The organism is Roseibium sp. MMSF_3544 (assembly GCF_030732845.1).
Taxonomy (GTDB): Bacteria; Pseudomonadota; Alphaproteobacteria; order Rhizobiales; family Stappiaceae; genus Roseibium.
In genome coordinates this window covers 56417-171759 of the sequence record NZ_JASHKA010000001.1, presented here as the reverse complement: position 1 = coordinate 171759, position 115343 = coordinate 56417, and the positions used below count along the sequence as shown (strand labels likewise).

Genomic DNA, 115343 nt, shown 5'->3' with positions numbered 1-115343 from the left:
GGCCCCATGTTCACCTGGTTCGAAAAAGCTTGTTCAATGACACGCTGGGATCCGAGATTTTTTGACGCCGCCTTGAACTTCTTGGCTACGTCCTCATGTTTGCCCAAAAGCAGCTTCCTGGCCGCAAGAAAGCGGTCCCGCGATGTCGTGGATCCAGGTGTTCCGATCATGTTTTGCCGCAGCCATTCGAAGTTTAAGCCGGTCACCAGGCCGAAAATGAACGCTTGCTTCACGGCGGCGCGATAGTCGTGTCCCGCATCCGATGCCAGGCATTCCAGTGATGCCAGGGTGTTCGAACGGAGGCGATTTGCAAGCGACGCAGAAGTGACAAAGACAGGGTTCTTGCGCAGATCGCAGAGCCAGTCGCTGACTTCCGGAAGCAGCGCCTCGTGCTCCAGCAGAGCGGTCGTCTTTAGCCTTGCGTAAATGAACAAAGTGTTGGACGGCGTGAGAGCAACGCGTTCAGCTTCAGGCGGACACACTTGCACCCAATCGGTGGACCTCGTGACACCACCAAATGCAATGTCCGGAGGCTTGAGAGCGACCGCGGTCACAAACGAAAAACAATCGCCTTCCAGCTTGACTTCCTTTTCAAGCCTATGGTTGCTGTACTCAATTAGGATCCTGAGGTCGCCGACATCAACTGCGAGAAGACGCCCGCTGAACAGTCCCGCACTGAGCTGCACATAGTGTCTGTTGCCGCCAAAGAGATCGGCTTGAGCACCGCAGTCCTGCAGTTCTTGATCTTGAAAAATATTTAGCCGTTCAGTGACCTGTCTTGACGGAAACCAAATTGCCTTCATCTCTGTTCCAAGTGTCGCATTGCCGTGCGCAAGAGACGAATTCCCGTCAATGTCCCGAGCGCACCGCTTGCGTGAACGATGATCTTTACGCCATCGGTCCATCGCAACCGCTTTCACTGCGTTCGGTTCACGACGCAAACGCAGCCCGATGGTTCAGTCAAACGGCCCCTCCGACCCAACTGCCCCATTCAACTTACTTTAAGGAAATAAGACACGCAGCCAAATCGCGTTATGCGAAAAACGAAATTCGAACCAGAAAGGCACTAAAAAAATAACTCGAAAAAATCATGAGTTTATAAAGTTGCTTATACAACTCCCGCAAACTCGCGTCGTTTCCAAAAAATCATCAGATGACAGGTCGGCATTTGGATTTTCTTTTGGCCAGCGAAAGAGTCCTCTCAGCCAGACACAAAAATTTCAGACAAAAAAAGAAAGCTGAATGGGGAAAAATATCGAAGTAAATTTCAAAAAAATCGCAAATTACTCCAATATTCGAACGCGCTGCGCAAATGGCGTAACTCTCCGACGCAAAAACATGTATTTGATACACAAGAATTCCTCGGATGTCTGGTCCTGTGTATGGAGATTGGTTTGACTGGAATTACTCCGAAACAAAAGGAATGCCTTGAGTGCATCTCCGACTTTATTGAACAAAACGGTCATAGCCCATCACTTGCGGAAATCGGATCAAGCCTTTCGCAAAGCGCAGTGGCAATACATCACAAGGTGAACTCCCTTGCCGAGAGAGGCTACCTTGTAAAGAATGGTGGTGCGCGATCACTTGCACTGACCAGAAAATCAAAACTGCTGCTTGCGTCGCTCAATGCGAATGGATAGAGGCAAAACATCAAAGCGACTGCTGGACAAAGTGCGCAGTGCTGGAGCGTCATCCAAGATAGTAGTCCTGACGCCGGCCGTTTTTCTAAAAGCCATTTTTGAAAAATGAAAATAATTGCGTTTGTGTTGCCGCTGATCGTTGCGACTGTGGCCGTTGCGGATCAAGACCCTAATCGTCCAACTGACCGGATCGCTGCCGACCTAAATATCTCGGAAGCCGTTTTCATAGAGTGCTTTAAACCGGTAAACCCTGAGCCAGACAAATATCCCACCGGTGAGGAGCAGCGGGCCAACAAAGCGATCCTGCTGCCCTGTCTGCAAAAGGCAAACCCGGCGATTACAAATGAGCATTTGGACAAGGTGATGGACACCTACCGGCCGGAAGGTGCGTTTCGGAACTAGGCTGGAGATAAATCCACGCCATTCTCAACCATAGCCGTGCAAGGACCCGCATCTGCGCTACGTTCAGAGTGCCGGCCGGAACGATCTGTGTGCCCCCTCCTATCATCGCCACCCGAAAAATCCTCGCCGTCCCGAGCTTGAGCCGAGGTTACATGGCAAGTGCGGCGCAGGTCCCGGATCAGATCCGGGACGGAACCGAAGATTTGTTGAGAGCGTGAACCAAACACACATCATCCCCGACTTGATCGGGGATCCACTCGTTTCCAGTGTCACCTTGTTTGAATTCGGCACACGCGGTTTCCGTAAAACGAGACAGGCAGCGTGTCGCGTGGTGGAAGACCCCTTTTTGCGCAGACCGCATAACTTCACAGCCGTTTATTCGCTAGCATCAACGCAAATATAGGTTGAGAAGAACTCTTACCTTAATCAGGGATTGTTCGCCAAGGAAAACAGATGACGGACCGTTTAGAACACCCGAGTGATACTTTGCGCTGACACTGATGACTGCTGATCAGATTTACTTCACTTGCTCATCTCGCCCCTGTCAGCGAGCAGGCGATCGGGAACCGTGTCTTTTGTTCTGGTTTGTCATTCGTGTGAATGGATCTCAAAGAGTCGAGGCAGTTCGCGTCTCTGGGGACGATCTGAAGGAAAGGGGACGCGCAAGACGGCGCGCAATTGAACAATTCAGGGTGGAGTTTCCAGACTTTGCCAATGTCCCCGTAACGGCACTTGATCGGGACTGACTCAAAGCCAAATCGTTGAGCCGGGTTTCTGTTTAAAGGCGCAAGATCCGAAGCCTGGTCAGCGCCCTTAGTTTGGACTTTGCGTTGTCGACTTCTCCCGCGTTTCTGACGGGAGCTCTCCAAAATGCTTGCTGTAGTATCCGGTGAACCTGCTCCAGTCCCAAAAGCCCTCTTGCGCCGCGATGTTGCCGATGGATTCATCCCGGTAGCGCTCATCCCTGAGCTTTCTTCGCGCTTTGTGGAGCCGGATGATCCGCGCGTATGAACGGGGGCCCATGTTGGTATGGAGAGCAAAGGCCTGTTCCAGAGATCGCTTGGACCCGAGTTTGGACAAGGCCTGACTGATGTCATGTCCAAGATTGACGGCGTGCTCCGCAATGAGGTTTCTTGCCTTGAGAAAGCGCTCCAGAGCCGGAGACCGGTGTATAACGGCAAACTCCCCGCGCTCGAGCCACTCCAGGGAGAAGCACGTCGAAATACTCGACATCATTGCCTGGTGGACAACCTTGATCGTTCTGCTCTGGTTTGCGCTGTCGACGCCTTTGACACTCTGGATCGTCAGGAATGCATCTTCCCTGATGCGATGGGTGAGCCGCGCTGAACGGACAAACTCCCCGTCCCGCCTCAGTTTGTGGAACCAGTTCCGGACTTCCGGCGTCAGGTTGTCGTGCGTCAGCAACTCCTCGCAATCGACTGTCATGATCAGAAGAGAGCAGTCGACGGACGTGGTCGCCACGGCTTTTCCGCCGGGCGGCAGCACATAGATCCAAGGCTCGGTATCCGTTATTCCGAGTATGGCCTTGGAACAGTCTTCACAAAGACAAATGCAAAACATGAACTTGTCGGGATGAACTTCTATGCGCTTTTCCAAGGCTTGCGCACAGTGTGAAACGTGAAACGAAAGCTTGTCGACCAGAGCAAAAAACAAGCTGCCTTTGAATGCGCCGGGGCTGAGTTGAACAGCCTCCAACTCGATGCCATCGAACAACTTCGCATGGAAGTCCAGATCTTCAGTATGGAACTTGTTCAGCACCAAAGACTGGACGTTTACCGGTTCAAAATCTCCAAACTTATTCAAATCGACATACTTGTTCATGGGTCCTTACCCGCAATGGCCGAAACATCTTCCGACCCTTTTGGATTTTTCAGGATTTGAGTCGTCGCGCCCCTCCTGAAGAGACCTGCTTACCAACGGCTCTTGATGCCGTTTTCCGATGCGAATGTTCGTTTCACTACGGTAACGGCCACCCACCCGGACAATGCGCAAACCAGACAGGTGTGGGGGACCTGTTGGGTCGGGTTCTGCGCTCTGCCCGGGTGAGGCCGTGCTGCCGACATGCCCATGTCGCTTAACGGCAGCAGATTGGCTATTGCGGAAGAGAAATGCCTTGCCTGACGACGAATTTGCGCCGGCAGGAGTGCGCCTTTTAGAAACGAGATCGTCTTGCACACGGCTGTCGCGGGCGCCCACGTAATTACTGGCGCTCAACGCCAAGATCCTGACCAGCCTCTCAGCGGTCTTTGTCCTGTCCGAATGCAACCCATCACATGAGGTCACCACCCCGATCCCCCGATTCGTAACTGCCTAGTTATGAATACGAAAAGAAGGCTTGGGTTCGTTATGCAGAATTCGAACACACTTTGACTGCAAAAATTTGATTTATTTGTTTTAAATCAATATTTTACATCAATGTATGCACAGTTAGCGCAGCACGCGTCCATCGAGCAAAACCGGATGGCTTTATCCGAACTCGGGAAGCGCTGAGTCGGCCTTGTCTTGTTGGAACCAAAGTGTCTTCAAACAAGGCGCGTCACTCTATCCGTCGCGCAAGCGCACAAATTCCGGAACATGGCTTGGTTTTGTGACACCCGACAGATCTTGCGCAGCTTTACGTACGAGCGGATGTCGTCCTTGGCGTTGCGTGCATGTCCACCGAATGAGCTCCTGGCGTCCATGGCCCGGTGACAGAGAACAGGTCTCCGAGCGGCCTCATGATTCCACGCTGGGTCAGCAGGACCGCCAGTCCAAGAGAAGATGCAAATATGATCGTGAAAACCACCATGGCCGCGGTAACCGTACGCCGCCGGCTCGCCAGAGCAGCTCGGGCACCCTCAAGAGTAAACGCAGAGAGCGTCTGTGCAATGGCGTCAAAGGCTTGGTTCAGACTGTCTTCCCTGACTGCAATTTCTTGATGCTCCGCAAGCGCGTCCGTAAGTTTTCCGGTTTCAATCAGATCGAAAAGCTTAAGGGCATGCTCGTTGTAAGTCCGGTGTATCTCGGCAGCGGCGCCGAGAGACTGGTATGTCTTTTCAATCTCCCATCTCGCAGCGTCATCCACGGCCCTGTTTCCAATCGCGCCGGCAAGTTCACGTGCCCGCGAAATTTCCATATGAACTTCCATCGCATTGGTCAGAAAGGCGGTGCGCGCGTGTTGGAAGTCTTCCCTCGCCTTTCGACCTTCCAATTGTTTGAGACCTGCAAGAAGAGATCGCTCCAGATGGACCGACTGTTCAAGTTGTTTCGTCTTTATGCCGATCACTGCGGTCGTCAGAGGAACGTCCCTTTGGGCGAGATCGTCAATCAGGGACCCGATCTCTGCCATTTGCCACAAGGAAGTGGCTACTGTCAGGACCAGACAAGCATGGCAGATCGCGACGAGGCAAATGACCTTGGTTGCGAGCCCCCGCAACATGCCGGACTTCCCGCCTGTTGCGGCTTCTGAAAGATTACTGGATTGCATGCTGGTCTCCGGATTTCAGCACCGGTCGCCCCGGGCCGCATTGGGGCTCCGACTTGATTGGATCTGAGAGTATGCGCTGTCCGCTGTCGGAGGCGAACGCCGCACAAGCGTGCCTCCCAGCGGATTTGGTTCTGATTGACGAGACAAAAATAGCGGCTTCGCCAGCCGCGATGTCAGCCCCGGCGTTGGGCGCTGTCGACGGATATCGCGAGACTGTAGAGACTGCGTCGTTTGCCCGCGCAAGCACGCGCTGCGCAAACGGGATCGCCGACGCAAAAAATAGCGCCAGCCAGAATTGCTGGTTGGATCGTGTCATTCCTGGACGTCTCGCGTTTCGGACGTCCCCCACACAGTCCCACCGTATCCAGCGACCATAAAAATAAGGTAAACAAATCCTGAGGATGGCCCCGCAATACCTGTTGAAGCGAAACGTGCCAAGCCGGTTCGGCCGACCCCATTTGTCTTGCTGTTCAACTCAAAAGCGGCAGCAGAAACAACGACAATTCCGTCGAAGGCACGGACATCCAACTCTTTTCAGGCGAACTGCTGAACCCGCAGACACCCGGCGAGAAACTCAAGCAGGGCCAGGGTTTCGAATACTGACTTTGGCTCGCGTCTCCACGCCCGCTACTGATCTGTGGATGTCATCTATGAAACGTGGGAAAAATTGGGTGCCCCACCCGCCCGGGTCACGCTGAAACTCGCCAGGTGTGGGGGACCTATCGGGTCAGTTCCAGCGTCTTTACCAGGCGGGTGGGAGCATCCGGCATCGCACCAACGGCTAACTGCGGCACAGATGAGAGCGACGCAGCGATAAAGCGCTGCCATGCCGGAACAGGATGTGGCAATTCGGACTGGGTCCGGGCGCGGCGAGCCGACGGACGGTCCCTCACCACGCGATGCAGAATGGTGTGTTTTGCACATTTGGGCGGCAGGAAAGGTATTAGGCTCGAGGTCAGGGTCTTCGGCGATTGCGGCTGTTTGATTTTCAATTGCGCAGTCAGTACGTGAAGCCGCCTAAAGCACGCGTCATCCCGTGCAGCCCGCCGAGGCCCCGCCGCAGGACGCTGATGTGACCGGCATCGATGCGACACTGGATCTGGCGCCGTGACCGGGCGGCTCGAAGAGTTGCCTGATGTGCATTTCGGTGTGCGCCTTGTCGTGCCTTTGAAATTGTCCTGAAATGGCGACGCATCACGCGCCGAATAAATCACTCTGAGGAACGCCTGCAAAAGGAGTGCGTCGGCATTGAGGTGAATGCCATGGCGTGGCGACATGAAACGCACCGGCCTACCAGACCATGCCGCTCTGCATGAGAACCCGCTTTCTTCTGCCGGTCGCACCCTCATCCCCCGATTCGTCAAACCATGACTTATCGATACGAGAAGAATGCCTCTATCCGTTATGCGGAACTCGAACGTACGCAAGACGTACGATATTCAAATTAATTCATATAAATCAGATAATTATGGGGGACGATGCACGTTTAGCGCAGGCAAGATTGCGTGCCGCGCAAAGCGCACTTTAACAAGACAGGCACCTTGCAACCATGCGCTGCGAACACAGAAATCTAAACTGCGCGCAAGAGTTTCGTTCTGATGGTGTGTGCAACCGCGCTTGAACCGAATTCTTGGCAAAGGCCATGACATGCCCAAAAAAGCCAATCAATGTGCTCAAGCAGCATTGTTTCGCGCATGCTGATCAAGCTCGGCCGTGGAGGCGTGGCCCGTTCTCCTCAAGAGCGCCTGTTCTTGCGCTCAAACATCCAGCGTGTGCTCTCGCTCCCATGCCGAGAAATGAGAAACAAACGAATTCCACTCTTCGTTTTTCATCTTGACATAGGACGCCGCAAACTCTTCACCGAGGAGTGCTTTCAATTCCCCGTCGGCATCAAAGGCACGGAGCGCATCGAGCAAGTTGAGCGGCAGATGCTTCACATCCGTTACGGTGTGGCCCTCGGCATACATGTCGATATCGTATCGGGGACCGGGGTCAGCGTTTGTTCTCAAGCCGGACAAACCGGCTGCGATAATGGCTGCCTGCAGAAGGTAAGGGTTTGCCGCGCCGTCTGCGAGCCGCAGTTCGAAACGCCCGGGTCCAGGCACCCGGACCATGTGGGTCCGGTTGTTGCCGGTCCATGTCACGGTGTTCGGCGCCCAGGTCGCCCCGGAAAGGGTTCGGGGTGCATTGATGCGCTTGTAGCTGTTCACGGTCGGGTTCGTGATCGCCGCCAGGCCTTCGGCATGTTTCATGATGCCGCCAAGAAAAGCGCGTCCCTTGTCCGAAAGACCCAGCTCCTGTGACATGTCGACAAACGCGTTGGACTGTCCCTCAAGGTCCCACACCGAGACATGTGCATGGCAGCCATTTCCTGTCAGGCCCTCGACCGGTTTGGGCATGAAAGTCGCCCGGAAGCCATGCTTTTCAGCGACCGATTTCACCATGAACTTGAAGAAACTGTGACGGTCGGCCGTCACGAGCGCATCGGCGAATTCCCAATTCATCTCGAACTGGCCATTGGCGTCCTCATGGTCGTTCTGGTAAGGCCCCCAGCCGAGATCGAGCATGTAGTCGCAGATTTCTGAGATGACGTCGTAGCGCCGCATCACGGCCTGCTGGTCGTAGCAGGGCTTTTCGGCTTTGTCGGCCGGATCGGAAATCTCCGTTCCCTCCGGTGTCAGCAGGAAAAACTCCGCTTCGACACCGGTTTTGACCCGAAGGCTTTCCTTCGCAGCTTCAGCGACCAGCCGCCGCAGGACATTTCTCGGTGCCTGTTCGACCTCGCTGCCTTCCATCACGCAATTGGCGGCGACCCAGGCGACTTCCGGCCGCCAGGGCATCTGGATGACAGTTTCCGGATCCGGCACTGCGAGCATGTCGGGATGCGCCGGTGTCATGTCGAGCCACGTCGCAAATCCTGCAAAACCGGCGCCCTCCTCCGCCATCTCGGCAATGGCTTGCGCCGGCACCAGCTTGGCGCGCTGCGCACCGAAGAGATCGGTGAAGGAAATCATGAAGTACTTCACGCCTTTTTCGGCGGCAAATTCAGCGAGATCCGTCATTGTCGTGTTTCCTTCCGGTTTATGTATGCGATTGGCCTTTCGCCCGAGCGGCTATACGTTGCTCAAAAGCCGGGTTTGCCCGGATACCAGTCCGTTCCGGCCAGCGGCACCTGCGCCATCGCGGCGGCCTCCATCGTCAAGGCGCACAGGTCTTCCGGTTCCAGATTGTGGACGTGGCTCTTGCCGCAGGCGCGCGCGAGCGTCTGGCATTCCAGCGTCAGTACATTGAGATAATTCCTCAGGCGCCGACCGCCTTCCACCGGATCCATGCGCGCGGCAAGCACCGGATCCTGCGTCGTGATGCCGGCCGGGTCGGCGCCTTCATGCCAGTCGTCGTAGGCACCGTAGGTCGTCCCAAGTTTGCGGTATTCTTCTTCCCACTTCGGATCATTGTCACCAAGCGCAACAAGCGCCGCCGTACCGATCGCCACAGCATCTGCACCCAGCGCGAGCGCTTTGGCAACGTCCGCACCGTTGCGGATCCCGCCGGAGACGACAAGCTGGACTTCGCGATGCATGTTGAGATCCTGGAGGGCCTGAACTGCGGGCCGGATGCATGCGAGCGTCGGCAGCCCGACATGCTCGATGAAAACATCCTGCGTCGCCGCCGTCCCGCCCTGCATTCCATCAAGCACGATCACATCCGCTCCGGACTTGATCGCAAGCGCCGTATCGAAATAGGGACGCGATCCACCGATCTTGACGTAAATCGGCTTTTCCCAGTTGGTGATTTCCCGAAGTTCCAGGATCTTGATTTCCAGATCATCCGGCCCGGTCCAATCGGGGTGACGGCACGCGGACCTCTGGTCAATTCCTTCGGGAAGATCGCGCATCCCGGCGACACGCTCGGTGATTTTCTGGCCAAGGAGCATACCTCCGCCACCAGGCTTCGCGCCCTGCCCAACGACAATTTCAATGGCGTCGGCGCGGCGAAGATCATCCGGGTTCATCCCGTAACGGCTGGGCAGATACTGGTAGACCAGTTTGTCCGAATGCCCGCGCTCCTCCGGCGTCATCCCGCCGTCTCCGGTTGTCGTGGACGTTCCGGCCAGCGTTGCACCGCGTCCGAGCGCTTCCTTGGCCTGGCCCGAAAGCGCACCGAAAGACATGCCCGCGATCGTGATCGGGATTTTCAGTTCGATCGGTTTTTTGGCAAACCGTGTTCCGAGCGTCACCGCTGTTTCGCACTTCTCCCGATATCCCTCCAAAGGGTAGCGGGAAATGGAGGCTCCCAGAAACACCAGGTCGTCGAAATGCGGAACCCGTCTTTTCGCGCCGCCGCCTCGAATATCGTAGATACCGCTTTCCGCCGCACGCCGAATTTCGGAATTCGTTTCCCGGGAAAATGTCCAACTCTGGCGCGGTTCCGTATCAGGTGTCTTGTCCATGATCAGTACTCGCCCGCGTGGTCAATGTTGAAGTTGTAAAGTTTGCGAGCCGAGCCGTAGCGGCGGAACTCGGCCGGGCTGGCGTCCGCTCCGGCTCTTGCCAGCAGATCTTCCAGAAGGCTCAGGTGTTCAGGCCGCATTTCCTTCTCTACGCAGTCCGCTCCAAGCGACTTGACCTCGCCGCGCACGAACAACCTGGCTTCGTAGAGAGAGTCTCCGAGCGCGTCGCCTGCATCTCCAAGGACGACAAGATTGCCTTTCTGGGCCATGAAAGCGGACATGTGACCGATATTGCCGTGAACGACGATGTCGATTCCCTTCATGGAAATACCGCATCGTGAGGACGCATTCCCCTTGATGTTCAGAAGACCGCCATGGCCGGTCGCGCCTGCATATTGGCTTGCATCACCTTCAATGGTGACCACACCCGACATCATGTTTTCGGCCGTTCCAGGTCCGGCAGAACCTTCCACGGTCACGCTGGCTTCCTTGTTCATTCCAGCGCAATAATAGCCAGTCGACCCTTTGATCGTAACGGTGACAGGCCCGTCCAGACCGACAGCAACCGCGTGTGATCCTCTGGGGTTGAGAATCTCGAAGGCCTCATTGCTTCTTGTTTTTGCCGCCGCCTGCAGGGTCTGGTTCAGGTCCCGCAGCGACAAGTTCGCCGCATCCAGCACGGTCATTCTCAGCGCTCCCAAAAGTAGACAGTGGCGGGTTCCGGTTCCCAGACACGGGCCGTCTCGATCCCCGGCAGGTCTGCAAAGGCCCGGTATTCGGATGCGAAGGCGACATAGTCATCCGTCTCGGCCATGACGGCCGGCTTGCAGGCGATCGGGTCACGGACAACACCAAATCCGTTTCGCGTTCCGGTCACGAAGGTGAAGAACCCGTCCAGGTCCTCAAGTGTTCCTTTAAGGGCTTCGCCCAAATCGGCGCCGTCCGCAATCCGTGAGGAAATGTAGGCCGCTCCGACTTCCGTGTCGTTTTCGGTTTTTGTCAGAACACCCTTCTTGGCCAGTTTGCGCCGCATCTGGTTGTGGTTGGACAAGGACCCGTTGTGCACCAGGCATTGGTCGTCGGCCGTGGAAAACGGGTGCGCGCCAAGCGTTGTTACTGCTGACTCGGTTGCCATGCGCGTGTGCCCGATACCATGGGTTCCGCCCATGTCGCGAAGGCCAAATCTTGCGGCAACATCGACGGGAAGTCCCACTTCCTTGTAGATTTCCATCGACGCACCGACGCCCATGACCCGCAAGCCTCGCTCCTCAAGAAAGGCCAGGGCTTCGGATCTGGCCGTTTCCGGAACCGTCAGGACGGCATGCGTATCAACCTGTTTCAGAGCAGCTTGAATGCCCAACGCTTCCGAAAGAGCCTCACCCAATCCCTCAAAATCCTCGTCAGGCGCTTCGGACTGAAGCGTGATCTTTAGCCCGCCTTCCTCGTTTGAATAGATCGCTATCCCCGCGCTGTCCGGCCCGCGATCCGTCATGGTCACAAGCATCGTAGTCAGCAAATCTCCCAAACGTGGATGCAACTCATCCTTTTTCAAAAACAGGCCGACAATTCCGCACATAACGGTCTCCGGGCAAGAAACTGGTTTATCGTATTTTTATCATGCAGAAATTTTTCTTCTTTTCAAGAAACAAGTTTGCACAAACACGGAGCATTTTCGCCCACCTTTTCAGGTCCGGAATTCCCGTCGTAAATGAGCGGCCGGCGATCTGGTTGGACTAGCCGGCGCTTCTGCGGCTGTTGTTGTCCGGTCGAATGGGAATCGGGTCATTTGGGCGATCTGCAAACCGGAGATTTGTCATTCCGGCTCGAGCGAAGCGCAAGGCCGGAATCCAGTAAACTCAAGTCTCACCATCTATTTCAGTCACTGGCCACACGGAGTACTAGGTCCCGGTCTTCCCGCTAGCGCGGCAAACCGGGACGACAAGCCCGAGAAGCTGCTCCGTGTCAAGGCTTGGAAAAAACCGGTATTGTCTCGTTGCCTCAAGGAGACACATTCAATCGAGCTTTCTGAACCGGGCAGCCGTTCTGCGCAAAAATCTACCGGTTTTGAGGATAGGTGATGATCGAGAGGTATTTGGCCGGCAGTTCCAGAAGAACCTCCGGGCCGTGCGGGGCATCTGCGTCGAATAACAGGGAGTCGCCCGGTTCCAGCAGATAGAGCTGATCGCCGTGGCGGTATTCGACACGGCCCTCCAGCATGTAGAGAAATTCCATTCCCTCGTGCTGGAAGGTCGGAAACCTGTCGCTCTTGTCGTTCAGCGTGATCAGATAAGGTTCGGTGACAACGCCCGTTGCGTTGGCACCAATATGACCAAGCAGGCTGTACTGGTGCCCTGCCCGTGTTCCGGCCCTTTCGATCTCAACGCCGTTTCCGGCCTTTACATGCATGCAGCCGCGCTCTTCCTCATAGCCTGAGAAGAGCCTCACAAAGGGAACTTGCAGGGCGTTGGCAAGGAGCTGGATCGTGGAAAGCGACGGAGAGATAACCCCATTTTCGATTTTCGACAGCATGCCAACGGAAAGACCGGTTTGCGCGGCGAGATCAGCTCCCGTCATACGGCGCTCTGTTCGCAAGGCTCGTACCTGCCGGCCAAGCGCCAGTTCCAGATTTTTCTCGCGCCCCTCTTTGAGCGCGTGAGGATCCTGGGTCAGGCTCGGATCTCTTTTGGGCAATGCCCCTCTCCTATTTCGCGCGACGACTGCGCTTAGTGTCTTGCTGTTTCCGCAAATGAGCCATCAAACACAAGAGCGATCAAGGTGGCCTGTCCGCAGCTTGCAGGCAAGGCCGCAGTTCGCGGTGCTGTCCGTGTTGATGCAAACAAAAGGGAAACCTGATGCCGGACTGCTTGGCCGGCAGTTAAGGTCGCGGAAGGATATGCGTCGGTGCTGCGCTTTAGCTTTCCGCCTCATCTTTGGACCCGGTCGAGGCGGCAGCCGCGGCAGCGGAGGCGATGTCCTGCTGATAGTCCGGGTGTGACTGCGTCCAATCGCGCTTGACCAGCTCAACGGACGGATACCAGTAGGAGCGGCCATTTTGCTCGTGCATGTACCAGTCCAGATCCGGAGTAACGAGCCCGAGGCTTCGCACATTTTGAGCACCTGCCAGATGAAGGATCAGGTCATCCGGGGCAACAATCAGGTCCATCTTGTGGATCATGTCGATCAACGCCTCCAGCGACGCCAGATGGCGTCCGGCATCGACAATATCGTTGTTGCCTTCAAGTTCGTGGCGTTGATCGTCCCAGATCAGGCTGAAGACTGTACCCGGCCAGTCTTTCAGGCCGGCCGCGACGTCTTCCAGCAAGGCACCCGGCCGGGTCTTCGACCAGGAAATGCCCACGAAGGGACGCTTGAAAGGCTTCAGCGTTTCGGCCCAGAAATCGTCTGCTCTGTCATCACTTGAAATGTAGGGCTTGAACAAACCGGGACTGTATTCTCTCAGCCCCGCATCGAGGGCGTAATCCGTCAGCAAAGCCGCATCTTGCTTGGCAACGGCCTTGCCAATGCTGTCTTCTTCAAGCGGATTGATATCTGCCTTGACGACCAGGCGCTCCAGAAATGGAACAAGTGGCGGAGCAGCGTAGATTTTGGGCGGTGCATGCGTTGAAGCGTCGGATCCGCCGTAAGCCTGCGTCAAAAACCTGGACAGCAAGATCGCTTCGACAGGTTTGGTCTCGAAGGGGATGACAACGGCATTCGGCAGGGCCTTGTCGTCCGCGGAACCTTCCGATCCTTCCCCGCCCTGGTTTTTCCTGGCGTCCGACATTTTTGCGAAGTCGCCCTTGAGAGCATGGCAGTGCCCGAGCAGAGCCCTTGCCTCTCCGGCGCTGGCCGGTTCCTTTTCCGCCAATTCGGCGAGCCTGATCGCTTCGTCGGTCTTGCCGGACCTCAGCATTGCTCTCGCCAGTGCCAGGCACAGGTGCGGATTGGAGGCATTTTTCTTCAAAAGGTCCGACAGCAGCGTGACGCCCTCATGCGGCGCCCCGGACTGAATGCTGGCGATCGCGCGCGCCTCTGCTGCAGGCAGCAAGTCCGGTGCAAGCTTGAGCGCTTTGTCGGCGGCTTCGCCGGCCTCCTCCGCTCGGCCGACATGACACAGGCTTTGCGCATATGCAGATAGCACAACCGGGTCGCGCGGATTTGCTAGGTAGGCATTCTTGGCATGTTCGAACCCGGCTTCGTGATCGCTCAGCTCATGATAGACGCTGGCAAGCATGGACCTTGCCGCCGCGTTGTCGGGCTTTTTCTCGAGCACGTTGGAGAGATAATTCAGCGCATCAAAAGGCGCCCCGACCTGCATCATCAGGCTTGCCAGATTTTGTTGAATGCGCGTGTCTTCGGGATCGAGTTCGTGCGCTTTCAGGGCGAGCTCCAGCGCACGTTGCATATTGCCGCTGCTTGCATAATGCACACCCAAGGCATCATGAAAGAGCGCGTTCTCCGGCTCCAGATCGACGGCGCGTTGCAAATGCAGTTCGGCAGCTTCCGGGTCCCCAACCATTTGCTTGGTAATCGCAAGATCGTGCGCGGCCTCAGCATCTTCGGGCTTGATCTTGAGAACCTGCGCCAGGCAGGAAGCAGCAGCTTCCAGATCTCCGGTTGCGATCATGCAACCGGCATAGGCCTTGAGGGCTTTCGGCGAGCGCGGAGCGCGCTCCAGCGCCTGCCGGCTGAGCTCAAGCGCATCGTCGATGTCGCCGTTTTCCAGGTGCTTGCGCGCAGCTCCCGCCAATTCCGTGACGTTTGCCATGTTTCGAACCTCTGCTGATTAGCCGATCGTTGGGCGGGACAGTCTCTTAGCCGACATTGACGCGCTCACCATTGAGACGCAGGTCGGATTGCGTGTTCAAGATCGCGGTTTTGGATTGAATGACCATGCCGCCATCGATGGTCTGGCTGAGTTCCGCAGCCTTCTGCACATCTGACTGATGCACCACGGTCAGCCTGCTACCTGTCGTCTGCGTCGCGGACGCAGAAGAACTGCGGTCCGTGCCTGCGATCCGGTTGCTTTCCTTGAAGAGAGAATTGAAAAGACCGGCCACCAGGGAGATCGCACCCGCCGCCACTTCAAAAACCGGCGTTTCGAAGGAAAACCTGGGGGCCTTCACGCGAATGGCAGTCTCGCTCGTGAGCGACAAGGGAACCTGCTCCTCCGACGAAGGGCGCTCAAGGATCGCGAGTACATAGGTCTTGCCGCCGTTTTCCGCCGTCAGAACGGTGTCACCGGGTTCCGGTTGAGCAAGGCAGCTGAAAGCCCTGACACTTCTTTGCAACGATCCGTCTTCGCGCCGCATGAGAATGTCCTGCCCGTCTATCTGCTCGACAAGCATACTGCCGGTTGGAAACCCGTTTGAGACTGAAAGGCTATCTACCGGCTTCTCTTTGAGATCGAGCTCGCTCATTTACTTTACTCGCTACTTTCTCGGTGTTTGTTCAATTTCCAAATAGTCTTTAAATGGAAGCAAGTGAGTGACTTTCGACATCTACTGCCGCAGACTCAATATTGATCTCACAATGACCACACATATAGTTCACAAACGCAGCTCTATCAGCAATTTCCTCGTAACTTGTTTTGGCTGAACTATTTTTTCCAACCAGAAATTCTTCCTCAAGAAATGTTCGCTCGTAAGCCGCAATATAAACTGAGAGTTGTCGTCCGGTAATCACAGTGAACGCACTGTGGCCAAGCGTAAATGCAAATGACTTGCCGTCAACAGCCGCACTGAGCTTGGTGCTGAAACTGAACGTGCTGATCTTGACGTCAAAACTGTAGTTGAGGTTATGGCTTATCCCAAGGTGCCCAGTAAGAGACGCCTTATAGATGTATTTGAACTTGTTTCCCTTGGTGATGGATTTGCTATACGACCTGACCGTGTCATCGTATCCTTTCTGACTGAAACGAATATTGTTTTTGTCGCCCGCATCTATCAGAAACGTTTCTTTACCGTCCGCCGAAGGTCCATCGGCGATGATCTCCACCGTCTCCTCGGCTTTGAGCAACACGCCTTGGCCGACGTCGATAGTGAGATCACCGTCTGTATTCGTATAAACGTAATCCCCCTCCTCGACGATGACCTGTGCCGGCCCCGCAACCGTTTCATAAAGCTTTCCGGTCGCCTTGAGCGTGTAGTGATCCGGGCTGTAGCAATAAAGACCCGTTGGAGCATCGGATGCCGAACTTTCCGGCTCGTGCGACGCATCATATGCACCCAACCTCAAATAAAACACGTTGTTCCTGAAGTTAGGATCGTTTTTATCCTTCGGAAGAAAGTATTCGACACTTGGCGCAGCTGTGTTACTCAAGCTCATAGTCATCACTTTCCCACCGCTACAGCTGTAAATAATCCTGAATACGATTTGAGATTCCCATATAGCAATTCGAATTGAAATTCCTTTAGCCCGAAGGGCCATCTAAAGATGCCAACGCCATTCAGATCATTGTGACAAAATTCGTTTGAGAGCTGAACAGCGCTACTGTTGACAAGAAAAACCGAATACTGGGTGTCCACTGTAAGATAAGTCTCGCTCAGGCGTCTCCTGCTCAAGTTCACAAGCCCGACGGTGATTGGCGCAAGCGAGATGTCAACCACAAGCACTGGATAGACTTCGACGGCGGAAATATTGAAGGATGCCGATCCTGCGATCAGCAAATTGACATTTGGGCCCGACGTAATGCAGGTGTTGGTGCCTCTGACGTCAGTCACCGAATCTGCCAGCACACGCTCGATATGGCTGCCCTTCGTGAACTTTCTCAGCTTGTTCGCCTTGGTCTTGAGGACTCCGTTGGCTGCGTTAAAAGTGACATCGCTCGACGTTGATTCAATGTCGAAACTTGAGGTTCCGTTGATTGAAAGGTTCCCCTTTTCAATCGTCGCGTAGATGTTGCCTTCGTTGGTTTTTTCTTCCAGATCGTTCCCGGCCCCGGTCACGTGTTCACTGATACCCGCGCCTATATCGATCACGCCCTGTTTCTCGGTTTCGACCACATAGCTGCCGCGCGTGGAAAACAGGATACCTTCGCTGGCCTGAAGTGCTTGTTCCTTGTCTTCCGTCTTTTGATCCTGAAGGTACTCGAAGGGCAGCACGAGGCGCTCGTCGACGTTGATGTCCGGATCGTCCGAGTAGGTACCCATGCGTAGATATGTGCCTTTGGACATGTCGAACGCGGTGTCGTTGTCGGGTGGAATTCCCCAAAGTACATTTGCCATTAGGGCCTCCTCAAGAGTTGTATACCTTCATGCCCGACCACCCCTGAGAGAGCGCTACAGAGCGAGCTTCCGCGATACGTTGTTTCAATTCGACTGTTCCGCCCGTGTAACTTAGCTGGGCGTTGAAAGCTTCGCTGACAATCTGAGAGACCTTTGACACAGTAAATTCATTGTAAACAAGCGCTCTCTTGGAGTTAATCAGATACGCATTTCGATTGAATCCATAGAAACGAACAGACCAAATACTGAATATTTTGGCAAAACCATGAATATTTGCGTCAATGACGGTGCCAGATATCGCTGCCGAAACGTAGGTTGATATCTCAAACATAATATTGAGCCTAAAACCCAACCCTAAACACTTGCTCGTGCTCCTGCCTTTGGTCCATGACAGGTTCGCGACCCAAACGGTTTCGAAAAAGTCGCCTTCCTGCTCGTTCACTCTTTCTTTTTGCGTGATCGTTGTTGTGCCGTTTTCGGCTGTCACGACGATATCCGAACCCGAGGACGTCAGCGTGACTTTGCCGTTGGCTTCCGTGGCGGACGCCTTGATTTTCATTTCACCTTGTTCGGAGACGAGCTTCCAGCTGCCTTCCTCAACCTGCTTGTGGTGATCACCTTGCCGGACCACCTCCGTCAAGGCGTGACCGAAGGTCTCCTTGAGCCTCTGGTCGGCCGTCAGGATATAGACGCCTTTGGCCGACATGGTCGCCGACTTGAACTCCGACGCCCCCGCTGCTGCCGGTGTCAGAAGCGGTGAGGCCGCGGTAAAGGCCGCTTCCGGAATGTGGGATTTCTCGGCCTGGCCAATGCCAGAGTAGAGCCGGAGATACTGGCCGCTATAGGGATCCTTCGACCCTTTGCCGGGTATGGCAAAGTAGAGCCACTTCTTCTGTTCGTCTTCTTCAGGCGTCGGCAGCCCGCTTAATCCATCCGGCATTCCGGTCTCCAATACTGGATCTGTTGCGACCCTCTTTCCACGCTCATCCCATCGGGTTGAGCAGCGTCGCCTGCGACGGCGAGGAAACACCTATCGAGTTTGCGGTGAGGCCGTTTTCCTGGGAGGGGTCCAGACCCGCCCGTGCCAATTGCTGCCCCATCACGATCACATTCGTCGACCCCTTCGCGGACCGGCACGCGCTCATCGGCATTCCGGAAACGACACCAGGTCCCGGGCCTGCAACACAGGTCGGCATCATCGTCATGGAGGTGTGCACCGGAAAACCGGTGTAGAGAAAACACATCTGGGTTGGCACGGCCGAAGCGCGCATGCCCGTTGCCGGCATCACTGCCGGGATCGGTCCGGCCGGCGTCGGCTGCAAATAGGCGTCCAGCGGCGAAACATCCATTGCCGGCATGGGGCCCGAGCTCAGTACAGTTGCCATGTGTCCTTCCCTTTCAATTCAAATGTCCAGGTCCAAGGGGATTTGCCTCGCCGTTAGGGACTGGCGACGTCATTGCACCTTGTCTGGCGTGTAAACTTCCGCCAGCAGGCGGTCCTGGTCTGTCGGCACCTTGCTGCCGGTCGCACCATGTTCGTTGATGCCGTCCGTGTTGGTTCCGTGAAACCGGGTCAGGTCGAAACCGGCCTCCATGAACCCGCCGCTCCGGCAATCTGCGTGAGTAAAGTCGGCATATTGAAGCTTCGCCCGGTCGAAGCGGGCTTCTGTGCAGTCGGCGCTGTCAAACACGCCCATCTGAAGCTCGGCATCGACAAAGGACGCCCTCGCGGCGACCGCATTGGCAAAGACCGCGTTGGTCAGCCGGGCTTGTGTGAACTGGGCTTCGGTGATGTTCGATCCCGCGAACATGGAATATGGCGCATTGGCACCTTCGAAATTAGCGGTCTCCAGATTGCAGTTCACAAACAGGCTGTGGTCGATGTCCGCACCTTGAAAACGAACGCCGGCAAGCTCACTGTCTGACACAGTGTTGCTTTTGAATTTCCGGCCTGAAAGATCCTTGTGCGACAGGTTGCTGTTTGCAAACAGCACCTGCTCGAACTCAACGCCCGTCAGATCGGACGCTCTCAGGTCCGCTTTCGTGAAGGTTGAACGGTACCAGCCGCTGCCGGCAAGGCCGATTTCATCGAAGGTGTTTTCCAGAAGCGCGCAGCGCTCCATGCCGCTTTCGGCAAAACTGACCTTGTCCAGGCTTGAGTTGATCATGTTGCAGCCGGTCATGTCACAGCGTTCGAACGATGCCTGCTTGAGATCGGACGTCATGAAGCTGGTCGATTGAAAGCTGCAATCGTTGAAGACACACAGGGGCACTGTGCACCGCATGAAAACGCTGGTGTCGAACGAGCAGCGGACAAACGAGGCATTTTTGAAGACGCATTTGATGAAAGTGCACTCTGAGAAATGGCAGTCGTCGAATACCGCGTTGTCAAAGACGCAGTTCACGAACTTTCCCTCCTCGAGCGTGCGGGATGTCGCATCGAGACCGGTGAAATTCTGTCCTTCAATGGTGAGGCCGTTTTCAACCCGAAAGAGAAGCTCTTCAATCTGCATTGGTCGGCAACTCCAGGATGGTTCGGCCAGTGTTCGCGCCGGTCAAGTCTGCCGCAGGCAGTGTCAGTCCCGACAGGTTCGCCGAATAAAGATTGGCTGAGCGGAAACTGGCGGCCGGTGCCTCACAGGCATCGAACTGAACCTCCAGCAGGTTCGCGGCGAACAGATTGGCACGGTTCAGATCGACACCGGTAAACATTGACCGCTTGCCGTCCAGGGCACGGCAGTCACTGTTGGACATATCGCAGTTCAGGAAACTGCACTCCCGCATCTTCGATCTCAGAAACAGGCATTCACTCAAGGTGCTTCCCAGAAAAGTCACATGGTGCGCGTCAATGCGATCAAGATAAGCGCCGCTCAGATCGGTTTTGCCTGCAAAATTGGAATTGGAGATGGTCATGTTGCCCCAATCAGAATTCGGTGCTTTCAGATCGGTGAACAGGACTTTCTTCAGACCACTGGCAAACCAGGACGTGTCCGGCGCCGTGCAGTCGATGAAGGTGCAATTGCTCAGTCGCGACTTGTCGAACTTGCCGCCGGAAAAATCGCAGTTCAGAAACACACAGTTTTCGAACGAACAGCCTTCCAGGCTTGCCCCGGCAAAATCGCCCTTCGAAATCACCTGCCCGGTGAACTCTGAGCCGTCGAAAACCGCATTCTTGAAAGTGGGTTCCAACCAGAATCTTTCCGAGAAACGGCAATCGAGAAAACGGGCGTCCGATGCCGCGCATCTCGACAGGTTTGCGCGCGAAAAGTCAGCGCGGTCCAACCATGCGCGCTCCATGCGCGCCGCCGTCAGTGCTGCCGCCGTCAAGTTGGCACCGCTGAGGTTCGTTTCGATCAGGCAAGCCTTCTCCATCAGCGTGCCGGACAGATCGAGACCGCTTGCCAGATCCCTTTCGCTCAGGTCCGCACCGGCAATGTCCCTCCTGGAAAAATTTTCGCCTTCGGCCAACCGCTCGACCACCAGATCGCCAAGACGTTTGCAGACAGAATCTGAGTAGGTCTCGAGCGGGTAGACAGCCTCCGGCAGCTTCGAGCGTTCGTGATCCTGGCCTAACAGGTGCTCTCGCTCGTCTTCGTCCAGATCCGCAAAAAAGTCGTCCTCGGTCATGGACACTGCTTCTCTTGCCTCCTTGAGCAAGGTAGGCGGATCCAACGTTTCCTGATTTTGGCTTGCAAGGCGCCCGAGTTCGTCGGCAATGACCTGGCTGGGCGGAACGTCCTTTCCCGCCGTGCCGGGCAGCAGATCGGCCAGCGCGGCATCTACCGTTTCGAGCGCGGCCTTGGTGTCGGCGTCCAGCTCTGCGGCAGTCGCCGCCACCTGTGCATAGCCGCTATCTATCGGTGACTCAGGCGTGCCAACCTCCGAAAACGCGTCCTTGGCGTCGGGCGGAACGAGCGACTGCGGATCAGGGATCGAAAAGGCCGACGCATCCAGGCCTTCTAGCTGTTGCTTCAATTTGTAGAACGGGTCGGCTTCAGGCAACGCAAGGGCCCGCGCGCGCGCCTTCTGAAACAAGTCCTCCTCGTCAGGCACATCGGGCATGATGTTTAGCTGCTTGAGGATGTCGTCCACTGCGTCGGTGACGGCATCCTGGGTGGAAACCGCGTTATCCGGAGCTTCTTGCGCCATCTTTTTCGCGTTCTCAGCAAGATGGGCTGGGTCGATCAGATCCTGCACGACGGACTTGAAAATATCGCTGGCCTGCGGGTCGCCGGACTTAACTGCTTCTTCCAGGGCACTTTCCGGCACTTTGGGTAGTGAGAGACCGGACTTTTCTATGAACGCTTCGGCCGCTGCGCCCTCCTTGTCTTCGAGCGCTCTTAAACCGTCCATTGCCTGAAGAGTTTTTTTGAGGGATGCCACCATATCCACGCGCCCGGCCAAAAGATCGTCAGGGTCCGGCAGCGGGATCCGCGGGACGTCGGGCTTGTTCATGGTCGGGTGAAGCGCCTCGGGCAAACCGCTTTTTGCCTTCATGTCCTCAAGCGAAGCATTCAGGTACCGCTCTGCCTTGCTGGCAACTTTTTCCGTGTAGGCATTTGAGCGTGCTTCAATGTCTTGAAGCTCTGCTTCAGAAAGCTCCGGCATGAGTTGTTGCTCATTCAGAGCATGTAGGGGTCCATCAACCGGGTCGGTTCTCAAACGAAAGACTTCCGCGTAGTGCGCTGGCGAGCGCGGCTCGTCCGACAGCCGCTCAAGACCGGCGATCAGTCCGGCGTCGGTGGCGAGCGCTTCATCGCTCGTCTTCAGAAGACCTCTGAAATAGACCCCGGCAAGGCCGTCGGTGCCAAAGACCCAGAGCGTGTCGCATTTCAGCGGAATTTCGGTAAGCGTCTCCGCGTTTTCGTCATGAACGGCAAATAGACGCGGGACTAGGCCCGGTAGGCTTGACCTCAACTCAGGTGTCTCTGCGTCCATTCCCCTGATGACGATGGCCTCGTCGCCGGCCAATGGCGTCGCCAGTCTCTGGTCCTGGGAAGCAACGTTAAAATACTCGAATGAGAAACCCGGAGGCGGACCGGGAAAGGTTGTGTGCAGCCAGGCGCCGTCGACCTGCCCAAGGCAGGATTTCCTGAGAGGGTGATCTGCATCGAGGGGGCCGAACACCACCGGTTCGGGCGCATCGCCTGGGTGCAGGATCAGCGTTTCAGGATCTTCTATGTTTGGCAGGGCTGCATAGCCAAACTCCTGCATTACGTAGTCGATCTGGAACCCTTTGCCCAGTTTGTTGGTCGCGTGGGTTCCGCCGCCAAAGGCCCGTGCCGGCTCCAGCAGCTGTCTTTCGAACGGCTCGGCCTGTGTCAATGTGTAGTCATTGGAGTGCTGACGGGTCCAGAAACGGTTGCCAAAGACAAGCGCCCTCTTTCGAAAGCCGCCGACAGAAACAGACACTTCGACAGATTGGGCTGCTTTTCCCTCCGGCGCCTGCGCCTCCCCGGCAACAAGAACTTCAGCTTGCCCTTTTGGAAAACCCTGGTCGGGGACGGTTCCACCGGGCATCCGCGCAATCGAGGTAGAAAGATACTGGTCTTCTGAAACCAGCGCCTCGCGCTGCTTCAAGTCCACACCAAAATACAAGGTCGCGACAAGGTACTTTTCTGCATTAATCGTCTGGACGTTTTGAATGCAGGAAAGCTTCATTGGTTTGATGAGTTTGACCATAATTGAAACATAACCAATGATTGTTCTACCGGAAGATTTTTTTCATCCGCCAGCTCATTTGTGATGCTGAGAGATGATGGAATTTCGGATCACTTCATTTGCGCTCGTCCTCGCCGGAACAGCGCAATCCAGGTTCATGCCAGTGCGGCGCTCTTGCCAATTGGCCGCGCGCGCAGCCTCGCGGGTCCGCAGCACAATACCGGCTGAGGACCCGATCCGCTCCACTTGTTCAGCGTGCGTTTTTTGTCGCAGAAAGCGCTGTCGTTCCATTCCATGTCAAATCCTCCTCCCGTCGATGGTCAGGAAGAGATGGGAACTGGACATGTCCAACATCTTACGCGCCGATTACAATTTGGTAAGAAGACCCGGAGGGGTTGGTCCCCCAGGACATCAGACATGAATGACACGGCGTTTACGGACGATTGTCAGGTGAGCGAAGCGGGCAGAATTCCGGTTTCATACCTGCGCGCCAAACCGCGCACCTTTTCGGCGGACATGTGAACCCTTTCGGCCGAAATCAGACCGGTCTCGACCGCATTGACGATGGCCGCAGGAACCGATTGCAACTGATTGTCAATGTCGGCAAGCAGAAGGAAATCGCAGCCCGCGCGGACTGCGTCGATTGCCACCTGTTCGACACTGTCTGAACGCATCGTGGCCCGCGAGTCGAGATCGTCCGCCATGACGACCCCACCAAAGGAAAGATCTTCTTTCAGCAGATCCACGACGGTCCTCGATCGGAGCGCAGCCCGATCCGGATCGAAAGCCGAAACAATGGCCGGTCCGACCATGATCATCTCAATGCCCGCGGCAATCACATCCCGAAAGGGCTTGAGGCCGACTTCGAAGGTTGCGAGGGCCTCCGAGTTGACCGCGTCAGGATCAATGGCGGGATCACGATCGAGATTTTGAAATCCGGGAAAATGCTTGCCGGTCGCGGCAACGCCGCCTTTTTGAACACCACGAACGTAGGCAGCCGATATCCTGCCGACTGTCTCGGGTTTCGTGGAATAGGTCCGCCCGGCGAGCCAGGGGTTCGTGCCGGTCACCAGATCAAGGACAGGCGCCAGAAACACGTTGACGCCCATCGATGATGCAGTGGCAGCGATAGAGCAGCATAGCTCCTCCATCTCCGCATCCGTCAGCGCGAGCAGGTGTTCGGATGCCGGAAAGGGAGCGACCAGATCGTGAAGACGGCAGATACCGCTGATCTCCTGATCGACACACACCAACAGCGTGTCTGATCGCGCTTTCGTCTCGCCAACAACCTTTGTGAACGTCTCCACCGTCTCGGAGTTGCGTCGCTCTTCGCTCATCCGTCGCGCGACATATTCTTCTCGCGTTTCTCCAAGCAGTATCGAAACGCCGCCATTATCCAGAAACCGTTTAGCCTGCTCGCTCAAGATCGTGCCGGCAAATGCCGGAAGGACCATGGCATGGGCATCGTCGCGAAGGTGTTTGCTCATCTCCGTGGCCTTTCAGAGCTCTCTTCTTAGATCAAAGATGCTCCATCTGCGAGCTTGCGCCAAGGTGACCGGATGTCAATCGACAAGCCGGCCCAGGAAAGAATTCCGAGGCACTAATCCCACTCGGGAATATCCTCTATACCAGCAGCCCATCCGTAACTTCTATCCATAGACGCTTTTAGCTCGGTAAAGGCATTTACTGGCTTGGATAAGAAGGGGTGTTCAAATTCCCGATCCAGGTAATCAAGATCAAGACTCCAGTGTCCATATGGTTTTAGGTAATTGAGCCATACCCAACCAGAATAGTAAAAACGCCAGTATTTGTATCGCTTCGGGTTTATGAGACGCTCCAGGACGCGTTCGCTGCTAACCCCGATTGCAATAGAGCCAACCACGGTCGATACGTATTCGTTTTTCAAGCGATTGTGCGCAATTTCGTAATAGTGGGTTGCAACGTGTACGGATTCATTCGCCAGCGTCCCGATGTGGCGCGCATTGCCTATCCTGGGAATGAAACTGAGTGTGACCGTCTTCTCAAAATCCGTGTAACTACCCCTTGCCCTCAGGTCGGGATTAACTTCAAGCGCAACCTCGTGGCGCTCGATGAGGTCGGCGACTGTCCTGTAGTCGCGTGGCAGCATGGTTGTCTGACCATGGCTGACAGTCGGCATTCTCGCCGAAAGGCCCCTCAGCATGGTCACGGCCGCGTGCTGGATCCCCGAGACAAAGGTTCCTGCACCCGAACCCTTGCTGAAATAAGAGGGTGGTCTCCAATGCGGCGGAGGGATGTAGATAATCCCGCCCTTGCCGTCTTTGGTCATGGATTTGTCGAACTTGAAGTTTCCCGATGAGTCCAGGCGCCAGCATCCGACAGCGTTGTGCAGATACCAGTTAACCTCAAGCGGGTCCTGCGTCTGAAAGTTGAATATGATCAGATCCCAAGGGTTTTCGCGTCCAACCGAACGCGACAGTTCCCAGAAGTTTCCCTTGGTTGCCCATCTGGATTCGACGGCGCCTGCAGGTGGCCAAGCCGGTATCATGGAAACCGGCTCCTGCATTCTGGGTTTACCGGCAGGCTTTTTCGCCGCGCCAGGAAGCGTTGGCATCATGAGTCATAACTTTCAAAAATGAGCCGCCGCGACCAAAAGGTCTGCGCGACAAAAAATGTGTGTCGGCATCGTCACCTTGGTCGGACGCTGAGAAAATGCAGCTTGAGAAGATATAGATGTGACCTGTCGGTTGCTTAAGCCGCACGAATGCATGGTTCACTTGCACAATTGCATGAGCGGCTCTCTGCGCAGCCAAAGGCCCAGCTCAAAGAATTGACTTCATTTCACACTGAAAATGTGTCAACTTAAATTGACACTCACAACAGGCGAGACCCATGTCCAAACCGTTTCCCTTTTCGGCAATCGTCGCCCAGGAGGACATGAAGAAAGCTCTGCTGATGGCAGCGGTGGAACCCCTTCTTGGCGGTGTCCTCATCTTCGGCGACCGGGGCACCGGCAAATCGACCGCCGTGCGCGCACTGGCTGAACTCCTTCCAAAAATCGAAACCCGGGCCGGCTGCCGATTCAATTGCGAACCCGGGCGTCCGCAGGACGCTTGCCCTGTCTGCAACGCAAGGGCCGGCGGAAATCCACCAAACGTGACCAAGGTCCGCACGCCAATGGTCGACCTGCCGCTTGGCGCAACAGAGGACAGGATTTGCGGCGCACTCGATCTCGAAAAAGCACTCGTTGCCGGAGAGAAAGACTTTGAACCCGGACTTCTGGCGGCAGCAAACCGGGGCTTTCTGTATATCGACGAAGTCAATCTGCTGGAGGATCACCTTGTCGACCTGCTGCTCGATGCGGCCGCGTCAGGTGTCAATGTCGTCGAACGTGAAGGCCTCAGCATCCGTCATGCAGCTCGCTTTGCGCTTGTGGGCAGCGGCAATCCGGAGGAAGGAGACCTTCGCCCGCAATTGCTTGACAGGTTCGGCCTGGCTGTGGACGTGCGCACCATTGACGACCTGAAGCAACGGATCGAGGTGATCCGGCGAAGGGACGCTTTCGAAGCGGACCCGGATGCCTTTTGCCAAAGCTGGGCGCGCAAGGATGCCTCCATCCGGAACCGGGTGGTCAAGGCGCGCAAGATCCTGCGCAACGTTGATATTCCGGACGACGTCCTGACGCGCATGTCGCAATTGTGCATGGGACTTGGGATAGACGGGATGCGCGGTGAGCTGACCCTGATGCGCGCCTGCAGGGCCTCTGCTGCACTTGCCGGACGCTCCGAAGTCAGCTGGAGCGATGTATCGGAAATTTCGCCGCTCGTCCTTTGCCATCGTCTTCGCCGCGATCCGCTCGACGATGCCGGCAGTGCACCGCGGGTCGAACGGGCGATTGCCGCGGTCAGCGCGGAAATCGGCCATGGATGATCAGGGGACAGGTACCGCATATGGCGCCACGCCAGACACGGAGTATCGCGGTGCCTGGCAGGACGCACTTCTTGCCGCAAAACTACTCAAGATCGGCGGTCCGCAGCTCGGCGGCCTGTGGCTGAAGGCGCGCGCAGGCGGTGTGCGTGAGGCCTATCTTTCCCGTCTCAAAGAGATGCTTGGTTCCAAAACCCCATGGACCAGGGTTCCCAGTTCCGTCGGCCATTCCGCCCTTTTGGGAAGCATAGATATTCCGGCGACTGCCAAGTCAGGCCGCGTCGTTGCAACGCGCGGCCTGTTGGCCCGCGCCGATGAGGGCATATTGCTTCTTCCCATGGCCGAACGACTTGAAGCTGCCACGGCGGCCATCATCGGCAACGCCATGGATATAAAGACGACGCAGTCTCCCTGCCACTCCTCCGCGCAAGCCATAAGCCCCCAGAAGGCACGCTTTTGGGTGATTGCGATCGATGAAGCCGCCACTCCCGAAGAGCACGTACCCCCCGCCCTTTCGGACCGGCTCGGCCTGATCGCCGATCTGAGTGCAGTCTCTTGGAGCGAAGTCACGCGGACCCTACAGGAACCGCAGCCGAACTCGCCTCTGAACTGGCAAAAGGTTGAAATATCAGCGCCAATCACGGAGCTGCTGTCGCATGTCGCCAGCGCCACCGGTTGTGCCTCCATGCGCCGACTGCGCTTCCTGACACTGGTCAGCCGCATGTTGGCTGCCATGGAAAGCCGAAGCAGCGTCGGCGAAGCAGATGCACTTGCCGCCACCCGCTTGTGCCTCGGCGTTCAATTGCAGCAACAGCCGGCGCCGGAGGAAGATCAGCTTCCCGAAGGCGGCGAACAAATGTCTCCAGAGACCTGCGCACCCTCTCAGCCTCACGCTGCACAGACGGAGCCGAAGAGCGAGGAGCAGAACAAATCCCCGCAGGACCTGTCTGCACTGACCGAGTTGCTTGCCGCCGTTGAAACCGGAACGATTTCCGGTTTGCCTGAGCTGTCGGCTAGCGCTCCGGTGCGAACCGGAAGCGCGCGGACTGGAAAGGCAGGAACACCACAGAAAAATGCCCGCCGCGGACGGCCTGTTGCAGTTTCCCGCACAGCCCCTTTCCCGGATGCCCGGCCCAACATCATCGCGACACTGCGAGCAGCAGCACCGTGGCAGGTGATCCGCAACCAAAACCGCGCCATCCTCCTGTCCCGCCTGTCAGACAGGGACCAGAGGCGATCCAAACAACCCCGCGCCCTGATCACGCGGGACGACTACCGCTTCCAGCGTTTACGGCACGAAACACCCTCCACAGCCATCTTCATGGTCGACGCATCAGGATCGACCGCACTGGAACGCCTTGGTGAAACCAAAGGTGCAATCGAGCAGCTTCTGTCGAGGTGCTACGTGCGCCGGGACGAAGTTGCCATGATCGCGTTCCGCGGCAAGGGGGCTGAAACCGTGTTGCCGCCGACACGCTCGCTGGTCATGGCGAAACGAAAGCTCGCCGGATTGCCGGGCGGAGGCCCAACACCTCTTGTCTCCGGTCTGGAAAAAGGCCTGGAACTTGCGCTGACGGTCCGGCGTCAGGGCAGCACGCCGGTCATGGTGCTGCTGACGGATGGCCGCGGCAACATCGCGCGCAACGGAGAGCCCGACAGAACTCGCGCCCGGGAGGAGCTCGGGCGCGTTGCCAGTCAATACCGGAGCCTGGAGATGCGCTCGATCTGCATCGACATTGCGCGCCGTCCGCGAGACTCCGTGGCCTCGCTCGCCGAAACCATGGGCGCAGACTTGCACTTCCTGCAGTACGCAGACGCCGGATCTATGTCAGATGTCGTGAATGCGTCCCTTGAGGAGGCACGAGGCTGATGCGGGATCGTGACTGGCTGGACTGGGACACGGACGGACGCGACTGGCCCTATCGGGACGCCAGCCGTTTCCTGGAGATCGCAGGCTATCGCTGGCATGTTCAGGTGCTGGGGCCGAAAGGCGCGCCGTGCCTGTTGCTGATCCACGGAACCGGATCGGCCTCGTTTTCCTGGCGCAATCTCATTCCGCTCCTGGAAACCCGCTTCAAGCTGATCGTACCGGACCTTCCCTGCCACGGCTTCACACGTCCAACCACGACACCGGACCTGTCTCTGGAAGGCATGACAACATCGATCCGTTCGCTCCTCCACGCACTGGAAGTCCAGCCGCAAATGATCATGGGGCATTCCGCCGGTGCAGTGATCGGCGTGTCTCTCGTCTCGGCAGCGCAAAGGTCGTTGCAAGCCCCCCTTCAAGGGTCTGGTCGCGTCCTGGGTGTCAACGGTGCACTCAAACCGATCCGGGGGAACCGCGTGCTGTCGCCGATGGCAAAGGCGCTTTTTGCAAATCCTTTGTCGGCCTCCATGTTTTCGTTGCTGGCCAAGTCGACCCCTCTCGGCCACAACCTGCTGACGGCGACCGGGTCTCCGATCGACGCCAAGGGGGAAGCGATCTATCGCCAACTGCTGGGGTCGACCGGTCATGTGCGTGGCGCCCTCGGCATGATGGCCTCCTGGGACCTGTCCCATCTCAATGCGATGCTGCGGCGCCTGGCGACACCGCTCGATTTGTTTGCAGCCGAAGACGATCCGATGGTGCCCACCTCAAGCTCGAAAAAAGCCGCCGGCTTCGCACAAAACAGCAGCCTGACGCTGACGGCGACGGGTGGGCATCTGGTTCATGAATGCAATCCGGAAGTCGTTGAGAGCTGGATCAGTACCGTCGTTCCAAACGGCCGCTCAAACGGGGCGGACGCGGCATGAGACAACAGAAAATCACAATCCGACCGGTGAGGACAAGAAAAGGATCCGCCACACGCGCTGAGAACTGGGGACATGCGTCATGTCGAATGGCAAGTCCATAACCGTACTGCTGACGCTTGGTCGTCTGCCGAAAGCGCTTGAACTCGCGCGGGCGCTGAACACGGCCGGGTGCCGGGTTCTGGTCGCAGATCCGTTTGCCTTCCACCTTTGCCGGGCGTCAAACGCCGTCGAAAAGTCGTTTCAAACGCCCTCCCCGCACAGCCATCAGGAGCAATATCTCACCTGCCTGCTCGAGATTGTCGCGCGCGAAGAGGTCGACCTGATCCTGCCGGTTTCCGAAGAAGCTCTGCATGTCAGCCTGCTGAAAAATAGACTTCCGGAAGAAACGCAGCTCTTTGCGATTTCCAATGAAGAACTCCAGAAGCTTCACGACAAATACAGCTTCAACCAGATCGCCAAGGAGGCAGGACTTACGGTTCCCGAAACATACCTGGCGTCGGACGTTTCGGCATCGGAGCTCGCCGCATCACGCGAGACTGTCGTCAAACCGAGACTGGGGTGCTCCGGCCAGGACTTGCGCATGCTGACGCCCAAGACGCTTCCGGCGGAAAGCCTTGGCAATACCGACGCAATCGTTCAGTCGCGGATCTTTGGTCGCGAAGTCAGCACATTGAGTCTATGCCGGAACGGCGAAGTGCTCGCCCATGTCACTTATGAGGGAAACGTTTTCGCCGGCACCGTGGCCGTCTGCTTTCAACGCGTGGAAGATTTACACCCAGTCGAGGAATGGGTCGCCGACTTCGCCCGCGCCGGCAACTACTCTTACTTCCTGGCATTCGACTTCATCGTGGATGAAGACGGGAGACCTTGGCCACTTGAATGCAATCCACGCCTCACCAGCGGAATACACTTCATGGAGCCCGCCGGCATCGCTCGTGCGATCACTGAGTTCGACAGCGCACCGACGGTCGGACTGAAAGCGGAAAAGCGGTTTCAGGAGGGCCACACAACGCTTCTGCAGGTCTATGGCAACATCTTCCGGCCCAAAACGGCCCTTCGCCATCTTCGCGCAATGCTGAGCGCGCGGGACGTGCTTTGGTCCACCGCCGATCCCGTCCCGTTTCCGCTCATGACACCTTATTCCTGGCCGGTTCTCAAGCAGGTGATGTTTGGTGGCCGAACCTTCGGCGAAGCAGCAACAAGCGACATTGCCTGGCCTCCGAGGGCACCAGCCTCCGGCACCGCATCAATTGACGCCGCCAAACCTGTTAACGCCCATGGCTCTTGTTCTTGACCCGCACACGGATTTCCTGGGACGGCCGCGTCGTCAGACGCGCCGCAGGCTTCACGTGTTCAGAGCCTTCCGGAACGAAGTCGAATGCGCGCGTCAGGCGCCCGAGGATCAAGGCGCTTTCAACGGCAGCAAAACCTGCACCCACACACGTGTGGGGTCCCGATCCGAACGGAATGTAAGTCCCGGGCAGCACGTCCTTTTCCCGGTCAGGCATGAAGCGTTCAGGATCGAAGCGATCCGGCTCGCTCCAGTAGCGCGTGTGCCTTTGAAGCGTCCAGGGCGAAATCATCAGGAGTGCCCCCTTGCGTACCTTGTAGTCACCGATCCGGGTCGCTCTAAGGGCAACGCGCGGCATGAAAGTGATTGGCGGATAAAGCCTGAGCGTCTCCTTGAATACGGCCCTGGTAAAGGTGAGCGAGCGAGTCGCCTCGAACGAGATATCACCACCCTTCGTCACGGCATCGACTTCGGTTCGAAGCCGCTCAAGAACGTCGGGGCACATGGCAAGCATATAGAACGCCCATGTGAGCGCGCTGGCCGTCGTTTCGTGCCCGGCGAGGAAAAACACTCCGAGCTGATCAATCAGTTCGTCCCGCGTGAAAGGGTCTCCGGTATCTGCGTCGCGGGCAGCGATAACTGCACTGGCGATGTCATCGAAACGGTCGGCTTCGGGACCGGTATGGGTATCGATCAGTCCGCCCAGATGGTGCCGGATACGTTCGCATGCCGCCAGAACCTCGGTGCTTTGGGGCACCTTCGTCCAGGCAGGATCCATGATCAGGCGCCAGATCTTTACCTGCGCGACACCGCGCTCAAAAACCTCGAAATCATCGAAGACGTCCCTGGAGATCTGCGTGTCGAGCGACGTCGAAAACACCGTCCGGCAGATGATATCGGCGGTCAGCTCGCTCATGATCCGGTCAAGCGACAGAACTTCGTTGCGCTCGGCACTCGTGCGCAGCCGTTCGACATAGGCATCAACGGCCTGTTGCATGGCCGCAAAGGCACGTGTCAGGCGCATTTTGGAAAAGGCCGGGTCGATCATCGCCCGTTGCCGGCGCCACTTCGCGCCGTCCGAGACGAAGATGGAATCGCCGATCAGTGGCTCCAGCGCGCCGACCATGAGGTCGCTCTTGGGAAAGATGCCGTCTGCGTCGTGAAGGATCTGCCGCACCAGTTCCGGATCGTTGAACAACTTGATCGACCGCCGCGAATACCCGAGTTCCCCGGCACTCATTGCAAAGGCAGATCCGGGCAAAAGGCTGAGAAGATCACCCTCCCCGTGCCAAACCGTACGCAACAACGCCATGACAGGCGGCAGACGCGAGGGGCGCGGGGGAACGTAGATTTCAGTGACCGCCATTTTTTCCTCCGTCCCTCGGCGTTTTGCGCGCCATTGCGGGAGTCTTGTGCCAATGACCGTTTATGATCTCTTCAAAGTCTTGATCGCGCTGCACATAGCGACCGGCGCACCCGGCCTTGTTGGTTTCTGGGTTCCGGTGTTTGCCAGGAAGGGCGGGGAACGGCACCGGTGGTGGGGCCGGCTGTTCGCCGCTGCCATGCTGTTCACCGGTACGATTGCCATGATGATGGCGACGCTGACGTTGATTGCACCAATGGCCACCCATCCGCATCTCGTCCATCACGAGGATTTTTCCGATCCGGTGCTCGTTCGCGGGATCTTCGGCTGGATGATGCTGTATCTTGGCCTCTTGACGGTCAATCTGGCCTGGTACGGCTGGCTGTGTGCTGTGAACAAGCGGGACCAGCGCAAGAACCAGACGCCTCTGAACTGGGGTCTTCAGGCTGCACTTTTTGTCGCCTCCGCCAACTGCGCGCTGCAGGGTGTCCTGATCGCGCAGCCGATGATGATCGGCATATCTATGGTCGGCTTTGCGACTGTTGCGACAAATGTCTGGTTTCTGCTCAAGAGTGATCCTGGACCCATCGAGTGGTTGCTGGAGCACATAAAGGCGATCGTCGGAACCGGAATTTCGGTCTATACGGCCTTCTTTGCCTTCGGCGCCGTGCGCCTCATGCCGGAACTTGCGCTTGCACCAGGGCTCTGGGCGATCCCTCTTGCAACGGGTCTCGCACTGATCTTTTACCATCGCCATCAAGTCAGCCGTCGCTTCTTAACCAGGACTGCAAGACCTCGCAACAACAGGCCACTGGACCTGGATGCCGCAGAATAATCTGAAAAGGTCTTCTTTCTGAGACAGAAAAGTGTAAACTAAAATTTACACAAGGGAAGAGCCCGTTTGACACCTGACCCACTCCTGCCCGCCATCGAACGGCACGCGGGCACCGAGTGTCCGTTCGGGTTGGGTCCATGGGGAAAGGAGCACGAACGTGAACATCGCCCCGGACATTCCATCAAAAATCACGGAGACGGACAAACCTGGAGCGCCCCACGCAGTGGTCATTGGAGCCGGTGTCGGCGGGCTGGCCGCTGCGGCCTTGCTGGGCAAGCGCGGGTACCGGGTGACGGTGTTTGATCCCTTGGACAAGCCGGGTGGACGGGCCTACGCCTACCAGCAGGACGGATTTACCTTTGATGCCGGTCCGACAATCATCACGGCGCCGTGGTTGTTCGAAAAACTCTGGGAGGATTGCGGAGGCAAACTGTCGGACGATCTCGACATTCGGGAGAACGACCCCTTCTACAAGATCCGTTTTTCCGACGGCTCAGTTTTCACCTATTCGGGGGATCAGGCCGCGATGGAAGCGGAGATTGCGCGCTTTGAACCGGATGATGTTGCTGGATACCGCACCTTCATGGAAGAAAGCCGCCAGATCTACGAATACGCATTCCTGGAACTTGCCGACAAACCCTTTCACAGCCTCGCCTTTACGCTGAGTACGTTTGCACAGCTCGTCAGGCTCGGCGGCTACCGCTCAGTCTACAGCGTCGTCTCCAAGCATTTTAAGAACGAAAGACTTCGGTCGGTCTTTTCGTTTCATCCGCTCCTCATTGGCGGAAATCCGTTCACCACCACGTCCTTTTACTGCCTGATCGCGCATCTTGAGAGCAAGCACGGCGTTCACTACGCCATGGGTGGAACAAACAAGCTCGCCAGCGGAATCGCGGGTCTCGTGAGGAAAAACAACGGCACGATCCGCCTGAATGAGACGGTTGAAAGCATCCTGACGACAGGAAGAAAAGCAACGGGAGTACGGCTCGCCTCCGGCGAGACGGTACACGCGGACATCGTGGTGTCAAACTGTGATTCTGCAATGACTTACGGAAAGCTCTTGAAGGATTATCCGCGCAAGCGCTGGACCGACCGCAAGATCAGGCGCGGCGATTTTTCGATGAGTCTTTTCGTCTGGTATTTCGGCACTGACCGCAACTATGACGACATCGGTCATCACACGATGCTGTTCGGGCCCCGATACAAGGGATTGCTGGAAGATATCTTCATCAAGAAACACCTGGCGGAAGATTTCAGCCTTTACCTACACCGGCCTTCAGCGAACGATCCGTCGGTGGCGCCGGAAGGTTGCGACGCGTTTTATGTTCTCAGTCCCGTCCCCAATCTTGCCAGCGGAACAGCTTGGGAGACATTTGCGGAAAACTACCGGCAGAAAATTGCCGCTCAGCTTGAGGCAACCGTGTTGCCGAACCTTTCGCGGCATGTCGTGAGCTCCAAGGTGCTGACGCCGATCGACTTTCGCGAGCGGCTCCTGTCCTGGCAGGGGGCTGCGTTTTCGTTTGAACCGAAGCTTCTCCAAAGTTCCTGGTTCCGGCCACACAACAAAAGCGAGGAGTTGGAGAACCTCTATTTGTGCGGCGCCGGGACACACCCGGGTGCCGGATTACCAGGCGTTGTTTGTTCTGCTCAGATTGTGGCCGACCTCGTGCCTGATCCGGCGACAATTCCCCAGCCCGCGCACGCTGCAGAGGTCCCGCAATGAACAAGGTCAGCCCAAGAGCGCTGGAAGGCTTTGAACCTTTCGCCCTTCACGCGAAAAGGCCGATGGACTCCTCAAGCCCGCGCTACGGTCTTTCAAGGTACCGGAGCGATCTGAATGCGTGCACCGCGTCCATTCGCAAAGGCTCCAAATCCTTTCATCTTGCCTCCTTGCTCCTCCCTCCCGAGACCCGCAAGGCAGCGGTTGCGCTGTATGCCTTTTGCCGGCACTCGGACGATTTGATTGACGATCCCCGGTCAGACCGGACCTCGCTGGAGCAGCTGAAGCAACGGCTGCGTCTGATCTACCAGGGCAGACCGGCGGACTACCCATGCGACCGTGCATTTCAGAAGACGGTTGAAGACTACGCCATACCCGAATGCATCCCGCTAGCGCTGTTGGACGGTTTCGCAATGGACATTGCCAACCGGCGCTACCAGACGCTTCATGATGTCAAGGAATATGCGACAGGCGTTGCCGCGACTGTCGGTCTGATGATGTCGCTCATCATGCGCACCGGCGAGCCGCAGCACCTTGCCCGGGCCGCAGATCTCGGTATCGCGATGCAGCTTACGAACATCGCCCGGGATGTCGGCGAAGATGCGCGGAACGGGCGCATTTATCTGCCCTTGGACTGGCTGGAGCAGCAGGGAATCAATCCGGAAACCTTTCTCGTTTCGCCGCGTTTTTCTCCGGAACTGGGTAAGGTTGTGAAGCGCCTGCTCAATGAGGCCGAACGGCACTATCGTCTTGGTCATGCCGGGATCGCTGCCCTCCCGTCTGACTGCCAGCATGCAATCCGTTCCGCAGCTCTCATATATGAAGAGATTGGCATGGAAATCGTGGCAAACGGGTACGACAGCGTCACGAAGAGGGCGCACACGGGGTTGATGCGAAAGGTCTCGCTCCTGGCGGCTGCACGCCGGCCCGCCAAGAGTCGAGCGGTGAGCGCCCGGCAAGCGAAAGAAACAGCAGCCGACCCGTCTGCCGCAGGGCTCGTCAACGCAGCTGCCCGGACCTTTTCGATCGCAAAGGCAAAAAAATCACTTCAAGCGCACAACGTCCAAGCGGATTCCGCATCAGAACGTCTGCTTTGTGTCTTGATCAGACTGCAAAACGAAAGCCGGCAGGACCTGCGGTTTCACAAACTCGCCGCCCGGCAAAAGGCTGCAAGGCTGATATGAATCTCATCGGGTTCTAACCCCAGGTCCTTCTGGGCATCCTGAAAGGCAGCATCATCCTTACGAGCGGATTGGCGAGACGCCGACAATCAAGTGTCTCATGCACCATTTGCAAGGGCTCTCCCTTCAGCGTCGTTTCCACAAGCGATCGCGTGTAAAACGGCGTGTCCTCCAACCGTCTCGACCTATTGGGCTCGTCGGTCTCGTCGCAGTGTATATTCCCGCGAATGCCCCATGCCCCGCGCGGCAAGGCCTTTCGCGCCGGCAAATCGATCGGCTCCGCGTTGCTCCCGACAGAAAACGCAAGGCCGAGGGTCCGTTGCTCCCCATTGCGCATATCGGCGTCGTAAAGAACGATCGTCTTGTTGTCTTGCGCCCGGCCACGCGCCCAGTCCCAGGCGATAAAGTCTGTCTCGAGCGGTCGGGACCCGAAATTCAGATCGTGATACGCCTCCCCTTCCCAACCGCCATCTGGCAGCAGGTCGCATTCAACTGTAAGGCGCGCCTGCGGGACGAGCGGCCACCAGACGTGACACCCCTCCCCATCCAGGTCGAACGGCTTCAAATGAAGGAATTCCGGCTGGAGGCGAACGCGTCCATTAAAGCGTCTGGGAAAGAAGCGATGTCCCGGCCAGGGCAGCGCCATTTCTTCGAATTCCAATGCCAGTTCACCGCCGGACCAGGTCAATCCGCTGCTGCCGATCCAAACGCCCTTGGCGTTGCGGACGAGACTTTTCGAGCCGCGTTCGGTCATCGCCCAGATGTTTCCCGAGGGCTGATAGAGCGCTACATTGAACGCGACATGGTTCTCCGGCGTCTTCCTGCCGGAAAAATGGTAATAGGGCGAGAAAACCGACCCTATGAAGGCGATGATCGTGAGGGCGTAATTGCCGCAGTCGCTGGTTGCGTCGACGTACCACCACTGGTAGCCACCCGGTGGAACCGGCCGGTCATAGCGATATCCGCCATCACCTGCTCGGCCGCCAGTTTCCCCGACAACGCGGCCATTGGGATCCCCGGTCCCGGATGCACGCTGCCGCCGGCCAGGTACAGACCCTTGAGCCTGCCCTTCGCCCCCAACCGGCTGAACGACGCCATCCACCCGTGAGAGGCCTGGCCGTAGAGCGCGCCCCCTGTCGCGGGGAAGAGTTTGTTGAAACCGTCCGGCGCCGTCAGAACCTGAGCGTTCTCGTCTCTGAGAAGTGTCAGTCCGTTTTTCGCCAGCCGGCGGTCCATCGCTGTGAGGCATTGATCCAACTCGCTTGTCGAATAGCTGTGTCTGTCGCCGTCCGCCGGCAGGTTCATGAGACAGTAAATGCGTTCCAGGTCCTGCCCGAACCGGCCGCGACGCAATCCACCGGAGCCGTCCCGGTCCTGCGCGCAGACATATACCGTTGGATCCGGAGGGGCGGAACGGTCCTGAAAAACGGCTTGAAATTCAGCCTTGTAATCATCTGAAAAAAAGACCGTGTGGTGCGCCAGCGGTACGCCCTTTGCCTTGGCCACGCCGCACGCGACCAGGGCCGACTGAGATCGCTTCCGATCCGGCACCTTTTTGAAGGCCTTTTGCGATTTCGGCGTCAAAAGGTCTTGAAGCGCACTGACATCGCCGTTGAAAATGACCTTGCCGGCTTCGATGACTTCACCACTTCCAAGGCGCACGGCCTTGACGGCGCCACTGGTGCTGTCCGTCTGGATCTGGTCCACAGGGGCATCGAAGCGGAACGAAACACCCCGGCTTTCTGCCAAGGCCTGGAAGCGGCTCGCGATACCATGCATACCGCCTCTCGGTATCCACACGCCTGCCTGTTCGACATGCGCGACCAGCATCAAGGTTGCCGGCGCTGCAAAGGGAGACGACCCGCAATAGGTCGCGTAGCGACCGAACAGCTGCCGCAAACGCGGGTCAGAGAAGTATTCGCCGAGCGCTGCCCATAGTGTCGAAAACGGGCGAAGCGCCAGCATGTCAGCAAACCTGAGAAATCCGATCCTGCTGGACAATGAAACCGGGTTCGGTCTGGAGGCGCTGATGAACGTGTCCTTGAGCGTCTCAAAAACACGCTGGCTATCTGCAGCAAATTTCCGGTAACCGGCTGCATCTGCGCGGCCTGAAAACGCACCAATGGCGTCGACGCTTCTGTCCACGTCGGCATGGAGATCCAGCTGGTCGGCACCGGCCCAGAAGTGTCTGGCAAGGAGATCCGCCTTATCCAGTGCGATTTCGTCTTCCAGGCTGGTGTTCAAACCGGCCAACAGATCATCAAAGACCCATTTCATCGTAAGGACGGTCGGACCAGCGTCGAACGCCTGCCCTCCTGCCCAGACCTGGCGCATTTTTCCACCGGGCGCCTTTTGAGCTTCCAGCACAAGAACCGGGACACCACTGCTTGCCAAGCGCAGCGCCGCGGCAAGACCACCCATGCCGGCCCCGATAATGACAATCCTACTTTCCGGCATCCTGCCCAAAGCGCGGTCCTTGAAGTTGACTTTTCAAAGCAATGTGTCACTCTTAATTGACAGTATATCGTCAACTTAAGTAGACATCCATGCTAATTTGAGGAGTGGCTCCATGGACCTGTCGGACCGCATCGAAACCGGGATGCAAGCGGCCATACGCTACGCCACAGCGAATGGGTGCCCTCAAAAACTTTCCGATGCTTTTCGATATGCGGTCTTCCCTGGAGGGGCCCGCATTCGCCCCCGGCTGAGTGTTGCCGTGGCGCTTGCGTGCGGTGATCGCGATCCAAAGGTCGCAACGGCTGCGGCCACTGCCGTCGAACTGCTCCACTGCGCTTCTCTGGTTCACGACGACCTGCCCTGCTTCGACAATGCAGATACGAGACGTGGCAAGCCGTCGGTTCATGTCGAATTCGGCGAGGAAATCGCTGTTCTCGTTGGCGACGGACTTATCGTCAACGCTTTCGAGACCATTGCTCGGGAAACCCAGCACGCCCCGGCCTTGACCGCGCCACTCATCTCCACAATCGCGAATGCCGTCGGCTCGCCCTACGGTCTTGTTGCAGGTCAGGCTTGGGAGAGCGAGCCGAAGATCAACATTCCGGCTTATCACCGCGCCAAGACGGCATCTCTGTTCACTGGCGCAGTTGCCACCGGTGCGATTTCCTCAAGCGGAAATCCACTCGACTGGTACGCGCTGGCGGACGCGCTCGGCGCGGCCTATCAGGTGGCCGACGACCTTTACGACGCCATGGATGAGAACGGCAGCATGGGCAAACCTGCAGGCCAGGACCAGGCAAACGGCAAACCGAACCTGGTTACGGAACTCGGTCTGGAAGGTGCACTGAAGCAGCTGCACAGCCTGGTTCTACAGGCGGCAGACAGTGTGCCCGAGTGTCGGGGCTCGGACATGCTTCGAGCCATGATCCACAAGGAAGCCAAGAGACTGATGCCGAAAAAGCTCGCTGCGAGTGCTGCGTGAAACCAGTCAACGGAGCAAAAGGCAAGTGGCGACAACAAGAAACGACGAAGGCACTGCGCCCGAATTGAGCTTACCAACAAGCGCCTCCTTTTATCAGGAGACTGGCAGTCGCCTGTCACAACGTGCGGCTCGCTTCCGGCAATGGCGCAATCGAAAGATTGCCTCACCGGGATTTCGAAACTGGGTGATGCGGATCCCCGGCCTGCGCGCGATCGCTAACAGAAAAGCAGCAGCCCTGTTCCGCCTGACGGCCGGCTTTGTCTTCAGTCAGGTGTTGAGTGCCTGCGTCAGGCTGGGTGTCTTCGAGCAGCTCGAAAAGGGAGCGCGGTCGGCAGAACAGCTGGCCGCCACTTGCGGGCTGTCGCCAGAAAAAATGCAGCTCCTGCTCGAGCAGGCCGAACGGCTCGAACTCGTCACACAGGTCGGACCAGATTCCTGGATGCTCGATGATGCCGGCGCTGTGGTGGCGGCTGATCGGGGCATTACCCAAATGATCCTGCACCACGAAATGCTGTATCGGGACCTGGACGCACCTGAAACCCTTTTGAAGGACCCCGAAAGCGACACGCATCTGAAATCGTTCTGGGCCTACGCACGCGGCCGGCACACGCTTCAGCTCGACCAGGACACCGCTCAGAAATACTCCACCTTGATGCAGAGCAGCCAGAGCATGCTCGCGGACTGCATTCTGGATGCGCATGACTTCGGCACCTACGGATCGATTCTCGACGTTGGAGGCGGAAACGGCGGTTTCCTGACGGCCTGTGCCGAGCGGCACCCGAACCTCCGTCTGCATCTGTTTGATTTGCCGGCCGTTGCGGCGCTGGCACGTCAAAACCTGGCGGCAATGGGCCTTGGCAGCAAGGTTGAGGTGCATGGCGGCGATTTTATCAGCACGCCTGTACCAGACAATGCCGATTGCGCCTGTCTTGTGCGCATTCTCTGTGATCATGATGATGATCGCGTGCGGGATATTCTCAAAAACCTTCATGCGTCGCTCAAGCCCGGCACAAAACTGATGGTCGCTGAGGCGATGTCCGGTCCGTCGGAAGGCGCCAGGCTCGCGGCCGTCTACTTCAGTTTCTATTTTCTTGCCATGGGGTCCGGTCGCTGCCGAAGCGACGAAGAAATCAAATCCCTGCTCGCCGAAGCAGGCTTCAGGCGCCCGCATACGGTCAAGACCTACAATCCTCTGCTGGCAACGCTGGTCTTCGCGGAACGCTGATTTCTCCGTGCATCTTTGCAAAATGTGTAAATAATAATTGACACTTTTGAGCGTCAATTTAAAATGACACTTGAACCTGCTGGATCCAATGTGCGGGAGGCACACAGATGGACACCACGGCAATCGTATTCGAACAACCGGGCGCGCTCAGCGTGAAGCGTCTGGCGCTGACCCCGCCAAACGCATGCGATGTGGTCGTCGAAACGCTTTTCAGCGGGATTTCCACCGGTACAGAGAAAATGCTGTTCGATGGGTCCATGCCGCAGTTTCCCGGCATGGGTTACCCGCTCGTACCTGGATACGAGTCCGTTGCCACTGTCGTAGAGGCCGGACCGGACTCCGGTTGCCAAACCGGACAGACGGTTTTCGTCCCGGGTGCGAACTGTTACTCCGATGCCGCCGGGCTTTTCGGAGCCTCCGCCAATCGGCTGGTCTTGCCCGGCAGTCGCACCGTTCCGGTCGATAAAGACATTGCGGGGGACGCCGTTCTGCTGGCTCTGGCCGCAACGGCACACCGAGCTCTCAGCCGGGCGCAGGAACCGGTCGATGTAATCGTCGGTCACGGGGTCCTTGGACGCCTGATCGCGCGCATCGCAATCGCGCTCGGCCAGACACCACCCCGCGTGCTGGAAGCAAATCCGGAGCGGCGCAAGGGCGCGGAAGGATATGAGGTCCTGAGCCCTTCCAGCGACGCAGCAAAAGAACCCAGTTTTTGCACAATTGATGCGAGCGGCGACTCGAAAGCCGTCGACAGCGCGATTGCAGGATTGAACCGAAACGGCGTTCTGGTTCTGGCGGGTTTCTACGGGGACACGGTGCGTTTCGCCTTCCCGGCCGCCTTTATGCGCGAAGTTTCGATCGTGCTTTCCGCCGAGTTCACGCCTGAAGACACACATGCCGTTCTCAGTCTCATTGGCGGCGGTCATCTGTCGCTGAAAGGGCTCATTACACATCACGCACACCCACAGGATGCTTCTGAGGCCTACCGGACTGCCTTTGGCGATCCTCACTGCCTGAAAATGGTCATCGACTGGAGGAAAGCTTCATGATCCTCGAAAATCCTGGCGAACAGCGCTACCGGATGCAGGACTTCCTGCGTGAGGAAGCAGCGGTCGAACCGGACGCACCGGCAACGGGGCCCGTCACCAAGGAAACGCAGATCATCGCGATCTACGGCAAGGGCGGGATCGGCAAGAGCTTCACGCTGGCCAATCTGTCCTACATGCTTGCGCAACTCGGCAAGAAGGTGCTGCTGATCGGCTGCGATCCGAAGAGCGACACCACCTCACTCCTGTTTGGCGGACGGGCGTGCCCCACCATCATCCAGACCGCGTCTGCCCGCAAGGAAGCCGGCGCCGAGGTCGCGATTTCAGACGTCTGTTTCAAGCGCGATGGCGTCTTCGCCATGGAGCTTGGCGGCCCGGAAGTCGGACGAGGCTGCGGCGGCCGCGGCATCATTCACGGTTTTGAAACACTTGAAAAACTCGGCTTCCACGATTGGGACTTCGACTACGTCCTGCTCGACTTTCTGGGTGACGTGGTCTGTGGCGGGTTCGGGCTGCCGATTGCCAGGGACATGTGCCAGAAAGTTGTCGTCGTTGGCTCGAATGACCTTCAGTCGCTTTACGTCGCTAACAACGTTTGTTCAGCCGTGCAGTATTTCCGCAAGCTTGGTGGCAATGTCGGCGTCGCAGGACTTGTGGTCAACAAGGACGACGGCACAGGCGAAGCGCACGCATTTGCCGAGGCTGTCGGCATTCCGGTTCTCGCCGCGATCCCGCAACACGAGGACATTCGCCGCAAGAGCGCAAACTACCAGATCATCGGCATGCCGGGAGGGTCCTGGGGCCCGCTCTTTGAATCGCTTTCAATCAATCTGGCGGAAGCGCCGCCTGTTTTGCCGGCCCCGCTCGACCAGGACGGCCTGCTTGGCCTCTTCGATTCCAGTGAAACCGGCGCCGACTACCAGCTGGAGCCGGCAACACCCGAAGACATGTGCGCGGCTGGCGCGACCGACAAACCTTCACTCGAGGTGGTTTACGACACCATTTAGCAACCGGACGGGACGATGAAAACGCACACAAAGGAACGCGAGCCGGAATTTGTCGGGGGGACGGAACCCGCCGACGATGCGGATGTCACGCGCTCCGGTCATGTTGCGAATGTGAAAGCAGAGGCTGCTGGTTGCCATAATAACGAGGAACTTTCCAAGGCTGCGGCGCGCGGCTCAGGCAAAAGCGATCTGATGGATCGGCTGGAAACGGACTATCCCAAAGGACCGCATGACCAGCCCCAATCCATGTGTCCAGCCTTTGGTTCCCTGCGGGTTGGCCTGCGCATGCGCCGGGTTGGAACCATCCTGTCCGGTTCAGCCTGTTGCGTTTATGGCCTGACCTTCACGTCCCATTTCTATGGCGCCAAGCGCTCCGTCGGCTATGTCCCGTTCGACTCAGAAACACTGGTCACCGGCAAACTGTTTGAAGACATCGTCGAGGCCGTCCACAAGATGGCGGATCCGAAGAAGTTCGACGCCGTCGTCGTTACAAACCTCTGTGTCCCGACCGCGTCCGGCGTTCCGCTGCAAATGCTGCCGCACCAGATCAACGGCGTGCGCATCGTCGGTATTGACGTGCCGGGCTTCGGAGTGCCAACGCACGCGGAAGCCAAGGACGTTCTGTCCGCTGCCATGCTCGCCTACGCCCGGCAGGAAGCATCCGAAGGCCCGGTGCTGCCACCTCGTGACGGTCTGAAGGACAAGCCGACAGTCACCCTGGTCGGGGAAGTCTTCCCGGCCGATCCCGTCGTCATAGGCGGCATGCTCGAACCAATGGGACTGGCCGCCGGCCCGACCGTTCCGGTAAGAGAATGGCGCGAACTCTATTCGGCGCTCGACTGCGCCGTTGTTGCCGGAATTCACCCCTTCTACACCGCAAGTTTCCGCGAATTCAAAGCAGCGGGCCGCGAGATCGTCGGCTCTGCGCCGATCGGGCTTGAGGGAACGGACGCCTGGCTTTCGGCAATTGGCGAGAAATGCGGCGTTGCCGCTGCCAAAACCAACATCAGCCGCAACGCCATGCGCGGCGCGATCTCCGCAGCTCTCAACGAAAACCGCATCGACGGACGCATCACGCTGTCAGGGTATGAGGGATCCGAACTGCTCGTCGGACGGTTGCTCGTCGAACTCGGCGCCGATCTTCGCTATGTCGGGACAGCCTGCCCGAAGACGCCATACAACGACGCGGATGCGCAATGGCTGGAAGCACATGGCGTTGACGTCCGGTTCCGGGCATCGCTCGAGCAGGACCTGGAAGCTTTCGAAGCATTCGAGCCGGACCTGGCAATCGGCACAACCCCGGTTGTCCAGAAGGCCAAGGAAAGCGCGACGCCCGCTCTTTACTTTACCAACCTCATTTCCGCCCGGCCCTTGATGGGACCAGCCGGAACCGGCTCCCTTCCCGGTGTCATCACCGCCGCGATCGCCAACAAGGACCGCTTCCTGAAGATGCAGGATTTCTTTGAAGGTGTCGGCCAGGGGGACACGGCCGGGATCTGGCAGGGCGTTCCGGAAGACAAGGCCGACTACCGGCAGAAATACGCGGCGCGCCTCAAGAAGTCGCAAAACGCGGTCGACAACGGGGAGAGCGTTGGATGCTGATCCTCGATCACGACAGGGCCGGCGGATACTGGGGAAGTGTGTACGCTTTCACCGCCATCAAGGGTCTCCAGGTCATCATCGACGGTCCCGTGGGCTGCGAAAACCTGCCCGTGACATCTGTGCTGCATTACACCGATGCGTTGCCGCCTCATGAATTGCCTATTGTTGTCAGCGGCTTGTCCGAGGATGAACTTGGTCAGCACGGAACCGAAAGCGCAATCAAACGCGCACGCCAGGTGCTCGATCCGGACCTTCCGGCTGTGGTCGTAACCGGCTCCATCGCCGAAATGATTGGCGGAGGTGTGACCCCGGAAGGCTCCAACATCAAGCGCTTCCTGCCGCGCACGATCGATGAGGACCAGTGGCAAAGCGCAGACAGGGCGATGAAGTGGCTGTGGACGGAATTCGGCCCCAAGCGCGTTCCGAAGCAGCGTAAGCGCAAAGAAGGCGCAAAGCCCCGGGTCAACATTATCGGCCCGATCTACGGCACCTACAACATGCCGTCTGACTTGCATGAAATCCGCCGGCTCGTTGAAGGCATCGGTGCGGAAATCAACATGATCTTCCCGCTTGGCAGCCATGTTGAAGATCTCCGCAAGCTTGGAGACGCCGACGCCAATATCTGCCTCTACCGCGAATTCGGGCGTCTGCTTTGCGAGACGATGGACCGGCCCTATTTGCAGGCACCGATCGGAATTCATTCAACAACTGCCTTCCTGGAAACGCTCGGCGAGATCCTTGACCTGGATCCGCAGCCCTTCATTGAGAAGGAAAAGCACACGACGCTGAAGCCCCTCTGGGACCTGTGGCGCTCGGTGACGCAGGATTTCTTTGCAACGGCCAACTTCGCAATTGTCGCCAACGAAACGTATGTGCGTGGCGTCAGGCACTTCCTTGAAGAGGAAATGGGCCTTCCCTGCACATTTGCGGTTGCCCGCACAGCCGGGACCAAGACGGACAATCCGGAAGTGGCCGAACTGACCGCAAGCAAGACCCCCATGGTCATGTTCGGCTCGTTCAACGAACGCATGTACATGGCCGAGGCCGGAGCGCGCGGCAAATTCATCCAGCTTTCCTATCCGGGCGCAGTCGTACGCCGGCACACCGGCACACCTGTCATGGGCTATTCCGGAGCCTGCTGGCTGATCCAGGAAATCTGCAACGCCCTCTTCGACGTCCTGTTCGAAATCCTGCCGCGCGCCGGCGAACTCGACGCCATCGAAGCCACCTCGGCCCGCCAGAAGACGGAATATCAGTGGCATCCGGATGCCCTTGCCGCACTGGATGCGCGGATCAACAGGGAACCGGTTCTTGTACGCATTTCCGCCGCAAAACGCCTGCGCGAAGCAGCGGAGCTGGAGGCATGGGCCGACAACGTAACCGAGGTCACTTTTGCACATGTCGCAAGGGTCGCGAACAAGGCGGGGATCACGGCATGAGCAGCGACATTTTCCATCGCATATCGGCAACCGGAGGAGCGAAACAAATGGTTTCAACAACACACCAGGACCACGCCGGCCGGGATCGGTACCGCGAGCGGAAAGCTGAACGCCTCATGATGAAGCGTTTGTTTTTCATTGTTTATCCGCTTTGCCTCACGACGATCGCTCTGGCCCGGATCAGCACCGTGTTCAGTGCCCGTGACGCGCGCGCGGAAGGGTCTGTTTTCGAGGAAGCGAAAGCATCGGCTTATGCAGCCTTGGGCTACGCCTTTCACGTGTAGCCACCCACTTTGCCGGCGCTTACCGCGTCTGCAAGAAACCAGCGAAACCGGTGATCCGGCTTCATTGGAACCCCGCCGCGAGGGTTGTGCGCGGTAACCGCCGAAAGGCAAGCATCGGAGGTCATTCCAATGGCTTCAGAAAAAGAATCCCTCACCGGGATTTCTCATGAGGAGGCGCAGGAGTTTCATCGATACTTCGTCAAAAGCGCGATCTTGATGTCGCTCTTTCCATTCCTCGCCCACATTTCGATGTGGCTCTACCAACCGTGGCTCTAGGGTCAACACCAGATAAGGATGTGAAGACATGTGGAGAGTTTGGCTCCTCTTCGATCCGCGCCGAGTGCTCGTTGGCCTCGCGGTGTTCCTTTTCACCTTGGCAGTACTGATTCACTTCATCCTGCTGAGCTCCGAAAAGTACAACTGGCTGGACAACGCGGCTCTTTGGGGACCCGGATCGCAAATCGAATTGCAATCCACTGCCTTGGTCTAACCGGTCAAGACGGTTCAACATCATCGGTGGCGGAGGCTTAAGTCGGCCTTCGCTCGCGCGTCAGTCGTCGCCCTCCGCCACCAAGCCTTGCTTCAAGAGATTAGCTGCAGCTGATGCACCGTTCTGCGGCGGCTAAGGAGGACTTCATGGCTTTGCTCAGCTTCGAAAGAAAGTACCGTGTGCGTGGCGGGACGCTGCTAGGCGGAGATCTCTTCGATTTCTGGGTCGGCCCGTTTTATGTCGGCTTCTTTGGTATCACCGGTGCCTTTTTCATCATCCTGGGGACCGCCCTGGTGATTTACGGCGCGGCTATCGGACCAACCTGGAACATCTGGCAAATTTCGATTGCCCCACCCGACCTTTCCTATGGACTTGCCCTCGCCCCGATGAAAGAGGGCGGCCTCTGGCAGATCATAACGATCTGCGCGATCGGGGCATTTTGCTCCTGGGCGCTGCGCGAGGTGGAAATCTGCCGCAAACTCGGCATGGGCTATCACGTACCGATCGCCTTTTCCTTTGCGATTTTCGCTTATGTGACGCTTGTCGTTTTTCGCCCCCTCCTGCTTGGAGCGTGGGGCCATGGTTTTCCATACGGGATCTTCAGTCACCTCGACTGGGTATCCAACGTCGGCTACCAGTACCTGCACTTCCACTACAATCCCGCGCACATGATCGCCGTGACCTTCTTCTTCACGACGACGCTCGCCCTTTCGCTCCATGGCGGCCTCATTCTGTCGGCGGCCAATCCCGGGCAATCCATGGAAGGCGGCGGCCAGCAAGCGGAAGTCAAGACACCGGAATACGAAGACACCTTTTTCCGCGACATCATCGGCTACTCCATCGGCACGCTTGGCATTCACAGACTTGGCCTGATCCTCGCTCTGAACGCCGGTTTCTGGAGCGCCGTGTGCATCGTCATCAGCGGGCCTTTCTGGAACCAGGGCTGGCCACAGTGGTGGAACTGGTGGCTAGACCTGCCGATCTGGAACTGAGGGGAAAAGATATGACCCAATACCAGAACATTCTGACCATCGTTCAAATCAGCGGGCCCGCCGAAGAGGGGATGCCGCTTCCCAAGGACGACAGCCCGCGCACCGGAACACCCGTTATGTCGCGGCTGCTGGGCTGGATCGGCAACGCCCAGATCGGGCCGATCTATCTCGGATACCTTGGCACGCTGTCTCTCGTCTTCGGGCTGATCGCGTTCGAGATCATCGGCCTCAACATGTGGGCGTCCGTCGGCTGGGATCCGATCCAGTTTGTCCGCCAGCTGTTCTGGCTCGGGCTTGAACCACCACCCGCCGAGTATGGCCTGTCCATGCCACCCTTGAACGATGGTGGCTGGTGGTTGATCGCCGGTTTCTTTCTGACGGCGTCCATCCTGTTGTGGTGGGTGCGAGTCTACCGGCGTGCCCGCCAGCTTGAAATGGGAACCCATGTCGCCTGGGCGTTTGCGGCAGCGATCTGGCTCTTCCTGGTTCTGGGGTTCATCCGTCCGATCCTGATGGGGAATTTTTCAGAAGCCGTTCCGTTTGGCATTTTCCCGCACCTGGATTGGACCGCGGCATTCTCCATCCGCTACGGCAACCTTTATTACAACCCGTTCCACTGTCTCTCGATCGTCTTCCTTTATGGCTCGGTGCTTTTGTTTGCAATGCACGGCGCCACCATTCTGGCGGTCGGAAAATACGGCGGCGAGCGTGAGCTGGAACAGATCACCGATCGCGGAACCGCTTCGGAACGGGCAGCGCTTTTCTGGCGCTGGACCATGGGTTTCAACGCCACGATGGAATCCGTCCACAGGTGGGCCTGGTGGTTTGCCATTCTGACACCCCTTACCGGCGGCATCGGCATCCTTCTGACGGGAACCGTCGTTGACAACTGGTACCTGTGGGGCATCGAGCACGGCATCGTCGCGCCCTTGCCGGACATCTATCCGGATGTCGTCGACCCGGCGGCGCAGTAAGGAGAGGGAAAATGCAACTTTGGATACCATTTGCAGCATCCGCCGGAACGCTCCTTGCCATTGCCAGCTTTGTCGGCGCGGATTGGGATGCTCCTCCTGTTGAATCCATCCAGATCGGATACCGCGGCACCGGAATGTACCTGGAAAAGGACATCGAAAAAGAAGAAGCGCTGAGGGCAGCCAACCAGGTTCCCGAGGCCCCCTGGGAAGCAGATCCAGAAGGGGACAGGGCCGGCGAGATTTACGAGAACGTCCAGGTCCTGGGTGATCTTTCCGATGACCAGTTCAACCAGTTCATGGCCGCAATCACGGAGTGGATCTCTCCGGAAGAGGGCTGTGAGTACTGCCACAATGCTGAAAACTTCGCATCGGACGAGGTGTACACGAAGGTTGTCTCCCGGCGCATGATCCAGATGAATCAGGCGATCAACGTTGAATGGGGAGATCATGTCGGCGATGTCGGCGTGACCTGTTACACCTGTCACCGAGGCCAGCACATCCCGGTCAACTACTGGTATGACGATCAGGAACCGAAGCCGGCAAGTGCAATGAGCCGGCATGGTGGCGTGGGACAGTTCGTCGGCAACACATCCATGCCGCAGAACGCGCTCATGGACTATCTCCTGGAAGACAAGTCCATCCGCGTCCACTCGTTGACCGCTTTACCGGATCCAGACAACCCAAATCCGGCCGGGACCAAGGAAACCGAAAGCACCTGGGCCTTCATGATGCACATGTCCGAAGGCCTTGGGGTCAATTGCGTGACCTGCCACAACACGCGCGCATTCAACGATTGGGACCAGAGCCCGCCGCAGCGCGTCACCGCATGGCACGGGATCAACATGACCCGTGCGCTGAATGTCGACTACATGGTCGGCTTGACACCCGTCTTCCCGGAAAATCGTCTGGGCCCCGAGGGCGACGTGTTCAAGATCGGCTGCTCCACCTGCCACAACGGTGTTCAAAAACCGCTCTATGGCGTCTCGATGCTGCAGGATTATGTCGATGCACTCGACAAGCAGGGTCCAACCGACGTGCCTGACTTTTCGACCTACGTGCCTGGGGAAACTCAGGTCCTGGGTGCGGAAGCGCCGGCAAACTCATCCGCGCTCCCTCTCCGAACCACAGTCGCGGATGCAGCTAAATAACCCCCCCCATACCGGCGTAACCGTAACTTGAAAGGGAGCCTTCCTGGCTCCCTTTCTTTTTCATGTCGCGTGTTGGTGGATGGTGATACGGGGCAACGGCTGCGAACCGGCCGCTCGTGGCACGTAATCGGCTTGAACCTCAGATCAGAACGTCAGATCAGAACCTCAGATCCGGGAACCGCTCAAGATAGATCCGGAACCAGGGGGTGAAGGCGTCAGCCGTCTCGGCGACTTCCGCATGCAGGGTCTTCGCATCGACCCAGCGGACGTCATCCACTTCTTCCGGGTTGGGTTCGATGTTTAGCTTCGAGCGATCGACCTGCGCGGTAAACAGCGTCACGCGTTCGTGCTCGCTGAGCCCATTGCCGACGCTCGCTTCATATTCCACGGTCTGGTGCCGTGTCAGCGGGATCGAAAATCCGAGTTCTTCCTGAAGCCTGCGTTCTGCACATGCCTCAACGGTTTCATCCCAGTGCGGATGGCTGCAGCAGGTGTTGGCCCATTGGCCACCGCAATGATACTTCGCGGCAGCGCGCCTCTGGATGAGCAGGAGATCGCCGTCAAACACAAACACCGAGACAGCCAGATGAAGCAGGCCCTGGACGTGAGCCGCCATCTTCTCGACCGGAAAAAGCGAGCCGTCACTTGCAACTGCCGGAATGATGATATGCCTGTTCATCGGATGAATTGCCCACTTCCAGGTATCAGGCAACCGCGCGTGCCAGCGCGCATTGCGACCACAGCGAACAGAGTGCTTCGGCGAGCTGCCGGATATCGGCTTCGCTGTGCAGAGGTGTCGGCGTGATCCGCAGCCGCTCGGTTCCGACCGGAACAGTCGGATAATTGATCGGCTGCACATATATGCCGAAATTGCTCAGAAGAACATCGGAAATCCATTTGCATTTCGATGCATTTCCAACAAGGACCGGGACGATGTGACTTGGGTTTTCCATATGTGGAATGCCACGCGCATCCAGCGCCGCGCGAACCTTGGCGACATTATCCTTGTGAGCCTGACGTTCAGCGTTGCTTTCCTTCAGGTAGCGGATCGAGGCAGTCGCCCCGGCCGCAAGCGCCGGCGGCAAGGCTGTCGTGAAGATGAAGCCGGACGCAAAGGAGCGAACGAAATCGACCAGGACCGACGGTCCGGTGATATATCCGCCCATGACACCGAAAGCCTTGCCCAAGGTGCCTTCAATCACCGTCAGACGGTCCATCAAGCCTTCGCGCTCTGCGACGCCGCCACCCCGCGGGCCATACATGCCAACCGCATGAACCTCGTCGAGATAGGTGATCGCCCCGAACGCGTCTGCGACATCGCAGATCTCTTCAATGGGAGCGATATCGCCATCCATCGAATAAACACTCTCAAACGCGACCAGCTTCGGTGCTTCCGGATCGTCCGCCGCCATCAATTCCCGAAGATGCTGCGGATCGTTGTGGCGGAACAGCCGCTTTTGACAACGCGAGTGACGAATGCCTTCAATCATCGAAGCATGATTAAGTGCGTCCGAGTAAACGATGATCCCGGGAATTTTCGCCAAAAGCGTTCCGAGCGCTGCCCAGTTCGAGACATAGCCCGATGTGAAGATCAACGCGGCTTCCTTGGCATGCAGATCGGCAAGCTCACGTTCCAGCAGCACGTGATAGTGGTTTGTGCCGGAGATGTTGCGTGTCCCGCCTGCACCGGCACCGCACTTTTCGATAATCTCCGTCATGCGCCTTGTTACGACCGGGTTCTGACCCATGCCGAGATAGTCGTTTGAACACCAGACCGTGACGTCTCGCGTTTTGCCATCTTCGTCATAGAAAGTCGCTTTCGGGAAATCCGAACAGTGCCGCTCCAATTCGGCGAAGACCCGATAATTACCGGCGGTGTGCAGGTCGGAGAGAGCTGTCTCCATGTGCTCGAAAATATTCATCGGTCTCTCCTCTTCCCTCATATTCTTTCAATTTCATGGAGCGTCGGTCTGGCGCTTTGCGGTCACGCCGACCGACGTCAGGTTCGATTGTGTTGCGTTCTGGACGGCATCGGCCGGGACCGGTTTCGGGACCGCCCAGCGCCAAAGCGCCGTGTCTGAAACCGGCAGCACCAAAATCAGGTGCTCGAAGATTGCGAGCGCCATAAAGGTCGCGAGCAGGATGTGGCCAACGACGGAATAGTCGAGATTTGCCTGCGCAGCCCCCACAACCAGGGTCGCAAACAGCCCGGTCGCGATTGCAAGTAGGACTGGAAACAGCGGCGTCGTCCGGCCCGTGTTGAAATAGGTCCGCAGGTGCAGGATCGCCGGCGGCATCAGGCCGCTGACGGCATGCCGGGCTCCCAGAAATATTAGGATCTTGGAGGATATACGCATGCCCCATAACAGCCCGAAAGTCGCAAGCCCGAACAGGTTGTCGCCACCTGAGAGTGTTAGCCAGAGGAAAACGGCGGTCACGAGGATCGCGATTTCGTGGTCGCAAACCGCCTTCCAGGCCGCCTTGAAGCGGGCAAATCCGGACAAGCCGGGCGGGCATTCCTCCTTCCGGCGGCCGGTCACCATGCCGGTCAGGAAGGTGGTCTCATGCCAGGCCCAGACCAGGAGCGCCCCGAAAAAACCGGCATAGGACCCGAGCGGCGTCAGGTTCCGGCTGCCGTAAAGCAACAGCAGGAAACCGGCGACGCCGAACACTGTCACAAGCGGCAACAGCTGCCAGGGCTCAAGCCTTCTTTTTGTCGACCAGTGAACCATCGCCAGGACGAGCCCGGTCGACAGCCACCAGACGCCGATGGCTACCAGTATTGCCGTGACCGGGTTTGCAAGGCTCATTAGGGTCTCCTTACCAGACCGGCTGAAGCCGGGAGGTTTCTGGCAGGTCGTTCTTTTTCGACGGCACCATGTACATGCGCAGGAAGTTCACGCCGGCGGCCGCGCCCCACCAGGCTTTTCCAAACGCGCCGGTCACGCCGCCCCTTTCGGAGGCCGCCTGCATTTTGCGGTTGATACGTTCCATGCGGCGGAACCCCTCCACCAGCACCGGATTGTCCAGATCCAGCACAAGCGGGAAACACTGACGGGAGATTTCGGACGTCAGGCGGAACACCTTCATGTCGTAGTCGTCAATGTCGACCCCGAGCGCGTTGTGAAAGGCCGGGCGCATGTGATCGCGCACATACATTGTCGCGAACACCGCAAGCAGGAAGAACTTGATCCAGAGTTTGTTCCGCCCCTCAAGCAGCCGCCTGTCCGACCGGATGATCAGCGAAAACGCTTCGCCGTGGGAGAACTCGTCGTTGCACCACTGCTTGAACCACTTGAAGATCGGATGAAAGCGCTGATCTGGGTGCTTTTCCAGATGCCGGTAGATCGTGATGTAGCGCGCATAGCCGATCTTTTCGGAAAGATAAGTGGCGTAGTAGATGAACTTCGGCTTGAAGTAGGTGTATTTCTTCGCCTTGGCGAGGAAGCCCATGTTCACGCCGATGCCGAAGTCTTTCAGAGCATCGTTGATAAAGCCCGCGTGGCGGGACTCGTCCCGGCTCATATAGCCGAAGAGCTCACAGATCTCCTTGTTCTTTCCGCGCCGCTTCATCTCCTTGTAAAGCACGCAGCCTGAAAACTCCGATGTCAGGGACGACACGAGAAAGTCGATGAGTTCTTCGCGAAGGTCGTCGGGAAGTGCATCGATGTCGATATCCTCCCACTCCTCGTTGCGCTTGAAGTGGCCCCTGTTCGGGTCACTGCGCATTTGCGAGATCAGCGCGTCCCATTCCTCGCGCACCGGCTCGACATCGATCTTGTCCATCTCGTCGAAATCGGTCGTGTAGAAGCGCGGTGTCAGCATGGTGGACACCATGGCGCTGCGTGTCGTGTCGTTCTGGGCAGCCATGCGCTTTTCAAGCGTCGGCTCGTTGGCAGCCAGCTCCTTCGGCGATACGGTCTTGTTCATGACAATGCCCTCTCTGTGAAGCTGAATTCGCACAATTCCATAAATTCGAAATCGCCCGTTGCACGGGTCCAGGCACGTTCGAGCGCGCTGGCGCGCTGGATCGTTGCCTTGCGGCGGAAACTCTCACTTTCGCCATAGGGGATGGAAATCGGAGCGCCATGCACAAAGACCTCATCTCCAGGATAAACAACAACTCCATTGTCGAAGCGCACATGGGCGCCGAGCTGATCAAACGTGTTGTTGATCTCCACGGTACAATCGACGTGTTCTTTCCACCGTAAGAGTGCAAAAATCGGATTCATTGCCTTGCTCCTCCCTCTTGACCAAGCAGCAATTCGAAAGCCGCGGCGTTGTCTTTGCCGAAAGCTTCCAGGTAAATGCGTTCTCCGGTTGCCGTATCCGACAGGCTGACGGTCCCCGCCTCCCATTTTATGATCCGGTACGGTGCGGTCTCCGAGACCTTTGCAACCATGCGCATACGCTCGAACGCACGCAGCGAGCCGCGTACGAACCCCCCTTTGTCTTTTTCAAATGCAACGATTTGGGTGCCGTTGCGGGCATCCTTGACGATCACCATGTCGTCGGCCGTGCGCGTGATCGTGACGTCACGGATCGCGACAGGAGAACCGGCCCGATGCTTGATGACACCGATCCCCGTTGCCTGACCGAACACCACAGCGCCCGCCGCAAAGACCAGCAGCACAATGGCGCCTATCAGCACTCCTTTCGGGAACGTGTTGGTCCGTTTGCCTTTACGTTCTCCGAAATAACCAAGGTGGGATACCGAACCCATCCCCTCCTCCTATTCCGCTGCTTCGACTGCCGCCGGCGCCCCTTTTTCCCCCCTGGGCTCGACGCGGGTCACGCGGGCGTGGCCCGAGTTCACCGACGTGTGCTGGCTGATTGCGAGCGCCAGAACATCCGAGGCTTCTTTTGCATCCGGCAGACAGACTAAGCTTGGTTCAACATTGGCAAATCGCCAGCCCCGGACGTGAGGCCACTGGATTAGCCACGAGAGGCGGTGTCCCGGCATCAACCGGATCGCCAAATTGCCCGCACCGGCACCCAGATCTGCCAGGGCCAACGCGCTAATTTGCTTGAACGGCAAATTGAGTGTCATGGAAAAGGCGACACCAAACCTCAGCACCACACGCTTTGATGTGATCGTGTAAAGGGTTGTCTTGTGGACCGCCCAGGCAAATAATTCCAGCATGCCGATCACAATCGCTGCGAGGGCCGTCAGGACGGCAACGGAGAAGACGATCCCCGCAACGGGCCTGCCGTCATAAAGCCCGCCAACAACGGCCCAGGCCGCAAGAAGCAGAAAATAGCCCGCAATCCAGCGGTTCTTGAGGACATGCCGTGCCACGAGACGCGCAGATGGGCGGCCTTGCCAAAGCATCTTCTCACCGTCCGGGAGATGACCCGGCAAACCCGGCACAGGCTCGATCTCGTGTTCCCGGGTGACGAACTGTTTCACAGCAAGGCCTCCCGACGGTTACGCAGCGCATAGAGCAGACCAGCGCCGAAATAGGCAGCGATCTTGTCTTCCTCAAGCAGCGTCACCGTTTCGTCCTTGGCTCGCGCCGGAACGTCGACGAACTGCCCGGAGGTAATCGCATGGACATAAAGGTGAGGTGCCCTGCCCCTTGCATTGCCTCCCTTGATGACAACGAAGTTGTTCGGCAAAAGCGTGCTGGCCGACCCGCCTTCAACCTCGACTTCGTAGTAGCGGATCAGATGTTCCGCGCGGTCGACCCAGACATCCTTGACCGTACCCGCAGCTTTGCCGTCGCAGCCGATGACCGTCAGACCGATCGGGTTCGTCTCACCCTCGGCGATGTCAAAACCCTCCGCCATGCGCATGGGAACGATGCGTGCATCACCATGGGCAGTCAGGTCAGGTGAATCGGACCGCTCGGCCCAGGAACCGGGGCCGACACCTGCAAGCAGGGGATTGCCTTCCGGTTCAAGCGGATAACCCGGGCCCTTGGCGGTCCGCTTGGCATTGAGCGGCCGTTCGTCCCGCTGGAGGTCCGGAACCTGCTTGGTGCCTTTTCCATGCGGCAAGACAAATGTCTTTTTGCTTGGAACAAACAGCCAGGGATCCTTGCTGTACTTGCCGGTGACATCGTCCTCCAGGGGATACCCTTCACGCCGGTCTTCCTGGCGGATGTACCAGATCAGGCCTGCAAAAAAGATCCAGAATGCGTAGAGCACGACTTGTGCGACATCCAAGCTGCCGCCGAGAGAACCGGTCATGGTCATTTCTCCTTCCAGTTGGCAACCGAACGGGCTCAGCCCGGCATTTCGGCCAATCCAAATCTCACGTCACTTTCCTGGCTTTGGCTGTAGCGATGCCCGGTCAGGGGACCGAGAACCGCAAGGCAAAGGAAAAGAAGTCCAATTTCAATGTGATAGACAACGAGGTATCCTGTGGCGGCTGTGTCCATGGCCGGACCAAGAACGCCGTCGAATGCCAGCGCGTTCACGGCATTCTTGATGACGCCACCGAGCAGCAGGCTGACACCGATCGCCGTTGCCTGAACGGCACCCCAGGCCCCGACCAGAATGCCGCTGTCCGCCTTTTTCGAGATTCCCATTGCCGCCAGCATCGTGCACACGGCAAACAGCCCGCCGCCGAGCCCGACACCCATCGCACCAATGAAAAACAGGCTGTGCACGCCAAGCGGCGAAGCCAGAATGATTGCCGAAAACGCGGCAATACCTATCAGCAGGCCGCGCGCTGCCACGCGGTACATGTGCGCACCGTGGTTCAGGCTATGGGCAGCCCAGGCGAAGCCGGCCATCGTTCCGGCGGCCCAAAGTCCCGTCAGCAGGGTCGTCTGCGAAACGCTCAGACCGAGGATCTCGCCACCATAGGGTTCAAGCAGAATGTCCTGCATGGAAAAGGCGGCGGACCCGATGGCCACGGCCAAAAGCAAGCGCATGGTGCCAGGGTGCTTGCGGTAGTCGGAGAGCGCCTCGAAGAAACTGATCAGTTTCCTGTCTACTGCGGTGCGCGTCGGATCCCGCGCTTCCTGTTTCCAGATCGCGATGACATTGATGACGATGGTAAAAAGCGCCGTTCCCTGAATGACTTGAATGAGCTGCTTGTGGGTGAAGTCAACGAGGAAGATGCTGTAGAAGCCGGACGCGGCGATCATACCGACCAGCAGCATCACGTAAAGCAGCGCCACGACGCGGGGCCGTTTCTTGGGTGGCACGATATCGGTCGCGAGCGCCAGACCCGCCGTCTGCGCCATATGAAGCCCAAAGCCCGTAAACAAGAACGCTAGCGCCGCACCGGCCGGGCCAGCCCAGGCAGGACCATGGGTCTGAGTGTGCAAGAGCAGGAGCACAAACGGCATGAAGGCCAGGCCACCGAACTGCAGGAGGCTGCCGAACCAGATATAGGGAACCCGCCGCCAGCCGAGCACGGACTTGTAGGTGTCCGACCGGTAGCCGATGAAAAGGCGTAGCGGGGCCGCAAGCACCGGTATTGCGACAACGGCAGAAACAAGCGCAACCGAAACGCCAAGTTCGACGATCAACACTCTGTTCAAGGTCCCGGTCAAAAGCACCAGAACACAGCCCGCAGACACCTGGAACAATGCCAGGCGCAGCAAGCGGGACAGCGGCACATCGTCAGACGCGGCATCCGCAAACGGCATGAAACGCGTTCCGGCTTTCTGCCAGAGCGCGATCATCTTCCGGTTTGCGGCATTCAGCATCATGACCGGATCACCTCCATTGCCTGGGAGGTGTAAAACCCGACGGAGATCCTGTGCGTGCGTCCGCTCTGCCAACCGCTCATATGCGGTTGCTGGACGAGCTGTTGCACGAGACGCTCCGGATTGGCCGGATAGATTGCAGGAGCCCGATCCGCACGGGGAAACGCCTTGCCGATCATCAGCATCGCCCGCAACAGATGAGAGCTCGGAGCCAGCGTGAACAGCAACGCCCTGCTTGTCCGACTGGCCATTTGCTCCAGAACCTTCTTGGCATCTTCCGGCGCGTAGTGGATCAATACATCCATCGCCAGAATCGCATCGAAACGTCCAAGATGGGGATCCAGCATATCGCCGCTTCTGAAGTCTACGGACCCTTCTCCGCCCCCTCCGGTTTGGATGACATGCTCCGTCGCTCGCTGTCGGGCGAAGGAAATCATCTGGGCGGAAAGATCAATACCGACGACTTCGGCACCGCGGGCCATCAGCTCAAGCGACAAGACACCTGACCCGCAGCCTGCGTCCAGGATGCGCCATCCGCGAAGATCTTGCGGCAGCCAGCCGGCGAGCGTGTTGCGCATGTCCTCGCGGCCCTGCCGGACAGTCGCCCGAATGCCGCTGACCGGCTGGTCACCCGTCAGTTTTTTCCAGGCGTCAAGCGCCGTGCGATCGAAATAGTGTTCGATCTCACCAATCCGCTGCAGGTAGCTGGCGCGTGTCATGGTCGTGTCGGTCCTCTCATTCGAAGCCGAGAAATTCAAAGATTTCCCGGTCCTTCATGGGTTCCGCGTTCAAGGCATCGGTCCCCGCCCAAAGCTGTTCGGCGAGCTGGAGATATTCGTTCTGGATGGCGGCGATTTCCGGCGTGTCGCCCATTTCGAAAAGCGTGCTCTTCTTTAAGCGGCTCAGCCGGACGTGATCGGAGTCGGGTACATGCGCCAGGCGCTTGAGGCCTACGGAATCGTTGTAACGGTCGATCTGATCGGTTTCGCGCGAGCGATTGGCGATGACGCCGCCGAGCCGCACTTCGTAGTTCTTGGCCTTCGCCTTGATCGCCGCGACGATCCGGTTCATGGCGAAGATGGAGTCAAAATCGTTGGCCGCGACGACAACCGCACGCTCCGCATGCTGCAACGGCGAGGCAAAGCCACCGCAGACAACATCGCCGAGCACGTCGAAGATCACCACGTCGGTATCGTCCAGAAGATGGTGCTCCTTCAGGAGCTTGACGGTTTGCCCGACGACGTATCCGCCGCAGCCTGTGCCGGCTGGCGGACCACCCGCCTCAATGCACTGAACGCCGTTAAAGCCTTCCACCATGTAGTCCTCGGGGCGCAGCTCCTCGGTGTGAAAGTCGACCTGCTCAAGGATATCGATCACGGTCGGGATCAGGCTTTTCGTCAGCGTGAAGGTGCTGTCGTGTTTCGGATCGCATCCGATTTGGAGCACCCGCTTGCCGATCTTGGAAAAGGCGACGGACAAATTGGAGGACGTCGTCGATTTGCCGATCCCGCCCTTGCCGTAAATCGCAAAGACCTTGGCGCCATCGATTTCCATCGTCGGATCGAGATGCACCTGGACGCTGCCCTCGCCATCCGCGCGTTCGCGCAGTTTTGCAGCTTGGCGCGCCTCGATCTCGGCCGTCTTCGGATGGGTGTAGATATTCATTCGGCAGCCTCCGTCACCAGGCCTTCCAGCCGGTCTTCCAGTTCCTCACCGGCCCGTTGCAGGGCCGCAAGCGTTTCGGCATCCGGTTGCCAGTAATTGCGCTCATGCGCTTCCATCAGCCGAGAGGCGACACGTGCCGCCGAAGCCGGGTTGAGGTCCGCCAGGCGGCGGCGCATGTCTTCATCCAAAACGTAGGTCTCGGTGATCTTCTGATAGATCCAGGGGTCGACGCCGCCGGTCGTCGCTGACCAGCCGAGGGTGTTGGTCACATTGGCCTCAATATGCCGCACGCCCTCATAGCCGTGCTGCAACATGCCCTCGAACCATTTCGGATTGAGCGTGCGGGTCCGCGTTTCCAGTGCCACCTGCTCGCCCAGCGTCCTGACCTTGGCATCGCCTTGTGTCTGGTCCGAGATATAAACCGGCAGAGTTCCGCCACCCTTCGCCTTGGAAACGGCCTTGGAAAGACCACCCAGCGTATCGAAATACTGCTCGATCGTGGTGACCCCGATTTCGACGGACTCCAGGTTCTGATACGCCATATCGACGTCGCCGAGGATGGCGTCGAGCAGTTCCGCCTGCCGGCTGGTCTTCCCCTTGCGGTTGATCGCAAAACTCTTCCGGCTGGTGTAGGTCTCTGCGATCTCCTCGTCGTCTGTCCAGGCGGACGAGCCGATCAGCATGTTGACATTCGACCCGTAGGCGCCGTCCGCATTGGAAAAGACACGGTACGCTGCCGCTTCCAGATCGCAGCCGTTGGCCTCGCAATAGGCAAGCGCATGCTTTCGGATGAAGTTCTGGTCTGAAGGCTCGTCTGCGATCGCCGCCAGATAGCTGGCCTCGGCCAGCATACTCGCCTGGATCGGAAGCAGATCGCGGAAAATACCCGAAAGTGTCATCACCGCATCGATGCGCGGGCGGTTGAGCTCTTCCAGCGGGATCAGCTCCGCACCGCAAACCCTGTTGTAGGTATCCAGTCTCGGCCGCGCGCCCATCAGCGCCATTGCCTGGGCCAGCGGAGCGCCGCCGGTCTTCAGGTTGTCAGTTCCCCACAGAACAATAGCAACAGTTTCAGGTAGTTTGCCGTCATTCTTAAAGTGTCGATCCAACACACGAGCAGCCTGTCTGGCGCCATCTTCCAGTGCAAACTTGCTAGGAATGCCAAAGGGATCGAACCCGTGCAGGTTCCGCCCGGTCGGCAGCAGATCTGGTGTTCTTAAGAGGTCTCCGGACGGTGCCGGCGGCACAAAGCTGGCGTCAAGCGCACGCACCAGACCGTCGAGCTCCTCATTGGACTTGAGGTTGTCGTTGATGGCCTTGAGATGGCGGACGGTCTCTTGCGCAGCATCACCCAGCCCGGAAACCGTTTCTTGCAATGCTCCGTCGTCATCGGCAACGATCAACCGGCAGATCTCGGACGCATCTCCGATGCGCTCGTTCTCGGGCATGGCCGCGGCGATATGCGTCAAGGTTTCCGCGCGTTCGCTTTGTTCCATGCCACGGCCGGCCACATGCAGCCCATGCGGGATGAGCGCATATTCCGTTTCCGTGATTGCATTCACCAGGTGCTGAACGAAGTCCTCCGTGGAGAGCCCATCTGCATCGCTGCCAAGATCCAGTTCCTCTGCCTGGATCCGGATCACGTCGAGCAGCCGCTCACGCTCGGCCTGGGCTTCCGGCGCCGCCGTGCGGTACTGATCCAGGCTCGCCTTGAGGCTGTGCAGGCCCTTGTAAAGACCGGCCTCTGTGATCGACGGCGTCAGGTAGGAAATCAAAGTCGCTGCCGAACGGCGCTTGGCGATCGAGCCTTCAGAAGGATTGTTCGATGCGTAGAAATAAAAGTTCGGCAGGCTTCCCAGCAGGCGGTCAGGCCAGCAGCTACCGGACAGTCCCGTGTGTTTTCCGGGCATGAATTCCAGCGCGCCGTGCGTGCCGAAATGAAGAACCGCGTCGGCGCCGAACGTTTCCCGCAGATAGGTGTAGTAGGCGGCAAAGGCATGGTTTGGTGCAAATCCGCCTTCAAACAGGAGGCGCATCGGATCGCCTTCATAGCCGAAGGGTGGCTGCAAGGCGATGAGCAGATTACCGAACTGGCGGCCAAGAATATGTATGCCCCGGCCGTTGCTCAGAATGCGGCCTGGCGCCGGTCCCCACTGGGCTTCGATCTCAGAAAGGAATGTCTCCTGGCGGACGTGATCGTCTGCGCTGACGGTGTCATGCACATTTGCCTCTGTCCCGAAGCGATCCGCATTGCCGGACAACAGCAGGTCCTTGAGCGTTTCGGCGTCTGCCGGCACCTCGACATCGTAGCCTTCTGCCTTCAGCCGTTTCATGGTCTCAAGAAGGCTTTCGAACACTGCAAGGAACGCCGCCGTTCCGATGTTTCCGCCATTCGGCGGATAGTTGAACAGTGTCGCGGCAATCTTGCGCTCGGCGCGTGGTGTCTGGCGCAATCGGGTCATTGCAACGAGCCGGTCTGCAAGAAGACCGACCCGCTCGTCGTCCGGACGCATGCAAGCACGCCCTGAAGGACAATCGCCCAACTGACGCGCGCAAATGCAGCTCTGCTTGCTTTTGGCTGACGCGCTGCGTCCGCCGATGACCATCGACCCGACAGCGCCGTCAAGCTCGGGAATAGCGACCATCAGCGTGGTTTCGATCGGCGTCAGGCCTTGCGTCGAGGCCTGCCAGCCGTCCCGCGTCTGGAATTCGGTAACACAGGCGGAAAGGTAGGGAACATTCAGCTTTTGAAGTGTTTCCGCCGCTGCAGCCGCATCGCTATAGGCCGGCCCGCCAACAAGCGAGAAGCCGGTCAGCGAACAGAGCACGTCGACGGTCGAATTCCCATTGCCGTCGGTCATGTATTGCTCGATCGCCGCACGCATATCGAGACCTGAGCAGAATACCGGAACGACATTGAAGCCACGGGCCTCCAGCGCGGCAATCACACCGTCATAGTGGCCAGTGTCACCGGAGAGGATATACGTCCGCAACAACAATAGCCCGATCGTGCCGTTGGTTTTCTCGACCTTCGCCAGATCCTTCGGCTGCGTGATCACCCTCGGTGTCGACCTTGGGTGATAAAGACCCATGTCCGGATACTCTTCGGGCGGCTTTGCCGAAACGGCAGAACGCAAAGCTTTACGCTCACCCGAAGCGTATTTGCTAACGAGCAGCCGGACCATGTTCGCGATGTTTTCGTCCGACGCCGCAATCCTGTATTGCAACGTCAGGAAATAGTTGCGGACATCCTGCGCGGTTCCCGGCACATATTTCAAAAGCTTCGGCAAGCGCCGCAGCATGGCGAGCTGGCGCTCTCCAGCCGTTCGTCCGCTTTCCTTGCCGCCGCGGGAACTGCTGCCGCGCAATTTTTTCAAAAGCGCAAGTGGACCTTTTTGCTCACCGCTCATGCGGAACCGGCCCATGGCCGTGTATTTCATGATCGTGCCCGCCGACATGCAGCAAACCATGGCGTCGCAGGAAAGGTGGCGCTCTTCAAGCACGTCAGCGATTGCCTTGACGTGCTCCTCTACGAAAATCATCGAGACAATGATGATATCGCCCGTCCGAATGGCCTCGCGGCAGGTTGCCAGGCTGTCAGGATCGTCTGCCCAGTCGGTCGCAGCGTGGACCGTGAACGACAGACCCGGAATGTCTTTCTTCAAACGTGTACGCGCATCATCGACGGCTGCTGCGACGTGATTGTCCAGCGTGACGAAGACCACCCGAATGGAGCGGCCGCTATCGGGCGAAATGGGCTTTCGCATCGTACAACGTCTCCACGGTGATCGGGTGAATGCCGTTATCTGCGGCAAATGTTTCGGTATTGCGCCGTGCCTTTCCGCGCACGAAGAACGGTACTTTCTTCAATTCGCGCTCAGCCTCGTCCGTCCAGAGCGAGGGCGCTTCGGACAGGCTGATGGCCGTATCCTGAGCGGTGCTCGCATCAGGAACCACCGCTTTGACCGGAGTGTCGGCCTGCGCCGGACTGTGTGCATGCAGGTGGGATGCGGCAGCGTCGTCGTTGAACTCAAAATCGTCGCGGAACATCGACAGGAGATGTTCTTCAAGACCCATCATCAGCGGGTGGACCCAGCTGTCGAAAATGACGTTCGCGCCTTCAAAGCCCATTTGCGGCGAGTAACGTGCCGGGAAGTCCTGAACATGCACCGGGGCGGAAATCACGGCGCAAGGAACACGCAGTCGTTTCGCGATATGCCGTTCCATCTGGGTGCCGAGAACGAGCTCGGGACGAGCTTCGAGGATCGCCTCTTCTACCTGAAGATGATCGTCCGTGATCAGAGGCTCGACGTTATATGCCTGGGCGGCGGCCCTCACGTCGCGGGCGAATTCCCGCATATAGGTGCCAAGTCCGCAGACCTTGAAGCCAAGCTCGCGACTGGCGATCCGGGCAGCTGCAATGGCGTGGGTGGCATCGCCGAAGATGAAGACGCGCTTTCCGGTCAGGTAATTGCTGTCGATCGACTTCGAGTACCAGCTCAAACGGTCTGTCTCGACCCCTGTGAGAGGCGTCTCCTCAAGACCCGCAAGCGCACGCGCTTCGCCAATGAAACGCTGTGTTGCCTCCACTCCGATCGGGACAGTCGAGACGAACGGCATATTGTGGGCCTTTTGAAGCCAGCGCGCTGCCGTCTCTGCGATTTCCGGATAAAGAACGATGTTGAAGGCCGCCTCCGGCAAGCGGGCAAGATCCGCGGGCCGGGCCCCAAGCGGAGCAACGATCCGCACGTCGAGACCGTTTTCGCGCAGCAAACCAGAAATCTCGCGAATGTCGTCCCTGTTCCGGAAGCCCAGCGACGTTGGACCCAGGATATTGCAGCTGTTGGGCTGGATGGTTTCAGACCGTTGCCGGTTGCCGGCAAAAGCACGCACCAGACGATAGAAGGTCTCGGACGCGCCCCAGTTTTCTTTCTTCTGGTATGAGGGCAGTTCAAGCGGCACGACCGGAATATCAAGCTCAAGCGTTTTGGCGAGCCCGCCAGGATCGTCCTGCAGCAATTCAGCTGTACAGGAGGCTCCAACCAACAGGGCCTCGGGCTGGAAACGCTCCACGGCATCGTGACAGGCCGACTTGAAGACATCCGCCGTCGAGGCACCGAGGTCGCGCGCCTGAAAGGTTGTGTAGGTTACCGGAGGCCGGGAGGGCCGCCGCTCGATCATCGTGAAGAGAAGATCGGCATAGGTATCGCCCTGGGGCGCGTGCAGGACGTAATGCAGACCCTCCATGGAGGCTGCAATGCGCATCGCACCGACATGCGGCGGGCCTTCATAGGTCCACATGCTCAGCTGCACGACGCGCCCTCCTCTGTCGCGGGTTTGCCGCTCAGGGCGTTCCTGCGCACCAGGGGACGCGCAAAAAGTTCGGCCAGATCGCCGGCCTGCTCATATCCCTGGATCGGCGTGAAGGCGAACTCGATCGACCACTTCGTCAGCCGGCCCTCCGCCTCGAACGGGTTTGCGAGCCCCATGCCGCAGACGATCAGATCCGGGTCCGCCGCGCGGCAACGGTCTATTTGACGATCGACGTCCTGCCCTTCCGACAACGCAACGCCTGGCGGCAGCAGAGCAAGTTCTCCAGCGACGTGTTCGCGATGCAGGTAAGGACTGCCGACTTCGACAATCTGCGCACCGATTTCGCGGGCAAGGAAGCGGGCGAGAGACGGTTCCAACTGGCTGTCGGGAAACAGAAAAACCCGCTTTCCGCTAAGAAGGTGCCGGTAATGCGACAATGCTGCCCATGCGCGCTTGCGGGCCGGCGCAGTCACGGTTTCAAAGCGCTCCTCGGAAACCTCGAACGCATCGGCGATTGCCTTCAGCCACGCTGTCGTTCCCTCTTCTCCGAGCGGAAAAATTGCATTGATTCTGGACGCTCCACGCGACTCCAACGCCTGCGCTGCCGCACCAAGATAAGGTTGGGCCAGCACAAACCGTGTCGAGCGGTCAATCTTTGGCATTGCCGCACTGGTTCGGCCCGGCAGAAAGTGAACCCCATCAATGCCGAGATCTTTGAACAGGCGCTGGAACTGGTCTTCAACGACGTCAGGCAGACACCCGGCAACGACGAGCTTTGCGCTATCCTGGCTTTTCCCGGCATCCGGTTCATCACGAACCAGGGCAGCTAGAAAATTCTCTTCACCCTGCGTGAATGTGGTCTCGATTCCGCTTCCGGAATAGCAGATCACCCGGTGTTTCGGTGCATAGTGACGATTGAGGCGTTCTGCAGCTTTGCCAAGGTCGAACTTGATCACTTCCGACGGACAGGACCCGACGAGGACAAGCATCTTGATGTCAGGCCGGCGTGCCAACAGTTTCTCGACAACGCCGTCAAGCTCGTCATGCATGTCGGCCATACCGGCCAGATCCCGTTCTTCCATGATTGCGGTGGCGAAGCGCGGTTCAGAAAAGATCATGACGCCGGCAGCCGATTGCATCAGGTGGGCGCAAGTTCTGGATCCGACGATCAGGAAGAACGCATCTTGCACTTTGCGATGCAGCCAGATGATCGAGGTCAGGCCGCAGAAAACTTCGTGCTGGCCGCGCTCGCGGATCGTTGCACTCCGTTCACATCCGGGCCGGAAAGTCTGGTTCATTGGACCGACCCCGCGACTTGAAGACGTCCTGTTGCCGAGGCGTTTGCACTCACATCTGCACTTTCGCGGGACGTTTGGTCCAACCTGGCCAGTCGCAACTTCCACACAAACTGGCCAGCATTGACGACGTAGGTCGCATAGGCGGCGAGCGCGAGCCACATCAGCGCTGTCGGGGCTAGGCTGTTGGTGAAGAGGGCTACGAGATAGGCGGTGTGCAGCGCGAGCACGAGGATGGAAAACACATCTTCCCAGAAGAAAGGAAGTGCGAACAGATAACAGCCGAAGACATGCTTTTCCCAGATCGAGCCGGCTATCATGATCGCATAAAGCGTCAGCGTTTTGAGAACGACCGAGACTTCTGCGGGAACCTGGGCATTGCCCGTGGTCAGGAAGTACAGGATCAAACCGAGACTGATCAGGAAAACGAAAAACTGGATCGGGGCCAGAATGCCTTGCACCAGTGTCCAAACGCTCGCGTCACGCCGTTTCCGCTCCTGCTCGGTGTACAGCACGAATACCTTGGCCGTCTTCCCTGGTTCGCCTAACGACATTTGCTCCTCCCCCCGAACCCAGACATCAAGGTCCGGCAGATAAGGAAGCGTAACGCTTAGGGCGTAAAAGTGTCAACTAAACATGACGTATATTTTTATTTACACTCACTCACAACAGAGTCATGCTAGGAAGGCTCGCAGGTGCTGCAAGCGACAAGGATCGCACTCCGGCGCGTTCCCCAACCGAGATGGTCAGGGAGGCCTGAAGCAAAGTGAGGATGATCGGCACCATTGGTTCGGACCCCGAGGACAAGCGCGAACAGTCTAATACTGGCGCCAGCGACGAAGCTTTTGTCACGCGCGACATACAAGTGCTAAGACGAGACCGTTTGTATCGAAGTGAGAAAGATACGCTTCGTCACCTTATTGAAGGGCCAGTGGCGGCAATGACAGCTGAACAACTGTCCATCGATTTGGACACAGGTCTCGAAAACCATCCTCAATATGAGCCGGCGATCGCCGGACTTCACCGCCTTGTCGTGCAATCCGGCACCCGGCTCGATCAACTGCTTTCCTGTCTTGAAAATGCGTTACCGGCGAATTCTCCCTCCCCGGTCAAAGTCCTTGTCGTGGAGGCACTCGCACGCCGCCTTGGCCGGGAATGGTCCGAGGACACATCAAGTTTCGTCGATGTCACCATCGCGTCCGCCAGACTTCAGGACCTTGCGCAAGCGCTCTCTATCGAAGCCGCTGACCGCAGCAGTGTTTATCCCGGCCCGTTCGCGGCAATCTTGCTGCCGAAAGACGAACAGCACAGTCTTATGGCCTACTTAACCGGAGCTTTCTTTCAAGCGTTCGGATGGCAGCACCAGGTTCTTTCGCATGACCAGGCAACACGGTCTGAATTTGCAGCCGTCGTCGGCAGAGCCGACGCTGTCTGCATAGGCTGGAGCAACACGCGCCTCAGACCGGAAGTCGGGCAATTGATTGACGGCATAAGGTTGAGCTCGGCAGGATCTACTCAACCCTTGATAGCGGGCGGTATCGCTGCTCTCGATTCCATTGATTACCTTGTGGAAATGGGGATTGACTGCGTTTGCGATACTGCGTATTCAGCAGTTAAAATTGCTGACAATTTCAACAATTTGGAAAAAATGAATTTTGGCACGCCACCGGTTCGCAGCGGACAGAACGAAAAAACAAAGAGGATTGATCGGCGAATCCGATGACCCCACGCGCCCCTAACAGCGGACAGCAAGGTATTGAGGTCGCGGGTGAATTGCAGAAAACACTCGAGGCCGAAGGGCTGGTTTCGCTGATTGGGCTCGGAACCGATATTGTTTTCCTTGTCGACAAGAACGGGAAAATCACCCACTCACATTACGAAAACCCCGATTTCGACGCCTACGGCCTTGATGGTTTTGTCGGCAAGGCGCTCCGGGATTGCGTCACGATCGAGTCTGTTTCCAAGATCGACGCGATGCTCAAGCCAAAGCAGAAGCGGCCCGCTCGCGGTTACCAGGTCAACCACAGCGCGTCCGGAAAACAGGATCTGCCGGTTGCCTATTCGGCCTTTTCAAAAAAAGGGCTGCCATTCACCATCGTTGTCGGCCGCGAGATGCAGCAGCAAATGCAGGATCAGCAGCGGCTGGTCGAAGCGCAGATCGCGATGGAGGCCGATTACCGTGATTTACGTCAGGCCGAAGCAAGGTACAGGACTGCCTTCAAGCTCGCGGAAACCGCCGACATCATGCTTGACGGCGAAAAGAGAACCGTCCTTGAGGCCAATTCTGCCGCAATCGCACTTTTGGCCGGCAGCTCCGGCAACCTGATCAACAAACCGGTCCGCGACCTGTTCAACAAGAAGGACCGTGACCGGCTTGGCGATGCCATCGGCGAGGCAAGACACAGCGGCGAGCCTGTCCTTATTGAGGCGCTGAAAAGCGCAAAAGGGTCGACACTCCAGGCAAAGCTGCGCGCCTACCGGGAAAACGGTGCGGCCAACCTCATTTTGACGCTCTGGTCCGAGGATTATCCTGACTCACCGGAGCGCAGTGCCGGTGAGAGCACGCCCGGGACACCCGCGATCAATCTCGATGCGCTCCCTGAAGCGGCAATTCAGACCGATAGCGACGGCAACCTGATCTCCGCCAACGCTCTCTTTCTCGATCTCGTCCAGGCGCCGACGCTCAACCAGGTTCTGGGCAGGAACGCCAGCAACTGGATCGGCAAATCGGCTGTAGATCTGAACGTGCTCTATGCCCGCACCAGCGACGAGCGCACCGTGCGCGGGTATTCCTCCGTCCTGAACGACAATATTGGCGGTGTGCAACCGATCACAGTATCGGCCCACTTCGATCCGAAATCAGATGCCATTCAGCTCATCATCGTCCCGCAAGAGGCGAAGCCCGAGCGTGTCGGTCTGCGTGCACCCGCAACCCAGGAGCAGGCGGAAGGCTTTGCAAGCCTCGTAGGAAAAGTTCCGCTCAAGGAGTTGATCAGGGAATCCTTGGACGTCGTGGAGAAAATCTGCATCGAAGCGGCTCTTGACCAGACCAACAACAACAGGGCCAGCGCAGCGGAAATGCTCGGGCTCTCCCGGCAGAGCCTTTATATCAAGCTTCGCAGGCACGGCCTCGAAAACTACCGCCCTGGCTCATGATCACCGCAAGGCGCTGGCTCTCCTGACATTGTAAAGACACGATGACACAGAGTGAATAGTCATGGCCGAAAGTGTCAATTTTAATTGACACTTTCTGGTGTCAGGCATAGCATCTTTGCCATGGAATTGATCCGGCACAGACCGCAAGCCAGCTGGCCGTCACCCGGCGCTGTTGTTGCCCTGCTCAAGCCTATTACTTGGTTTCCACCAATGTGGGCCTATGCCTGCGGTGCGATTTCCGCCGGCGAAGGCTTTGGCAGCCGCTGGGTTTTCGTGCTTTGTGGCGTTGTCCTCGCCGGTCCGCTCCTTTGCGGTACAAGCCAGGCCGTCAATGACTGGTTCGATCGCCATGTCGACGCCATCAACGAACCGGACCGCGTCATTCCCTCAGGCCGCATGCCCGGCCAGTGGGGACTTTATGTAGCTCTGATCATGTCCGTCTTGTCGATGATCGTGGCCGCAATGCTCGGCTCTCTGATATTCGTGGCGGCTTTGGTCGGACTGTGCTTTGCCTGGGGCTACAGCGCGCCGCCGCTGCGGTTTAAACAAAACGGCTGGATCGGAAACGGCGTCGTCGGCTTCAGCTACGAGACCTTGCCCTGGCTGACAGCGGCAACCGTCATGACCGGCGTTTCGCCGAACAGCTCGATCTGGATCGTGGCCCTGCTCTACGGCATTGGCGCCCACGGCATCCTGACACTGAACGATTTCAAGGCGATTACGGGTGACAGGGAAATGGGCATCAACACCCTGCCCGTCCTCCACGGTGCCCGGCCGGCTGCGGCGATCGCCTGTGTCATCATGGCCGCAGCGCAGGCCGGTGTCTGCGCCCTGCTGATCTATCTCGACCTGCCGCTCTTCGCGCTTGCGATTGGCGTGCTGCTGGCGTTGCAGATCGGTTGCATGATCCGCTTCGTGCGGGATCCGGTCAGGTTCGCGGTCTGGTACTCGGCGATCGGGGTCGGCCTCTACGTTACCGGCATGATGATTGCCGCTTTTGGACTGCGGACGCTTTCGCAACCCGCTCTTTCAACGATGTGAGGGAGACTTCCCATGTTTCGCCGGGGCGCTGACCGTGAAGAGCTCAAACAGAGCGTCAAGGGCCTAAGCTGGCTTGCGATTGTTCGGCTTGGACTGGTCCAAGCATCGCTTGGCTCAATTGTCGTGTTGACGAATTCGACGCTCAACCGGGTCATGGTCGTCGAGTTGAGCCTTGCGGCAATCATACCCGGACTGTTGGTCGGCATTCACTATGCGGTCCAGCTCTCTCGCCCGGTATGGGGCCACCACTCGGATGTCGGGCGCTCAAGAACGACGTGGATCCTGGGTGGATTGGCCCTCCTGGCCGTCAGCGGGACGGCGGCTGCCGGAACGACATTCCTGTTTGAAGCAAGTTTCACTGTCGGGCTCCTGGCAGCAATTGTTGCCTACACCCTGATTGGCATCGGCATCGGGGCAAGCGGCACCTGTCTTCTCGCCCTGATGGCGGCTAAAACCGCGCCAGAACGCCGCGCATCGGCAGCTACGATCACATGGATGCTGATGATTGCCGGGATCGTGGTGACCTCCATCGTCACCGGCATCAATCTGGATCCCTATACCCACGAGCGCCTTGTCGCCGTCACTGCGATCACGGGATTGGCGGTCCTGTGCCTTTCTGCACTCGCTGTTGCCGGAATAGAGAAACAGCCGACGATTGTCGGCGATCAGGACCGGAAACCGGCGGGCAGTTTTCGGGAAAGCATCAGGGAAGTCTGGAACGACCCCGAAGCGCGATTGCTCACGCTTTTCATTTTCATGTCCATGCTGGCCTATTCGACCCAGGATCTCGTTCTTGAGCCCTATGCGGGCCTCTTGTTCGGCATGACGCCGGGCGAAACCACGCAACTGTCAGGGACGCAGCACGGTGGCGTCTTTCTCGGCATGGCGGTCGTCGGCATAGCGGGCGGGCTGTTTTCGAAAAGAAAGCCTGGCCTCATCAAATTCTTCATCGTCTCGGGATGTCTCGGCTCAGCACTTGCGCTCGCCTTCCTGTCGATCTCAGCCTCCTTTGCACCGGCCTGGCCGCTGGTCGCAAACATTTTCGCGCTCGGTTTCATGAACGGCGCCTTTGCGGTTGCAGCCGTCGGAACAATGATGGTTCTGGCAGGGGCAGGCAAATCAACCAACGAGGGTGTGCGCATGGGCGTCTGGGGTGCGGCGCAGGCGGTTTCGTTCGGCTTGGGCGGCGTTGCCGGGACCGTCGTTCTGACGCTCGGCCGCTGGTTCACGGGCGACGACGGAACCGCATTCACCCTGGTGTTCGCGCTGGAAGCGGTTCTGTTTTTGATGTCGGCGCTGATCGCCCTTCGCATCGGTATTCAATCGGCGCCCCGTCCCGAATACAGGGCCGAAACCGCACCGTCGGCAGTCCCTGCTGAATAGACCGGAAGCCCTTTTGACCTGAACCAGAACAACGAGGTCAGTCATGGATACCACATTTGATGTTGCTGTCATCGGCGGCGGACCAAGCGGCGCAATCGCAGCGGAATCGCTGGCCAAGTCCGGCCATTCCGTATTGCTTGTGGATCCGGACAACCGGATCAAACCCTGTGGGGGAGCAATTCCCTCGCGGGCGCTCAAGGATTTTTCCATTTCCGAGGACATGCTCGTTTCAAGAGCGAACGCGGCCCGCGTCATTGCGCCATCCGGCAAGGCAGTGGAGATGCGGATTGGCGACATCGGCTTTGTCGGCATGGTGGACCGGGCCACTTTTGATCCTTACCTGCGCGCCCGCGCCGAAAAAGCCGGCGCTACACGGCTGACAGGCAAGCTGAGCCACATGGAGGAAACCGAAGACGGCGTCCTTCTGCTCTCTTTCGAACCCACCGGCAAAGAAGACGACCGCAAACCAGTTACCCGGTCGGCGCGGCTCGTAATTGGAGCAGACGGTGCAAACTCTGCCGTGCGCCGGTTCATGTTCCCCAAAAGCAAGAAACCGCCCTATGTTTTTGCCTATCACGAGATCATCGAAAGCCCGAAAGTCGCCACCTCCGGCGGCTTCCGTGCCGACCGGTGCGACGTCGTTTACGACGGCCGGATATCCCCCGACTTTTACGGCTGGGTATTCCCACATGGTGAGCACACGTCGGTCGGGTGCGGATCAGCCGTGAAAGGCCATAATCTCCGTTCCGCAACTGCAGAGCTTCGCAAGGCGACTTTCCTGGAAGGGCAGCCAATCATTCGCCGGGAAGGTGCACCGCTGCCGCTGAAACCCATGCAGCGGTGGGACAACGGCAAGAATGTCCTGTTGGTAGGCGACGCTGCCGGAACGGTAGCACCCTCTTCCGGCGAAGGGATCTACTACGCGATGTTGTGCGGGCAGCTGAGCGCGGACGCCGTTGCATCGTGTCTTGCCACTGGCAAGGCTTCGGAGCTCAGGCAGGCCCGCCGGCGCTTCATGAAAGACCACGGCCGGATTTTTCTCATTCTCGGCATCATGCAAAGCGTCTGGTATCGAAGCGATCGCTTCCGGGAGCGCTTCGTTACAATGTGCGCGGATCCTGACGTTCAGCGTCTGACGTGGGAATCCTACCTGAACAAGAAGCTTGTCCGGCGTGATCCGCTCGCCCACATTCGGGTCTTTTTCAAAGACCTCGGCCAGTTGCTTCGAATTCCGGCGGGTCAGAAATGAACATCGTTTCCGCTTGGCTCGAAACAGGCTGGTTGGCCTTCGCCGCGCTCGTGTTCCTGTGGGTCGAAACTTTGGTTCTGAGCTTCCTGTCAAGCAATCGGATGGCTCGTTTCAAGGCTCTTGCCGGCGGCGCGTTTGCCGGAAGTTGCCTGATGGCGGCACTCGGATTTGCGCTCCGCGGCGAAGCGTTCGGCTGGATCGTCCTCTTTCTGACTTTGTCGCTGGTGGCGCACCTGTTCGATGTCGCCGGGCGTTTGAAGGATCACTCGGCAGCGTTGAGCCGCAAGACCGAAAGATTAAGCAACCCTGCCGTGGTGACCCAGAGGAGATAGGGGACAAAGAGGAGAGACGCGAGCGCTGAAACGGGCCAGGCAGCCACGATGAAACCCAAAATCGCGAGCCAAAGCAGACCCAACTCGAACAATGCCAGGTCCATGCGTTTTAACCCGAAAAACAACCAGGACCAGCAACCGTTCAAGATCAACTGCGCGACCCAGAGCATCATGGCAAACGACCAGCCGGCCTTGGTCCAGATGTCCCACCCGGCATAGGCAATCATGACGTAAAGGATCGTCCAGACTGTCGGGAAAGCCCATTTCGGCGGCGTCCAGGAGGGTTTTTGCAAGGTGTCATACCAGGGACCTGGTTTGAACACCGCGCCACTCATCGCGGTCAGGAAGACAAGGAGTGCAAATGTGATGGCGGCCATACCAGGTCCCTGTTCGTCAGCAAAACCACTCTCGCCTGAATATGTTGTTTTGTCGCTGCAGAGCAATGTTCCGAGCGCAGGATATCCAATGCGGTGACCCGTCTCAACTGCGTGAGCCGACGCGCCACGCCTGCTTCAAGAGAACTACGTTCACTCTACCTAAGCACACCTGGACTAGCTGCATATTTCCACGTGGCCAGTTGGCATCTTTTTAGGCAGAAAGTGTAAAAAAAAGTTTACACTTTCGCCAAGTTCGTCAAGAATGAGAGACAGCTAATTGTCCCGCGGTTAAACCGAAACTGCTTCCTTCAGGAGCATGAATTCATGCCGGATCTGTGAGCGGCTCGGTGCCGACGGGACAGCATCAGGCGCGGGAGGAAACGATATGAGCTTCATATCCAGGAGAGTAGCGTCGACGCCACTTTTGGACCAGGTCCAGGACCCGCAACGCCTCAGACGCATGTCGACGGACGAACTGGCCGCGCTTGCAGACGAGCTCAGGACCGAGATCATTTCGGTCGTCTCCGAAACCGGTGGACATCTGGGTTCCAGCCTCGGTGTTGTCGAACTTACCGTTGCCATACACGCTGTCTTCAACACGCCGAAAGACACTTTGATCTGGGATGTGAGCCACCAGTGCTATCCGCACAAGGTTCTCACTGGCCGGCGTGACCGCATGCGCACGCTGCGCAAGAAAGACGGCCTCTCCGGCTTCACCAGGCGCAGCGAAAGTCCTTACGATCCGTTTGGCGCCGCGCATTCTTCTACGTCGGTTTCCGCCGGCCTTGGCTTTGCTGTCGCCCGCGATCTGACCGGTGGCACTGACGACGTGATCTGTGTCGTTGGAGATGGTGCCCTGACGGCCGGCATGGCCTATGAAGGGCTCAACAATGCCGGAGATCTCAACAGGCGGATGTTCGTCATCCTGAACGACAACAACATGTCGATTTCACCGCCGACCGGCGCTCTTTCGGGTCACCTCAACGATCTGGCCTCCCGGACCGATGCGCTTTCCAAGGAGCGCAGCCTTTTTGAACACATGGGTTTTGAATATCACGGCCCCGTCGACGGACATGACGTCAAGGCGCTGGTCTCCGTGCTGCGAAAACTCAAGAACGAAAGCGCCGGGCCCATTCTGCTGCACGCCGTCACACGCAAGGGGGCCGGCTACAGTTTCGCCGAAACCTCGCACGACAAATACCACGGCGTTTCCAGGTTCGATATTTCATCCGGCAAACAGTCAAAGGCGAAAGCCAAAGCCCCGAGCTATACCAAGGTCTTCGCAAATGCTCTTGTTGCGGAGGCGAAAAAAGACGACAGGATCGTGGCGATTACGGCAGCCATGGCAGCCGGAACAGGGGTCGATGTCTTCGGCAAAGAATTTCCGGAACGCACCTTTGATGTCGGGATCGCCGAGCAGCACGCCGTCACGTTCGCCGGCGGACTTGCAGCGAGCGGCATGCGGCCCTTCTGCGCAATCTATTCGACCTTCCTGCAACGGGGTTACGACCAGGTGGTCCACGACATCGCGCTTCAAAATCTTCCCGTCCGGTTCGCCATAGACCGGGCCGGTCTGGTCGGAGCTGACGGACCAACGCACGCTGGCGCATTCGACGTCGGGTATCTCGCAAACTTGCCGAATTTCACCGTCATGGCTGCGAGCGACGAGGTCGAGCTTACCCACATGGTGGCGACCGCAGCAAACCATGACGCAGGGCCGATCGCATTCCGGTACCCGCGCGGCGAAGGCACCGGACGCCCGCTTCCAGATGAAGCCGTGCCGCTTCCGATAGGAAAAGGCAGGATTGTCGATAGGGGACAAACCGCTGCCCTACTGTCTTTCGGCGCGCGCCTTCCTGAGTGCATGGAGGCACGCGAACAGCTTGAAGCTGAAGGAATTTCCGTGACGGTTGCGGATGCAAGATTTGCAAAACCGCTTGATCAGAACCTGATCCTTGATCTCTTTTCCAGCCACGAGCTTCTCGTCACGATTGAAGAAGGCGCAACAGGTGGCTTTGGAGCCCTGGTGCTGCATTTCCTGGCGGGCAAAGGCATGCTTGACGGGCGCTGCGACATCCGAACCATGACGCTGCCTGACAGTTTCATTTCACAGGCCGCACCGGCGGAGATGTACGAAGAAGCCGGACTGAATGCAGCCCAAATTACAGACACCATACGCAACGCCTTGTTGCAAAAAACGAAAACTGCAACGCGGTCTGCACAGGTGTGGCCAGGAAAGCAGGAGAACTACGTCCAGTTGACCCATCGCGCGGAGGATAGGTGAAAATCGGGGTTTAGTTATTCCAGTCAAGGACGCGCTCCGCGTTTTGAGGTCTCTCCCTGACGTAGTACGTTTGTATAAGTGGAGGAGTGCCTGACCGCCTGGGCCGAGCTTTCGGGAGGGGGAATTGGCCTATAAAGAATACAGCGAGGACACGGCGAACAATAGAGATGTATCGCCATCGCCCGCTGACATTGGCCAGACGTTAAAGACAGACGAAAAAGCCCAATTGAACTCTCAGGATCTGTCGGTTCTGGAGCACGCTATTCGTGAGCGCGTCTCCGGACTGGTCAATGACTTGCATCCTGATGTCAACGGCCAACCGTCACCTTTGCTTTCAGAGACGGATCTTGATTTCCGTCTCCATCCGGAGATGGACGAAAAGGCGCGTCAGCTTCCAGGCGCCGACAAGGCAATCGCCTTCCGCGAGAGATTCTTGAAGTCTCTCATAGATCCGGACCCCAGACACCACCGGGAAATTATCGAGGAACTGCTGCAAGTCAACATCCCCATGCAGACGCTGGCAATCCACCTGTTCTGCCCGGTGGCAACACAGCTCGGCACCTACTGGTGCAACGACGAAACCGACTTCATGCAGGTCGCCGTCGCGTCGACACGATTGAACACGATCGTCAATCATGCGACCCACGCGGGAGCGCAGCTCGTCAACCCCCATCCCTCGGCGAAAAGAGTTCTGTTGGCCCGCTCGCATGGCACCAAACATACACTCGGCGTCACCCTTGTCCGCATGTGTTTTCGTGACATGGGCTGGATCGTGGACGGCGGGGCCGATATGGAAATCGGGGACACTCTCTACATGCGACTTTCCTCGCGCCCCTACCACCTCCTCGGCCTCTCGATCGGTCAGATTGAGGAGACTGCCGATTGCAAGGACGCGATCGCGCGCTGCCGTGCGGACCCTGCGACACGCGACGTAAAAATTGCACTGGGTGGTGCAGCTGTCGTGACCCGGCCTGACGAATTTAAGAATACCGGTGCTGACGTCATCGCACGCTCGGCCCTGGAGGTCATGCACCTGGCGGAATATATTCCCCATTAACAGTCGCGGTGGTGGCACCGGTTGCCAAAAGGATGTCTCGCGCGTTCAGATTCGGTGGGGCATACCTGCATTGGCTGAAGACTCCCCACGAATTTTTGCCCCCTTTTTTGCGGTCGCGATTTTACGCACCCGATCGCCAAAGATTGATCCATATCAAACTCGGAATAGCTTCTTAGTGTAAACTAAAGTTGACACAAGGGAGGCAGCCATGCGCATCGTCTTGATCCACCCAAACTACCACTCCGGCGGGGCGGAAATTGCGGGGAATTGGCCGCCTGCCTGGGTTGCTTACCTTGCCGGCCATCTGCAAGAGGCCGGGTTCGACGACATCCATTTCATCGACGCGATGACAAACGACCTGCCCGACGACGCGCTCCGGCAAAAGCTGCGCGATCTCAAGCCGGACGTCATCGGCAGCACGGCCATTACCCCGTCAATTTATGTGGCCGAGCAGGTGCTGAAGATCGCACAGGAAGAGTGTCCTGACGCCGTACGGGTGCTCGGCGGGATCCATGCGACTTTCATGTACAAGCAGGTTCTTTCCGAAGCCCCCTGGATTGATGTCATCGTGCGCGGCGAAGGCGAAGAGATCTTTCGGGACCTGATCCAATGCATCGCTGATGGGCGCTGGCCAAAGGACCGGCGCAAGATCAGGGGTCTTGCCTTTGCTGAGGACGACAAATTCGTCGCAACCCAGGCCGCCCCAACCGTCAAGGATATAGACGCCATCAATCCGGACTGGTCGCTGCTGGAATGGTCCAAATACATTTACGTTCCGCTCGGCGTGCGTGTCGCCATTCCGAACATGGCCCGCGGTTGCCCCTTCACCTGTTCCTTCTGCAGCCAGTGGAAATTCTGGCGCGACTATCGCGTCCGGGACCCGAAAAGGGTGGTCGATGAAATCGATACGCTGGTCGCGGAACACGATATCGGTTTCTTCATTCTCGCCGACGAGGAACCCACCATTAACCGGAAGAAGTTCATCGCCTTCTGTCAGGAGCTGATCGACCGCGGCCTGAACAAGAAGGTCAAGTGGGGCATCAACACGCGGGTGACTGATATTTACCGCGATCGTGAGCTTCTCTCGTTCTACCGGGAAGCCGGACTTGTTCATGTGTCTCTCGGCACGGAAGCTGCAGCGCAACTAAAGCTCGACCGTTTCAACAAGGAAACAAAGGTTGCTGAAAACAAGGAAGCCATCCGCCTGTTGCGCGAAGCCGACATTTTTGTCGAGGCGCAGTTCATCGTCGGCCTCGACAATGAAACGCCTGAGACCCTGGAAGAAACCTTCCAGATGGCCTGGGACTGGCAGCCCGACCTCGCCAACTGGGCCATGTACACCCCCTGGCCGTTCACACCGCTGTTTGCGGAGATCAAGGATAAAGTCGAGATCTTCGATTTTTCGAAATACAATTTCGTAACGCCGATCATGGCGCCGGAGGCGATGGACCGGGCGACCCTGCTCGACCGGGTGATGCACAACTACCGCCGGTTCTATTCGCGAAAAGCGCTGTTCCATTACCCTTGGCGCGGCACAGGGTTCCGGCGCCGCTATCTCCTCGGCTGTCTGAAAGCCTTCCTGAAGGCCGGGTTCCAGCGAAAATTCTACGATCTCGGCAAGGCAAATTACTGGGGGCCGCAATCCAAGAAGGGTGTCAATTTCAACTTTGACCGCAAACGCACCATCGCACCGGCACAGATGGATGACTGGGAGGCTGCGGCAGACCGGGCCGCGCGCGCCAGGGCGCGTCGTGAAGCCGAAGATGCCCTTGTTCCGGACAAGGTTCTTGCGTGCGGTGGAGGAACACAGCAGATGTCGCCGCAAATGTCTCAGAGCGCTGCCAGCATACCCGGAGAATAGGCCATGTCCGGCGCTGACGAAGCCTATAGTGCCGGCGTTGTGGGACCCAACGCGGTTATCCAGCTGAGCAATGCGCTCGATGACCTGTGTGGTCATCCCCTGGCGGAGGCGGTCTTTGCGCAAGGCGGGTACCCGGATCTGATCGACAATCCACCGGACAGCATGATCAGCGAGACCGTCCCGGCTGGCTTGATGGACGTCCTCTGGACCTCTCTTTCCCCCGCCGAGGCCGAGGCTGTTGCACGCGACGCCGGACGAAGAACAGCCGACTACGTGATCGCCAACCGGATACCGCACGCCGCGAAGTGGCTGCTTGCACGCGTCCCGCGGGTGATTGGCGCCCGCCTGCTGCTGAAAGCAGTACACCGCAACGCCTGGACCTTTTGCGGATCCGGTGTCTGCACCGTCAAGATGGTCCCTGCCCTCACCCTGACGCTTAAAAGCAATCCGATCCGCACCCCCGGCTGCATCTGGCATGTCGCCGTTTTCGAGCAGTTGTTTGGCCGATTGGTGTCTCCCGAAATCCAGGTGATCCATGCCGTTCACTCAACTGAAGGACAAACTGTCGACCGGTTTGAATTCAGGATTCGTTGTGCGCGACCCGAGACAGAGATGGCATGACGCCCCCTGAACAGGCGCTTCCTTCCACGGCACGGACACGTGCCTCGCAAAAGGGGCATGGGTCACCAAGTCAAGGATGATACCTCACGGCCTGACGTCAGGAACCGTCTGGGCGCTCCGGCTAGTCACACGAGACCACCATAAACACCGAACCCTTCGACCGAGTCGTTGCCTCCACTTGGTGTTCCTTTCGCGACGCATTTGACCTTCATCTATCTATGATTGCAGCGATCTAAGCGGAAAAGAGCTTTAAAATGAATGCATTCAAAAAAATGAAACGTTTCATATTGACGTTTTTCAAAAGACGTGTTTTGCTTTTGAAGTCGCATCGCCTCAGCAGCCAGAGGTTAAGCGCGTTACCTTTTTAGGGAGGAAAATCATGAAGTTATTGAAAATCGCTGCCGCGGCAGCGACCGGCCTCGCTTTGCTTGCTGGAACCGCACAAGCTGACGACAAGCCCGTTGTGGGCCTCATCATGAAATCGCTCGCCAACGAGTTCTTCCAGAACATGATGGCCGGTGCTCAAGCCCATGAAGAAAAACGAGGCGACTACAAGTTGCTGGCCGTCGGAATGCAGAATGAGACCGATTTTGAATCGCAGATCAATGCAGTCGAGAACTTCATCACCCAGGGTGTTGATGCGATTGTGGTCGCACCTGCCGACTCCCGTGCAATGGTCCGCCCGCTGAAAAAAGCAATGGCAGCCGGCATTGTCGTCGTCAATTTCGACGTCGCGCTGGATGCGGATGCCAAGAAGCAGCAGAACATTGAACTGGCCTTTGTCGGGCCGGACAATCGCGGTGGCGCAAAGCTCGCCGGAGATGCCCTGGGTAAGAAACTCGGTGCCGGCGGCAAGGTCGTCATCATCGAAGGAAATCCCGGAGCCGACAACGCGAACGAAAGACGTCTCGGATTTGAAGATTCCGTTGCTGAGTTCGAACTTGAACTCCTCGACAGCCGCACCGCGCATTGGGAAACGGAAGAAGCAAACACCGTGTTTTCCAACATGCTGACGGCACATCCGGACATTCAGGGCGTCATGGCAGCAAACGATTCCATGGCAATCGGTGTCGTCAAGGCATTGGAAAGCGCGGGGCGCGACGACATTGTCGTGGTCGGTTTCGACAACATTCCCGCAGTGGGCCCCATGATCGCCGATGGACGCATGCTCGCAACAGTCGACCAGTTCGGCACCGACATGGCCGCGAATTCCATCGACCTCGCCCTCGAGGTGGTCAAGGGCGGGCCGCAGCTTGAAGGCTGGGTCAAGACGCCGATCGAACTGGTGACCGCAAACTAAGCGATCTCCCCGCGCCCCCGTATCGATCCGACCAGAGACGGGGGCGTCTCTTCTTTCCAAAGCAAGTCGACTGGACACACCATGGCCGCCGCGTCACCTGCAATCATGCCCCAATCGTCTGAAAACCCGGCATTCCTGTCTGTTCAGGGATTGAAGAAACACTTCGGCGGCGTCAAGGCACTTGATGGCGTCAGTTTCTCGCTCCTCAAGGGCGAAGTGCATGCCCTTGTTGGAGAAAACGGAGCCGGCAAATCGACGCTCATCAAAATTCTGTCCGGGGTCTTTCCCTACGATTCCGGCAGCATCTCCCTCGCTGGAGAGGACTACCGGCCCGCAAGCCCCCACGATGCGAAAGACCTCGGGGTCCAGGTGGTTCACCAGGAATTCAATCTGCTGGAACACCTGAGCATCGCGGAGAACATCTCGGTGGAGCGGATGCCGACGAACCGCTTTGGTCTTTTGGACAAACAGGAAATGAACCAGCGGGCACGGTCGGCGCTCGACGCGGTCGGTCTCACCGACGTCGACGTGAAGGCGCCGGTCAGCTCGCTCGGGATCGCCCACCGGCAGCTCGTTGAGATATCGCGGGCGCTGCAACGCAAGAGCCGGATCCTCATCCTCGACGAACCGACCGCCACGCTGACCGAACGCGAAACCAGACGTCTTTTCGAGATCGTCGAGACGATCAAGGCAGACGGGGTAACGATCGTCTTCGTGTCTCATCACCTGGAAGAGGTATTTGCGATCTGCGACCGGGTGACCGTTTTCAGAAACGGGGTGTCCATCGGCACTGACCGTATTTCCGAGACGACGCCGGATGGCGTGGTCCAGAAAATGGTTGGCCGGCAACTGGCAGCGTCCACGAACGACGCCGGTCCCTCACGAAAACCAGGCGAGCTTGCACTTCGTCTGGATGAGCTTTGCACACAGGCCAACCCGAGCGACAAGGGGATCTCCTTTGATCTCAGATATGGCGAGATTGTCGGCATTGCAGGACTTGTCGGGTCCGGTCGCACAGAAATCCTGAGAGGCATTTTCGGGGTCGATCCGATCCGGTCAGGGCGTGTTCTGCAAGGTGGAAACGAAATGCGCTTCAGCGGACCGCGCGATGCCATCGCAGCCGGTATCGGCTTCGTCACCGAAGACCGGAAAGACGAGGGTTTGATCCTGGAGATGCCGATCGCGGCAAACATGTCGCTGGCCAACATGCGTGCGGTCTCCAGATCCGGATTGCTGCAGTTTTCCGAAGAGAACCGGCGCTCGCGCGACGGCGGTGCCCGTTTGAAACTCAAATACGGCAAGATCTCCGATGCGGTTTCCAGCCTGTCGGGCGGAAACCAGCAAAAGGTCGTTCTCGCCAAATGGCTGGGACGCAATCCCAAAGTGCTTTTGCTGGACGAACCGACACGCGGCGTTGACGTCGGCGCGAAGGCAGAGATCTACGCAATCTTGAAGGAATTGGCGCGCGACCGCGTCGCGTTGCTCGTGGTGTCGTCGGAGATGCCCGAGCTGATGACGTTGGCAGACCGGATACTCGTTCTTGCCGAACATGAAATCCAGGGGGAGCTGACGCGTCCCGAATTCTCGGAAGAAAACATCCTGAAGCTGGCCTATGGCCAGGCTCGGCAGGCCGGAGGACAGAAGCAATGACAACGCAGGCCCTTTCTGAAACCATGCCAAATCCATCAAGATTTTCCGTACGCAGCGCCCTGCAAAATGCAGGCATTGGCCTTGCCTTGTTGGCGCTCATTCTATTTTTCTCGGTGTTCACGGAGCATTTCCTGACGCCAAACAACATCACCAACATTCTGACCCAGATCACCATCAATCTGGTGCTCGCAGTCGGGATGACCTTCGTCATTCTCATTGGCGGAATTGATCTTTCCGTCGGATCGGTGATGGCATTCGCAGCGGTTGTCGCCGGCAAGGCGATCACGCTGCCTGGCTTCGGCCCGGCGGAGGCGATTGCGCTGGCGGTCGTTGCAGCAACACTGACCGGCGTTGCCTGCGGGATGATCAACGGTGTCATCAGTGCCTATTGGGCCTTGCCGTCCTTTATCATCACGCTGGGAATGCTCAACATCGCCCGCGGCGCAGCGCTGCAGGTCTCGGATGCACAGACGATCTATTCGTTCCCTTATGCCTTCGAAGAGTTTGGCTCTGCCATGATCTACGGAGTGCCGGTGGTGTTTTTGGTTGCTCTTTTCCTGGTCCTTGTCGCCTGGTTCGTGCTGAACTTCACCGTGTTCGGACGGCTTCTCTACGGCATCGGCAACAATGAGGAAGCCGTGCGTCTCGCCGGGCACTCGGTCTATTGGTACAAGGTCGCCGCCTTCACGATCTGCGGCTTTACCGCCGGTATTGCCGCGATCGTCTATATGGCCCGACTGAACATTTCCAGCCCGATTGCCGGCATCGGCTTTGAACTCAATGCGATTGCTGCCGTCATTATCGGGGGCACCAGCCTGAGTGGTGGACGCGGATCCGTGATCGGCACCCTGCTGGGCGCATTCATCATCGGTGTTCTGGCGAACGGACTGATCCTGATCGGCCTGTCCGACTTCATGCGACAGATGATTACCGGTGTGGTCATCATCGTCGCCGTCGTTCTCGACTACTACCGTGCAAAGTACGCGTCGAAATGAAACGCACGGCCCTTTTGAACCGGCATCTGAGCGAGCTCATCGCCTCGCTCGGACATATGGATGAAATCATTGTTGCCGACGCGGGCCTTCCGGTTCCTCAAGGGGTCAGGGTGATCGATCTCGCCGTAAGTGAGGGGGTTCCGGGTTTTCAGGATGTCCTCAGGGCATTGCGCAGTGAACTTGTTATCGAAAGCGCGATTTGGGCCGAAGAGGCTTCCGCCAACTTGTCCGCAGTCATGCAGGAGGAGATCGCTCTCTGGTCCAGGCAGGCCGCGCGGGATGTCGCGGTCTCGCGGTTGTCCCATGCCGAGTTCAAACGACGGTCGAGCCATGTTCGGGCAATCATCCGCACTGGCGAATTCACGCCATACGCCAACATACTTCTGAGAAGCGGGGTGCCGTTTTGAGACCTGTAGCAATTGTCGGCAGCATCAACATCGATTTGGTCAGCTATCTGGATCGCTGGCCGCAGGTCGGGGAAACCGTAGCGGTGCGTGAAACCACCTCATCGCTCGGCGGCAAGGGAGCCAACCAGGCGGTCGCGTCTGCACGACTTGGTGCCGATGTCACTCTTGTGGGGGCAATCGGCAGTGACGGTTTTGGGCACGATGCCAAATCTCAGCTCGGCCTTTCAGGTGTCAGATCTCGCCTGAGCGAACTTCCAAACGCGTCGACCGGCCTTGCGTTTATCGATGTCGGGCCTGACGGCGACAACATGATCCGCCTTTCCGGTGGTGCCAACCGATCCGTTTCACCGGCCCATGTGGCGCTTCATGCGAAAGTCATCCGCAACAGTGGTGTGCTTTTGCTGCAAAACGAAATCGGATTGCCCGCCTCGCTGGAGGCTGCAAGAATTGCGCGCGAGTCAGGCGCTCTCGTCATCATGGATCCGGCCCCTGCCCCGCTCCCCGCCTGGAAACAGGACGTGTTCAGCTCCTTCGACATTCTGACCCCGAACGCACACGAAGCCGGCACGTTGTTGGGAACGGTCCCGACAACACTCGAAGACGGCGAAAAGGCAGCCAAATCGCTCCGGGAATTCGGGCTGCGAGGCGCCATCGTGACCATGGGTGACATCGGTGTTGCCTGGTCGTTCGATGAGGATCAGGGATCGCTGCCCGCCCTCAAGGTGAACAGTATAGATACAGTTGCCGCCGGGGACTGCTTCAACGGTGCATTGGCAACTAGCCTTGCGGAAGGGGAAACCTTGCGCAATGCCATCGCCTTTGCGCTGCGGGCAGCTGCGATCGCGACAACGCGCAAGGGAGCATCGCTTTCACTTCCGACCCGCTCGGAGCTGGACAACCTGCGAAACCCGGTCTTCGCCTTAAGTTAAGGCGGCGCTTGATTGGCAGGCTCAGGAATGCTTCAAGGAAAGAAGGGGTTAAGGAGTGCTGCGGGACATGCCAACGATCAAAGACGTCGCCAGGAAAGCCGGGGTGTCCGTTGGTACCGTTTCGCGTGTTTTGTCCAAGAATGAAACCGTCAAGCATCCCCTCAAGCTGAAAGTCCAGGCCGCGATGAAGGAGCTTGACTACAAGCCCAATCTTGCCGCGCGAGCTTTGCGAACCAACAGCATCGATGTGATTGGTCTTGTTGTACCTGACATCACCAATCCGTTTTTTGCTCAGCTTGTCAAAAACATCGAGATGGAGGCAGCCAAGCGAAGCCACTCCGTGATGATTGCCAACTCGCATGATGATGCCGAGACGGAAAAGACGCAGATCGCGGCGCTGCTCGATCGCGCCGTTCGCGGTATCATCGTCGTGGCAACGGCAGAGGGTCGGAGCCTCGCAACAACCGATGTGCCGATCGTTTCTCTCGATCGCCGATTTGGGCAATTCCCTCTAATTGCCACCGATCACTATGACGGGTCTCAGAAGATCGCGGACCACCTTTACACCCTTGGCCACCGGCGGATCGCCTATATCGCCGGTCCGTTGAGCATGGATGTCGCGCAAAGCCGACGAGAGGGTTTCGTGAACCGTATCCAGGCACTTTCCACGCCGCAGGACCCGATTGAACTCACGGTCTTTGAAGGTCAGTTCGACTACGACGCCGGAGAAGAACTTGGGCGGACAATCCTCACGAAAACGCCAGCCTCTGAGCGCCCAACGGCAATTGCTGCAGCGAGTGATCAACAGGCAATCGGCGTTTTGCGGTGCGCACGTGACCTGAAACTTGATGTTCCGAATGATCTTTCTGTCGCCGGGTTTGACGACATAACGCTGGCGTCACTTGTTGTCCCGCGTCTGACAACTCTCCGGCAACCCATAGAAGCGCTTGCGCTTTCCGCTGTTGAGCAGGTTTTCGTTGCGAATTCTGCTTCAAAAGACACGGCGATCGCAGGAGACATCGTCATGCGCGAGTCGACGGCCCCGAAATAATGCCGACACTGGCATCTGCGGATGGTCATGCAGACAAACGCTGCCCACACAACGAGGCGGGGCGGCATCGATCGCGAACGAGACGGACGCTTGGCCGAGGATAATCGGAGTTTGCGCCTCTTGAGACCCGCGTCTCACCCCGGCCCTTGTCACGTCTGCGTGAGGGTTCATCGCTTCTCATGGCGCTTTTCGCCGCGATCAATTTATATGAACTCGTCAAGTTTCACATTCAGACGATGCCTGGAGACCATGATGCGTACCCTTGTAACCGTTGCCCTCATGAGTTTGCTTACTCTTCCTGCAGTGGCGGAGACCCGCACCTACAAGACCGATCCGGGACATACGGAGGTTCGTTTCGGATGGGACCACGCGGGCGTCAGCCGTCAACACGGTGAGTTCGACCGCGCCGAGGGAATTCTGGTGATCGACCCTGCAGATCCGTCTTCGGCCACTCTGGAGGTCACCATAGATGCCGCTTCGGTTTCCACCGGTGTAGGACCGCTCGACGATCACGTGAAGAACGCGGACTTCCTCGTCGTGGAGGAACATCCGACCATCCGTTTTGTCTCCACTTCGGTAACGCCAACTGGCGACACCACGGCCGATGTCGCGGGTGAAGTGACGCTGCGCGGGGTAACTGTGCCGGCTACACTGCAAGTGGAACTAATCCATCAGGGCCCACACCCCGTCGCCCAGTTCATTGACTACTACAAGGGCGATTGGCTCGGGTTTCACGCGACCACAGAGATCGACACTGCCCCCTTCGGCTTCGCGTTGCCTGTCGGACCCCTATCTTTTGACATCTCTACAGAAATGCGGGCACAGTGACACTGCCGGTCGCTGCGGCAGGTAACGATGTCAGCTCAGCGACCGAAAGCATCTCTTGGTTAGCTGGAAAACATGAGCCTCTTGACAGCACTCTGCTGTCAGGAAGGCCTATGCTTCTGCTGAAGTCCGGCGACGTTGAATTGGCAGACTTAGAGCTGCTTGAGTGACAGATTTTCAAACCAGTCGAGGATGGTGTCGGCCCAGCCCACCGGGGCGCCGTGGCCACCTTTGTGCAGCAAAAGATCTATCTGGCCTGCCTCACAATCTGTCCAATGCCGCAACCAGAACTCTCCAACGAAACTGTTGGTTTCGGGCTGGCGGTTGCCGCAGCGGTTTGTTTCCCGCAGCACCTTCAAGGATGCCCAGACATCGCCCTGCACAACCGTACCGTTACGGAAGGATCGGCCTTCCAGGGGGACCGTTCGATCTGTCCATCCATGCGCATGAAACAGGTATACCGGCCCAGCGCATCTTTCCGGCAGACTTTCCCAAAAGGCACCTGCGACCGGGGCATACGCATCCGCAAAATCAGGTAGACGGCAAGCCATGTCCCAGACCATGGATCCACCTCGCGAAAATCCTGCGAGCACAAACGGCGCATCCGCCAGCTGGTGTTTGCCGCGGACATCGGCAATCACTTCTTGGAGAAAAACCGCGTCGTCGCGATCATGCTTTGTGTTGTCCGCGCGAACAGACCAATCCTTGGTCCAACGTGCCTCGGGATGTTCTCCGTTGGGAGCAACAAACACATAGCCGCGGGCAACCGAGGCACGGGCAAGATCGGAGTTGAGCATCGCCTTTCCAGTGGCACCGCCACCGTGAAGATGCATGACGATCCCGACCGGGTCGCGCTCGGGGAAAATCAGATGATAGCTTCCGCTCTCAATGCGGCAGGGCGTGTCCGCATCGCCGCAATCCTGCTGCGCCGATGCCGCGCTGATGAGACAGAAAAAGGTCAACATCAGGCCTGCAACGTGACGTGATCCCCAGCTTGGCATCTCTGTTTCCCACCATATGACGCGATCTGAATGGTTGCCCTCCCCGCCGCACGTGTTCTGCGAATTCGCGTATGGCGGGCTGGCTCCGGATTTGTCCGGTAATCTGCAGGTGGATGCAAATCACTAAGTCGTATGAACCGGCCGTGGTCGGAGCGAGCCGAATGATCGGGCAGCCTATCTCTTTGCAACAGACATACGCCGCTTCAAGTATTCGCCGTATTGGCTCAGCGAAAAGATGAAGATCCAGTAGATCGCCCCGACGAAGGCATAGACCTCGATATAGTATGGTGCCCATTCCACTGTCCCGAAGGCGGCATTTGCCGAAGCGAGCACATCGAAGAAACCGATAATGATCACGATCGCGGTTTCCTTGAACGTGACCACCACCATGTTGATGGTTGACGGCAGCGCGTGGCGAAAGACCTGCGGCATGATGATGCGCGAGAGAATTTGAAAGGCTGTCAGACCCAGGGCCTTTCCAGCCTCGAATTGCCCCTTCGGGATCGCCTGAAAACCACCCCTAAAGACCTCCGCCTGATAGCACGCGAAGAAGAGCGCGAACCCAATAATCACGCGCCAGATTTTGTCGCCGTTCAACCAGTCCGGCAACAACAACGGAATGACGACCGCTGCTGCAAAAAGCGTCGTCAGCAGCGGCAGTGAGCGAATGAAATCGATCAGCAGCGACGCGGCACCTCTGACGACGGGCAGATTGGAACGGCGCGCCAGTGCGAGCAGCAATCCCATCGGCATACCGAGAAGCACGACGGAGGAAAACATGAAAAGGGTCAGCGCAAGGCCACCCCATTGGTCCGTGGTGACCTGAGGCTGGCCGAGCAGTGTTCCGTCCATCAAAAGCACATAAGTGCCGAAGCCGACGATCCAGAGCGTGACAAGTTTGCTCGTGCTCCAGAAATGCGGCAGGCAGGACAGCACCACCGTCACAATGATCGCAACACAGGCAAGCGTTGAGCGCCAATGCAGATCAAACGGATAAAGACCGAACAGGATGAGCCGGTGACGCGCGGCAATCACGGACCAGCAGGCCCCTCCCGCCTCTGCGCACTGCCCCACATCCTCGGCGCGCCAAACCGCGCTGAGTATCGCCCAGTCGAGCAGCAGCCACGCCATGTAGAGCATCAGCCCGAAAATGAAGACACTCGTGAGCGTATCGCTCGGGCTTCGGAACGCTCTTCTTTTGAACGTATTGGCAAGTTGTCCGAACCAGTCGGGCGCGCCGGAATAGTCGCTCGCGATCGCCATCTCAGTGACCTTTCAGCGCCAGGCGCGCGTTGATGAAATTGACGATCTGGGCAAGTGAATAGTTGATCAGCAGAAAAGACAGCATCAACAGCCCCATGAGTTCCAGGGTTTGTCCGGACTGGGTGATCGATGTCGAAACGATGTAGAACAGATCACTGAAGCCAATCGCAACGCCCAGCGTGGTCGCCTTCATGATGAAGATCCACTGGTTGCCGAGCGGCGGCATGATCGTGCGCAAGGCCATCGGCATCTTGATGTGAAACCAGATGGACCGCGAGGACAGGCCCAGCGCTTTGCCTGCTTCGGTCAAGCCGCTCGGGACTTCGTGGAGACCGCCGCGCACGACCTCTGCAATATAGGCCGAGCCGTACAGTGTGATCGCCAGGATCATGGCGACAAGTTCTATCGAGACCGTCAACCCACCTTGAAACCGCAAGCCCTTTTGCGCAGGGATAGAGAAGATCGATGCGTCCGCCGGGGCAAATATCGATGCAACACCAAGTGTCAAAACAAAGCCGGCAATCAACCAAAGCCCCAGCTTTTGCAAAAAGTGCAGGCTCTTCAGCCGGAAGATGACGACACCCAGAAGCACCAACCCGGCGAAAAGGCCGAGAACAACACCGGGAGAAACGTTTAGTGCCGGCAGCATCAGACCCCTGTTCGACAGGAACACCGCGTCTCCAAGAGAAAACGCCTGGCGGGGCCCCGGCATGTGAATGAGCACCGCATACCAGAATACCAGCTGCAGGATCAGAGGAAGGTTTCTGAACAGCTGAATATAGACGGTGGCAAATGCGTTGAAGCCGAGCTGGCGCGCATCTCTTGCCGTGCCGATGGCAAATCCGAGGATGGTAGACAGGACAATACAGATCAGCCCCAGGAACAAGGTGTTCATGAAACCAATCAGCAGAGTTCGGGAATAACTGTCGTCAATGCTCCGGTCGATCAGGGAAAACGAGTACGCCCACCCGGTCGCGCGCTCCAGAAATCCGAAACCGCTCGCCATGTTGAGTTCGGTGAGCTTTGTCTGGGCGGTCGATACGGCGACCCAGATAACGAGCGCCACCGAGACGACCAGCAATCCTTGCAGGAACAAATCACGTCGTTTGCGCCTGGCCTTGAGCGCCACAGCATCCATATCCGGATCCTCCTTGCCGCAACACATGGAAGGCGGCAGGGGCAGTCAGTCCCCGCCGCCATTGGAAGTGGATCAGTCCAGGATCGGGGCGTACAGGACGCCGCCATGGCTCCACAGATTGTTCAATCCGCGTTCGAGTTTGTAAGGTGAGCCCTCACCCAGATTGCGGTTGTAGATTTCGCCGAAATTGCCGACAGCGGCGATCATCTCACGGGCCCAGGTGTCCCGAATCCCAAGCCGCTCGCCCATCCCCGGATCGACGCCCAGAAGCCTTGCGATTTTCGGATTTGGCGGGTTTTCCGTCATTTCCTCGACATTGGCCGATGTCACGCCCTCTTCCTCGGCGATCAAGAGCGCGGCGATCATCCAGTTGACCATATCGACGAACTCCTCGTCACCCTGGCGCATGGCAGCAGCGATCGGCTCGTTGGACAACTGGTCGGACAGAATGATGTGCGCATCGGGCTTTTCGAGCTCTGTTGCCCGGAGAACGGCGAGAAACGGTCCCCAGGCCGCAAAGGCGTCGCACCGGTTCGCGAGATAGGCAGCGCGCAGCTCGGATGCCTTCTCATAGGAAACCATCGTGTGCTCGACGCCGATTGTTTTCAGGTAGTTGCCGGCAAGCCTTTCGATGGTGGTCCCGGCCTCGACGCAGATCGTGCCGCCGTCAAGTTCCTTGGCTTCGGTAATGCCGAGGTCTCCATGCGCCATGAACTGAGTGCCGCCGAAGAAATACGGCAGGCTGAACTGAAGTCCCACTTCGGTGTCGCGCCCCATGGTCCAGCCGGTTGCCTTGATGATCACGTCGACATCACCGGACTGCAGTGCCGGAAAACGCTGTGCCCAGCTCAGCGGAACAATTTGTGCTTTTTCAGGGTCTCCCAGAATGGCCGTCGTCAACGCGCGGCACATGTCAATGTCCAGGCCCTTCCATTCGTTCTTGTCATTGACTTCCACGAAACCGAAGTAGCTGCCGTTGTGGCCGCTGCACAAAAGGGTTCCCCGCTCCTCAATTGCCGTAACCGTTGCGCTTTTCGAGTAAGCGGCAACAGGGGCTGCAACGCCTGCGGCGAATGCAACCGCACAGGCGATTTTTGCAATATTGGTTGCCATTTAGCTGTTCCCTGTTTTATATATCAGAACACGTGTTCCATTTAGTAGGTTACGGGCACTCGCAAATGAGTCAAGTGAATTCTCAGGTTCGTAGCGAACGCGGACAAAATTTGACCCGATTGACCCGTGTGTGAGCAGGATTTGGTGAAAAAGCACAATCACTGGGCAACTGGACGTGTTTGCGGTTGAGCTGAAGTGCCCATCGCTGGCATTTTGAAAGAGGCTCGCAACCTGAAGACTCAGATCCCGGCGGGTCGGTTGAACGTATGAGAGGGCGAGCAGCCTTATAGAGTTGGCGTGATGCTTCGTGCAGAAGGAGACGGCATGATAAATTCAAACTACCCGGTCGAGATGGACGTCGAACCGGAAATCAAGGCTTTCTTCGATCCTGCAACGAACACCATCAGCTATGTTGTCAAGGACCCTCAGTCCAATGCCTGCGCCGTTATCGACAGCGTCATGGACATCGACATGGCCGCCGGGCGCATCACCTATGACAACGCGGACGAAATCATCGCCTACATCCAGGACAAGAACCTGGACCTTGAATGGCTGATCGAAACACACGTTCATGCCGACCACCTTTCGGGTGCCCCTTACATCCAGCAAAAGCTGGGAGGAAAACTTGGCATCGGCGACAAGATCACCGTCATCCAGGAAACATTTGGTAAGGTCTTCAACGAAGGCACGGAGTTTCAGCGGGACGGCAGCCAGTTCGACCGCCTCTTTCAGGACGGCGATACCTACACAATCGGCACCATGACCGCCTTTGCCATGTCAACGCCCGGCCATACGCCGGCCTGCATGGTTCATGTGATGGGCAACGCGGCCTTTGCCGGCGACACCTTGTTCATGCCCGATGGCGGGTCTGCACGCGCCGATTTCCCGGGCGGAGATGCGGCGATACTCTATGATTCCATCCAGAAGGTGCTCGCGCTGCCGGACGACATGCGCCTGTTCATGTGCCACGACTACGGTCCCAACGGGCGCGACATTGCGTGGGAGACCACGGTTGGTGACGAAAAAGAGCACAATATTCACGTCGGAGGCGGCAAATCCAAGGAAGAGTTCGTACAGTTCCGCACCGAACGGGACGCCCAGCTTGCAATGCCCAAGCTGATCATACCGTCCATCCAGGTCAACATGCGTGCCGGAAAGTTGCCGCCAGCCGACGACAGCGGCAAGACATTCCTGAAAGTGCCGGTGAACGAGCTTTGAAGTCGGCCTGATTGGCTCGCCTCATCGAAAACAGGTCGGATCACTTTGGAGATCTGTCAGTCGAGCAAAACGGACCCGCGCGGTGACTTGAGGGCAAACGCCAGGCCTGCTTCTCCCTCGGACACGTCTGCAAGGTGGTCGACATTCAGGGACTTCAGCTGGCTGACAATCCGTGCAGGATCAGGGTGCGAAATCCTGACCGCTTGCAGCCGGACGCCAAGATCCTGCTGCCCCGTCGAGGGATGGGGTCCGGGAGACCATTCAATGAAGGCGGGGAGCAACCCGGATCCGGGCAAGCTTCCATCCCTTGGCACTGTCAAGCGCCAGCTCCTGTCGCCCCGGGCGAAATCGACAACCTCCCCGAGGTCAACGGGGCTGTTCGCCAGCACTTGATCCAGATCCGTCGTGTTGACGACCCAGGTCAGGGCACGTGGCCGCTCGTTCAGTCGTTTCTGCGTCGCGGGATCATCGAGCGAGAACCATCGCACCCGGCCGGGATCCGGTGCTTCGGGATCGATTGCGATGAGTTCAAAAAAACTCTCGTTTCCGGCCTGCATCACGCAGTTATGCGTGCTCATTGTCGTATGTTTGCTGCCGCCGGGAACCGTCACGCCCAACTTGTCTTCCATCTCCAGAATGCCAGCTGCAAGGCTGGAGCATCCGATGGCGAAGTGATCGATTTTGTTTTGCATGGCTGTACTCAGTCCTGAAGAAATTTGAACGCTTGTGTGAAGTCGGCTTTGAGGGTCTCAGGGTCTTCAAAACCGATGTTCACACGCAGGAGCGGACCGTCTTCCAATTGGCGGCTGCGCTCGGAGGTCATCGGCAAAACCAGGCTCTCGTAACCGCCCCAACTGACCCCAATGCCGAAACACTGAAGACCGTCGACGAAAGCACGAAACCGTTGTTCGGAAACCGCTTTGAAAATCACCGAGAACAGGCTGGCAGCACCGGAGAAATCCCTTTTCCAGATTTCGTGTCCGGGGCAGGTTTCAAAAGCCGGGTGCAACACGCGCGCGACACACTTTTGTTGCGCAAGCCAGGCAGCCATCTCCCTGCCCGTGCCATCCTGATACTCCATGCGCATCTTCAGCGTGCGCGCGCCCCTGAGCGCCAGGAAGACTTCCTGAGCGCCCGGTTTATCACCCAACGACATCACCGTACGGCGCACCAGAGAGTGGTATTTGCTGTTCGCTGCGATGACACCCAGCATGGCATCGGAGTGTCCGCACAGGTGCTTTGAACCGGAATAAACAACGATGTCCGCCCCAAGGCCCAGCGGCTTGCAAAAAACGGGCGACGCCCAGGTATTGTCGAATATGACCGGCACGCCCTGTTCCGCAGCAAGATTTGAAATCTGCGGCAGGTCGCAGACTTCAAACGTGCCTGATCCCGGAGCTTCCGCCATGACCGCGCAGGTGTTCCTGCGAAGTTTCCCGGCAATGCCACCGATCGGATCGAAAGGTTCGATCTCGACATATATCGCCGCCAGTAGTCCATCGCAGAATGCCCGGGTATTCCCGTAAAGATTTTCCGAAACAAGCAAATGCGAGGCTGGCCTTGCGACGGAAAGCAACGCGGCGGTTATCGCGGAAACGCCGGATGAGGTCAGCGTGACCCCGTCGGCTTCGTCCAACTCTGCCAGCAGGTCCTCAAGCGAGAACGTCGCCGCGTTTCCGTATCTCCCGTAGTAGGGCGTGCCGTTTTCGTACCGCGCCTCTCGCGCTGCCTCAAACGCGTCGAGACTGTCGAAAACAACGGTCGACCCCAGTTCCACCGGCCAGTTCACCTGCCTTCCCAGCGGGTCTTGCGGTCTTCCGCGATGAACCAGAGTATCGGCGAGACTCGTCGGTTTCATTCTGTCGGGCTCCTGCACTCGAGTGTTGTTGAATTGATGACACTCGACATTATGTGTGTCAATATGCAGAAAGATTGTTCCATTTAACGAAACAGAAATGCACCTCACATCCAATCATTGGGGCGTTGGCCACATCACAGTTGAAAACGGCCGCATAGCATCGGTCGTCCCTCATTCCGGCGACCCGGACCCCTCCCCCATCAACGGAAATATTGCGTCCAGCTTGAGCGGGTCCGCGCGCGTTCTGCGTCCAGCGGTCCGGAAGGGTTGGTATGAAAACGGCCCGGCGCCCTCAACACGGGGCGAAGACCCATTCGTCGAAGTTTCCTGGGACGAAATGAACGAGATCCTGACGGCCGAACTCAAACGGGTGAAGCAGACCTATGGCAACAAGTCGATTTTCGCCGGCTCTTACGGCTGGTCGAGTGCCGGTCGATTTCACCATGCGCAAAGTCAGCTCAAACGCTTTTTGAACACCCAGGGCGGCTATGTGCGCTCGGAAGGCAACTACAGCTACAATGCTGCACTTGGCCTGCTGCCCTTCATTGTGGGAAATTTTCGCAACCATGTCGCGCAGGCCACAAGATGGTCAGTCGTTGCTGACCACGGCGAACTCGTCGTCGCCTTCGGGGGACTGGCGATGCGAAACAGCCAGGTTAGCGACGGTGGCATCTCAAAACATCGAAAGGCCGAGAGCCTGAAAAAATGCGCAAGGGCCGGTGTCAAATTTGTAAATTTCAGTCCGCTGAAAAGTGACTTGGCGGAGTCGGTAAATGCCGAATGGCTCGCACCACTGCCCGGCTCGGATGTCGCGATCATGATGGGCCTTGCTCACACGCTTCTGGAAGAAGACCTCCACGACAAGGATTTTCTGGAGCGTTACACAACCGGATTTGGCCGTCTGGAGGATTACCTTCTTGGCAAGACCGATGGTGTTGCCAAGACAGCCGCGTGGGCGGAGCAGCAATCCGGAATTTCGGCTTCGAGGTTGCGCGCACTGGCGCGCGAGATGGCGCGCAAGCGCACCATGATTTCCTGCGCTGCCAGTCTGCAGCGGGCCGATTACGGCGAGCAACCGCTCTGGATGACCATTTCACTGGCTGCAATGCTGGGCCAGGTCGGCCTCCCGGGAGGCGGCTTCACCATTGGATATGCGGTCAACGGCAACATCGGCAACACGGAACGGCTTTTCCGCCCGGGCGCTCTGTCTCAGGGAAAGAATGCCGTTTCGGAGTTCATCCCCGTAAGCATGATTTCGGAGATGCTGCTCAATCCCGGCCAGGAATACATGTATCTGGGAGACAGACGGAAATTGCCGGACGCGAGAATGGTGTGGTGGGCCGGCGGCAATCCGTTTCATCACCATCAGGACCTGAACAGGCTCCGCCGTGCCTTCTCAAGGCCGGATACCATTGTCGTCAATGAAATCAACTGGACCGCCACGGCACGGCACGCGGATATCGTCCTGCCCGTCGCAGCACCGCCGGAGAGAACCGACTTCGGCGCGGGCAAGTCCGACAATGCCCTTGTTCCGATGCCAGCCTGTGTTGCGCCTCCCGGCGACGCGCGAACGGAGTTTCAAATCTACAGCGCCCTTTCAAGGCGCCTTGGCAACATGGATGCGTTTTCTGAAGGGCTCGATGAACGGGGTTGGCTGCTGAGGCTCTGGGAGGAAACCGTTGCAGCCGCTGCTGAAGAAGGCATTGCGCTGCCCGACTGGGATACGTTCATTGCCGGTGACGTGATAACCCTGCCCGACCCTTCTCCTGATCAGATTTTCCTGTCGGAGTTCCGCGAAGACCCGGTCAACTGCCCGCTGCCGACCGCCAGCGGACGTATCGAACTCTATTCGCAGAAAATTGCGGACATGAACCTGCCCGACTGTCCAGGCCACCCCAGCTGGTTCGAACCGAGAGATCGAAAGTCCGGCAACCATCGGGTCCATTCTCTTGCGTTGATCTCGGGGCAACCGGGCACGCGCTTGCACAGCCAGCTCGACAATGGCGCAACAAGCCTTGCCGCCAAGGTCCAACAACGCGAACCCGTCCTGATAAATCCCGAGGACGCCGCGGAGCGCGGGATTTCGAATGGCGATGTGGTTGAGCTTTTCAATTCGCGCGGCAAATGCCTTGCAGGCGCGCGGATCACCGATGAGATCCGCAAGGGCTGCGTGTTCTTGTGGACCGGTGCCTGGTACGATCCGGACTTTTCGGATCCCGACCATCGAGACAGGCACGGCAACCCGAATGTCCTCACGCACGACCTTCGAACATCCTCGCTGACGCAAAGTACCGCCGCGCACTCAACCCAGGTGGAAATCAGACGGTTCGAGGCCCCCATCCCGGACGTCGAGGCGCACACGCCGCCCCGATTTACCTTTGCTGAGTCGTCCGTTACATTGCGGCAAAACGCCAGCAAAGACTGAATATGTCCGAAAAGAAACCGACTGAAGCAAAAGTTGATTCCACGCTTTCCAAAGGCCTGGCGATACTTGAGAAACTTGCCGAAGCGCGCCGTTCGCTCGGCGTTACAGAGATTTCCCGCTCGCTGGAACTCACAAAGTCAAACACCTTTCGACTGCTCCAGACGCTTTCGAGACTGGGCTATGTCACTCAAAGGGAAGATGGCAGCTATGCCGTCACGCTCAAGATGTGGCAGGTCGGCCGCTCCACCGTGGACAGTCTCAACCTTCGGGAGCTTGCGGCCCCTGAAATGGCATATCTCGCCGATGAAACGGGAGAGACGATCTATCTGGCCGTGCCGGAACAGTTCAACGTGGTCTATATCGACAAGATTGAAAGCAAGAAGCCGATCCGCTCCTGGAACCCGATCGGCGGTTCGGCACCGATCCACTGCGTGGGAACCGGCAAGGCAATTCTGGCTGCAAACTACAACAGTCTGCGCGAGAAACTGTCCGAACCGCTTCAGTCGTTCACCAACCGTACCCTGACGACCTTGAGCCAGCTCGACGAGGATATCGAGGCAACCCGCATGCGCGGCTACGCATTTGACACAGGGGAGTTCCGCGACCGGATCTTGAGCTTCGGTGCAGCCATCAAGCTTCCTGATGGCGAAGCCGTCGCAGCCATTGGCATCTCTGTGCCGAACGTGAACCTGCCTGACAATGGAGAGGAGCGGTTCGGCGCGCTTTCCGCGCATGCCGCGGAAGCCGTTTCGCGAAAACTTTCCAGGGTCTAGCGCGAAAACCCCGTGCAATCCTTTGCACAGCGAGTGGCCCCGGTTTCAGGACTTCGGCTCCGGCATTTCGACCGGCCCACCCTGCTTGACCCATTCGGAAAAGCCTTCCCGCAGGTGCGCTGCGTCAAAGCCCATGTCCTGCAGCGTCGCGACCGTCAGCGCCGACCGCCAGCCGGAGGCGCAGTGGAAGACGAACTTCTTGTCTTCACCAAAAACCTCCTTGAAATAAGGGCTTTCCGGATCGACCCAGAACTCCACCATTCCCCTGGGTGCATGCACGCTTCCGGGAATGAAACCCGATCGTTGACGTTCACGCACGTCGCGGATGTCGACAATCACAACATCGGGGTCGTCCATTGCGGAGATCAGGTCCGGAACTTCCACTTCTTCAATCCGCGACCGCGCGTCCGCAACCATGCTCGCTGCGCTTTTGGCAAGTTTTTTCATTTCGCCTACTGTTCCGATATATAAAACATTTATTTCTTATATTGACACGCGATAGGGTTGTTTGCAAGTAATCCAGAAGGCCGGAAATTTTGAAGGCCGCAAAAAGGAGGCTGTCGCTTTGACCCGGACAATGCCTGTTTCCCTTTGGGATGTCTCTGCTGAGGAACGTGACCTGGAAGGTCAGTTGCCGGAAGGAGAAAAGTTCGACGTCGTGATCGTCGGCGGCGGCTTTACCGGTTTGTCGACCGCGCTTCACTGCAGCGAGGCAGGACTGTCGGCCTGTGTCATCGAAGCCAATCATATCGGTTTTGGGGGATCGGGCCGCAATGTCGGGCTGGTGAATGCCGGCATATGGCTACCTCCCACACAAGTGCGCGAAAAGCTCGGCACCACCTACGGCCCACGCTTCCTGCAACGCTTTGGCAGTGGACCTTCGATGGTTTTTGATCTGATTGAAAAGCACCAGATCCGCTGCGAAGCAACACGAAACGGCACCATTCACGCGGCGCATGCCCCCTCCGGTTTTCGGGACCTGGAAGCCAGGTGGAAGGAATGGAACTCCATGGGCGAACCGGTTGATCTGCTCAACCGTGAGCAAATTTCAGAGAAGATAGGAACAAAGGCCTTTCACGGCGGGCTGGTTGACCATCGCGCCGGCACCATCAACCCGATGGGATATTGCCGCGGTCTTGCGCGGGCCGCCAGGGCCGCGGGCGCATCGATCAGCACAGGCGTCAAAGTTACGTCCCTGCAAAAAACGGGCGACGGCTGGACAGTCCACGCCGACAAAGGACAGATCTCTGCCAAATCGGTTGTTCTCGGCACAAACGCTTACACCGACACTCTTTGGCCCGGGCTGAAGAAGACCTACACGATGATCCATTATTTCCAGCTGGCAACCGAGCCGTTGGGAGAACAGGCGGCCCACATTCTGCCGGAACGTCAGGGGCTGTGGGACACCGCGCCCATCATGTTCTCGCTTCGGCGGGACAATGCGGATCGCCTGATCATCGGGTCCATGGGAAAAGTAATTGGCGACAAATCCAAGGGTCTTTCCCACCGATGGGCCAAGAAGCAGCTGTCCCGTCTCTTTCCGGGCCTCGGCGACATTCGTTTTGAAGAAGCATGGCATGGCCAGATTGCGATGACGCCGGATCATCTGCCACGCATTCATGTGCTCGACGATGGTCTCTTTACGCCCATCGGCTACAATGGCCGAGGCATCACCACAGGAACCATCTTCGGGCAAGGCATTGCAGGTCTGTTGACAGGCATGAAACCGGAAGACTTGCCGCTTCCAACAACTGATATGGCCGCAGTCACGAACGCGCCGGTGATGTCCCGCTTCTACAATATTGCCTTCACGGCCAACCAGTTCATCAAAGGATTCTGACAAGCATGACCCGGTCCGACATTCGCGTTGGTGTGGATATTGGCGGCACGTTTACCGATGTCGCGCTCGACCATCCGGGCGGTACGGCCACGTGCAAGGTGCTGACGGATTACGCCGAGCCGGAACGGGCGATCTTGAAAGGCATTGAAATCGCCGCCCAAAACGCGCGCATCCCGCTTTCGGACATTGGTCAGGTCATTCATGGAACCACGCTGGTCACGAATGCGCTGATCGAACGACGCGGTGCCAATATGGCCTTCATCACGACGGAAGGATTTCGCGACGTCATTGAGATGCGGTCCGAAAACCGGTTTGAGCAATATGACCTGAACCTGCAATTGCCAAAGCCGCTGGTACCTAGAAAGCACCGCTTCACCTTGAACGAGCGGGTCGGACCGAAGGGGGATGTGCTGCTTGCTCTTGATCCGGCCGAGACGCAGCAAATGGCGCGCCGCATCGTGGAAAGTGGCTTCGAAGCAGTCGCGATCGGCCTGATGCACGCCTATGCGAACGATGCACACGAAAGGATGATGGCAGACGCCTTGAAAGACCTGTCTCCGGACCTGTCTGTCTCGCTCTCATCCGTCATCTCACCGCAAATGCGCGAGCTGCCGCGATTCAACACCGTTATTGCCAACGCCTATGTCCAGCCGCAGGTCTCGGCATACCTGAACCGCCTCGTCACCAAACTTCGCGGGAGCGGAATAAACGCCCCGGTCTTCATGCTGCATTCCGGCGGCGGCCTGATCTCGGTTGAGACGGCGTCAGAGCAACCGGTGCGGCTGCTGGAATCCGGGCCTGCAGGCGGCGCCATCTTTGCTGCCGAGTTCGCACGCGCGCACGGCATCGAAAAGGTCATGTCGTTCGACATGGGCGGAACAACAGCAAAGATCTGCCTCATCGAGAATGGCTCGCCGAAAACAGCAAGCACGTTTGAGGTCGCCCGCACCTACCGCTTCAAGAAAGGGTCGGGCATGACTGTGTCCACCCCGGTGGTGGAGATGGTTGAAATCGGCGCAGGTGGCGGATCGATCGCCTCGATCGACCAGATGGGCCGTATTCAGGTCGGGCCGCGTTCAGCTGCTTCCGAACCGGGGCCTGCCTGCTATCAGCGAGGCGGGGTCGAACCGACGGTCACGGACTCAAACCTGGTTCTCGGCAGGTTGGATCCGGACAACTTTGCCGGTGGTGAAATACCCTTGTCCGTCGACAACGCCTTCACCGCCCTGTCCGACAAGATCGCTTCCGCGCAGGGCATCGAGGTGACCGAGGCCGCCTTCGGCGTGACCGAGATGGTCGATGAAAACATGGCGAACGCGGCGCGGGTCCACACCGTTGAAAATGGCCGCGACATTGAGCACTTCACCATGATCGCGTTCGGAGGCGGTGCCCCACTGCACGCTTGCCGTCTGTGTGAAAAGCTGGGCATCGATGCCTTGCTCATCCCCCCGGGCGCGGGCGTCGGGTCCGCGATCGGATTTTTGCGCGCTCCCTTCAGCTACGAGGCGACCCGGGGCCTGTTCCAGACGTTGTCGGAATTCGATGCAGGCGCGGTCAATGCAGCGCTTCAGGCGATGGAGGTCGAAGCCCGGGAGTTCGTCGAACAAGGCGTTCGAGACGGCCGGACAACCACAAGCCTTACCGCGTTCATGCGCTACGCCGGACAAGGCTGGGAAATCCCCGTGCCGCTGCCGCATAAGGCGTTTTCCGGCTGCGATGTCGATGAGATCCTCACAGCCTTTGAGGAGGCCTACCGCACACTCTTCGGCCGCACGATTGACGGGCTTGCTCCCGAGATCACGAACTGGTCCCTGACCGTCGCCTCTGTATTGCCGGAACCGGATGCGGTTCATCGTCAAAATGGTAGAGACGCGGCAACCATCTCGCGCACCAGGGTCATCTATGACGCCGCCTTGCGCCGGGACGTCGAAGCGCAGGAGGTCGAGCGACGGTCAATGAAGAGCGGGTCCGCCGTGGACGGTCCAGCGGTAATCGTCGAGGTGGAAACCTCCACAATCGTGACATCTGCTTACCGGGCAATTGGCCAACCAGACGGCTGCCTTCTCTTGATCCGAAAGGACGCCAGCTGATGCCGAGCGCAATTGACTATCAGATCATGTGGAACCGCCTGATCGCCGTGGTGGAAGAGCAGGCGACGACGCTCATAAGGACTGCCTTCTCGACATCGGTGCGCGAAGCCGGCGATCTGTCGGCCGGTCTTTTCGACCGGCAGGGCCGGATGATGGCCCAGGCAGTGACGGGCACGCCCGGCCATGTCAATGCGATGGCCGAGAGCGTCACCCATTTCGTTCGCGAGATCGGAATGCAGAACATCTTCGAGGGAGATGTTTTCATTACCAACGATCCCTGGCTCGGCACCGGGCACCTGCACGACATCACCGTGGTCACGCCCGTATTTCGGAAAGGCCTGCATATCGGCTTTTTCGCCTGCACGGCACACGTCGTCGATATCGGCGGACGCGGGTTCGGACCCGATGCGGGCGAAGTCTACGAGGAAGGCCTGCTGATCCCGATAACCAAGTTCGCGGAACGGGGAACAGTGAACCCGCTTCTGATCTCGATTATCCGGGCCAATGTCAGGACGCCCGACCAGACTGTCGGCGACATGTATTCCCTTGCAGCCTGTAATGAGGCCGGAGACCGTCGTCTGCAGGCAATGCTGGATGAATTCGGCATAGACGATCTGGAAGGCTTGTCCGATTTTCTGACCGAATCCAGCCGCAAGGCGACCAGGGAAGCGATTTCGAATGTGCCAGATGGAACCTATCGGCACACGATGACCGTTGACGGGTATGACCAGCCAGTCGAGCTGGTCGTCACGCTCAAGGTGGACGGCGACCGTCTAAACGCGGATTTCTCAGGCACAAGCGGCATGAGCGCATTCGGCGTCAATGTTCCGGAAGTCTACACAAGGGCGTATGCCTGCTACGGTTTGAAATGCGCCATTGCCCCCAGCGTTCCCAACAATACAGGGTCGCTGGAGCCTTTTGAAATTTCCGCGCCGGAAGGCTGCATTCTTGCCGCGAAGCGTCCGGCACCTGTCTCGGTGAGACATGTCCTGGGACATCTCGTGCCCGACGTCGTGCTTGGCGCTCTCCACCAGGCCATGCCCGGCACGGTGCCCGCCGAAGGGGCGTCGGCGCTCTGGAACATTCAGATTTCAGCCCGCCCCTGCGATCCTGACAGCGGATTGCAGAACGCCGAGATCCTGATGTTCAACTCCGGTGGTACCGGGGCCCGTCCGACCGTAGATGGACTGTCTGCCACGGCGTTCCCATCCGGCGTCTCCACGATGAGCGTGGAGGCCACGGAGCATGTCGGACCGATCACGGTCTGGCGCAAGGATCTGCGTGAAGGATCCGGCGGCGCGGGTGAGACCCGCGGCGGCCTCGGTCAGGTCATCGAAATCGAAGCGCGTGCGGGATACGATTTCTGGTTCAACGCCATGTTCGACAGGGTCGACAATCCGGCACGCGGACGCGATGGAGGACGGCCGGGCGCCGCCGGGCGCGTGGAGCTGACCGACGGCACGCCCCTCAAATCGAAAGGAAGGCAAAAAGTGCGCAACGGCCAGCGCCTGCGGCTCAGCCTTCCCGGCGGAGGCGGATTTGGCGACCCGGAGAAACGGGACCGGTCGCAGGTGGCGGCAGACATCGAGGCAGGCGTCGTCTCTCCAAGCCGGGCTGCCAAAGACTACGGATATTCTGGAGAAAACTCATGAGCGAGAAGATCGCCCTCATAACCGGTGCGGCCCAGGGAATTGGTCTCGCCTGCGCCCAGGCACTGGCGGAAGACGGCTGCAAGGTTGTCCTGTCCGACATTCAGGAGAATGTGCACGCGGCAGCAGCAACACTCGGCGGTTCCGGATACATCTGCGACATGGGTGACACATCCCAGATTGCCGGGATGTTCGAGCGGATTGAAGCTGACATCGGACCGGTGTCGGTGCTGGTCAACAACGCCGGCATCGCGCTTCCTGGCGATTTCCTGAGTTATTCGCTTGAGGACTTTGGCAGGGTTATCAACGTGAACCTTGTCGGTGTCTTCTTCGCGACCCAACGCGCTGCCAACACCATGGTTGCAAAGGGTATTCACGGTTCGATCGTCAACATGTCGTCGATCAATGCACAGGTCGCCATTCCCGCCATTCCTGCCTATTGCGCCTCGAAGGGCGGCGTGAACCAGCTCACGAAGGCGGCAGCGCTCTCACTTGCACCGCACGGTATTCGCGTGAACGCGGTCGGCCCCGGCTCGATCGACACGGAAATGATGGCCGGCGTCAACGCAAATCCGGAGGCGCTTGCAAAGGTGATGTCGCGCACCCCGATCGGCAGGGTCGGCACCGCCCGCGAGATCGGCGATACGGTGGCGTTCCTTGCGTCCGACAAGGCGAGCTACATCACCGGCGAAACCATCTATGTCGACGGTGGCCGCCTCGGCCTCAACTATACGGTCTGATCCATGAGCCGATACCGGGAAACTTACGCCGCATGGTCCGCCGACCCGTCCGCCTTCTGGATGAAGGCGGCGCAGGAGATTGACTGGATCAAGATGCCTGAAACGGCGTTCGATCCTGATGCCGGCGCCTATGGGCGCTGGTTCCCGGACGGCATCTGCAACACTTGCTGGAACGCGGTCGACAGGCATGTTGCAGCCGGACATGGTGACTGGCTGGCCCTCGTGCACGACAGTCCCGTTACAAACTCTGTCAAGCGCTTTACCTTTCTCGAGCTGCAGACAGAGGTCGGCGCGTTGGCGGAGGTTCTTCGCCAAAACGGTGTCGGAAAAGGCGACCGGGTAATCATCTATATGCCGATGGTCCCCGAGGCCATCTTTGCAATGCTTGCTTGCGCACGGCTGGGTGCAATCCATTCCGTCGTTTTCGGAGGTTTTGCAGCGACCGAGCTCGCGACGCGCATCGACGACGCCAAACCGAAGGCCATCCTTTCCGCGTCCTGCGGCATAGAGCCGACACGGGTCGTCGCCTATAAGCCGCTCCTTGATGCCGCCATCGAGATGTCGACCGACAAACCCGAGACATGCATCATTCTACAGCGCGATGTCCTTGAAGCGGACATGCAGCAAGGCCGGGATCTCGATTATTCCCGAGAGGTGGAGGCGGCAAAGGGAACGCTGCCGGAATGTGTCCCGGTGCAGGCGACCGACCCGGCATATATTCTTTATACGTCCGGCACCACGGGACAACCGAAAGGCGTCGTTCGCGATACCGGCGGGCATATGGTCGCCATGAAATGGTCCATGGAGCATCATTACGGCGTCAAGCCGGGAGAAGTGTTCTGGGCAGCATCGGATGTCGGTTGGGTCGTCGGACATTCCTACATCTGCTACGCACCGCTTCTGCATGGATGCGCGACGATCGTCTACGAGGGCAAACCCGTCGGAACACCCGACGCCGCCGCGTTCTGGCGCGTGATCGACGATCATGACGTTGTCGCGCTCTTCACCGCACCAACTGCCTTCCGTGCGATCCGCAAGGAGGACCCGAATGGTACGCTGATCAACCGTCACGATCTCAGCCGGTTCCGCACCCTGTTTCTTGCGGGCGAACGCTCCGATCCGGCGACGATCGAGTGGGCCCAACAAAAACTGCAGCGCCCGGTGATCGATCACTGGTGGCAGACGGAGACCGGCTGGCCAATGTCCGGCAATCCCGTCGGCCTTGGCGTTCTTCCGGTCAAACCGGGCTCCCCCGGGGTCCCGATGCCGGGCTATGAGATCGAAGTTCTCAGCGACGAAGGACATCCCCTCCCCGCCGGATCGCTTGGCAATATTGTCTGCAAACTGCCACTGCCTCCCTCGGGCACGCCGACGCTTTGGAACGCCGAAGACCGTTTCCACAAGGCTTACCTGGAGGAGTTTCCGGGCTATTACGCGACATCCGATGCCGGGATCATCGACGAAGACGGATACGTCTTCATCATGGCGCGCACCGACGACATCATCAATGTCGCCGGGCACCGGCTTTCGACAGGTGCGATGGAGGAAGTCATTTCCGCCCACAAGGACATCGCCGAATGCGCGGTGGTGGGAGCAGCCGATGCGCTCAAAGGACAAATGCCGATCGGGTTCTTTGTCCAGAACGACGGCGCGGAGCGCGATCCGGGCGAACTGGAACGTGAACTCGTCGCACTGGTGCGAGAAAAAATCGGAGCTGTTGCGGCTTTCAAAACCGCGATGGAAGTCGAGCGGCTTCCAAAAACCAGGTCCGGCAAGGTCTTGCGCGGCACGATGCAGAAACTTGCCGACAACGAAGATTTCAAGATGCCGGCCGCCATCGACGACCCGGCCATTCTCGACGAGATCTCCGGAGTTCTTGCTAAACGAGGTTTCGGACAGGGACAGCATGATTGAACGGCTTCATACCAGCACGCGCATGAGCAAGATCGTCAAGCACAACGGCGTTGCCTATCTGTGCGGCCAGGTCGGCGCTGGAGAGACCGTTGTCGAGCAGACACGGGACTGCCTGTCGCGCATCGACGCGCTTCTCCTGGAAGCGGGCTCGGATCGCGAGCACGTTCTCCAGGCCATTGTCTGGCTTGCGGACATGGCCGACTTCGCGGAGATGAACGCCGTTTGGGACGATTGGGTTCCGGACGGATTTGCCCCGGCACGCGCCTGCGGCGAAGCACGTCTCGCCCGCGACGTACTCAAGGTCGAGATCATCATCACGGCCGCCATCAAGGAGGGACCATGACATGGACATGCCAGCTGTCGAACTCCGGAAAGTGAACAAGTACTACGGGAACTTTCACGCCCTGAAGGACATCGACCTTTCAGTCACGAAGGGTGAGAAAATCGTCGTATGCGGGCCTTCCGGGTCTGGAAAATCAACGATGATCAGAACCATCAATCAGCTGGAAGAGCACCAGTCCGGCGAGATCCTGATCCATGGCGACGAGATCTACGCCGAGGCTCACAACATTGAGCTGCTCCGCCGGGATGTCGGCATGGTGTTTCAACACTTCAACCTGTTTCCGCACATGACAATCTTGGAGAACTGCACCCTGGCGCCGGTGCTTGCGCGCAAGGAAAGCAAGGCGGACGCCGAGGCACACGCCATGCAGTATCTGGAGAAAGTCCGCATTGCCGACCAGGCCCAGAAATATCCGGGGCAGTTGTCCGGCGGTCAGCAGCAGCGCGTGGCAATCGCACGTGCACTGTGCATGAAGCCGGACATTCTTCTGTTCGACGAACCGACATCGGCGCTCGATCCGGAAATGATCGGTGAGGTCCTGGACGTGATGGAAACACTTGCAAAAGAAGGAATGACCATGATCTGCGTGACCCACGAAATGGGGTTCGCGAAACGCGTCGCAGACAGGGTTATCTTCATGGATGCCGGGCAGATCGTCGAGGAGGCCGATCCGGTCTCCTTCTTTGACCACCCGACCAACCCGAGAACAAAAACCTTTCTCGAACAGGTGCTCACCCACTGATTGGCAGGTTTCTTCGCTTCCTCAAAACAAAGCAGCCTCCCAAGGCAGCCGACTTGAACCCGGACGAAGTGCCGGGTTCTTTTTTTGTCAATTTCGCGTTCAACCAAACCGGTGTATCGAGCGCTAACGGCACACAAAGCCGCTACACCCCGGAATCCGGGCAGTTCAGTTCCGAAACTCCCGGTTCGGCGGATGTTTCCAGAGATTTTGAAATCGTTGTCGCCAACATCTTCAACGGATTTACATATCCTCACTCGGACAAGCCCCAAGAGTGGATCTCAGCTGACCAGTCACTGTCCAGAAACATCAGATTTCTTTGGAGTTTTCTTGGATTTGTCGCCCCACTCACCGCGTCACCGGGTGGAACAATCTGCCTTTTTGCTGCCAAGAGCAATTGGTGCCGAAACGAGGTGAATCCTCCCGCACGAACTCCATGATCAGGAGGACAGTCGGCGGCAATTCCTGGCTCTCGCGCCAGGCCACAAGCACCAGGAAGACGAACAGGATCGAAAAACTGAACACCAGAATTGACATGTCATCAGGGTTCCTTTCCCGATAACTCAGCACTGTCTGCTCGTAGGAAGCGCCTGCGGGGATCATCCGTGCTACCCGGCAGAGCAAACGCGACAAGAGCCGCAAGCGTGATCGTCGCCGCCGACAATAGGAACACCCACGACGTTATCCAGTCATAAAGAAGGCCGCCGCCGATGAGGCCCATGATGCTCGCCGCGGCACTGAGACTGCTCGCCATTCCCTGAACGGCGCCCTGGTGTTCGTTGCCGGCAAATGTCGATAGGACGGCAGTGAAAGTCGGCCACATGAGCCCGTTGCCGACGGCAATCAGGAGTGCCGCAAGATAGATGCTGGCCGTGGTGTTCCAGAAGAGAGACACGAAGCCGAGGCCAAGAACAAGCCCGCCGCCGGAAACCAGCAGGCGTTGGGACACAACCTTGGCGGCGCGCGCAAGCAGCGGCCCCTGGACCAGCATCATGAAAAGGCTGAGGACAGCGAAGAAGACGCCGGTATCCGTCACGGTCCAGTCCAGCCGTGTGGCCGCGTGGACCGGAAAGGCGATATAGAAAAAGCTGAATCCCAGCATGACCAGAAAATTCACGAGCATCAGTTGCGGGATCCGAGGCAGACGCATGAGATCCGTCTTCGGCGTTTCTCCACATCCCTTCAGGCGGTAAACCTCCTTGGTCTCCTGACCGAACACCTTGCAGGCGTTGGAGAGACCCGGTTTGGTCCGCAGCATCCCGGCATGATTGTCCGACAGTCCGAAATACGTCAGGACGCTTGCGACAACGGAAATCAGGAGCGCGGCGATTACCGGCAGCATTTCCCCGAGGACACTCGCGCCCAAAAGACCGGCAAGCGCCGGTCCGAAGATGAAACCTGCGTTTGTCGACATGGCCATCCGGCCGAAATTCTCCGTGCGATGGGCATCATCCGTGATGTCGGCAAGATAAGCGTTTGCGACCGAAACATTCCCGCCGGTGAGACCGTCCGCCGCGCGCGCAAAGAAGAGGACGATCAGCGGCAAGGTCAGTGCGAATTGCCCCAAGAGGCCGGAATCAACCTGGATGATTGCATCGGTGGGCAGGTAAAAGGCGATAAGGAACACGACCCAGGACGCCAGGGTGCCCAACTGGCTCACCAGCAACACTTTGCGCCTGCCGATCTGATCCGACCATCTGCCCAGGATCGGTGCGCCGATCAGCTGAAACGCCGAATAGGTCGAGGCAAGCACTCCGTAAACCAGCGCATTGCCGCCCCAATCGGTCACGAGGAAAACCATGAAGGGCACGACGATCGAAAACCCCAGCGTTCCAACGAAATTCACGGATAGAATAGGCAAGATCGAGGGCAAGCGTGGCGACGGCAAATCAGAAACGGTATCTGCCATGTCGGAACGCCTGCCTCTTCCGGATCTTCAACCGCCTGCCCGTCATCTGATGGTCGCACAATCCACCAGAAAATCAACGCGGCCGGGGCGCTCCGATGCCCGGGACTAGGGCGTTGACTTCTTCTAAAGCACCTGGGCCCAGCGACCGGAAACGGCAGATTGGATCCTCGGGGCGGCTCTGGAAGTGGAGTTCACCCCGTTTCTGGTCCGGGGCTCTTGCGACTTTTCGTGCATCCACTTTTTCCCTGCTTCCGAGCATACCCAGCAGGCAGGTCGCCTCTTTTTTCGGTGCCAGACGCGTACGCTCATGATGGCCGAGCACCTCATGCACCGCGTTTTTGGGACGCCTGGCTCATGGCATCACTGCAGAGGCGCCGCCATAGTTTGGTTCCGAACCACTCAAAAGAAACGGAAAAAGAGCCTCGGACGGCCCAAATCGCCCCCGTGGAACCTTTTCGCATGTGATCTGGGCGTGATCTAATGTTGCCGTGCTCTGATCAGCAACGTAGACAAAGTTATTGAAATTATAGGGAGAATTGGTGGGTGAGCACGGGCTCGAACCGTGGACCCGCTGATTAAGAGTCAGCTGCTCTACCAACTGAGCTACACACCCATCAACGTTGCACCGCGCAAGGGCGGCGTGCCGGAGAGCGCGTGTATATAGTGCGCACCGGCGGCTTGCAACACGCATTGTGACACTTTTCTTTCATTGCGGCCATGCGGTTTTTGCAGGCCACGGCCAAAACGTTGCACAGCGACAAGGAAACGGCTTTCTTGAGGTGCTCAAGGAAACTTTTAAAAACTTTACGCATCTTTCGCGCAACAATCGAAATTTGGGGTTGACCGGTCAAGGCGCTCTCACTAGTGTGCGGCGCGTCAAGACCGGCGGGTATGCGGGCTTGGCAGGGCGGCTGCGAAAGTGATCGCTTTTCAGTCATATCCGATAAAGGTCTTGAGGACCTGCAGTATCGAAGGACCGGGACGACATGATGATGTCGCTCATTCTAGTAGTGGTAGGAAAGCGCGCCTCCGGAGCGGGATAGACCCGTTCGGACAGGATGGCGCGCGACCAAGGCTCCCCAAGGGGCCTTTTTTTGTACCCGCCTCCTGACAGCCCGCTCTCTTCAACCGGATCTTCGACGCCGCAGGCAAGAGACGATACAAGTATTCATGAGCCAAGGCCCGCAAACAGGGCCACGAAATGCAAGGACGAGAAAATGACACGGGAAATGACCGGCGCCGAAATGGTCATCCAGGCGCTGAAAGACCAGGGAGTTGACACGATCTTCGGCTACCCGGGCGGTGCAGTGCTTCCCATCTATGATGAGATCATCCAGCAGGAGGGGCTGGAGCATATCCTGGTGCGCCATGAGCAGGGTGCCGGCCACGCCGCCGAAGGCTATGCCCGCTCGACCGGAAAGCCCGGTATCGCTCTTGTCACCTCCGGTCCCGGCGCGACCAACATGGTGACTGCGCTCACCGATGCGATGCTCGATTCCATTCCGCTCGTCTGCATTTCCGGGCAGGTTCCCACCCACCTCATCGGCAACGATGCCTTCCAGGAATGCGATACGGTCGGCATCACCCGCCCCTGCACCAAGCACAACTGGCTTGTCAGGGATGTGGAAGCCCTGCCGCGGGTCCTGCATGAAGCCTTTTACGTCGCAACGTCGGGCCGTCCGGGTCCGGTGGTTGTCGACATTCCCAAGGACGTCCAGTTTGCCACCGGAACCTACCAGGGTCCGACACCGAACCCGGCGGCGGCCCACAAAAGCTACCGCCCGCAGCTGAAGGGCGACGCCGCATCCATCCGCAAGGCGGCGGAGATGATGGCAGCAGCCAAGAAGCCAATTCTCTATACCGGCGGCGGGGTCATCAATTCCGGCACGCAGGCGTGCCAGTTGCTGCGGGAGCTGGTCTCTCTGACCGGTTTTCCGATCACCTCCACGCTGATGGGCCTCGGCGCCTATCCGGCCTCCGGCGACAACTGGCTCGGCATGCTCGGCATGCACGGAACCTATGAAGCCAATATGGCCATGCATGACTGCGACCTGATGATCAATGTCGGCGCCCGCTTTGACGACCGCATCACCGGCCGCACCGACGCGTTTTCGCCGAATTCGCAGAAGATCCATATCGACATCGATCCGTCCTCGATCAACAAGACGATCAATGTCGATCTGCCGATCATCGGCGATGTCGGCCACGTTCTTGAGGATCTGGTACGCATCTGGCGGTCGTCCTCGATGAAGACCGATGCCACGGCGATGAAATCCTGGTGGTCACAGATCGACAGCTGGCGCGCGCGCAATTCGCTGGCCTATAAACCCAACGACGACGTCATCATGCCGCAATACGCGATCCAGCGGCTGTATGAACTGACCAAGGATCGCAAGACCTTCATCACGACCGAAGTCGGTCAGCACCAGATGTGGGCAGCCCAGTTCTACGGCTTCGAGGAGCCCAACCGCTGGCTGACATCCGGCGGTCTCGGCACGATGGGGTACGGCCTGCCGGCCGCCATCGGTGCACAGGTCGCCCATCGCGACGCACTCTGTGTCGACATTGCCGGCGACGCCTCCATCCTGATGAACATCCAGGAAATGTCGACTGCGGTCCAGTTCGGCCTTCCGGTCAAGGTGTTCATCCTCAACAACCAGTACATGGGCATGGTGCGCCAGTGGCAGCAGCTCCTGCACGGCAACCGCCTCTCCCACTCCTACACCGACAGCCTGCCCGATTTTGTGAAGCTGGCCGAAGCCTATGGCGGCGTCGGCATCCGCTGCGAAAAGCCGGGAGACCTGGACGGAGCCATCGAAGAGATGATTTCGGTCGACCGGCCCGTCCTGTTCGACTGCCGGGTTGCCAACCTTGCCAATTGTTTCCCGATGATCCCGTCGGGCAAGGCTCACAACGAAATGCTGCTGCCGGACGAAGCCAATGACGAAGTGGTTGCCAACGCGATCAGCGCCGAAGGCAAGTCCCTCGTCTAAGTGCCGGGTCAGAAGGATATTCAAAAATGAACGCACAAAATGTCGATGCGCCTTCCGCCTATTTCCTGGCCGAAGTCAGCAATGAAATCGAAACACATACGCTATCGCTTCTCGTCGACAACGAGCCAGGCGTCCTTGCCCGCGTGATCGGGCTCTTTTCCGGTCGCGGCTACAACATCGACAGTCTCACCGTGTCGGAAACCGAACACGAAAAGCACCTGTCGCGGATCACGATCGTGACCACGGGAACGCCAATGATTATCGAGCAGATCCGCCACCAGCTCGACCGTCTTGTCCCCGTCCACCGGGTGACGGATCTGACGGTGCGCGCAAAACGAGCCAACCAGGACAAACCGCTGGAACGCGAACTTGCGCTCATCAAGGTGGCTGGTGACGGCGACAAACGCCTGGAAGCGCTGCGTCTCGGCGATGCCTTCCGTGCAACCGTGATCGACGCGACGACGGAGCACTTCGTCTTCGAAATCACCGGCCGGACGTCCAAGATCGAGCAGTTCATCGCCATCATGAAACCGCTTGGCCTCGTTGAAGTGTCCCGCACCGGCGTTGCCGCCGTTCAGCGTGGTCCGGAAGGTCTCTAAGCCCTTTTCGCGCTTTCGTTTTGAAAGTCCGCCGCCACCGCGCGGCGGGCCTTTTTGATTTCGGTGTGGAGCATCGCCAAATGCACAACCTTATTCCGAGGCGGATATCCTTGCTCTTGCGCCAATCGTCTCCTTGCCGGTGATCGGCCGATTTGGACTTCAGGCACCATCCGTTTCGCTTTGAACGGGTGACCGCCACCAGGACTTCCCCTTTACGTTCATCCCCGAGGCTCCTACATGCGACGGGTCTATTCCTTTGCCCGGGCCACCATATGTCCTTTGACCTTGCCACTTATCTCCGCCGGATCGGCCTTGAAGCCTGCAGTCCGGATCTTGATGGACTGAGATCGCTTCAGGCAGCGCAGATCAGCGCGATCCCGTTTGAGAACGTCTTGCCTTTCCTTGGGCGCGTGCCAAGGCTCGATGATGACGCCCTTTGGCAAAAACTCGTCCTCGACCGGTGCGGTGGCTATTGTTTTGAATTGAATTCGCTTCTTGGCAAAGCGCTTGATGCGGCCGGGTTTTCCAGCCGCCAGGTTTTGGCGCGCGTGCGCCAGGGTGCGGCCGAAGGTGGCGCCAGAACCCACCTCGCCTTCGTTGTATCGCTCGATGGCAACGAATGGCTGGTCGATGCCGGGTTCGGCGGCCAGGCGCCTGCCGAACCGGTCAGAATTGCACCCGATGACGAACAGAAGATCCGCGATCAGATCTACCGGATCCGGTTCGAGAGCCTTACTGGCGAACATGTCCTGGAACGTCAGACCGAGGATGGCTGGTTTTCGCTCTATGGCTTTGACCGTGTCGACGTGCGCCCGGCGGATCTCGAAGCTTCCAACTTCCTGTGCGCCCTGTCACCGGATCAATCTTTTTCGGCAAGCATGAAGTTCTACCGTCTGACGGAGACCGGCTTTTTGAGTTTTCTGGATGGCCGCGCACGATGGGTGAACGGTGAGGAAAAACGCGAATGGCAGATACTGGATGCGGGCGAGCTTGGTGAATTCATGAAAAAAGACATGGGCCTTGGATATGACGATGCCACGGCTCAAGCCATTTCAAACAGGTTGGCAACGCTTCAATAAGTGTTTCAATCGCATCACCCTCCCTTGAAGCTGAGGAGTGCCGCCAGCTCCGTTTCCAAGGATAGCCGCTTGCAATTGGGTGCACCGCCCGCCCTTCGATATAGCGTCATGCGCTATGAAGTCGTGCAAGATGAGAAATGCCCGTGTCTCACGAATTGTCACCTCTCCCGTTGGGAGAGGTCGGCCTGAAAGGCCGGGTGAGGGGGCAGACGTTTCAGGTCCCTCGACGGATTTGACCCCTCACCCTTACCCTCTCCCCAAGGGAGAGGGATGGGAACGGAGGGCGGCAAGCGGATCCGAACAACATGGTGGCTTCGAGACGCCGTCATCACGGATCCTCAGGATGAGGATTTAGCGAAGCAAGAACTGCCACGCCCTGCCCGCACTATCCGTAAAACCCCTCGCGCAAATTGATGCGGTGCTCAAGGAAGGCCTTCAGCGAGCACAGCATCTGAGTCCAGCCTTCGCAATTGCCATAGGAGGCTTTCAGCCCGCCAGCCGTTTCGCGCCAACCTTCTTCACTGATGGTCACAAGGGTGCGTCCATCGTCCAGAGTATCGAAGGTCATCGTGACGGTCGTGTCGTAGCCGGCCGGTTCCGGCAACTCGCCGGTGGAACTGACTTCGCCACTTTCCTGAGCCGCCCATCTCAACACGATGAGACTGTCTTTCTCGACCCGGTCGACCTTCACCGGAAATTGTCCCGGGAACTCCGCAAAAGACCAGTAAACGGTGACCCCTGCTGTCAATCGTGCGTCCGCGCCGCCCGTTGTAAAGTAATGCGACAGCGGATCCGGGTTCACGACCGCTTCGAAAACCTCAGACACAGGTTTAGAAATTCTGCCCGCGATCTTGAATGAAAGTGTCATGGCTCCCTCCCCTCATTTCCTCGAAACGTCGTTCAATGCTGCCTTTTCCACACCGGCTGCAAGATTTGCCAGGTGATGCGTCCAGCCACGCAGATGTGCAGTCCTGAGCCGCTCGCGATCACCCGCAGCCGTACTGTTCCAGCCGCTGTGAGTCAGCACGATCCGGCACCTTTCTCCTTGCGCTGCCAGTCGAATGGCAACCATTGTCTCGAACGACCAGTCATCGTCCTTCCAGCTGAGTTTTAGCAGCCGCGGCGCGTCAATCTCGATCACGCGTCCGCGCGTGTGGTGCTGCCCCTCGCTGTCGTGCCAGGGTTCGTGGAACCTGCCGCCTACACAAGCTTCCAGAACGATGTCGCTTCCCCACCAGAGCTCCGGTCTAATCAGGACGTCCCAGACTCGCTCGGAGCGGGCAGCACAGACCTGTTCCAGCATCAGGCTGTCATCGTGCAATTTCAAACCTCCCTCACCTGGCTTGATTGGCACCATAAAATGTTATAAAAATATAACATGTCAAGAGAGGATGATTCGGACAGGATTTTCAAGGCATTGGCGGACAAGAGGCGCCGCAGGATTCTGGATTTGTTGAAAGACAGCCCGAAAACGACAGGTGCCTTGTGCGCGGCAATTCCGGAACTGGACCGTTGCACGGTTATGCAGCACATGCGCGTTCTGGAAGCTGCGGACCTGATCATCGTTCAGCGCAAGGGTCGTGAACGCTGGAACTATCTCAACGCCCTGCCCATCAAGGATATCCACGACCGCTGGATCGGCGATTATGCGGAAAACGCCGTCAATCTGCTGTCCAGGCTCAAATCTGATCTCGAAGCGCCCACCAACTGAAAAACCGTGCTGGAAGCGCGCAAGCAACACAGGGCGCAATCGGAACAATTCCTTGCGGAGATAACCTAGACGCGACACGGATCAGCGCGTATACGACACCGGCGATCCGCGCCCATCCGGCGCAAGCATCATCTCATTCGAAGAGAAGGCTCCAAGCCCATGATCCACGGTCTCTCCCGGCCGAAAAATCAAATTCGCTGGCTCTTGCTGGAAGGCATTTCCCCAACCGCGCACGCTGTTCTTGAAAAAGCCGGCTACACGAATGTGGAAGTCCTGCCGGGTGCGCTTGAAAAGGATGCACTGATCGAGAGGCTGGACGACGTGCAGATGCTGGGCATCCGCTCCCGCACTCAGATCACCGAAGAGGTGCTTGAAGCGGCCGGAAGCCTGGTCGCCGTCGGTTGTTTTTCCGTTGGCACCAACCAGGTGGAACTGGAAGCCACGCTCATGCGCGGTATTCCGGTCTTCAATGCTCCCTTTTCCAACACAAGATCCGTCGCCGAGTTGACGATTGCCGAGATCGTCATGCTGCTGCGCGGCGTTTTTCCCAAGTCCACGGCGGCGCATGAGGGCCGCTGGCTGAAAAGTGCCGCCGGATCCCACGAAATCCGCGGCAAGACACTCGGCATTGTCGGCTACGGCAACATCGGCACGCAGCTTTCCAACCTTGCCGAAGCCATGGGCATGCGGGTCATTTATTTCGACATGGTCGACAAGCTGCAGCATGGCAATGTGGCCCCGACCGAAAACCTGGACTCCTTGCTGGGTGCTGCAGATGTCGTGTCGCTGCATGTGCCGGATACGCCCGAAACCCGCAACATGTTCCGTGCAGAACAGATTGCAAAAATGAAACAGGGCGCATTCCTGATCAACAACGCCCGGGGCAATGTGA

Annotated in this window: 101 protein-coding genes and 1 tRNA gene (2 of these 102 running past the window's edge); 53 read left to right on the top strand and 49 right to left on the bottom strand. The window is 58.1% G+C overall.

What is annotated here, in order from left to right; translation table 11 throughout:
• On the bottom strand, nucleotides 1–803 hold the 5' portion of the coding sequence (locus RBB47_RS00775; RefSeq protein ID WP_305983805.1) for a helix-turn-helix domain-containing protein. It extends 187 nt beyond the left edge of the window; only the first 803 of its 990 coding nucleotides appear in the window; it begins with the start codon at nucleotides 801–803; its stop codon lies off the left edge, out of view.
• Nucleotides 804–1382: 579 nt separating this feature from the next.
• Between RBB47_RS00775 and RBB47_RS30980 the strand changes: the two genes are divergently transcribed.
• On the top strand, nucleotides 1383–1640 hold the full coding sequence (locus tag RBB47_RS30980; RefSeq protein WP_371932715.1) for a LexA family protein: 258 nt from the start codon (nucleotides 1383–1385) through the stop codon (nucleotides 1638–1640).
• A gap of 126 nt (nucleotides 1641–1766) precedes the next feature.
• Nucleotides 1767–2042: a hypothetical protein gene (locus tag RBB47_RS00770; RefSeq protein WP_305983804.1), complete on the top strand. Its 276-nt coding sequence runs from the start codon at nucleotides 1767–1769 to the stop codon at nucleotides 2040–2042.
• A gap of 813 nt (nucleotides 2043–2855) precedes the next feature.
• Here the strand turns inward: RBB47_RS00770 and RBB47_RS00765 are convergent.
• From RBB47_RS00765 to RBB47_RS00685, 17 genes are all read right to left on the bottom strand, one after another.
• Nucleotides 2856–3884 (bottom strand): AraC family transcriptional regulator, encoded by a 1029-nt coding sequence (locus RBB47_RS00765; RefSeq protein ID WP_305983803.1) that lies wholly within the window; start codon nucleotides 3882–3884, stop codon nucleotides 2856–2858.
• A gap of 793 nt (nucleotides 3885–4677) precedes the next feature.
• Nucleotides 4678–5529 (bottom strand): hypothetical protein, encoded by an 852-nt coding sequence (locus tag RBB47_RS00760; RefSeq protein ID WP_305983802.1) that lies wholly within the window; start codon nucleotides 5527–5529, stop codon nucleotides 4678–4680.
• Nucleotides 5530–7286: 1757 nt separating this feature from the next.
• The gene (gene glnT / locus RBB47_RS00755) at nucleotides 7287–8591 is read right to left on the bottom strand and encodes a type III glutamate--ammonia ligase (protein ID WP_305983801.1); all 1305 of its coding nucleotides are present in this window, start codon (nucleotides 8589–8591) and stop codon (nucleotides 7287–7289) included.
• A 62-nt stretch (nucleotides 8592–8653) separates the two neighbouring features.
• Nucleotides 8654–9979: an FMN-binding glutamate synthase family protein gene (locus RBB47_RS00750; RefSeq protein WP_305983800.1), complete on the bottom strand. Its 1326-nt coding sequence runs from the start codon at nucleotides 9977–9979 to the stop codon at nucleotides 8654–8656.
• A gap of 2 nt (nucleotides 9980–9981) precedes the next feature.
• A complete protein-coding gene (locus tag RBB47_RS00745; RefSeq protein ID WP_305983799.1) occupies nucleotides 9982–10665 on the bottom strand; it encodes a protein GlxC in 684 nt (227 codons plus the stop codon).
• A gap of 2 nt (nucleotides 10666–10667) precedes the next feature.
• Complete coding sequence (locus tag RBB47_RS00740; RefSeq protein ID WP_305983798.1) at nucleotides 10668–11555, bottom strand: glutamine amidotransferase family protein; 888 nt, start codon at nucleotides 11553–11555, stop codon at nucleotides 10668–10670.
• Between the two features lie 479 nt (nucleotides 11556–12034).
• Complete coding sequence (locus RBB47_RS00735; RefSeq protein ID WP_305983797.1) at nucleotides 12035–12670, bottom strand: XRE family transcriptional regulator; 636 nt, start codon at nucleotides 12668–12670, stop codon at nucleotides 12035–12037.
• A gap of 220 nt (nucleotides 12671–12890) precedes the next feature.
• Nucleotides 12891–14747 carry a tetratricopeptide repeat protein gene (locus RBB47_RS00730; protein WP_305983796.1) on the bottom strand — a complete coding sequence of 619 codons (1857 nt, stop codon included), beginning with the start codon at nucleotides 14745–14747 and terminating at the stop codon, nucleotides 12891–12893.
• Between the two features lie 46 nt (nucleotides 14748–14793).
• Nucleotides 14794–15399 (bottom strand): DUF3540 domain-containing protein, encoded by a 606-nt coding sequence (locus tag RBB47_RS00725; protein WP_305983795.1) that lies wholly within the window; start codon nucleotides 15397–15399, stop codon nucleotides 14794–14796.
• Nucleotides 15400–15448: 49 nt separating this feature from the next.
• Nucleotides 15449–16306, bottom strand: a complete 858-nt coding sequence (locus RBB47_RS00720; protein ID WP_305983794.1) for a hypothetical protein — start codon at nucleotides 16304–16306, stop codon at nucleotides 15449–15451.
• Between the two features lie 5 nt (nucleotides 16307–16311).
• Entirely contained in the window at nucleotides 16312–17205 is an 894-nt protein-coding gene (locus tag RBB47_RS00715) for a hypothetical protein (protein WP_305983793.1), read from the bottom strand.
• Nucleotides 17206–17215: 10 nt separating this feature from the next.
• Nucleotides 17216–18145, bottom strand: a complete 930-nt coding sequence (locus RBB47_RS00710; RefSeq protein WP_305983792.1) for a hypothetical protein — start codon at nucleotides 18143–18145, stop codon at nucleotides 17216–17218.
• Between the two features lie 43 nt (nucleotides 18146–18188).
• A complete protein-coding gene (locus RBB47_RS00705) occupies nucleotides 18189–18590 on the bottom strand; it encodes a PAAR-like domain-containing protein (RefSeq protein WP_305983791.1) in 402 nt (133 codons plus the stop codon).
• 69 nt (nucleotides 18591–18659) lie between these two features.
• The gene (locus RBB47_RS00700) at nucleotides 18660–19718 is read right to left on the bottom strand and encodes a pentapeptide repeat-containing protein (RefSeq protein WP_305983790.1); all 1059 of its coding nucleotides are present in this window, start codon (nucleotides 19716–19718) and stop codon (nucleotides 18660–18662) included.
• Nucleotides 19708–22785 carry a DUF2169 domain-containing protein gene (locus RBB47_RS00695; protein WP_305983789.1) on the bottom strand — a complete coding sequence of 1026 codons (3078 nt, stop codon included), beginning with the start codon at nucleotides 22783–22785 and terminating at the stop codon, nucleotides 19708–19710. The genes RBB47_RS00700 and RBB47_RS00695 overlap by 11 nt, the downstream gene beginning before the upstream one ends.
• A gap of 527 nt (nucleotides 22786–23312) precedes the next feature.
• Nucleotides 23313–24353 (bottom strand): glycoside hydrolase family 3 N-terminal domain-containing protein, encoded by a 1041-nt coding sequence (locus RBB47_RS00690; protein WP_305983788.1) that lies wholly within the window; start codon nucleotides 24351–24353, stop codon nucleotides 23313–23315.
• A 113-nt stretch (nucleotides 24354–24466) separates the two neighbouring features.
• Nucleotides 24467–25462, bottom strand: coding sequence for a hypothetical protein (locus RBB47_RS00685; RefSeq protein WP_305983787.1), 996 nt, complete (start codon nucleotides 25460–25462; stop codon nucleotides 24467–24469).
• Nucleotides 25463–25737: 275 nt separating this feature from the next.
• Here RBB47_RS00685 and bchI point away from each other — a divergent pair, with 275 nt between their 5' ends.
• The 4 genes from bchI (at nucleotide 25738) to RBB47_RS00665 (ending at nucleotide 30859) form a co-directional block, all read left to right on the top strand.
• Complete coding sequence (gene bchI, locus RBB47_RS00680; RefSeq protein WP_305983786.1) at nucleotides 25738–26775, top strand: magnesium chelatase ATPase subunit I; 1038 nt, start codon at nucleotides 25738–25740, stop codon at nucleotides 26773–26775.
• Nucleotides 26768–28642 (top strand): VWA domain-containing protein, encoded by a 1875-nt coding sequence (locus RBB47_RS00675; protein WP_305983785.1) that lies wholly within the window; start codon nucleotides 26768–26770, stop codon nucleotides 28640–28642. The genes bchI and RBB47_RS00675 overlap by 8 nt, the downstream gene beginning before the upstream one ends.
• Nucleotides 28642–29565 (top strand): alpha/beta fold hydrolase BchO, encoded by a 924-nt coding sequence (gene bchO / locus RBB47_RS00670; RefSeq protein ID WP_305983784.1) that lies wholly within the window; start codon nucleotides 28642–28644, stop codon nucleotides 29563–29565. The genes RBB47_RS00675 and bchO overlap by 1 nt, the downstream gene beginning before the upstream one ends.
• A 79-nt stretch (nucleotides 29566–29644) precedes the next feature.
• Nucleotides 29645–30859, top strand: a complete 1215-nt coding sequence (locus tag RBB47_RS00665; RefSeq protein ID WP_305983783.1) for an ATP-grasp domain-containing protein — start codon at nucleotides 29645–29647, stop codon at nucleotides 30857–30859.
• Here the strand turns inward: RBB47_RS00665 and RBB47_RS00660 are convergent.
• Nucleotides 30834–32222, bottom strand: coding sequence for a cytochrome P450 (locus tag RBB47_RS00660; protein WP_305983782.1), 1389 nt, complete (start codon nucleotides 32220–32222; stop codon nucleotides 30834–30836). The genes RBB47_RS00665 and RBB47_RS00660 overlap by 26 nt on opposite strands.
• Nucleotides 32223–32274: 52 nt before the next feature.
• Here RBB47_RS00660 and RBB47_RS00655 point away from each other — a divergent pair, with 52 nt between their 5' ends.
• The 3 genes from RBB47_RS00655 (at nucleotide 32275) to RBB47_RS00645 (ending at nucleotide 35958) form a co-directional block, all read left to right on the top strand.
• Entirely contained in the window at nucleotides 32275–33054 is a 780-nt protein-coding gene (locus tag RBB47_RS00655) for a hypothetical protein (protein ID WP_305983781.1), read from the top strand.
• A gap of 157 nt (nucleotides 33055–33211) precedes the next feature.
• Nucleotides 33212–34777 carry a phytoene desaturase family protein gene (crtI, locus tag RBB47_RS00650; protein WP_371932709.1) on the top strand — a complete coding sequence of 522 codons (1566 nt, stop codon included), beginning with the start codon at nucleotides 33212–33214 and terminating at the stop codon, nucleotides 34775–34777.
• On the top strand, nucleotides 34774–35958 hold the full coding sequence (locus RBB47_RS00645; RefSeq protein WP_305983780.1) for a phytoene/squalene synthase family protein: 1185 nt from the start codon (nucleotides 34774–34776) through the stop codon (nucleotides 35956–35958). Before crtI ends, RBB47_RS00645 begins: the two co-directional genes overlap by 4 nt.
• 13 nt (nucleotides 35959–35971) lie before the next feature.
• On the opposite strand, the gene RBB47_RS00640 is transcribed toward RBB47_RS00645, so the two are convergent.
• Nucleotides 35972–36709, bottom strand: a complete 738-nt coding sequence (locus RBB47_RS00640) for a carotenoid 1,2-hydratase (RefSeq protein ID WP_305983779.1) — start codon at nucleotides 36707–36709, stop codon at nucleotides 35972–35974.
• A 104-nt stretch (nucleotides 36710–36813) separates the two neighbouring features.
• Nucleotides 36814–38412: a 1-hydroxycarotenoid 3,4-desaturase CrtD gene (gene crtD / locus RBB47_RS00635; protein WP_305983778.1), complete on the bottom strand. Its 1599-nt coding sequence runs from the start codon at nucleotides 38410–38412 to the stop codon at nucleotides 36814–36816.
• Nucleotides 38413–38524: 112 nt separating this feature from the next.
• Between crtD and RBB47_RS00630 the strand changes: the two genes are divergently transcribed.
• From RBB47_RS00630 to pufC, 12 genes are all read left to right on the top strand, one after another.
• Entirely contained in the window at nucleotides 38525–39394 is an 870-nt protein-coding gene (locus RBB47_RS00630; RefSeq protein WP_305983777.1) for a polyprenyl synthetase family protein, read from the top strand.
• 25 nt (nucleotides 39395–39419) lie between these two features.
• Complete coding sequence (locus tag RBB47_RS00625; protein WP_305983776.1) at nucleotides 39420–40619, top strand: methyltransferase; 1200 nt, start codon at nucleotides 39420–39422, stop codon at nucleotides 40617–40619.
• Between the two features lie 107 nt (nucleotides 40620–40726).
• Entirely contained in the window at nucleotides 40727–41668 is a 942-nt protein-coding gene (gene bchC, locus RBB47_RS00620; protein ID WP_305983775.1) for a chlorophyll synthesis pathway protein BchC, read from the top strand.
• On the top strand, nucleotides 41665–42672 hold the full coding sequence (locus tag RBB47_RS00615; RefSeq protein ID WP_305983774.1) for a chlorophyllide a reductase iron protein subunit X: 1008 nt from the start codon (nucleotides 41665–41667) through the stop codon (nucleotides 42670–42672). Before bchC ends, RBB47_RS00615 begins: the two co-directional genes overlap by 4 nt.
• A gap of 15 nt (nucleotides 42673–42687) precedes the next feature.
• A complete protein-coding gene (gene bchY, locus RBB47_RS00610; protein WP_305983773.1) occupies nucleotides 42688–44274 on the top strand; it encodes a chlorophyllide a reductase subunit Y in 1587 nt (528 codons plus the stop codon).
• Nucleotides 44268–45713: a chlorophyllide a reductase subunit Z gene (gene bchZ, locus RBB47_RS00605; RefSeq protein ID WP_305983772.1), complete on the top strand. Its 1446-nt coding sequence runs from the start codon at nucleotides 44268–44270 to the stop codon at nucleotides 45711–45713. The genes bchY and bchZ overlap by 7 nt, the downstream gene beginning before the upstream one ends.
• Before the next feature lie 47 nt (nucleotides 45714–45760).
• Nucleotides 45761–45997 (top strand): hypothetical protein, encoded by a 237-nt coding sequence (locus tag RBB47_RS00600; RefSeq protein WP_305983771.1) that lies wholly within the window; start codon nucleotides 45761–45763, stop codon nucleotides 45995–45997.
• A 129-nt stretch (nucleotides 45998–46126) separates the two neighbouring features.
• The gene (locus RBB47_RS00595) at nucleotides 46127–46273 is read left to right on the top strand and encodes a light-harvesting protein (RefSeq protein ID WP_305983770.1); all 147 of its coding nucleotides are present in this window, start codon (nucleotides 46127–46129) and stop codon (nucleotides 46271–46273) included.
• 28 nt (nucleotides 46274–46301) lie between these two features.
• A complete protein-coding gene (gene pufA, locus RBB47_RS00590; protein ID WP_305983769.1) occupies nucleotides 46302–46487 on the top strand; it encodes a light-harvesting antenna LH1, alpha subunit in 186 nt (61 codons plus the stop codon).
• 146 nt (nucleotides 46488–46633) lie between these two features.
• Nucleotides 46634–47479, top strand: a complete 846-nt coding sequence (pufL, locus tag RBB47_RS00585; protein ID WP_305983767.1) for a photosynthetic reaction center subunit L — start codon at nucleotides 46634–46636, stop codon at nucleotides 47477–47479.
• 11 nt (nucleotides 47480–47490) lie between these two features.
• Nucleotides 47491–48453 (top strand): photosynthetic reaction center subunit M, encoded by a 963-nt coding sequence (pufM, locus tag RBB47_RS00580; protein WP_305983766.1) that lies wholly within the window; start codon nucleotides 47491–47493, stop codon nucleotides 48451–48453.
• An 11-nt stretch (nucleotides 48454–48464) separates the two neighbouring features.
• A complete protein-coding gene (gene pufC / locus RBB47_RS00575) occupies nucleotides 48465–49601 on the top strand; it encodes a photosynthetic reaction center cytochrome PufC (protein WP_305983765.1) in 1137 nt (378 codons plus the stop codon).
• 157 nt (nucleotides 49602–49758) lie between these two features.
• On the opposite strand, the gene idi is transcribed toward pufC, so the two are convergent.
• The 15 genes from idi to bchF are packed head-to-tail and all read right to left on the bottom strand — an operon-like array spanning nucleotide 49759 to nucleotide 66092.
• Nucleotides 49759–50280, bottom strand: coding sequence for an isopentenyl-diphosphate Delta-isomerase (gene idi / locus RBB47_RS00570; protein WP_305983764.1), 522 nt, complete (start codon nucleotides 50278–50280; stop codon nucleotides 49759–49761).
• Nucleotides 50281–50305: 25 nt separating this feature from the next.
• Nucleotides 50306–51523, bottom strand: a complete 1218-nt coding sequence (hemA, locus tag RBB47_RS00565) for a 5-aminolevulinate synthase (protein WP_305983763.1) — start codon at nucleotides 51521–51523, stop codon at nucleotides 50306–50308.
• 33 nt (nucleotides 51524–51556) lie between these two features.
• Nucleotides 51557–52411 carry a putative photosynthetic complex assembly protein PuhE gene (gene puhE / locus RBB47_RS00560; RefSeq protein ID WP_305983762.1) on the bottom strand — a complete coding sequence of 285 codons (855 nt, stop codon included), beginning with the start codon at nucleotides 52409–52411 and terminating at the stop codon, nucleotides 51557–51559.
• 10 nt (nucleotides 52412–52421) lie between these two features.
• A complete protein-coding gene (gene acsF, locus RBB47_RS00555) occupies nucleotides 52422–53471 on the bottom strand; it encodes a magnesium-protoporphyrin IX monomethyl ester (oxidative) cyclase (RefSeq protein ID WP_305984193.1) in 1050 nt (349 codons plus the stop codon).
• Between the two features lie 56 nt (nucleotides 53472–53527).
• The gene (locus RBB47_RS00550) at nucleotides 53528–53833 is read right to left on the bottom strand and encodes a hypothetical protein (protein WP_305983761.1); all 306 of its coding nucleotides are present in this window, start codon (nucleotides 53831–53833) and stop codon (nucleotides 53528–53530) included.
• A complete protein-coding gene (puhC, locus tag RBB47_RS00545) occupies nucleotides 53830–54324 on the bottom strand; it encodes a photosynthetic complex assembly protein PuhC (RefSeq protein WP_305983760.1) in 495 nt (164 codons plus the stop codon). Before puhC ends, RBB47_RS00550 begins: the two co-directional genes overlap by 4 nt.
• Before the next feature lie 9 nt (nucleotides 54325–54333).
• Nucleotides 54334–55011 (bottom strand): photosynthetic complex putative assembly protein PuhB, encoded by a 678-nt coding sequence (gene puhB / locus RBB47_RS00540; RefSeq protein ID WP_305983759.1) that lies wholly within the window; start codon nucleotides 55009–55011, stop codon nucleotides 54334–54336.
• The gene (puhA, locus tag RBB47_RS00535; protein ID WP_305983758.1) at nucleotides 55008–55793 is read right to left on the bottom strand and encodes a photosynthetic reaction center subunit H; all 786 of its coding nucleotides are present in this window, start codon (nucleotides 55791–55793) and stop codon (nucleotides 55008–55010) included. The genes puhB and puhA overlap by 4 nt, the downstream gene beginning before the upstream one ends.
• A gap of 35 nt (nucleotides 55794–55828) precedes the next feature.
• Nucleotides 55829–57268 (bottom strand): BCD family MFS transporter, encoded by a 1440-nt coding sequence (locus tag RBB47_RS00530; protein ID WP_305983757.1) that lies wholly within the window; start codon nucleotides 57266–57268, stop codon nucleotides 55829–55831.
• Nucleotides 57265–57984 carry a magnesium protoporphyrin IX methyltransferase gene (gene bchM / locus RBB47_RS00525; RefSeq protein ID WP_305983756.1) on the bottom strand — a complete coding sequence of 240 codons (720 nt, stop codon included), beginning with the start codon at nucleotides 57982–57984 and terminating at the stop codon, nucleotides 57265–57267. Before bchM ends, RBB47_RS00530 begins: the two co-directional genes overlap by 4 nt.
• A gap of 16 nt (nucleotides 57985–58000) precedes the next feature.
• Entirely contained in the window at nucleotides 58001–58930 is a 930-nt protein-coding gene (gene bchL / locus RBB47_RS00520; protein WP_305983755.1) for a ferredoxin:protochlorophyllide reductase (ATP-dependent) iron-sulfur ATP-binding protein, read from the bottom strand.
• On the bottom strand, nucleotides 58927–62697 hold the full coding sequence (locus RBB47_RS00515; RefSeq protein ID WP_305983754.1) for a magnesium chelatase subunit H: 3771 nt from the start codon (nucleotides 62695–62697) through the stop codon (nucleotides 58927–58929). Before RBB47_RS00515 ends, bchL begins: the two co-directional genes overlap by 4 nt.
• Complete coding sequence (gene bchB, locus RBB47_RS00510; protein WP_305983753.1) at nucleotides 62672–64243, bottom strand: ferredoxin:protochlorophyllide reductase (ATP-dependent) subunit B; 1572 nt, start codon at nucleotides 64241–64243, stop codon at nucleotides 62672–62674. Before bchB ends, RBB47_RS00515 begins: the two co-directional genes overlap by 26 nt.
• Nucleotides 64234–65541 (bottom strand): ferredoxin:protochlorophyllide reductase (ATP-dependent) subunit N, encoded by a 1308-nt coding sequence (locus RBB47_RS00505; RefSeq protein ID WP_305983752.1) that lies wholly within the window; start codon nucleotides 65539–65541, stop codon nucleotides 64234–64236. Before RBB47_RS00505 ends, bchB begins: the two co-directional genes overlap by 10 nt.
• Nucleotides 65538–66092: a 2-vinyl bacteriochlorophyllide hydratase gene (gene bchF, locus RBB47_RS00500; protein ID WP_305983751.1), complete on the bottom strand. Its 555-nt coding sequence runs from the start codon at nucleotides 66090–66092 to the stop codon at nucleotides 65538–65540. The genes RBB47_RS00505 and bchF overlap by 4 nt, the downstream gene beginning before the upstream one ends.
• A gap of 218 nt (nucleotides 66093–66310) precedes the next feature.
• Between bchF and RBB47_RS00495 the strand changes: the two genes are divergently transcribed.
• The 6 genes from RBB47_RS00495 (at nucleotide 66311) to RBB47_RS00470 (ending at nucleotide 72699) form a co-directional block, all read left to right on the top strand.
• Complete coding sequence (locus RBB47_RS00495) at nucleotides 66311–67261, top strand: cobalamin-binding protein (RefSeq protein ID WP_305983750.1); 951 nt, start codon at nucleotides 66311–66313, stop codon at nucleotides 67259–67261.
• Complete coding sequence (gene ppsR / locus RBB47_RS00490) at nucleotides 67258–68694, top strand: transcriptional regulator PpsR (RefSeq protein WP_305983749.1); 1437 nt, start codon at nucleotides 67258–67260, stop codon at nucleotides 68692–68694. The genes RBB47_RS00495 and ppsR overlap by 4 nt, the downstream gene beginning before the upstream one ends.
• Before the next feature lie 120 nt (nucleotides 68695–68814).
• A complete protein-coding gene (chlG, locus tag RBB47_RS00485) occupies nucleotides 68815–69735 on the top strand; it encodes a chlorophyll synthase ChlG (RefSeq protein ID WP_305983748.1) in 921 nt (306 codons plus the stop codon).
• A gap of 12 nt (nucleotides 69736–69747) precedes the next feature.
• Nucleotides 69748–71118, top strand: a complete 1371-nt coding sequence (locus tag RBB47_RS00480) for a BCD family MFS transporter (RefSeq protein ID WP_305983747.1) — start codon at nucleotides 69748–69750, stop codon at nucleotides 71116–71118.
• A 43-nt stretch (nucleotides 71119–71161) separates the two neighbouring features.
• Nucleotides 71162–72367, top strand: a complete 1206-nt coding sequence (locus RBB47_RS00475; protein ID WP_305983746.1) for a geranylgeranyl diphosphate reductase — start codon at nucleotides 71162–71164, stop codon at nucleotides 72365–72367.
• Nucleotides 72364–72699 carry a hypothetical protein gene (locus tag RBB47_RS00470; RefSeq protein WP_305983745.1) on the top strand — a complete coding sequence of 112 codons (336 nt, stop codon included), beginning with the start codon at nucleotides 72364–72366 and terminating at the stop codon, nucleotides 72697–72699. Before RBB47_RS00475 ends, RBB47_RS00470 begins: the two co-directional genes overlap by 4 nt.
• Here RBB47_RS00470 and RBB47_RS00465 read toward each other — a convergent pair.
• Nucleotides 72630–73076: a TspO/MBR family protein gene (locus RBB47_RS00465; protein ID WP_305983744.1), complete on the bottom strand. Its 447-nt coding sequence runs from the start codon at nucleotides 73074–73076 to the stop codon at nucleotides 72630–72632. The two genes, RBB47_RS00470 and RBB47_RS00465, sit on opposite strands and share 70 nt — an antisense overlap.
• 385 nt (nucleotides 73077–73461) lie before the next feature.
• Between RBB47_RS00465 and dxs the strand changes: the two genes are divergently transcribed.
• The 11 genes from dxs to RBB47_RS00410 all read left to right on the top strand — a co-directional run bounded on the left by dxs (nucleotide 73462) and on the right by RBB47_RS00410 (nucleotide 86059).
• Nucleotides 73462–75360: a 1-deoxy-D-xylulose-5-phosphate synthase gene (dxs, locus tag RBB47_RS00460; protein WP_305983743.1), complete on the top strand. Its 1899-nt coding sequence runs from the start codon at nucleotides 73462–73464 to the stop codon at nucleotides 75358–75360.
• 124 nt (nucleotides 75361–75484) lie between these two features.
• A complete protein-coding gene (locus RBB47_RS00455; protein ID WP_305983742.1) occupies nucleotides 75485–76417 on the top strand; it encodes a B12-binding domain-containing protein in 933 nt (310 codons plus the stop codon).
• A gap of 208 nt (nucleotides 76418–76625) precedes the next feature.
• Nucleotides 76626–78278 carry a magnesium-protoporphyrin IX monomethyl ester anaerobic oxidative cyclase gene (gene bchE / locus RBB47_RS00450; protein WP_305983741.1) on the top strand — a complete coding sequence of 551 codons (1653 nt, stop codon included), beginning with the start codon at nucleotides 76626–76628 and terminating at the stop codon, nucleotides 78276–78278.
• A 3-nt stretch (nucleotides 78279–78281) separates the two neighbouring features.
• The gene (gene bchJ, locus RBB47_RS00445) at nucleotides 78282–78899 is read left to right on the top strand and encodes a bacteriochlorophyll 4-vinyl reductase (RefSeq protein ID WP_305983740.1); all 618 of its coding nucleotides are present in this window, start codon (nucleotides 78282–78284) and stop codon (nucleotides 78897–78899) included.
• A 379-nt stretch (nucleotides 78900–79278) separates the two neighbouring features.
• The gene (locus tag RBB47_RS00440; protein ID WP_305983739.1) at nucleotides 79279–80199 is read left to right on the top strand and encodes a sugar ABC transporter substrate-binding protein; all 921 of its coding nucleotides are present in this window, start codon (nucleotides 79279–79281) and stop codon (nucleotides 80197–80199) included.
• Between the two features lie 81 nt (nucleotides 80200–80280).
• Entirely contained in the window at nucleotides 80281–81849 is a 1569-nt protein-coding gene (locus RBB47_RS00435) for a sugar ABC transporter ATP-binding protein (protein WP_305983738.1), read from the top strand.
• A complete protein-coding gene (locus RBB47_RS00430; RefSeq protein WP_305983737.1) occupies nucleotides 81846–82844 on the top strand; it encodes an ABC transporter permease in 999 nt (332 codons plus the stop codon). The genes RBB47_RS00435 and RBB47_RS00430 overlap by 4 nt, the downstream gene beginning before the upstream one ends.
• The gene (gene rbsD / locus RBB47_RS00425) at nucleotides 82841–83251 is read left to right on the top strand and encodes a D-ribose pyranase (RefSeq protein ID WP_305983736.1); all 411 of its coding nucleotides are present in this window, start codon (nucleotides 82841–82843) and stop codon (nucleotides 83249–83251) included. The genes RBB47_RS00430 and rbsD overlap by 4 nt, the downstream gene beginning before the upstream one ends.
• Entirely contained in the window at nucleotides 83248–84180 is a 933-nt protein-coding gene (gene rbsK, locus RBB47_RS00420) for a ribokinase (protein WP_305983735.1), read from the top strand. The genes rbsD and rbsK overlap by 4 nt, the downstream gene beginning before the upstream one ends.
• Nucleotides 84181–84247: 67 nt before the next feature.
• Nucleotides 84248–85231, top strand: a complete 984-nt coding sequence (locus tag RBB47_RS00415; protein ID WP_305983734.1) for a LacI family DNA-binding transcriptional regulator — start codon at nucleotides 84248–84250, stop codon at nucleotides 85229–85231.
• Nucleotides 85232–85483: 252 nt separating this feature from the next.
• Nucleotides 85484–86059: a YceI family protein gene (locus RBB47_RS00410; protein WP_305983733.1), complete on the top strand. Its 576-nt coding sequence runs from the start codon at nucleotides 85484–85486 to the stop codon at nucleotides 86057–86059.
• A gap of 149 nt (nucleotides 86060–86208) precedes the next feature.
• Here RBB47_RS00410 and RBB47_RS00405 read toward each other — a convergent pair whose 3' ends face one another.
• The 4 genes from RBB47_RS00405 to RBB47_RS00390 form a co-directional block, all read right to left on the bottom strand.
• Entirely contained in the window at nucleotides 86209–87057 is an 849-nt protein-coding gene (locus tag RBB47_RS00405; protein ID WP_305983732.1) for a PHB depolymerase family esterase, read from the bottom strand.
• Between the two features lie 174 nt (nucleotides 87058–87231).
• Nucleotides 87232–88320: an amino acid ABC transporter permease gene (locus RBB47_RS00400; protein WP_305983731.1), complete on the bottom strand. Its 1089-nt coding sequence runs from the start codon at nucleotides 88318–88320 to the stop codon at nucleotides 87232–87234.
• A 1-nt stretch (nucleotide 88321) separates the two neighbouring features.
• On the bottom strand, nucleotides 88322–89458 hold the full coding sequence (locus RBB47_RS00395) for an ABC transporter permease subunit (protein WP_305983730.1): 1137 nt from the start codon (nucleotides 89456–89458) through the stop codon (nucleotides 88322–88324).
• 72 nt (nucleotides 89459–89530) lie between these two features.
• A complete protein-coding gene (locus tag RBB47_RS00390; RefSeq protein WP_305983729.1) occupies nucleotides 89531–90571 on the bottom strand; it encodes an amino acid ABC transporter substrate-binding protein in 1041 nt (346 codons plus the stop codon).
• A gap of 324 nt (nucleotides 90572–90895) precedes the next feature.
• On the opposite strand from RBB47_RS00390, the gene RBB47_RS00385 reads away from it, so the two are divergent.
• A complete protein-coding gene (locus RBB47_RS00385; RefSeq protein WP_305983728.1) occupies nucleotides 90896–91789 on the top strand; it encodes an MBL fold metallo-hydrolase in 894 nt (297 codons plus the stop codon).
• A gap of 56 nt (nucleotides 91790–91845) precedes the next feature.
• On the opposite strand, the gene RBB47_RS00380 is transcribed toward RBB47_RS00385, so the two are convergent.
• Nucleotides 91846–92481, bottom strand: a complete 636-nt coding sequence (locus RBB47_RS00380) for a VOC family protein (RefSeq protein WP_305983727.1) — start codon at nucleotides 92479–92481, stop codon at nucleotides 91846–91848.
• Between the two features lie 8 nt (nucleotides 92482–92489).
• Nucleotides 92490–93647 (bottom strand): PLP-dependent aspartate aminotransferase family protein, encoded by a 1158-nt coding sequence (locus tag RBB47_RS00375; protein WP_305983726.1) that lies wholly within the window; start codon nucleotides 93645–93647, stop codon nucleotides 92490–92492.
• 97 nt (nucleotides 93648–93744) lie between these two features.
• On the opposite strand from RBB47_RS00375, the gene RBB47_RS00370 reads away from it, so the two are divergent.
• Nucleotides 93745–96072, top strand: a complete 2328-nt coding sequence (locus RBB47_RS00370; RefSeq protein WP_305983725.1) for a molybdopterin-dependent oxidoreductase — start codon at nucleotides 93745–93747, stop codon at nucleotides 96070–96072.
• Nucleotides 96073–96074: 2 nt separating this feature from the next.
• Nucleotides 96075–96845 (top strand): IclR family transcriptional regulator, encoded by a 771-nt coding sequence (locus RBB47_RS00365; protein WP_305983724.1) that lies wholly within the window; start codon nucleotides 96075–96077, stop codon nucleotides 96843–96845.
• A 45-nt stretch (nucleotides 96846–96890) separates the two neighbouring features.
• Here RBB47_RS00365 and RBB47_RS00360 read toward each other — a convergent pair whose 3' ends face one another.
• Nucleotides 96891–97292 (bottom strand): rhodanese-like domain-containing protein, encoded by a 402-nt coding sequence (locus RBB47_RS00360; RefSeq protein WP_305983723.1) that lies wholly within the window; start codon nucleotides 97290–97292, stop codon nucleotides 96891–96893.
• 118 nt (nucleotides 97293–97410) lie between these two features.
• On the opposite strand from RBB47_RS00360, the gene RBB47_RS00355 reads away from it, so the two are divergent.
• From RBB47_RS00355 to RBB47_RS00325, 7 genes are read left to right on the top strand one after another with little or no spacing between them, the layout of a single operon-like run.
• On the top strand, nucleotides 97411–98685 hold the full coding sequence (locus RBB47_RS00355; RefSeq protein WP_305983722.1) for an FAD-binding oxidoreductase: 1275 nt from the start codon (nucleotides 97411–97413) through the stop codon (nucleotides 98683–98685).
• A 5-nt stretch (nucleotides 98686–98690) separates the two neighbouring features.
• Nucleotides 98691–100775 (top strand): hydantoinase/oxoprolinase family protein, encoded by a 2085-nt coding sequence (locus RBB47_RS00350; RefSeq protein WP_305983721.1) that lies wholly within the window; start codon nucleotides 98691–98693, stop codon nucleotides 100773–100775.
• Nucleotides 100775–102427: a hydantoinase B/oxoprolinase family protein gene (locus RBB47_RS00345; RefSeq protein WP_305983720.1), complete on the top strand. Its 1653-nt coding sequence runs from the start codon at nucleotides 100775–100777 to the stop codon at nucleotides 102425–102427. The genes RBB47_RS00350 and RBB47_RS00345 overlap by 1 nt, the downstream gene beginning before the upstream one ends.
• Nucleotides 102424–103164 carry an SDR family NAD(P)-dependent oxidoreductase gene (locus tag RBB47_RS00340; RefSeq protein WP_305983719.1) on the top strand — a complete coding sequence of 247 codons (741 nt, stop codon included), beginning with the start codon at nucleotides 102424–102426 and terminating at the stop codon, nucleotides 103162–103164. Before RBB47_RS00345 ends, RBB47_RS00340 begins: the two co-directional genes overlap by 4 nt.
• Before the next feature lie 3 nt (nucleotides 103165–103167).
• Nucleotides 103168–105078 carry a propionyl-CoA synthetase gene (locus tag RBB47_RS00335; RefSeq protein WP_305983718.1) on the top strand — a complete coding sequence of 637 codons (1911 nt, stop codon included), beginning with the start codon at nucleotides 103168–103170 and terminating at the stop codon, nucleotides 105076–105078.
• Nucleotides 105071–105421 carry a RidA family protein gene (locus RBB47_RS00330; RefSeq protein ID WP_305983717.1) on the top strand — a complete coding sequence of 117 codons (351 nt, stop codon included), beginning with the start codon at nucleotides 105071–105073 and terminating at the stop codon, nucleotides 105419–105421. Before RBB47_RS00335 ends, RBB47_RS00330 begins: the two co-directional genes overlap by 8 nt.
• Before the next feature lies 1 nt (nucleotide 105422).
• Nucleotides 105423–106163 (top strand): amino acid ABC transporter ATP-binding protein, encoded by a 741-nt coding sequence (locus RBB47_RS00325; RefSeq protein ID WP_305983716.1) that lies wholly within the window; start codon nucleotides 105423–105425, stop codon nucleotides 106161–106163.
• Nucleotides 106164–106508: 345 nt separating this feature from the next.
• Here RBB47_RS00325 and RBB47_RS00320 read toward each other — a convergent pair whose 3' ends face one another.
• From RBB47_RS00320 to RBB47_RS00310, 3 genes are all read right to left on the bottom strand, one after another.
• Entirely contained in the window at nucleotides 106509–106697 is a 189-nt protein-coding gene (locus RBB47_RS00320; RefSeq protein ID WP_305983715.1) for a hypothetical protein, read from the bottom strand.
• A gap of 4 nt (nucleotides 106698–106701) precedes the next feature.
• A complete protein-coding gene (locus tag RBB47_RS00315) occupies nucleotides 106702–108069 on the bottom strand; it encodes an MFS transporter (RefSeq protein WP_305983714.1) in 1368 nt (455 codons plus the stop codon).
• A 537-nt stretch (nucleotides 108070–108606) separates the two neighbouring features.
• Nucleotides 108607–108682, bottom strand: a tRNA-Lys gene (locus tag RBB47_RS00310).
• A 604-nt stretch (nucleotides 108683–109286) separates the two neighbouring features.
• Here RBB47_RS00310 and RBB47_RS00305 point away from each other — a divergent pair.
• The 3 genes from RBB47_RS00305 (at nucleotide 109287) to RBB47_RS00295 (ending at nucleotide 112740) form a co-directional block, all read left to right on the top strand.
• A complete protein-coding gene (locus tag RBB47_RS00305; protein ID WP_305983713.1) occupies nucleotides 109287–111062 on the top strand; it encodes an acetolactate synthase 3 large subunit in 1776 nt (591 codons plus the stop codon).
• Between the two features lie 26 nt (nucleotides 111063–111088).
• Complete coding sequence (gene ilvN / locus RBB47_RS00300; protein ID WP_305983712.1) at nucleotides 111089–111661, top strand: acetolactate synthase small subunit; 573 nt, start codon at nucleotides 111089–111091, stop codon at nucleotides 111659–111661.
• A 272-nt stretch (nucleotides 111662–111933) separates the two neighbouring features.
• Nucleotides 111934–112740, top strand: a complete 807-nt coding sequence (locus RBB47_RS00295; RefSeq protein ID WP_305983711.1) for an arylamine N-acetyltransferase — start codon at nucleotides 111934–111936, stop codon at nucleotides 112738–112740.
• A gap of 385 nt (nucleotides 112741–113125) precedes the next feature.
• Here the strand turns inward: RBB47_RS00295 and RBB47_RS00290 are convergent, their stop codons facing one another.
• Together RBB47_RS00290 and RBB47_RS00285 are read right to left on the bottom strand one after the other, a co-directional pair.
• Entirely contained in the window at nucleotides 113126–113608 is a 483-nt protein-coding gene (locus RBB47_RS00290) for an SRPBCC domain-containing protein (RefSeq protein ID WP_305983710.1), read from the bottom strand.
• Nucleotides 113609–113620: 12 nt separating this feature from the next.
• Complete coding sequence (locus tag RBB47_RS00285; RefSeq protein WP_305983709.1) at nucleotides 113621–114061, bottom strand: SRPBCC domain-containing protein; 441 nt, start codon at nucleotides 114059–114061, stop codon at nucleotides 113621–113623.
• Between the two features lie 57 nt (nucleotides 114062–114118).
• Between RBB47_RS00285 and RBB47_RS00280 the strand changes: the two genes are divergently transcribed.
• Together RBB47_RS00280 and serA are read left to right on the top strand one after the other, a co-directional pair.
• A complete protein-coding gene (locus tag RBB47_RS00280) occupies nucleotides 114119–114451 on the top strand; it encodes a helix-turn-helix transcriptional regulator (protein WP_305983708.1) in 333 nt (110 codons plus the stop codon).
• Between the two features lie 159 nt (nucleotides 114452–114610).
• Nucleotides 114611–115343, top strand: the 5' portion of a protein-coding gene (serA, locus tag RBB47_RS00275; protein WP_305983707.1) for a phosphoglycerate dehydrogenase. It continues 512 nt past the right edge of the window; only the first 733 of its 1245 coding nucleotides appear in the window; the start codon lies at nucleotides 114611–114613; its stop codon lies off the right edge, out of view.

Coding starts and splice junctions, on each gene's coding strand:
- RBB47_RS30980 (WP_371932715.1), top strand. CDS start 1,383: ATGGAGATTGGTTTGACTGGAATTACTCCGAAACAAAAGGAATGCCTT.
- RBB47_RS00765 (WP_305983803.1), bottom strand. CDS start 3,884: ATGAACAAGTATGTCGATTTGAATAAGTTTGGAGATTTTGAACCGGTA.
- RBB47_RS00760 (WP_305983802.1), bottom strand. CDS start 5,529: ATGCAATCCAGTAATCTTTCAGAAGCCGCAACAGGCGGGAAGTCCGGC.
- glnT (WP_305983801.1), bottom strand. CDS start 8,591: ATGACGGATCTCGCTGAATTTGCCGCCGAAAAAGGCGTGAAGTACTTC.
- RBB47_RS00750 (WP_305983800.1), bottom strand. CDS start 9,979: ATGGACAAGACACCTGATACGGAACCGCGCCAGAGTTGGACATTTTCC.
- RBB47_RS00745 (WP_305983799.1), bottom strand. CDS start 10,665: ATGACCGTGCTGGATGCGGCGAACTTGTCGCTGCGGGACCTGAACCAG.
- RBB47_RS00740 (WP_305983798.1), bottom strand. CDS start 11,555: ATGTGCGGAATTGTCGGCCTGTTTTTGAAAAAGGATGAGTTGCATCCA.
- RBB47_RS00730 (WP_305983796.1), bottom strand. CDS start 14,747: ATGGCAAACGTCACGGAATTGGCGGGAGCTGCGCGCAAGCACCTGGAA.
- RBB47_RS00725 (WP_305983795.1), bottom strand. CDS start 15,399: ATGAGCGAGCTCGATCTCAAAGAGAAGCCGGTAGATAGCCTTTCAGTC.
- RBB47_RS00720 (WP_305983794.1), bottom strand. CDS start 16,306: ATGAGCTTGAGTAACACAGCTGCGCCAAGTGTCGAATACTTTCTTCCG.
- RBB47_RS00715 (WP_305983793.1), bottom strand. CDS start 17,205: ATGGCAAATGTACTTTGGGGAATTCCACCCGACAACGACACCGCGTTC.
- RBB47_RS00710 (WP_305983792.1), bottom strand. CDS start 18,145: ATGCCGGATGGATTAAGCGGGCTGCCGACGCCTGAAGAAGACGAACAG.
- RBB47_RS00705 (WP_305983791.1), bottom strand. CDS start 18,590: ATGGCAACTGTACTGAGCTCGGGCCCCATGCCGGCAATGGATGTTTCG.
- RBB47_RS00700 (WP_305983790.1), bottom strand. CDS start 19,718: ATGCAGATTGAAGAGCTTCTCTTTCGGGTTGAAAACGGCCTCACCATT.
- RBB47_RS00690 (WP_305983788.1), bottom strand. CDS start 24,353: ATGAGCAAACACCTTCGCGACGATGCCCATGCCATGGTCCTTCCGGCA.
- RBB47_RS00685 (WP_305983787.1), bottom strand. CDS start 25,462: ATGATGCCAACGCTTCCTGGCGCGGCGAAAAAGCCTGCCGGTAAACCC.
- bchI (WP_305983786.1), top strand. CDS start 25,738: ATGTCCAAACCGTTTCCCTTTTCGGCAATCGTCGCCCAGGAGGACATG.
- RBB47_RS00675 (WP_305983785.1), top strand. CDS start 26,768: ATGGATGATCAGGGGACAGGTACCGCATATGGCGCCACGCCAGACACG.
- bchO (WP_305983784.1), top strand. CDS start 28,642: ATGCGGGATCGTGACTGGCTGGACTGGGACACGGACGGACGCGACTGG.
- RBB47_RS00665 (WP_305983783.1), top strand. CDS start 29,645: ATGTCGAATGGCAAGTCCATAACCGTACTGCTGACGCTTGGTCGTCTG.
- RBB47_RS00660 (WP_305983782.1), bottom strand. CDS start 32,222: ATGGCGGTCACTGAAATCTACGTTCCCCCGCGCCCCTCGCGTCTGCCG.
- RBB47_RS00655 (WP_305983781.1), top strand. CDS start 32,275: ATGACCGTTTATGATCTCTTCAAAGTCTTGATCGCGCTGCACATAGCG.
- RBB47_RS00645 (WP_305983780.1), top strand. CDS start 34,774: ATGAACAAGGTCAGCCCAAGAGCGCTGGAAGGCTTTGAACCTTTCGCC.
- RBB47_RS00640 (WP_305983779.1), bottom strand. CDS start 36,709: ATGACCGAACGCGGCTCGAAAAGTCTCGTCCGCAACGCCAAGGGCGTT.
- crtD (WP_305983778.1), bottom strand. CDS start 38,412: ATGCCGGAAAGTAGGATTGTCATTATCGGGGCCGGCATGGGTGGTCTT.
- RBB47_RS00630 (WP_305983777.1), top strand. CDS start 38,525: ATGGACCTGTCGGACCGCATCGAAACCGGGATGCAAGCGGCCATACGC.
- bchC (WP_305983775.1), top strand. CDS start 40,727: ATGGACACCACGGCAATCGTATTCGAACAACCGGGCGCGCTCAGCGTG.
- RBB47_RS00615 (WP_305983774.1), top strand. CDS start 41,665: ATGATCCTCGAAAATCCTGGCGAACAGCGCTACCGGATGCAGGACTTC.
- bchY (WP_305983773.1), top strand. CDS start 42,688: ATGAAAACGCACACAAAGGAACGCGAGCCGGAATTTGTCGGGGGGACG.
- bchZ (WP_305983772.1), top strand. CDS start 44,268: ATGCTGATCCTCGATCACGACAGGGCCGGCGGATACTGGGGAAGTGTG.
- RBB47_RS00600 (WP_305983771.1), top strand. CDS start 45,761: ATGGTTTCAACAACACACCAGGACCACGCCGGCCGGGATCGGTACCGC.
- RBB47_RS00595 (WP_305983770.1), top strand. CDS start 46,127: ATGGCTTCAGAAAAAGAATCCCTCACCGGGATTTCTCATGAGGAGGCG.
- pufA (WP_305983769.1), top strand. CDS start 46,302: ATGTGGAGAGTTTGGCTCCTCTTCGATCCGCGCCGAGTGCTCGTTGGC.
- pufL (WP_305983767.1), top strand. CDS start 46,634: ATGGCTTTGCTCAGCTTCGAAAGAAAGTACCGTGTGCGTGGCGGGACG.
- pufM (WP_305983766.1), top strand. CDS start 47,491: ATGACCCAATACCAGAACATTCTGACCATCGTTCAAATCAGCGGGCCC.
- pufC (WP_305983765.1), top strand. CDS start 48,465: ATGCAACTTTGGATACCATTTGCAGCATCCGCCGGAACGCTCCTTGCC.
- idi (WP_305983764.1), bottom strand. CDS start 50,280: ATGAACAGGCATATCATCATTCCGGCAGTTGCAAGTGACGGCTCGCTT.
- hemA (WP_305983763.1), bottom strand. CDS start 51,523: ATGAATATTTTCGAGCACATGGAGACAGCTCTCTCCGACCTGCACACC.
- puhE (WP_305983762.1), bottom strand. CDS start 52,411: ATGAGCCTTGCAAACCCGGTCACGGCAATACTGGTAGCCATCGGCGTC.
- acsF (WP_305984193.1), bottom strand. CDS start 53,471: ATGGCTGCCCAGAACGACACGACACGCAGCGCCATGGTGTCCACCATG.
- RBB47_RS00550 (WP_305983761.1), bottom strand. CDS start 53,833: ATGAATCCGATTTTTGCACTCTTACGGTGGAAAGAACACGTCGATTGT.
- puhC (WP_305983760.1), bottom strand. CDS start 54,324: ATGGGTTCGGTATCCCACCTTGGTTATTTCGGAGAACGTAAAGGCAAA.
- puhA (WP_305983758.1), bottom strand. CDS start 55,793: ATGACCGGTTCTCTCGGCGGCAGCTTGGATGTCGCACAAGTCGTGCTC.
- RBB47_RS00530 (WP_305983757.1), bottom strand. CDS start 57,268: ATGATGCTGAATGCCGCAAACCGGAAGATGATCGCGCTCTGGCAGAAA.
- bchM (WP_305983756.1), bottom strand. CDS start 57,984: ATGACACGCGCCAGCTACCTGCAGCGGATTGGTGAGATCGAACACTAT.
- bchL (WP_305983755.1), bottom strand. CDS start 58,930: ATGAATATCTACACCCATCCGAAGACGGCCGAGATCGAGGCGCGCCAA.
- RBB47_RS00515 (WP_305983754.1), bottom strand. CDS start 62,697: ATGCGAAAGCCCATTTCGCCCGATAGCGGCCGCTCCATTCGGGTGGTC.
- RBB47_RS00505 (WP_305983752.1), bottom strand. CDS start 65,541: ATGAACCAGACTTTCCGGCCCGGATGTGAACGGAGTGCAACGATCCGC.
- bchF (WP_305983751.1), bottom strand. CDS start 66,092: ATGTCGTTAGGCGAACCAGGGAAGACGGCCAAGGTATTCGTGCTGTAC.
- RBB47_RS00495 (WP_305983750.1), top strand. CDS start 66,311: ATGATCGGCACCATTGGTTCGGACCCCGAGGACAAGCGCGAACAGTCT.
- ppsR (WP_305983749.1), top strand. CDS start 67,258: ATGACCCCACGCGCCCCTAACAGCGGACAGCAAGGTATTGAGGTCGCG.
- chlG (WP_305983748.1), top strand. CDS start 68,815: ATGGAATTGATCCGGCACAGACCGCAAGCCAGCTGGCCGTCACCCGGC.
- RBB47_RS00480 (WP_305983747.1), top strand. CDS start 69,748: ATGTTTCGCCGGGGCGCTGACCGTGAAGAGCTCAAACAGAGCGTCAAG.
- RBB47_RS00475 (WP_305983746.1), top strand. CDS start 71,162: ATGGATACCACATTTGATGTTGCTGTCATCGGCGGCGGACCAAGCGGC.
- RBB47_RS00470 (WP_305983745.1), top strand. CDS start 72,364: ATGAACATCGTTTCCGCTTGGCTCGAAACAGGCTGGTTGGCCTTCGCC.
- RBB47_RS00465 (WP_305983744.1), bottom strand. CDS start 73,076: ATGGCCGCCATCACATTTGCACTCCTTGTCTTCCTGACCGCGATGAGT.
- dxs (WP_305983743.1), top strand. CDS start 73,462: ATGAGCTTCATATCCAGGAGAGTAGCGTCGACGCCACTTTTGGACCAG.
- bchE (WP_305983741.1), top strand. CDS start 76,626: ATGCGCATCGTCTTGATCCACCCAAACTACCACTCCGGCGGGGCGGAA.
- bchJ (WP_305983740.1), top strand. CDS start 78,282: ATGTCCGGCGCTGACGAAGCCTATAGTGCCGGCGTTGTGGGACCCAAC.
- RBB47_RS00440 (WP_305983739.1), top strand. CDS start 79,279: ATGAAGTTATTGAAAATCGCTGCCGCGGCAGCGACCGGCCTCGCTTTG.
- RBB47_RS00435 (WP_305983738.1), top strand. CDS start 80,281: ATGGCCGCCGCGTCACCTGCAATCATGCCCCAATCGTCTGAAAACCCG.
- RBB47_RS00430 (WP_305983737.1), top strand. CDS start 81,846: ATGACAACGCAGGCCCTTTCTGAAACCATGCCAAATCCATCAAGATTT.
- rbsD (WP_305983736.1), top strand. CDS start 82,841: ATGAAACGCACGGCCCTTTTGAACCGGCATCTGAGCGAGCTCATCGCC.
- RBB47_RS00415 (WP_305983734.1), top strand. CDS start 84,248: ATGCCAACGATCAAAGACGTCGCCAGGAAAGCCGGGGTGTCCGTTGGT.
- RBB47_RS00410 (WP_305983733.1), top strand. CDS start 85,484: ATGCGTACCCTTGTAACCGTTGCCCTCATGAGTTTGCTTACTCTTCCT.
- RBB47_RS00405 (WP_305983732.1), bottom strand. CDS start 87,057: ATGCCAAGCTGGGGATCACGTCACGTTGCAGGCCTGATGTTGACCTTT.
- RBB47_RS00400 (WP_305983731.1), bottom strand. CDS start 88,320: ATGGCGATCGCGAGCGACTATTCCGGCGCGCCCGACTGGTTCGGACAA.
- RBB47_RS00395 (WP_305983730.1), bottom strand. CDS start 89,458: ATGGATGCTGTGGCGCTCAAGGCCAGGCGCAAACGACGTGATTTGTTC.
- RBB47_RS00390 (WP_305983729.1), bottom strand. CDS start 90,571: ATGGCAACCAATATTGCAAAAATCGCCTGTGCGGTTGCATTCGCCGCA.
- RBB47_RS00385 (WP_305983728.1), top strand. CDS start 90,896: ATGATAAATTCAAACTACCCGGTCGAGATGGACGTCGAACCGGAAATC.
- RBB47_RS00380 (WP_305983727.1), bottom strand. CDS start 92,481: ATGCAAAACAAAATCGATCACTTCGCCATCGGATGCTCCAGCCTTGCA.
- RBB47_RS00375 (WP_305983726.1), bottom strand. CDS start 93,647: ATGAAACCGACGAGTCTCGCCGATACTCTGGTTCATCGCGGAAGACCG.
- RBB47_RS00370 (WP_305983725.1), top strand. CDS start 93,745: ATGCACCTCACATCCAATCATTGGGGCGTTGGCCACATCACAGTTGAA.
- RBB47_RS00365 (WP_305983724.1), top strand. CDS start 96,075: ATGTCCGAAAAGAAACCGACTGAAGCAAAAGTTGATTCCACGCTTTCC.
- RBB47_RS00360 (WP_305983723.1), bottom strand. CDS start 97,292: ATGAAAAAACTTGCCAAAAGCGCAGCGAGCATGGTTGCGGACGCGCGG.
- RBB47_RS00350 (WP_305983721.1), top strand. CDS start 98,691: ATGACCCGGTCCGACATTCGCGTTGGTGTGGATATTGGCGGCACGTTT.
- RBB47_RS00345 (WP_305983720.1), top strand. CDS start 100,775: ATGCCGAGCGCAATTGACTATCAGATCATGTGGAACCGCCTGATCGCC.
- RBB47_RS00340 (WP_305983719.1), top strand. CDS start 102,424: ATGAGCGAGAAGATCGCCCTCATAACCGGTGCGGCCCAGGGAATTGGT.
- RBB47_RS00335 (WP_305983718.1), top strand. CDS start 103,168: ATGAGCCGATACCGGGAAACTTACGCCGCATGGTCCGCCGACCCGTCC.
- RBB47_RS00330 (WP_305983717.1), top strand. CDS start 105,071: ATGATTGAACGGCTTCATACCAGCACGCGCATGAGCAAGATCGTCAAG.
- RBB47_RS00325 (WP_305983716.1), top strand. CDS start 105,423: ATGGACATGCCAGCTGTCGAACTCCGGAAAGTGAACAAGTACTACGGG.
- RBB47_RS00320 (WP_305983715.1), bottom strand. CDS start 106,697: ATGTCAATTCTGGTGTTCAGTTTTTCGATCCTGTTCGTCTTCCTGGTG.
- RBB47_RS00315 (WP_305983714.1), bottom strand. CDS start 108,069: ATGGCAGATACCGTTTCTGATTTGCCGTCGCCACGCTTGCCCTCGATC.
- RBB47_RS00305 (WP_305983713.1), top strand. CDS start 109,287: ATGACACGGGAAATGACCGGCGCCGAAATGGTCATCCAGGCGCTGAAA.
- ilvN (WP_305983712.1), top strand. CDS start 111,089: ATGAACGCACAAAATGTCGATGCGCCTTCCGCCTATTTCCTGGCCGAA.
- RBB47_RS00295 (WP_305983711.1), top strand. CDS start 111,934: ATGTCCTTTGACCTTGCCACTTATCTCCGCCGGATCGGCCTTGAAGCC.
- RBB47_RS00290 (WP_305983710.1), bottom strand. CDS start 113,608: ATGACACTTTCATTCAAGATCGCGGGCAGAATTTCTAAACCTGTGTCT.
- RBB47_RS00280 (WP_305983708.1), top strand. CDS start 114,119: ATGTCAAGAGAGGATGATTCGGACAGGATTTTCAAGGCATTGGCGGAC.